We start from the raw sequence: 114,360 nt of genomic DNA on the forward strand, positions 1-114,360 counted from the left end.
GAGCCAGATGTCCTTCCAGCGCTCGACCGAGACCGAGTCGCCGAACCACTGGTGGGCGACCTCGTGGACGACCGTGGACTCGTCCCGTACGCCCGAGTAGACGGGCTTGGTCTGCGTCTCGAGCGAGAAGCCGGCCTCCGGCATGTCGTCGACGATGGCGCCGGTCTCCTCGAAGGGGTACGGGCCGAACACCTTCACCCAGTGGTCGGTGGCCTCGGCGGTCAGGGCGTAGAAGTCGAGGTTCGAGGCGGGCAGCGCGGGGTCGGTGGCCACGTAGACGGGGACGCCGCCGGGGGTGGTGCCCCGTTTGACGTCGAACTTCCCGATGGTGGCGGTGGCGAGGTAGGGGGCCATGGGCTTGGACTCGCGCCAGTGGTGAACGGTGGTCGCGCCCCGCTCGTGGGTGGCGAGCAGCCGGCCGTTGGAGACGGCGGTCAGGCCCTTGGGGGCCCTGATGCGGATGTCGAAGGTGGCCTTGTCGGAGGGGTGGTCGCTGGAGGGGAACCAGGTGGAGGCCGCGTTGGGTTCGCAGGCCACGAAGACGCCGTCCGCGGTCTTCATCCAGCCGTACTTGGAGCCGAAGACGATGGGCCCGCCGAGCGGCTGGGGTATGCCGCCGTAGGTGACGGTCGTGGTGAAGGTGTGGCCTTTGGGCAGCGGGAGCATCGGGCGGATCCTGAGCTCGGGACCGTTGCGGGTGAAGCCGGCGGGCAGGCCGTTCACCTCGACCGAGCGGACGTCGAGCTGTTGCAGGTCCAGGTGGAACGAGGTCAGGCCGCGGGTGGCGCGCGCGGTGATCGTCGTGTGCCCGTCGAGGCGGCCGCTGTCCGGGGTGTAGCGGACGTCGAGGTCGTAGTGGCGGACGTCGAAGCCGCCGTTGCCCAGGTTGGGGAAGTAGGTGTCGCCGATGCCCGGGGTGCCGGGGGCCAGGGGCCGCGCCGCGGCGGGGCCCGCCGACATCGCACAGGCGGACGCGGCCGCCGTGGCGAGGGCGAGGAGCCGGGCCGGTCGGCGCCGGCGGGGGGAGAGCCTGCGCAGGGAGCGCCGTCGTAGGGAGTACTGGCGTATGGAATGCCGGCGTATGGAATGCCCGCGGAGGTAATGCCCGAGCAGGAAACGCCGGCGTATCGAGTGGGAGAGTGCCATGAGCCGTCCCTTCGACCACGCGAGCCCGCATGCGGCGGCCTCGCCGACTCCGCACCCTCCCCTCTGCCTACGTGCTCACACCGCACTCAGCTTGGCATGACTCTCAGGTGACCGCACCTCGCGCTGCGGAGCCGGACGGCGTCTCCGGGTGATGGCAGGCCACCTGGTGGCCGGGGCTCAGCGGCAGCAGCGGCGGCTCCTGCGTCGAGCAGACCTCGGTCGCCTTCCAGCACCGGGTGTGGAAGCGGCACCCGGACGGCGGCGCGATCGGCGACGGCACGTCGCCCTTGAGCAGGATCCTCTCCCGCCTCCCCCGCCGTCTGGGGTCCGGCACCGGCACGGCGGACAACAGGGCCTTGGTGTAAGGGTGCAGGGGCGCGGCGTACAGCGAGGTGCGCCCGGCCAGTTCGACGATCTTGCCGAGGTACATCACCGCGATGCGGTCCGAGACGTGCCGGATGACCGACAGGTCGTGGGCGATGATGACGTACGTCAGCCCCAGCTCTTCCTGCAGGTCGTCCAGCAGGTTGACCACCTGGGCCTGGATGGAGACGTCCAGCGCGGAGACCGGCTCGTCGGCGACCACCAGCTTGGGCTTGAGCGCGAGGGCGCGGGCGATGCCGATGCGCTGGCGCTGGCCGCCCGAGAACTCGTGCGGATAGCGGTTGTAGTGCTCGGGGTTGAGGCCCACCAGCTCCAGCAGCCCCTGGACCTCCTTCTTCACCCCGCCCTCGAGCGTGATGCCCTGGAGCCGGAAGGGCGCGCCGACGATCGTGCCGACGGTGTGCCGGGGATTGAGCGAGGAGTACGGGTCCTGGAAGATCATCTGCACGTCGCGGCGCAGCGGTCGCATGGCGGCCACGCCGAGGTGGGTGATGTCCTCGCCCTCGAACTCTACGCGCCCCGCGGTGGGTTCGAGCAGCCGGGTGATCAGCCGGCCCATCGTCGACTTGCCGCAGCCGGACTCGCCCACCACGCCCAGGGTCTCCCCCGGGCGGACGTCGAAGCCGACGCCGTCCACCGCCTGCACCGCGCCCACCTGGCGGCGCAGCACCCCCTTGGTGATGGGGAAGTGCTTGACCAGGCCCTCGACCTTGAGCAGCGGCACGGATTCGTTCTTCACGGCTCCCTCGTCCTTCACGGTTTCGGCGCCTTCACAGTTTCGGGGCGATCTCTTCGGCCCAGATCCGCTCGCGTTCCCGGTGCGGCAGGTGGCAGGCGGAGTGGTGCCGCTCCGAGCCGGGCACCGGGCGCAGTTCGGGGCGCTCGGTGCGGGTGACGCCGCCGGCGGGCAGGTCGGCGTACGGGCAGCGGGGGTTGAAGGCGCAGCCGGAGGGCACGTTGATCAGGCTGGGCGGCGCTCCCTTGACGGGGATCAGCCGCTCGGTCTGTTCGCGGTCGATGCGCGGCATCGAGCCCAGCAGGCCCCAGGTGTAGGGGTGCTGCGGGGTGTGGAAGACCTTCTCGGCGGGGCCGCGCTCGACGCAGCGTCCGCCGTACATCACCAGGATGTCGTCGGCGAGTTCGGCGACGACGCCCAGGTCGTGGGTGATGACGATGACGGCGGAGCCGAACTCCTTCTGCAGGTCGCGGATGAGGTCGAGGATCTGCGCCTGCACGGTGACGTCGAGGGCGGTGGTGGGCTCGTCCGCGATGAGCAGCTCGGGGTTGTTGACCAGCGCCATCGCGATCATCGCGCGCTGGCGCATGCCGCCGGAGAACTGGTGGGGGAAGTCGTCGACGCGCCGGTCGGGCTGCGGGATGCCGACGCGGTCCAGCAGTTCCACGGCGCGCCTGCGGGCCGTCTTCTTGTCGACGTCGTGGTGGACGCGGTACGCCTCGACGATCTGGGCGCCGACGGTGAAGTAGGGGTGCATGGCCGACAACGGGTCCTGGAAGATCATCGCCATCTCGCGGCCGCGCAGTCGGCGCACCTCGTCGGGGTCGGCGCTCATCAGCTCCTGGCCGTCCAGCCAGATCTCGCCGGTGATCCTCGCCTTGCCGCGCCCGTACTGGCCGACGGTGTGCAGGCCCATGATGCCCAGCGACGTCACGGACTTGCCGGAACCGGACTCGCCGACGATGCCCAGGGTGCGGCCCTTGTCGAGCCGGAAGGACAGGCCGTCGACGGACTTGACCAGGCCGTCGTCGGTGGGGAAGTGGATGCGCAGGTCGCGCACCTCGAGGAACGCGGTCGGGGGGTGCCCGGGGGCCGGTTCGGTCGTCACGAGAGCCTCACTCGGGGGTCGATCACGGCGTACAGGAGGTCCACCACGAGGTTGGCGAGGACGACCGCGGCGGCGGCGATGAGCGTCACGCCCAGGATCAGCGGCAGGTCGCGGTCGCTGATCGCCTTGACGGCGGCCTGGCCGAGGCCGGGCAGATTGAAGGTGGTCTCGGTGAGGATCGCGCCGCCGACGAGGGCGCCGAGGTCCATGCCGAGGATGGTCAGGACGGGCGTCATGGTGGAGCGCATGGCGTGCTTGCCGATGACGACCGGCTCCCGCAGGCCCTTGGCGCGGGCGGTGCGGATGTAGTCCTCGCCGAGGATCTCCAGCATGGTGGCCCGGGTGAGGCGGGCGTACATGGCGGCGTAGAGGAAGGCGAGGGTGACCCACGGCAGGATCAGGCCGCCGAACCAGTCCGCCGGGCTCTCGGCGAAGTCGACGTACTCGCCGTCCAGCCAGCCCAGTCCGTAGGAGAAGACCGCGAGGGAGACCAGGCCGGTGAAGTAGATGGGCAGCGAGACGCCGCCCAGCGCGATGGTCATGGCCGCGCGGTCCCACAGGCTGCCGCGCTTGAGCGCCGAGACCACACCGGTGATCACTCCGCCCAGCAGCCACAGCACGCACGCGCCGGCGGCGAGCGAGAGCGTCACCGGCAGCCGTTCCTGGAGCACCGGCCAGATGTCCTGCTCGGTGCGGAAGGAGTAGCCGAAGCAGGGGGCGTCGCAGTGCACGGTGGTGCCGCCGCCGGTGTAGTCGCGCCCGAAGGGCACGGCGGTGACGAAGTTCCAGAATTGGACGATGATGGGGTCACCGAGCCCGAGCTTCTGCCGGATGCCCTCGATGGTCTCCGGGTCGGCCTGCTTGCCCACGTACAGCAGGGCGGGGTCGGCCCCGGTGAGCTTCGGGATCGCGAAGAAGATGCCGAAGGTCACCAGCGTGACCACGAGCAGCATCACGATGACGGCGAACAGCCGCCTGACGATGTATGCGAACACGGGGATCGGCCCGGCGGCGGCCCCGGGAGCCGGTGACGGTCCCGGGGCCGCCGCCCGCGGCCCTCACCTGCCCTTCGGGGCCTGGCGGCGGGTGCGCCGGCGGAGCGGACGGTCGGTCACCTGGCGACGCCCAGCGAGGCGTAGTCGTAGCGGCCGTTGTAGGCGTCGGTGGTGTAGACGTTGGTCAGCCGGGAGCTGCGCCAGATGATGTTCTTCTCGAAGACGAAGGGCAGGTACCAGCCGCCGTCGGTGACCTTCTTGTTGGCCTGCTGGAAGATCTTTCCGGCCTTGATCCGGTCGGTCTCCGCGATGCCCTGGTCGAAGAGCTTGTTGATCTCGGGGTCGCTGATCTCGGCGTAGTTGTTGTTGCCACTGTCGAGGATGAACCGGCCGTCCGTCAGCGGCTGCAGGAAGCCCTGGCCGCTGGGGAAGTCGGCGCCCCAGCCCATGATGATGATGCCGTAGCCCTTGGCGCGGACGTTCTTGGGTGCGCCGATGATGCCGGCGGACTGGGCGCCGTCGTACTGGTCGATCTGGGCCTCGATGCCGACCTTCTTCAGCGCCGCCTGCAGCGACTCGGCGGTCGCGACCTCCGCCGCCTTGTTGTTGCGGACGGCGATGGTGGTCTTGAAGCCGTCCGGCTTGCCGCAGGCCTTCAGCTCCTCCTTGGCCTTGGCCTCGTCGGGCTTGCCCTGCTTGAGCCGGAACGGGTCGTAGCCGGGGTCGTGGCCCTCGACGGCCGGCGGGAGCATGCTGGTGGCGATGTCGCCGCCCGCGTCGGGCCCGCCGCGGGCGGTCTGCAGGGAGACGTGGTCGGCCGCGTGGATGACGGCCTTGCGGCAGTGCTCGTTGTCGAAGGGCGCCACGGCCTTGGGGAAGACCGCGTAGCGGATGAAGCCGGTCTGCGGGTTGTCGACGTTGGCCTTCGCCGACTGCAGGGCCTTCTGGCGGCCGGCCGCTCCCATGCCGGTGGCGTTGATGTCGACGTCGTAGTCGCCGGCGATCAGGCGGTTGTCCATGTCGTCCGCGTTGGTGGTGAGCTTGAGCGAGATCTTGTCGGGCAGCGCCTTGCGGACGCTGTCGGACTCCCGCTTCCACTTCTCGTTGCGGACCAGCTGCAGGCCCTTGTTGGGGGTGTACGACACCCAGCGGTACGGCCCATTGGAGAATGGTTTCTGCCCGTACTTCTCGGCGGTGTCCTTGTCCGGGCGCACGGGCGCGGCGGCGGGCATCGCCAGCATCTGCGGGAAGTCGCCGTTGGGCTTGGGCAGCTTGAAGACGATGGTCTTCTCGTCGGGCGTCTCGATGGCCTTCAGGCCGAGCTTGTCCTTGCTCTGGTCCTTGTATGGGCCCTTGTACTCCTTACCGGGATCGAGAGTCTGCACCAGCCACAGCGGGCCGCCGGAGATCTTGTCCTGGGCCCAGCTGCGCTCGATGCCGTACTTGATGTGCTGTGCGGTGACGGGCTGTCCGTCCTCCCAGGTCAGGCCATCGCGCAGGGTGAAGGTGTAGGTCTTCTTGTCGGCCGAGACCTTGCCGGTGTCGGTGGCCATGTCGGGCACGACGTTGCGGCTGTCCTTGCCGGGGACGGGCTTGGGGGTGAGCAGGGTGCGGGTGTAGAAGCGGGCGAAGTCCCACATGAAGCCGTAGTAGCCGCGCTGCGGGTCCCAGGAGTCGGCGTCCTGCGTGCCGATGAACTTCAGCTCGCCGCCCTTCTTGTCGGAGGGGCTGGCCACCTTGTCGATGCCGGCGTTGAAGCCCGCGGCCCTGCCGCCGCCCTTCCCGCCGTCCTTGCCGCCGCCACCGCCGCACGCGGTGGTGCCGACCAGGGCCGCGACCACGAGGGCCGCCCCCGCGGCCAGCCTGCGCCTCGAAGTTCTCTGCGTTGCCAAGATGTCGCGACCTCCGTGGTTGTCGCCGCCCCTGGACTGCCGGACGACTGGGGAAAACGGTCGGTGGTGCGGCCGGCGCTAGCGCGAGCCCTTCGGGTCCAGCGCGTCGCGCACGCCGTCGCCGAAGAGGTTGAACGCCAGGACGGTGACGAAGATGGCCACACCCGGGATGATCATGAACATCGGGTCGGCCTCGTAGGTGTTGACGGCCTTGGAGAGCATCTGCCCCCAGGAGGCCGTCGGCGGCTTGACGCCCGCGCCGAGGAAGCTCAGCGCGGCCTCGGTGAGCACATTGGTGGGGATCATCAAGGTGGTGTACACGGTGATCGGGGCGACCAGATTGGGCAGCAGCTCGCGGAAGAGGATGTAGCCGCGGCCCGCGCCCAGGCTGCGCGCGGCCTCCACGTACTCCCGTTCCCTGAGCGAGAGCGTCTGGCCGCGCACGATGCGCCCCACGTACGGCCAGCCGAAGAAGCCGATCACGGAGATCAGCACGGCCATCCGCACGCCCGAACCATGCAGCCCCCACAGCGAGTTGGGCACCACCGACACCAGCGCGATGATGAACAGCAGCTGGGGGAAGGCGAGCAGCAGGTCCATGACACGGCTGACGACGGCGTCGATCCAGCCGCCGAAGTAGCCGGCGACGATCCCGAGCGCCGTGCCGATGACCACGGCGACGACCGCCGAGAGGAAGGCCACCAGCAGGGAGATCCGGGCCCCGTACACGACGCGGCTGAAGACGTCACGGCCGTTGCCCGGCTCGACGCCGAGGAGGAAGTCGGAGCTGATGCCGCCCCAGGCGCCCTTGGGGGTGCTGAAGAAGGGGTCGATCTCCTCCTCGTGGAACTCGTTCGGCGGGTGGCCGAGCAGGCCCACGATGAGCGGGGCGAAGACCGCGACGAGGACGAGCAGCAGCACGACGACCCCGCCGGCGAGCGCCACCTTGTCGCGTTTGAGCCGGACCCAGGCGATGCGCCAGGGGGAACGCCCCTCGATGGCCTTGCCCGGCACGGCGACAGCGACATCGACGGCGGTGGCCGTGCCCGGATCGTGCGGTGGTGCCGTCATCTCGGGTGGACCCCTCTCGGCGTTCACGCGGAGCGAGCCGTGCGCAACAGGATCTTCGGCCGTCCCGGCGGGCCCGACGTCCTTGTTGGCGGGAGTCTTCAATGTGACGGCGATCACCCGCCAGACATCGTCGGCAATGTATGCGCAACCGTGATGTGGGTAGGAGGGTTCCGTTATGCGGACGGCGGCGCCCCGCCAGCGGCGAGGGAGCGCGCGGAACGTGACGCCCTGTCGGCCGGAACAGCCGCCGGAGCGGCCGCCGGAACAGTCGTCGGAACAGTCGTCAGGACGACCGTCAGTACGCCCCCGCCTGCCAGCCCTGCTGCGGCGGATAGCCGTAGCCGCCCGTCGGCGCGGGCGAGGCGCCCCCGTAGGCGTCACGGTCGAAGAACGGGCGGGCGTTGGCCCGCATCCACATCGCGACGGGGTCGTACTCGTCCGACATCGACACCGTCGACACCGGCAGCCCCTCCGGCACCACCCCGACCGACTGCTGCATCATCAGCCGTACCGACTCCACGGCCGCCGGGGACGTGTCGTACAGGTCGAGGCCGATCGCCAGGTACGGCGTGCCCAGCGCGGGCTGCACCCAGGCGCGGCGCAGCGCCCGGACCACGGGGGTGCGGTGGGCGTTCTGCCCGAGCAGGGCGTAGAACTGCGGGATGTCCACGGCCGGTTCGCTCAGCCGCAGCGGGCCGGCGGGCAGCCGGTCCAGGCCGGCGGTGATCCGGCGCAGGTCCGCCCAGGGGATGCCGACGCCGCCGCCGGGCGCGTGCGGGTTGAGCCACAGGCCCCAGCGGTCGGGGTACAGGGAGGCGGCGACGGCCCGGCCGGTGACCACCTCGTGGGCGCGGTTCCACCCGCTGACGGCGAGCTCCTGAGCGGAGGTCACACACGGCGCGTAGCCGAGCCCGTCGACCTGCATGTTCCCGTACTGCGCGTCGGGCGAGCCCGGCTGCCCGTGCCACAGCAGCATCCACACCCGGCCCTCGGCGAGCTCGCGCAGCAACGCCTCGTAGGTGTCGTACCGGCCGGGCGCCACCTGGCGCAGCACCTGCTCCACGCCGCTCTCCGCGCCCGCGCTCACCTGGGTCCGCCTCTTCTCTCGGCCGCCTTACGGGTGCCGTCACCCCGTACGGTCATCCAACCAGCTTACGAGCCCGGGACGCCGGGCATGAGAGCTGTCGCCGCTGTCACAGGTCACGGTCGTAGAACGGGCGCACCCGGTCACGCATCCAGTCGGCCACCGGATCCTGTGCGACATCGAGGAACACCAGTTGAACGGGCCAGGTCACGGGCGCCTTGCCGAGCGCTCGGCCGAGGGCCTCCAGGGTGGCGGCGCGGCGGGCCGGGTCGGGCAGGTCGAGCTCGACGCCGACGAACAGCGCGGGGGCGGCGCCCTCGACGCTGGCGAGAGCGCGGCGGGCCGTGCGCACCGACTGCCCGTCCGCGGCGAACTCCACTCCGGCGGCGGCCAGGAAGGCGGTCGGCTCCTCCTGCCAGTCCGGCTCGAAGAGCCGCACCCGGCCGCCGGTGGCCTCGCCGTCCAGGGCGGTCCGCCCGGCCCGGCACAGGCCGGCGACGGCGGGCGGCGGCAGGGGCACCGCGACGGTGCCCTCGGGGTTGACCGCGATGCCGACCTGCGGGGGCAGGCCGCGGGCGAACTCGACGGCGGGGGCCACCGCGAACGGCACCTGCTCGCCCATGACGCGCAGGAACTCCTCGTGCGAGCTGAAGACCGGGACGTAGGCGGCGCCGTCGAGCTCGAGCGTGGGCAGGTCGAGGGCGGGGCTGTCCGGGCCGCCGCCGTTGGGGAGCGGGATCCACACGCTGCTGCGGCCGAGCACGTCGACGATGCGGGGGCCGGCGCCGGGGGCTCCGAGGGAGGCGGCCAGCACGTGCTCGAGTTCGTTGGCGGGCCAGGCGGGGGGTTCGGGGGCGGTCATGTCCCCGCACCCTAACGGCTGCGCCTGGGCTCGTGGGGTGCGGGTGCGGGTGCGTTGTGGGGCGGGGCCGGGTCGGTCTGGGGCGGGCCCTTCTGGGGCTGGATTATTTACGGCCCCGGGTCACGCGTTGAGCTCACCCGGCAGGTCGCCGCAAATAACCCTTACGCCCCTGCCAGGACCCACCCCAGCCCGCCCCGGCCCCTCCCGCCGGTTCGCCGACTGCGGGTCCCGCCGGGTTAGGGGCAGTCACCTCCGCCGCCGGGTGCCGGCCGCCGGTGGGCCGGCGGTCACCCCGCCCACCCGCCGGTTTGTGGGCAATCGTTCCGCAGGGCTGGGGGCACCTCCCAGCGGTAGCTGGGGGAGGGTGGGCACAAACCGACCACCGGCCCGCAGCCGAACCCGTACCCCCGCTACCCGAAACCGATCACCCGCAAGGCATCCGCAGCCCGGCGGTCCAGGATCGTCACCGACGCCACCCCCACCGGCAGACGGCCGGCCACCGCATCCCGTTCCAACCGCGTCATCGCCCGCAGATGCCCGGTGAAGGCGTACGCGGTGACCCCGCGTCCGCGCGCGGCCTGCCCGGCAAGGGCCACGGCCGGGTCCACAGCAAGAAGCACCACATGCACCGCCCCACCCCGCCGCCTCGCCTCCCGCGCCAGCCAGCGCCGCACCACGCTGCGCTGCCCGCAGTCGTGCACCACGACACTCGCGTCCGAGCGCAGCGCCCGGCCCAGGGCGGCATAGTGGGCGAGGCGCGCGAAGGGGCGGTACACCGCGTACGGGACGCGGCGGGGCAGGCGGCGCTCCAGGCGCTCGCGGGCGTCCTGGGAGTCCACGCGGTGTACGGGCGCGCCCCGGCCGTCCGTGGTGGCCACCACGCGCCGCATCAGCGTGGACTTGCCGCTGCCCGGCAGCCCGGAGACCACCAGGAGGTCCCCGCGCGGGTAGCGCAGCTCGGGGGTCCCGCGACCGCCGCGCAGGTCCCGCACGCCCCCGGCCCGCTCCTCCGGTGCCGACGGCACCCCCGGCACGTCCGTACGCGTACGCACTGTGATCGCCTTCCCTCCCCCGTCCGTTCACTGGCCCCTACCCACGGAACGTAAAGGAAAGGTAATCCAATTCATGCCCCCGTGGGCAGTCCCTCGTACGCCCGTACGTGCAATGATGTGCGCGCCAGCAGCACCCCGCAGCACCGCAAGACCAACTGCATACCGGCCGCTCGAATCCGCGCGGGAGAGTCCCGGTCCGCACACGCACCGTGTGCGCCGGGCGCCGAAGGAGCAAGTTCCTCCCTTGAATCTCTCAGGCCCCGTACCGCGCGGGTGAGGCAGATCTGAAAAGCGGGCCCCGCCGTGGGTCCCACCCAAGGTGCAAGCCGAGACCGCCCTGGCGGGGGTCTCGGTGAACCTCTCAGGTTCCGATGACAGATGGGGAGGCCGCCTTTTAGGCATTCCTCCGCGACTGAACTGCCCGGGAGCCTGACCATGACGACCGCCCCCCGCCGTACCGCCCTCGACGCGCTGCACCGCGCCCTCGGGGCCACCATGACCGACTTCGCGGGCTGGGACATGCCCCTGCGCTACGGCAGCGAGCGCGACGAGCACCTCGCCGTCCGCACCCGCGCCGGCCTCTTCGACCTGTCCCACATGGGCGAGATCACCCTCACCGGCCCCCAGGCCGGTCAGGCCCTGGACCACGCCCTCGTCGGCAACCTCTCGGCGCTCGCCGTCGGCCGCGCCCGCTACACCATGATCTGCGAGGCCGGGGGCGGCATCCTGGACGACCTGATCGTCTACCGGCTCGGCGAGGACGAGTACATGGTCGTCGCCAACGCCTCCAACGCCCAGGTGGTGCTGGACGCGCTCACCGAGCGCGCGGCCGGCTTCGAGACCGTCGTGCGCGACGACCGCGAGAACTACGCGCTGATCGCCGTCCAGGGCCCCGCCTCCCCCGGCATCCTGAAGTCCGTGACGGACGCCGATCTGGACGGGCTGAAGTACTACGCCGGTCTGCCGGGCACCGTCGCCGGCGTCCCCGCGCTGATCGCCCGTACCGGCTACACCGGCGAGGACGGCTTCGAGCTGTTCGTCGCGCCCGGCGACGCGGAGAAGCTGTGGCAGGCCCTGACGGAGGCCGGCGCGGACGCCGGTCTGGTGCCCTGCGGGCTGTCCTGCCGCGACACGCTGCGCCTGGAGGCGGGCATGCCGCTGTACGGGCACGAGCTCACCACCGGCACCACTCCGTTCGACGCCGGTCTGGGCCGCGTCGTGAAGTTCGACAAGGAGGGTGACTTCGTGGGCCGCGCGGCGCTGGAGGCCGCCGCCGAGCGTGCCGAGAGCGCGCCGCCGCGCAAGCTGGTCGGGCTCGTCGCCACCGGTCGGCGCGTGCCGCGCGCCGGGTACCCGGTCACGGCCGGCGGCACGGTCGTCGGCGAGGTCACCTCGGGCGCCCCCTCCCCCACCCTCGGCAAGCCGATCGCCATCGCCTACGTCGACGCGGCGCACGCCGCTCCGGGGACGGAAGGGGTATGCGTGGACATTCGCGGCAGCCACGAGCCGTACGAGGTCGTCGCCCTCCCGTTCTACAAGCGGACCCGCTGAGCCCCCCTCATCTCATCTGTCAAGACCCCTTGCACGACCACTCACGCGCGTACAGGAGAATCTAGCCATGAGCAACCCCCAGCACCTTCGCTACAGCAAGGAGCACGAGTGGCTGTCGGCCGCCGACGAGAACGGCGTGGCGACGGTCGGCATCACCGAGTTCGCGGCCAACGCGCTCGGTGACGTCGTCTACGCACAGCTCCCGGCGGTCGGTGACACGGTCACCGCGGGCGAGACCTGTGGCGAGCTGGAGTCGACCAAGTCGGTCAGCGACCTGTACTCCCCGGTGACCGGCGAGGTCGTCGCGGCCAACCAGGACGTCACGGACGACCCCTCGCTGGTGAATTCCGCCCCCTTCGAGGGCGGCTGGCTGTTCAAGGTGAAGATCACGGACGAGCCGGCGGAGCTCCTCTCCGCCGCCGAGTACGACGGCTTCACCGCAGGCTGAACCCGCCCCTCTCCTCCCGCCAGGAAGTCCAGGAAGAACTCATGTCGCTTCTGAACAGCTCCCTCCATGAGCTCGACCCCGACGTCGCCGCCGCAGTCGACGCCGAACTCCACCGCCAGCAGTCCACCCTCGAGATGATCGCCTCGGAGAACTTCGCTCCGGTCGCGGTCATGGAGGCCCAGGGCTCGGTCCTCACCAACAAGTACGCCGAGGGCTACCCGGGCCGCCGCTACTACGGCGGCTGCGAGCACGTCGACGTCGTCGAGCAGATCGCGATCGACCGCATCAAGGCGCTCTTCGGTGCCGAGCACGCCAATGTGCAGCCGCACTCCGGCGCCCAGGCCAACGCCGCCGCGATGTTCGCCCTGCTCAACCCCGGCGACACCATCCTGGGTCTGAACCTCGCCCACGGCGGGCACCTGACCCACGGCATGAAGATCAACTTCTCCGGCAAGCTCTACAACGTGGTCGCCTACCACGTCGACGAGCAGACCAACCTGGTCGACATGGACGAGGTCGAGCGCCTCGCCAAGGAGCACCGCCCGAAGCTGATCGTCGCCGGCTGGTCGGCCTACCCGCGCCAGCTGGACTTCGCGGCCTTCCGCCGGATCGCCGACGAGGTCGGCGCGTACCTGATGGTCGACATGGCCCACTTCGCGGGCCTCGTCGCCGCCGGGCTGCACCCCTCCCCGGTGCCGCACGCGCACGTCGTGACCACCACCACCCACAAGACCCTCGGCGGTCCGCGCGGTGGTGTGATCCTCTCCACGGCCGAGCTGGCCAAGAAGATCAACTCCGCTGTCTTCCCCGGTCAGCAGGGTGGTCCGCTGGAGCACGTGATCGCCGCGAAGGCCGTCTCGTTCAAGGTCGCGGCCAGCGAGGAGTTCAAGGAGCGCCAGCAGCGTACGCTGGAGGGCGCGAAGATCCTGGCAGAGCGCCTGGTGCAGCCGGACGTCGCCGAGGTGGGCGTCTCCGTCCTGTCCGGCGGCACGGACGTGCACCTGGTCCTGGTGGACCTGCGCAACTCCGAGCTGGACGGCCAGCAGGCCGAGGACCGCCTCCACGAGGTGGGCATCACGGTCAACCGCAACGCCATCCCGAACGACCCGCGGCCCCCGATGGTCACCTCGGGCCTGCGGATCGGCACCCCGGCGCTGGCCACGCGCGGCTTCCGGGCGGAGGACTTCCGTGAGGTCGCCGACATCATCGCCGAGGCGCTGAAGCCGGGCTTCGACGCGGCGGCCCTGCGCGGCCGCGTCACGGCGCTCGCGGACAAGCACCCGCTGTACCCCGGGCTGAAGTAGTACCGAAGCGCGGGATTAACCGGTCGGTACGGGGCACCGGGCACACTCGAGAGTGGGCCGGTGCCCCGCACCGCGACCGGGGCCCACAGCCGGCCGTGAGCCCCGGCGTGACCCCCGCCACCGCGGGAAGCGGCACCCATCCCGCACACTGAGAGATGAATGCGGCATTCCGCTTCATCGCGCACCACCCCGTACCACCCCCGACTCAACGAGGAGCTGCCACCGTGGCCATCTCCGTTTTCGATCTCTTCTCGATCGGCATAGGCCCGTCCAGCTCCCACACGGTCGGCCCGATGCGCGCCGCCCGGATGTTCGTGGGCCGCCTGAAGAAGGACGGCCTGCTCGCGCAGACCGCCTCCGTCCGGGCGGAGCTCTACGGCTCCCTCGGCGCCACCGGCCACGGCCACGGCACGCCCAAGGCCGTCCTGCTGGGCCTCGAGGGCCACTCGCCCCGCACCGTCGACGTCGAGATCGCCGACGACGAGGTCGAGCGGATCCGCACCACCAAGCGGCTGCGGCTGCTCGGCGCGGAGATCGGCTCGGACCACGAGATCGACTTCGACGAGTCGAGCCAGCTGATCCTGCACCGCCGCCGCGCCCTGCCGTACCACGCCAACGGCATGACCCTCTTCGCCTACGACGAGACGGGCGCGCCCCTGCTGGAGAAGACCTACTACTCGGTCGGCGGCGGCTTCGTCGTCGACGAGGACGCGGTCGGCGCGGACCGGATCGTGCTGGACGACACCGTGCTGAAGTACCCCTTCCGCACCGGTGACGAGCTGCTGCGGATGTCCCGCGAGTCGGGTCTGTCGATCTCCGCGATGATGATGGAGAACGAGAAGGCCTGGCGCACGGAGCAGGAGATCCGCGAGGGTCTGCTGGAGATCTGGCGCGTGATGCAGGCCTGTGTCTCGCGCGGCATGTCCCGCGAGGGCATCCTGCCCGGCGGCCTCAAGGTCCGCCGGCGTGCCGCCGGCACGGCGCGCCAGCTGCGCGCCGAGGGCGACCCGCAGGCCCGCGCGATGGAGTGGATCACGGTCTACGCCATGGCCGTCAACGAGGAGAACGCGGCCGGCGGCCGGGTCGTCACCGCCCCCACCAACGGCGCCGCGGGCATCATCCCGGCCGTTCTGCACTACTACATGAACTTCGTCCCGGGTGCGGACGAGGACGGCATCGTGCGCTTCCTGCTCGCCGCGGGCGCTATCGGCATGCTCTTCAAGGAGAACGCCTCGATCTCGGGCGCCGAGGTCGGCTGCCAGGGCGAGGTCGGCTCCGCCTGCTCGATGGCCTCCGGTGGTCTGGCCGAGGTCCTGGGCGGCAGCCCGGAGCAGGTCGAGAACGCCGCCGAGATCGGCATGGAGCACAACCTGGGCCTGACCTGCGACCCGGTCGGCGGTCTGGTGCAGATCCCGTGCATCGAGCGCAACGGCATGGCCGCGGCCAAGGCCGTCACCGCCGCCCGCATGGCCCTGCGCGGCGACGGCCGCCACCACGTCTCCCTCGACAAGGTCATCAAGACCATGAAGGAGACGGGCGCCGACATGAAGGTCAAGTACAAGGAGACGGCGCGCGGCGGCCTCGCCGTGAACGTCATCGAGTGCTGATCCGCCGGATGTGAAGCGGAGGGCGGGCCGGTTCCACCGGCCCGCCCTCCGTCGTTCGTCAGCGGCTGTTCGTCAGCCGCGCGTCTGCTCGCGCGTCCATGCGAGGTAGGCGGCGCTGCCGGCCGTGACAGGGGTCGCGACGACCTCGGGCACGTCGTAGTCGTGCTCGTCCCTGATGTGGGCCTCCAGGGCCGCGTAGCGGTCGCCCGCGGTCTTGTAGACCACCCGCCATTCCCGGGCGGTCTCCACCGCCCCCTCCCAGCGGTAGACGCTGGTGATCGGCCCCTCGATCTGGGCGCAGGCGGCGAGGCGGGCCTCGACGGCGGTCGTGGCGAGGCGCAGGGCGCGGTCGTGGCTGTCGGTCGTGGTCACCACCACGAGGTACTCGGGCTGGTACTCGGTCTCGGGCATGACCGCGACCGTACCGTTGTCAGTGGTGGCCCGTAGGCTCACGGGCATGAGTTACGCAGACCTGCGCGAACTCCAGAGCGCGCTCACCACCGCCTCGGACATCGCCTTCTCCCTCGACGCCGCGCCCGCCGCCCATGAGGCCGACCAGCTCGTGGACGCGCTGCGGCGGGCCCTGACGGCGGCCAACGCGCTGGGCGCGGGCATAGGGGCCACGGGCTGCTCTGAGCACCCCCGGGGGCCGGTGGATCCGCTGTACGGGGACAAGAACGATCCGCTGCCGCCGGGGTGGGGCCGGTGCCTGCTGTGCAACGACCGCCGGCGCCGGGCCGGCGCGCAGCGCAGGGGCTGGCGCTGACCCGGGGCCCTGGCGCGTAACACGGCCGGTCCGTGGTCGGGCCGGATCAGCGGTTCAGGGAGGCCCAGAACTCGTCGAAGGACAGGACGCCGTCGTCGTTGCCGTCCTTCTGGTTGATGATGGCCTGGGCCACCGTCTCGGTGACGTTGTGGTCGCCGAGCTGCGCCATGACGCTCTTGTACTCGGCGGCGGTGATGAAACCGTCGCCGTCGACGTCGAACCGGTCGAAAGCGGTGCGTGCTGCCTCGATGTCAGCCATGTGGGCCTCCCCTTGAATGCTGGTGGGACCGGCACAGATTAACTGCCTGTCACCAGGTCCAGATAACGGTCCCAGTCCCAGTGCGGGCCGGGGTCCGTGTGGGTGGCTCCGGGCACTTCGCTGTGGCCGATGATGCGCCCGCGGGTCACGGGAATGCCGTAGCGGTCGCAGACGGCCGCCGTCAGCCTCGCGGAGGCCCGGTAGAGGGCGTCCGTGAAGTACTCGGGGCGGTCGATCCAGCCCTCGTGCTCGATGCCGATGCTGCGGGTGTTGTACCGCCAGTTCCCGGCGTGCCAGGCGATGTCCTTCTCCCTGACGAACTGCCCGATGTAACCGTCGGCGGAGGCCACCATGTAATGCGCCGACACCTTCGACCGCGGATTCTGGAAGATCCTCCGGGCGTCGGGGAAGGTCTCCTGGGTCACGTGGACGACGACGAATTCGACGGGGTGGGCGCTGGGGCGGGTGGAGACCGTGTAGTTGGCGGCGTTGGCCGGGATCCAGTGGGTGGGCGGGTAGCGGAGTCGTTCCATGGGTACTCCCGGGGCCCTCGGCGGGGGAGGTTGCGTCCAGGACATGACACCGATACCCGGCCGCCATCGCAAGGTCTTCTACTGACAGGCATAAAGATAAGAGATACCGCTGGTTTATACATGGATTTCAAGGCCCGTGGTACACCTCACCTTGGATTGGCGAGGTCTCGTTTTGGTTCTTGAACACACCGCATGTCATAGTCGACGCCAACGACCCCCATTGACCCGGGCCAGGTCGTCATTTCGCCGCGGAACACACCCCAATTCGTCCGCGGCCACGAAGAGACCCCCGCTCCGTCGCATGACGCCGGATGGGGGTCTCTTCGTTTTCCCGACTCCTCTTACCGCTCCTCAGCGGTCGACCACGCGCATCTCGAACCACGTGGTCTTGCCCCGCGCCAGCAGGTCCACCCCCCAGCGGTCCGAGAGCTTGTCCACCAGGAACAGGCCCCGCCCGCTGATGTCCGTCTCGCGCACCGGCAGCAGGCACGGCAGCCCGCGCGAGGGGTCGCGCACCTCTATGCGCAGCCACCCGCGCCGACGCAGCATCCGCAGCCCGAAGTAGCGGGCCCCGGTGTGCCGGACCGCGTTGCCCACGAGCTCGGAGACCAGCAGGACCGCGTGCTCGGTCACCTGGGCCGGCAGCCCCCAGTGGCGCAGGACGACCGACTGGGTCAGCCGCCGCGCGGCCACGGCGGACTCGGGACGGGAGGGCAGCCGGACCTCGCCGAGCGTCGGGTCGCCGAACAGATCGAACGCCTTGAGCGCCAGTTCGTCCTCAACCGTCGGGGTCCACCGCGCAGGGGCCGTCCCGACCCGTTGCCGTGGCTGCTCCGTTCCCTCCAGGCCCGCCATGCCCCCATCATGACCGTCCGCGGGGCGGCTGGGAGTGGAACGGAGGGATTCGGTTCAGCGGAGCATAAGGTTCCGTCGACGCCGCCCGACATATGCCAGAGGCCGCAGGCCAATCGGCAAAGCCGGACTGACCTGCGGCGACCCGGGGCAGGGAAAAGATCCTCGAACGGGTGGAGGAAGGCCGCATCCGGGACGGGTCGCCCGCCGAGGAATTCCCCCACAAGAGGCACGCTCCGGAATCCACGCCTCCGGGCGTAATCCCCCAACCGCCAGCAGATCAGACGAACTTGGCCTTGCCAGGGCCATCCTCGACAAAGCTACGCATACCAATCTCACGGTCCTCGGTGGCGAACAGCCCCGCGAACCAGTTGCGCTCGATGGCGAGCCCGGTGTCGATGTCGGTCTCCAGGCCCGCGTCCACCGCCTCCTTGGCCGCGCGCAGCGCGATGGCGGGGCCCGCGGCCAGCCTGGCCGCCCAGGCGTGCGCCTCCGCGTGCACCTCGGCCGCGGGGACGACCCGGTCCACCAGGCCCATCGCCAGCGCCTCGTCGGCCTTGACCTGACGGCCCGTGAAGATGAGGTCCTTGGCCTTGGACGGGCCGACGAGCCGGGCCAGCCGCTGGGTGCCGCCGGCGCCCGGGATGAGCCCCAGCAGGATCTCGGGCTGGCCGAGCTTGGCGGTGTCGGCGGCGATCCGGAAGTCGGCGCACAGCGCGAGCTCGCAGCCGCCGCCGAGCGCGTAGCCGGTGACGGCCGCGACCACGGGCTTGGGGATGCGGGCGACGGCGGTGAAGGAGTCCTGGAGCCCGCGCGACCGCGCGACCATGGCCGCGTGGTCCATGTGCTGCATCTCCTTGATGTCCGCGCCGGCCGCGAACACCTTCTCCCCGCCCCAGATGAGGACGGCGCGCACGTCCTCGCGGCGGGTCAGCTCGTCGGCGAGCTCGCGGAGCCGGTCCTGGGTGGCGATGTCCAGCGCGTTCATCGGCGGTCGGTCCAGCCGGACGGTACCGACGCCCTCGGCTACCTCAAGATGCACAGTCATGGCACCAGGTTAGTCCCGGTTAACGAGAAGCGGCCCGGTGCGCTCGTATCACGGGAGCACCGGGCCGCGAGGCGGGAGGACGGGCCGTCAGCCCTCCTGGGGGCTGCTCTTGCCCCACTCCGACCACGGCATGTTCCAGCCGTTGAGGCCGTTCTCCGGCTTAATCGTTTTGTCATCGGAGTTCTTGACGACCACGACGTCACCGATGAGCGAGTTGTTGTAGAACCAGGCCGCCGGGGTGTTCGGGTCGCCGCCGCCGCGCTGGTCCTCCAGGCCCACGCAACCGTGGCTGGCGTTCTCCGAGCCGAAGGTCGAGGAGCCGGACCAGTAGTTGCCGTGCAGGAAGGTGCCGGAGGTGGACAGGCGCATCGCGTGCGGCACGTCCGGGATGTCGTACTCGCCCTTGCCGTCGGCCTTGGTGAAGCCGACGGTGGCGCCGTTCATGCGCGTCACGTCGTGCTTCTCGCTGATGACCATCTGGCCGTTGTAGGTGGGGCTGGCGGGGGAGCCGGCGGATATCGGGATGGTCCTGACGACCTTGCCGTCCCGCTCGACCGTCATCTGGTGGGACTTGGCGTCGACCGTGCTGACCTGGCTGCGGCCGATCGTGAACTTCAGGGTCTTGTTCTGCGAGCCGTAGACGCCCTCACGGCCCTGGACGCCGTCGAGGTTGAGGTCGACCGTCACCTTGGTGCCGGCCGCCCAGTACTTCTCGGGGCGGATGTCGATGCGGTCGTTGCCGAACCAGTGCGCCTTGACCGGAACCGACGGCTCGGCGGTCACCTTGATGGCCCGCTCGACGGCCTTGGGGTTGGTGATGCCCCGGCTGAAATTGATCGATACCGGCATTCCCACGCCGACGGTGCTGCCGTCCTCCGGCGTGAAGTAGCCGACGAACGTGTTCTGCGGGGTGAGGGTGGTGAACGCCGCGTGCTTCGCGGACGGCCGGTTCTTCTTGTCCTTGGCGATCGCGTCCACGGTGTACTTCGTGGAGGCCGCGAGGTGGCTGGACGGCTCCCAGGCCGCGCCACCGTCGGTTATCTTGCCGTCGATCGTCCTGCCCTTGGCGTCGGCCACCTTGACGGACGTCAGGCTGCCCTTGTCGGCCGTCACCTTGAGCGCGCCGCTGGTGGCCACGTCCTTGGCGCCATCGGTGGGCGCGATGTTCACCACGGCTTCCGAAGGACCCTTGGCGACCTTCTCGCCGCCCTTGCCCTTGTCGTCCGAGCCGCCTCCGCCGCAGGCGGTGACCAGCGTCAGCACGCCTGTGAGCAGCAGGGCGGACAGCCCGGTACGGCGACCCCGGCCCCCGGGTATCGGCTGCACCTTCAAAACGGTTCTTCTCCCCTCGCACGGCCCGCGGCCACGCGGCGCCCCCGAGCGCGGCACCCCGCGCATTGTCGATAGATAACCACACGTCACCGACAACGCTGACCTCGCGAATGTCACCGTTCGGTCCCGAATGGGAGCGGTGATACGAACCGTGCGCCTGTGGTGAGGGCGGTGACCGAAGTGAAGCGGCAGATTCCGGCCAGGTCAAACCCGGAGCTCAGCCGAGGGCCGAACCCGACCGCCACTGCCACCACGGCATGTTCCAGCCGCCCAGCCCGTTGTCGGGCGCGACCACGCGCTCGTCGGAGTGCACGACCTCGACGACGTCGCCGATCAGCGACCCGTCGTAGAACCAGCCGGCCGGGGTCGCCGGGCCGCCGCCCCGCACGTCGTGCAGGCCGATGCAGCCGTGACTGGTGTTCAGGGTGCCGAAGGCGCCGGGGTCGGCCCAGTAGTTGCCGTGCAGGAAGGTGCCGGAGGCGGTGAGCCGCATCGCGTGCGGCACGTCCGAGATGTCGTATTCGCCGCCGAAGCCGACCGTGTCCCCGTTCATCCGGGTCATGGCGTGCTTCTCGCTGATGACCATCTTGCCGTTGTACGTGTCGCTGCCCGGCCCGCCCGCCGTGATGGGCACGGTCACCGGCGGCCGCCCGGCGCGCACGACCCGCATGGTGTGCGCCGCGGCGTCGACGGTGCTGACCTGGCTGCGCCCGACGGTGAACCCGACGGTCTTCCACTGGCTGCCGTAGACGCCCTCCGCGCCCCGCACGTCGCGCAGCCGCAGGTCGAGCGTGACCTGGGTGCCCGGCTTCCAGTACGTGCGGGGACGGAAGTCCAGCCGCGAGGGGCCGAACCAGTGGGCGGCGATCTCGGTCGGCGGCCGGGAGGTGACGCGGATGGCGCGCTCGACGGCGGCCCGGTCGGTGATCGGGCGGCTGAAGCCGAACGAGACGATCATGCCGGTCCCGACGGTGGTGTACGGCTCGGGGGTGAAGAATCCGATGAAACGATGCTGCGGGACATAGGTGGTGAAACTGCTGTGCTTCACGGCACGGTGGCCGGAGGTGTCCCGGGCGACGACATCCACGGTGTACTTGGCGGCGAGCCCCAGGCCGCCGGGGGCGGGCCGCCAGCTGTGCCCGTCCCCGGAGATGCGGCCCGGCACCGTGCGCCGCGCCCCGTCACGGAACTGGGCGACCGTCACCCGCTCCAGCGTCCCGTACGGCGCCCGCACCTCGAACCGTCCGGCGGCCGGCACATTGCCCGCCCGGTCGCGCGGGGTGATGCTGATCAGCTCGCTCGCCGGCCGGGCGTCGTCCATGAGTTCCGTCTTCGGCGCGACGACGGTGCACCCGGCGAGCGCGGCCAGGGACGCCAGCAGGGCCAGTCCCCGTGCCGCGCGCGTGAGGGCAAGTGTCACAAAGGGCCCAACGACGCCCCGGCCCGCGGGAAACGAGGCTGCACTCGCTTGCTGCGCCCGATCACACGTGTGAGCGCATGCGTGGAACTGGGAAGAAGGGGGAGAAGGACGAAAATCGCCAGACACCCGGTCCCGGGAAGCCGGGTGCCCGGCGCGCTACCCGAGAGCCGCCGGAGGCGAACACGTGTCGAGCGCAGCCGAGCAAGAGTCCCGCCGTGACGCGGAGTTCACCGAGGTGTGGCCGGGCAGCCCGGAACCGCTCGGGGCCCGCTTCAGGGCCGGTGCCGACGGCGTGGCGGGAACGAACTTCGCGCTGTGGGCCGGCGGTGCGGAGGCCGTGGAGCTGTGCCTGTTCGACGACTCCCCCGAAGGCGGCGAGATACGCCTGCCCCTGACCGAGCTGACGCACGAGGTCTGGCACGGCTTCGTCCCCGGCGTGCTGCCGGGCCGCCGCTACGGCTACCGCGTGCACGGCCGCTGGGATCCCTGGACGGGCGCCCGCTGGAACCCCGCCAAGCTCCTCCTCGACCCCTACGCGCGCGCCGTCGACGGCGAGTTCACCGGCCGCGGCGGCCGCGGCCCGCTGCCCGCCGAGCTGTACGGGCACGTGCGCGACTGGCCCCAGCAGCACATCGCCGACACCGTCCGCGACGAGCGGGACTCGGCCCCCCACGTCCCCAAGGGCGTGGTCGTCGCCGATGACGACGACTGGTCGGACGACCACCGTCCCAAGACGCCCTGGCCCGACTCCGTCATCTACGAGCTGCACGTGCGCGGCTTCACCATGCGCCACCCCGGCGTCCCCGGGCGGCTGCGCGGCACCTACGCCGGGCTCGCGCACCCGGCCGCCGTCGAGCACCTGACGCGGCTGGGCGTGACGGCGGTGGAACTGCTGCCGGTGCATCAGTTCGCCCACGAGGACCACCTGCTGCGGCGCGGGCTGCGCAACTACTGGGGCTACAACTCCATCGGCTACTTCGCCCCGCACGCCGCCTACGCCGCCTCCGGCACGCGCGGCCAGCAGGTGGGCGAGTTCAAGCGGATGGTGCGCGCCCTGCACGCGGCGGGCATCGAGGTCATCCTCGACGTGGTCTACAACCACACCGCCGAGAGCGGCGAGCTGGGCCCGATGCTCTCGCTGCGCGGCATCGACAACCGCCGCTACTACCGGCTGCAGGCCGACCCGCGCCGCTACGCCGACTACACCGGCTGCGGCAACACCCTGCACGTGGTGCAGCCGAACGTCCTGCGGCTGATCACCGACTCGCTGCGCTACTGGGTCACCGAGATGGGCGTGGACGGCTTCCGCTTCGACCTGGCGGCGGCGCTGGTCCGGACGATGCGCGCCGTCGACGGTCCGGACATGCTCTCCCCCTTCCTCGCCGTCATCGCCCAGGACCCGGTGCTGCGGCGGGTCAAGCTGATAGCCGAACCCTGGGACGTGGGCTCCGGCGGCTACCAGGTGGGGGCCTTCCCGCCCCTGTGGACGGAATGGAACGACCGCTACCGCGACGCCGTGCGCGACTTCTGGCGGGGCGCCCTGCCGGACGTACGGGACCTGGGCTACCGGCTCTCGGGCTCCAGCGACCTCTACGCGTGGGGCGGCCGCCGCCCCTACGCCTCCGTCAACTTCGTCACCGCGCACGACGGATTCACCCTGCGCGACCTGGTCAGCTACGAGCGCAAGCACAACGAGGCCAACGGCGAGGGCAACCGCGACGGCACCGGGGACAACCGCTCGTGGAACTGCGGGGCCGAGGGCGAGACGGCCGACCCCCGCATCGGCGCCCTGCGCCGCCGGCAGGCCCGCAACCTGCTGACGACGCTGCTGCTGTCCACGGGCGTGCCGATGCTGGTGGCGGGCGACGAGATGGGGCGCACCCAGGGTGGCAACAACAACGCCTACTGCCAGGACAACGAGATCGGCTGGGTCGACTGGTCGCTGCTGTCCGACCCCGGCTGGCGGGCGCTGCGGGACCTGTGCGCGCGCCTGCTCGAGCTGCGCCGCGCGCATCCGGTGCTGCGCAGCCGCTCGTTCTTCTCCGGCCGGCCGCAGAGCGCGGACGGGCTGCGGGACCTGGCCTGGTTCACTCCGGGCGGTACGGAGATGACGGAGGCCGACTGGTACGCGCCCGCCGCGACGCTCGGCATGTACCTCTCGGGCCGGGACATCCCCCAGCGGGACGCGCGGGGGGCGCCGGTGACCGGCGACAGCTTCCTCGCCGTGCTGCACGCCGGGTCGCGGCCGATCCGCTTCACGCTGCCGGGGCCGCCCTGGGCGGGGGCGTACGAACTCCTGGTCAACACGGCCCTGGAGGACCAGCGCTCGGCTCCGGGGCTGCGGCGGGAGGCGGGCAGCCGGGTCTCGGTCCGGGCCCGTTCGGTGCTGCTGTGGCGGGTGGTGCGCGACGGGGAGGAGCCGGGCCCGGCGGCCGGATGAGCGGCGCCGGGGCGTCCGGCGCCCGCGCGGCCCCCGTTGACCGAAATACGGACATCGATCTTTGGCCAACGGACAGGATCCGGCCAACTTGTTGACGCGCCCCTGACACTCACCTGGCGTCGGTGGCACTCTTCACCTCGACTGGCGCGGAGCACCCCCACATTCCCCACCTCCTCCCGCGGCGGTCCGCTACCTCATTTCCCCCCTTTCTCCATTTGTTCTGCCGTGCTCTGCCCGGCCGGCCACCTCGCCGTCCGGTCGCCCACCGGCCACACCCACCACGTCGTGGCCACCGCAGAAGGAGTCAGTGTGAGACCCACCCCCCAAAGGCGTGCCGTCGCCACCGGCGCACTGGTCGCCGTCACGGCGATGCTCGCCGTCGGAACCCAGGCCGGTACGGCCAGCGCCCGGCCGGACGGCGACGCGTCCCCCGGCCGGCAGATCATCGCCAAGGCCGACCCGGGCGCCATGCCGGTCAAGCTCTCGCCCTCGCAGCGCGCGGAGCTGATACGCGAGGCCAACGCCACCAAGGCGGAGACGGCGAAGACGCTCGGCCTCGGTGCCAAGGAGCGGCTCGTGGTCCGGGACGTCACGCGCGACGTCAACGGCACCGTCCACACCCGCTACGAGCGCACCTACGACGGCCTGCCGGTGCTCGGCGGCGACCTCGTGGTCGACGCGACCAAGGGCGGCACGGTCAAGACCGTGGCCAAGGCCACCAAGGCCCGGATGGCGGTGGCGACGACCACGCCGTCCTTCGCCGCCTCCACCGCCGAGAAGGACGCGGTGAAGGCCGCCAGGGCCCAGGGCTCGAAGGCCGACAAGGCCGAGCGGGCGCCGCGCAAGGTGATCTGGGCCGCGAACGGCACGCCCGTGCTCGCGTACGAGACCGTGGTCGGCGGCCTGCAGCACGACGGCACGCCCAACGAGCTGCACGTGATCACCGATGCGAGGACCGGCAAGAAGCTCTTCGAGTTCCAGGGCGTCAAGCAGGGCACCGGCAACAGCCAGTACAGCGGTCAGGTGACCATCGGCACGTCCAAGTCGGGCAGCTCGTACCAGCTCAACGACCCGACGCGCGGCGGACACAAGACGTACAACCTGAACAAGGGGACGTCCGGCACCGGCACCCTGTTCACCGACGCCGACGACGTCTGGGGCAGCGGCAGCACCTCCGACGCCGCCACGGCCGGCGTCGACGCGCACTACGGCGCCCAGCTCACCTGGGACTACTACAAGAACGTGCACGGCCGCAGCGGCATCAAGGGCGACGGCGTCGGCGCGTACAGCCGGGTGCACTACGGCAACAACTACGTCAACGCCTTCTGGTCCGACCAGTGCTTCTGCATGACCTACGGCGACGGCTCCGGCAACGCCAAGCCGCTGACCTCGATCGACGTGGCCGCGCACGAGATGACGCACGGCGTCACCTCGAACACCGCGAACCTCACCTACAGCGGTGAGTCCGGCGGCCTCAACGAGGCCACCTCCGACATCTTCGCCGCCGCCGTGGAGTTCTGGGCCAACAACCCCAGCGACAAGGGCGACTACCTGGTCGGCGAGAAGATCGACATCAACGGCAACGGCACGCCGCTGCGCTACATGGACAAGCCCAGCAAGGACAGCCGGTCCAAGGACAGCTGGTACTCGGGCATCGGCTCCATCGACGTGCACTACTCGTCGGGCCCGGCCAACCACTGGTTCTACCTGGCGTCCGAGGGCAGCGGACAGAAGGAGATCAACGGGGTCAAGTACGACTCCCCGACCTCCGACGGCCTGCCGGTCACTGGCATCGGCCGGGACAACGCCGCCAAGATCTGGTTCAAGGCGCTGAGCCAGCGGATGCAGTCCAACACCAACTACGCGGGCGCGCGGGACGCGACGCTGTGGGCCGCCGGCGAGCTGTTCGGCGTGGGCAGCGAGACGTACAACAACACGGCCAACGCGTGGGCGGCCATCAACGTCGGCAGCCGGCTCTCCTCGGGCGTCTCGGTCACCAGCCCCGGCGACCAGACCTCGATCGTGAACACCGCGGTCTCGCTGCAGATCAAGGCCAGCAGCTCGACGACCGGCTCGCTGACCTACTCGGCCACCGGCCTGCCCGCCGGCCTGTCGATCAACTCCTCGACCGGCCTGATCACCGGCACCCCGACCACCACCGGCACCAGCAATGTGACCGTGACGGTGAAGGACTCGGGCGGCAAGACGGGCACCGCCTCCTTCAAGTGGACCGTGAACGCCACGGGCGGCGGCAGCGTCTTCGAGAACACCACCCCGGTCGCCATCCCGGACGCCGGCACCGCCGTCACCTCGCCGATCGTCGTGACCCGCAGCGGCAACGGCTCGTCGGCACTGAAGGTGGACGTGGACATCACGCACTCCTACCGCGGTGACCTCCGGATCGACCTGGTGGCGCCCGACGGCAAGACGTGGAACCTGAAGGCCTCCGACGCCTGGGACTCCGACGCGGACGTCGAGGAGACCTACACGGTGGACGCCTCCGGCGTCTCCGCGACGGGCACCTGGAAGCTGAAGGTCCAGGACGTCTACTCCGGTGACGACGGCACGGTCAACGGCTGGAAGCTCACCTTCTGAGCGAACCCCCGCCGTTCCTCCTGAACCGGGCGCCGTCCGGGGTGAGTCCTCCTCCCCCGGACGGCGCCCTTCAGTGTTCGCCCACGACCGCGACACGAGCACGGCACGACCGCGACGCGACCGCGAGATGTCCGTTATCGACCGCGATCTCCCGCACTTGATCGAATCTTTATCCGACAGCAATGCGGCTTGATCCGAAATCATCGGCAATGCGCACGCAAGTTCGATAGAACTGTGCGGAGTTGAGCGTGATCTCCGGCGCCGACATCCCCACTGTTTCAGGAGTCTCCGTGCGTCCTTCGTCCCGTATCACCGCCATATCCGCGGCCACCGTGGCCTCGGCCCTGCTCGCCACCGGCTTCACCGCCGGCCCGGCCTCGGCCGCCGGCGACGACCCGGCGGGCGCCGCCGGTCTCGGCGGCAAGGAGAAGCTCGTCGCCCGCGGCGTCGTCACCGACCCCGACGGCACGGTCCACACCCGGTACGAGCGCACCTACGACGGTCTGCCCGTCCTCGGCGGCGACCTGATCGTGCACCGGGCCAAGGACGGCAAGGTGAAGGAGGTCACCAAGGCCACCGACGCCGACATCACGGTGCCCTCCACCAAGCCGAAGCTCGCCGCCCCGGCCGCCGAGCGGTCCGCGATCTCCGCCGCCCGGACCTCCGGCGGCGGGAAGCCGGCCGCCGACAAGGCGCCGCGCAAGGTGATCTGGGCCGCCAAGGGCAAGCCCGTCCTCGCCTACGAGACCGTGGTCGGCGGCCTGCAGCACGACGGCACCCCCAGCAAGCTGCACGTCATCACCGACGCGAACACCGGCGCGAAGCTCTACGAGTACCAGGCCGTGGTGACCGGCACCGGCACCGGCCAGCACAACGGCAAGGTCAAGGTCGGATCCGTCAAGAGCGGCAAGACCTTCCTGATGAAGGACACCGCCCGCGGCGGCCACATGACGTACAACCTCAAGCACGGCGAGGAGGGCCGCGGCGCCACCTTCACCGACGCCGACGACATCTGGGGCAACGGCAAGCCGACCATCGCCCAGACCGCCGCCGTCGACGCCCAGTACGGCGCCGCCGTGACCTGGGACTACTTCAAGGACACCTTCGGTCGCAAGGGCATCCGGGGCGACGGCAAGGCCGCCTACTCGCGCGTCCACTTCGGCAAGGAGTACGTCAACGCCTTCTGGGACGACGACTGCTTCTGCATGACCTACGGCGACGGCGAGAAGGACAGCAAGCCGCTGACCGCGCTGGACGTGGCCGGCCACGAGATGACGCACGGCGTCACCTCCAACACCGCCAAGCTCAACTACAGCGGCGAGTCGGGCGGCCTCAACGAGGCCACCTCCGACATCTTCGGCACCGCCGCCGAGTTCCACGCCAAGAACGCCAACGACCCGGGCGACTACCTCATCGGCGAGAAGATCGACATCAACGGCAACGGCACGCCGCTGCGCTACATGGACAAGCCCAGCCGGGACGGCGAGTCGCCCGACTACTGGAACTCCAAGCTCGGCGACCTCGACGTGCACTTCTCCTCGGGCGTGGCCAACCACTTCTTCTACCTGCTCGCCGAGGGCAGCGGCAAGAAGACGATCAACGGCGTGAAGTACGACAGCCCCACCAAGGACGGCAAGGCCGTCAAGGGCATCGGCCGCGCCGCCGCCGAGAAGATCTGGTACAAGGCGCTGACCGCCCACATGACGTCGACCACGAACTACAAGGGCGCGCGCACCGCGACCCTGAAGGCCGCCACCTCGCTGTACGGGAAGAACAGCACCCAGTACAAGACGGTGGCCGCCGCCTGGACGGCCGTCAACGTCAAGTGATCCCGGGGTGCGGGGGCCGGGCACGCGCCACGGCCCCCCCACGCCCGTGCGTCACCGCATCAGTACCCCGGCCGCCTCGCCGGTGGCCTCCGACGGCACGGCGACCAGGCCCAGTTCCGTCCCGTTCGCCAGCAGCCGGTGCGAGGGCAGGATGCGCACGGTGTAGCCGAACGGGCCGGTGCGGTCGAGGGTCAGCGGGCCCTCGTAGAGCCGCCGGCCGTCCAGCGCCGGGGCCCCGGTGGCCTTGAGCGGGAAGGCGACCGTCCGGGTCAGCCGGTCGGACTGGTCCACCCGGCCCGCGACGGCCTGTACCTCCACGTCGGCCGGGTCCAGCTCGCCCAGCGTCACGCACACCCGCAGGGAGACGGTGGAGCCCAGCTCCGCGGTGCCGTTCAGCGGCCCGTCCGAGACCGCCTCCACATGGTCGACCGCCACGGCCGGCCAGGCGGCCCGCACCCGGGCCTTCCACGCGGCCAGTTCCCCGGCGGCACGGGGCTCCAGCGCCCGGTGGGCCTCGGCGGCCGGCCCGTACAGCCGCTCGACGTACTCGCGCACCATGCGCCCGGCGAGCACCTTGGGGCCCAGGGACGTCAGGGTCCGCCGGACCATCTCGATCCAGCGGCCCGGCAGTCCGCCCGGCCCGCGGTCGTAGAAGCGCGGCGCCACCCGCTGCTCCAGCAGGTCGTAGAGCGCGGCCGCCTCGAGGTCGTCGCGGCGGTCGTCGTCCATGGCGGCGCCGTCGGCGGTGGGGATGGCCCAGCCGAAGTCCGGCTCGTACCATTCGTCCCACCAGCCGTCCAGGACGGACAGGTTGAGACAGCCGTTGAGGGCGGCCTTCATGCCCGACGTGCCGCAGGCCTCGAGCGGTCGCAGCGGGTTGTTGAGCCAGACGTCGCAGCCGGGGTAGAGCCGCTGGGCCATGGCCATGCCGTAGTCCGGCAGGAAGACCAGCCGGTGGCGCACGCGCGCGTCGTCGGCGAACCGCACCAGCTCCTGGACCAGCCGCTTGCCGCTGTCGTCCGCCGGGTGGGCCTTGCCCGCGACGACGATCTGGACCGGGCGCTCGGGGTGCAGCAGCAGCTCGGTCAGCCGCTCGCGGTCGCGCAGCATCAGCGTCAGGCGCTTGTACGACGGCACGCGCCGGGCGAAGCCGATGGTGAGGACGTCGGGGTCCAGCACCCCGTCGATCCAGCCGAGCTCGGCGGTGCCCGCGCCGCGCTCGCGCCAGGAGGCGCGCAGCCGCTGCCGCACCTCCTCCACCAGCTGCTCCCGCAGGGTGCGGCGCAGCTCCCAGATGTCGGCGTCGGGGATGTCGGCGACGGTGTCCCAGCGCTGCTTGCCGCCGACGGCCAGGGCGTCCTCGGCGCGGCCTGCGCCGATCTGCCGGGCGCCGAGCCGGAAGACCTCGGGGGCGACCCAGGTGGGGGCGTGGACGCCGTTGGTGACGGAGGTGATGGGGACCTCCTCGGCGTCGAAGCCGGGCCACAGCCCGGCGAACATCTCCCTGCTGACCTGGCCGTGCAGGGTGGAGACGCCGTTGGCCCGCTGGGCCAGGCGCAGGCCCATGACGGCCATGTTGAAGAGGTTGGCCTCGCCGCCGGGGTAGTCCTCGCGGCCGAGGGCGAGGATCCGTTCGACGTCGATGCCCGGCAGTTCGCCGCCCTCGCCGAAGTGCCGGGCGACCAGGGAGGCCTCGAAGCGGTCGATGCCGGCGGGCACGGGGGTGTGCGTGGTGAAGACCGCTCCGGCGCGCACGCTCTCCAGCGCGGCGTCGAAGTCGGCTCCCTGCTCGGCGAGTTCCCGGATGCGCTCCAGGCCCAGGAAGCCGGCGTGGCCCTCGTTGGTGTGGAACACCTCGGGCTCGGGGTGGCCGGCGATCCGGCAGTACGCCCGGACCGCGCGCACCCCGCCGATGCCCAGCAGCATCTCCTGCAGCAGCCGGTGCTCGCTGCCGCCGCCGTAGAGCCGGTCGGTGACGTCGCGCTCGCCGGGGCCGTTGTCCTCCACGTCGGAGTCCAGCAGCAGCAGGGGCACCCGGCCCACCTGGGCCTTCCAGATGGAGGCGAGGAGCCGGCGGCCGCCGGGCAGGGCAAGGGTGACCCGGCTGGGGGTGCCGTCGCTCTCGCGGAGCATGGACAGCGGGAGCTCGTTGGGGTCGAGCAGGGGGTAGTGCTCCTGCTGCCAGCCCTCGCGGGAGAGGGACTGCCGGAAGTAGCCGTGGCGGTAGAGCAGTCCGACGCCGATGAGGGGAACGCCCAGGTCGCTGGCCGATTTCAGGTGGTCCCCGGCGAGGATGCCCAGGCCCCCGCTGTACTGCGGCAGGGCCGCGGTGATGCCGAACTCGGGCGAGAAGTAGGCGACGGCGGCCGGCAGCCCGGCGGGCTGTTCCTGGTACCACCGGCGGCCGGTCAGATAGTCGTTCAGATCGTCGGACGCGGCCGCGAGCCGCCGCCGGAAGCGGCGGTCCTCGGCGAGGACGGCCAGCCGGTCGGCGGAGACCGAACCCAGCAGCCGCAACGGATCGCCACCGGCGGCCCGCCACCCCTCGGGGTCGACGGACTGGAACAGTTCGCGGGTCTCGGGATGCCAGGACCAGCGCAGATTGCGCGCCAGTTCGCTGAGCGGTCGTAGGGGTTCCGGAAGGACGGGACGCACGCTGAATCGACGAATGGCCTTCACCTCCACGACGTTAGCGGCGCGGGGCACGCCCGTGCCGCCCCAAGCGCACAAGTGCCCCCTTCCGCCGTAGGAACACCGCGCCGGGTCCGCCGGGCAGCGGTGGCCAAGGCCGGCGCGGATCGGCTGCTGCGATCGCACTAGACCATATGTACTAGGCGGATTTACGCTCCGCGTACAGCAGCACTGTCCAAGGCCAAATGCCGCTACGGCCTTCGAAGGTGATGCCCGGCACGGCCTTCCGCGACCGGCCGTCGTTTACCCGCTTTCGTCACATTGCACACGATCGGCCCAGCGGGGAGACTCCCTACGGGTGACGGAGGAACGGCCGCCCTCCGCACGTGGTGCCACGGGAACTACGCACGAGTAGTTCATACGGTCCGGGCATGCCCGGCCGGGCCCGGTGGGAAAGCTCACCCGGTATGCAGAGACCCCCGTCCGCCGCCCTGCTCAGGGCGGTGGTGCGACCCCATTTCTTCTCGCCGCACTGTTTCTCCCACCCGGAGTTTGATTCCGGCCCTCACCGCCCACCCGAGTGAACGCGGACAGGAGCAGTCATGCCCGCACCCTCCCGACCCCCGACGGAGCGGATAGAAAGTACAGAACCGGCCAGACCTGTTCACAGTTCCGTCAGTCCCGTCAGTTCCGTCAGTCCCGTCGCATCTCCAGGTGATCCTATGATCGGTCGCATCCCCGTCCTGGACCTCGGCCCGCTCGTCGACTGCGGCCGAAGGCCCGTCAAGGCCGTGGTGGGCGAGGCCTTCGAGGTCACGGCCACGGTGTTCCGCGAGGGCCATGAGGCGGTCGGCGCGAACGTGGTGCTGCGCGGGCCCGCGGGGCGCTCGGGCCCGTGGATCCCCATGCACGAGGCGGCGCCGGGCACCGACCGGTGGGCCGCGGAGGTCGCCCTGGACAGCGAGGGCCGCTGGACGTACGCCGTGGAGGCCTGGGGCGATCCGCTCACCACCTGGCGGGAGCACGCGCTGATCAAGATTCCGGCGGGGATCGACATCGCGCTGGTGCTGGAGGAGGGCGCCCGGCTCTACGAGCGCGCCGCCTCCGGGGTGCCCAAGAGCGACGGCCGGGAGGCGGTACTGGTCGCGGTCGACGCCCTGCGCGACGCCGAGCGCCCGCCCGCCGCCCGGCTGGACGCGGCCCTCGACCCGGCCGTCCTGGCGGCCCTGACCCGGCACCCGCTGCGGGAGCTGGTCACCGCCTCCCGCCCGGTGCCGGTGCTGGTGGAGCGCGAGCGGGCGCTGTTCGGCTCCTGGTACGAGCTCTTCCCGCGCTCGGAGGGCGCGGTGCTGCGCGAGGGGCGGCGGCCGGTCGGCGGCACGTTCCGCACCGCCGCGAACCGGCTGCCGGCCGTGGCGGCCATGGGCTTCGACGTGGTCTACCTCCCGCCCGTGCACCCCATCGGCTCCACCCACCGCAAGGGCCCCAACGACACGCTGGGCGCGGGCCCTTACGACGTGGGCAGCCCCTGGGCCATCGGCTCCGCCGAGGGCGGGCACGACGCGATCCACCCGGACCTGGGCACGTTCGACGACTTCGACCACTTCGTGGCGCGGGCGCGCGAGCTGCGCATGGAGGTGGCGCTCGACTTCGCGCTGCAGTGCTCCCCCGACCACCCCTGGGTGGGCAAGCACCCCGAGTGGTTCCGGCAGCGCGCCGACGGCTCCATCGCCCATGCCGAGAACCCCCCGAAGAAGTACCAGGACATCTATCCCCTGGTCTTCGACGAGGACTTCGACGGGCTGCTGGCGGAGACGCTGCGCGTGCTGCGGTTGTGGATGGCGCACGGGGTGCGGATCTTCCGGGTGGACAATCCGCACACCAAGCCGGTGGTCTTCTGGGAGCGCGTGATCGCCGAGATCGGCCGGACCGACCCGGACGTGATCTTCCTGGCCGAGGCGTTCACCCGGCCCGCCATGATGCGCACCCTGGGCGCGATCGGCTTCCAGCAGTCGTACACCTACTTCACCTGGCGCAACGGCAAGCACGAGCTCACCGAGTACCTCACCGAGCTCTCGCGGGGGACGGCCGCCTGCATGCGCCCCAACCTCTTCGTGAACACCCCCGACATCCTGCACGCCTATCTCCAGGACGGCGGCCGGCCCGCCTTCGAGGTGCGCGCGGTGCTCGCCGCCACGCTCTCCCCCTCGTGGGGCGTCTACGCGGGCTACGAGCTGTGCGAGAACACCCCGGTGCGCGACGGCAGCGAGGAGTACCTGGACTCGGAGAAGTACCAACTGCGCCCGCGTGACTGGGAGTCGGCGGAGCGCGAAGGCCGCAGCCTGGCCCCCCTGATCACCCTCCTCAACCGGCTGAGGCGCCGTCAGCCCGCCCTGCGGCAGCTGCGGAACCTGCGTTTCCATGACGCCGACAACGACGCCGTCATCGCCTACTCCAAACGGTCCGGTTCCTCCTGTGTGCTCACGGTCGTCAACCTCGACCCCCACCACACCCAGGAGGCCACGGTCTCGTTGGACATGCCGGAGCTCGGCCTCGACTGGCACGAGTCCGTGCCGGTGCGCGACGAGCTCACCGGAGAGACCTATCACTGGGGCAGGGACAACTATGTGCGCCTCGAGCCGGGCCGTTCGATCGCGCCCGCGCATGTGTTCTCGCTGCGACCGTCCTCACAGATCGGAGGGTCACCCACACCATGATCGTCAATGAGCCCGTCCAGGACACCTTCGAGGACACTCCCGCCAAGGACCTGGATCCCGACTGGTTCAAGCGGGCCGTCTTCTACGAAGTACTCGTGCGGTCCTTCCAGGACAGCGACGGGGACGGCATCGGCGACCTCAAGGGGCTGACGGCCAAGCTGGACTATCTGCAGTGGCTGGGCGTCGACTGCCTGTGGCTGCCGCCGTTCTTCCAGTCCCCGCTGCGGGACGGCGGCTATGACGTCTCCGACTACACCTCGGTGCTGCCGGAGTTCGGTGACCTCGCGGATTTCGTGGAGTTCGTGGACGCCGCGCACCAGCGCGGCATGCGCGTCATCATCGACTTTGTCATGAACCATACGAGCGACCAGCACGACTGGTTCCAGCAGTCCCGCACCGACCCCGACGGTCCGTACGGCGACTACTACGTATGGGCCGACGACGACAAGCAGTACCAGGACGCGCGGATCATCTTCGTCGACACGGAGACCTCGAACTGGACGTTCGACCCGGTGCGCAAGCAGTACTACTGGCACCGCTTCTTCTCCCACCAGCCGGACCTCAACTACGAGAACCCGGCGGTGCAGGAGGAGATCCTGGCCGCGCTGCGGTTCTGGCTGGACCTGGGCATCGACGGCTTCCGGCTGGACGCGGTGCCGTACCTCTTCGCCGAGGAGGGCACCAACTGCGAGAACCTGCCGCGCAGCCACGAGTTCCTCAAGCGGGTGCGGGCCGAGATCGACGCCCACTACCCCGACACGGTGCTGCTGGCGGAGGCCAACCAGTGGCCCGAGGACGTGGTCGACTACTTCGGCGACTACGCCCAGGGCGGCGACGAGTGCCATATGGCGTTCCACTTCCCCGTGATGCCGCGCATCTTCATGGCCGTACGGCGGGAGTCGCGCTACCCGGTCTCGGAAATCCTGGCCAAGACCCCGGCCATCCCCTCCCGCTGCCAGTGGGGCATCTTCCTGCGCAACCACGACGAGCTCACGCTCGAGATGGTCACGGACGAAGAGCGCGACTACATGTGGGCGGAGTACGCCAAGGACCCGCGGATGCGCGCCAACATCGGCATCCGCCGCCGGCTGGCCCCGCTGCTGGACAACGACCGCAACCAGATCGAGCTCTTCACGGCCCTGCTGCTGTCGCTGCCCGGCTCGCCGATCCTGTACTACGGCGACGAGATCGGCATGGGCGACAACATCTGGCTGGGCGACCGGGACGCGGTGCGCACCCCCATGCAGTGGACGCCGGACCGCAACGCCGGCTTCTCCTCCTGCGACCCGGGCCGGCTCTACCTGCCGACCATCATGGACCCGGTCTACGGCTACCAGGTCACCAATGTGGAGGCGGCCATGAGCAGCCCCTCCTCGCTGCTGCACTGGACCCGCCGGATGATCGAGATCCGTAAGCAGAACCCCGCGTTCGGGCTGGGCTCGTACACCGAGCTGACCTCGAGCAACCCGGCGGTGCTGGCGTTCCTGCGGGAGCACGGCGACGACCTGGTGCTGTGCGTGAACAATTTCTCCCGCTTCGCCCAGCCGACCGAGCTGGACCTGCGGGCGTTCAACCGCCGCCACCCGGTCGAGCTGATCGGCGGGGTGCGCTTCCCGGCCATCGGTGAACTGCCGTACCTGCTGACGCTGGCGGGCCACGGCTTCTACTGGTTCCGGTTGCGCGGCAACGCCCCGGCGCCGGTGCCCGTGCGCTGAGCGCGGGCGGCGTACCGACCCGGCCGTGCGCGCCCCCGGTGGCCGCGCACGGCTCGTACGCAGGCAGTACACGCAGCACGGCGGATTCGCGGTTTTCGGCGCCGGGGGCCCGGGAACCCGTACCAGAACGCAGTCGCACAGCCCTGCAGAACAGCCCCGCGAACAGCCCCGCAATGAGCCCGCCCGTCACGATCCGGCACGTATCGCACCTCGTATCGCACCTCCTGCACGGCCCGCGGCCACGGCCGCGGGCGTCGCACGACACCGCATACAGGGCCGAAGGCGCTGACCGTACGGACGATCCTCGCCCGACACGTCCCGCACCACGCACCGGCCAAAGCCGCAATCCGGGACACTTTGCCCCATCCGTCGTGTGCCCCGGGGAAAGGACGCGACGCCATGTCGGACGCTGCACCGCCCCACCGGGAGGCCACCTCCGCCCGCCCGGGACCGGCCCCCGGTTCCTCGACGCCCTCCGGCCCCGCGATGCTCGCCTCGCTGGGCCCGCTGCTGCTCGAGTGGCTGCCGCGACAGCGCTGGTTCGCGGGCAAGGGCCGCCCGCTGACCGGGTTCACGCTCGTCGCGGCCACCGAACTGCTGCCCCTGCCCCGCGCCGGCGGCGCCCCGGGCCTGCTCCACGTCCTCTTCCGCGCCCGGCAGGAGGGCGTCACCGAGGACTGCTACCAGCTGCTGCTGGGCGTCCGCGACGTCCTGCCCCCGCACCTCGCGCCCGCGCTGGTCGGCCGCCCGGACGACGGGCCGCTGCGGGGCCGCACCGTCTACGAAGGGCTCACCGACCCACGCCTGGCCGCCCTGCTCCTGGAGCGGCTGCGGGTGCCCGGCCGGCTCGGCCCCCTGCGCTTCCACCGCGAACCGGACGCCTCCATCCCACCGGGACTGACGCCCCGGCTCCTGGACGCCGAGCAGTCCAACTCCTCGGCCGTCTACGGCGAAACGTACATCCTCAAGCTGTTCCGCCGGGTGGTCCCCGGCACCAACCCCGACCTGGAGCTGCCCCGCGCCCTGGCGCGCACCGGCTGCTCGCGCGTCCCCGCGCCCGCCGCCTGGTTCGAGGCCGGACCGCTCGCCCCCGGCGCCGAACCCATGACGCTCGGCGTGCTGCAGCCCTACCTGCCGGGCTCGGCCGACGGCTGGCAGCTGGCCCTGGGCGCCCTGGCCGAACGGGCCGACTTCACCGCCTCCGCCCGCGCCCTCGGCCACGCCACCGCCGAGGTCCACCTGGCGCTGGCCGAGGCGCTGCCCACCACCGTGCTGCGCCGCCCCCAGCTCGAGGCCCTCGCCGCCGTCATGACCCGGCGCCTGGACGCCGCCGCCGAGGCCGTCCCTCAGCTGCGCCCGTACCGGACCGCGCTGGCCGCGGCCTACGACGAACTCACCGCGCCCGGCGGGGAGCGGGGCTCGTGGTGCGCGCAGCGCATCCACGGCGACCTGCACCTGGGCCAGGCCCTGCGCACGCCCGGCGACGGCCGCTGGTCCCTGATCGACTTCGAGGGCGAGCCCGCGCGCCCGCTGGACGAGCGCCGCCGCCCGCAGCCCGTCGCCCGGGACATCGCGGGCATGCTGCGCTCGTTCGACTACGCGGCCGCGGTCGGCCAGGCGCCCGGCCCCGGCTGGGCGGACGCGGCCCGTGCCGCCTACTGCGAGGGCTACGCGGCGGCCCACCACGACGACCCCCGCGAGGACCCCCGGCTGCTGCGCGCGCACGAGACGGACAAGGCCGTCTACGAAGTGCTCTACGAGGCCCGCCACCGGCCCGACTGGCTGCCCGTCCCGATGTCCGCGATCCGCAGGCTCGCGGGCGCGGCCTCCGGGACCGCATGACCCCCGACCCGCTGCCCGGATTCCCGACCCCGGAGGACCCCCCAGTGGAAGCACGACCACCGATCCCGGCCACGTTCCTGCCCGCGCCGCCCGGACGGCGGCCGCCTCCGCGCACCCCCGAGCCGCGCGCCGGGGGGACCGCGTCGCGTGGTGTGCGCCGGGCCGAGCCCCTGGACGACGCCACGCGCGGCCGTCTGCTGGCCGGCGCGCACCACGACCCGCACAGCGTGCTGGGCGCCCACCGGGTGCCCGGGGGCGTGCTCCTGCGCGCCCTGCGCCCGTTCGCCCGCGCCGTCGCGGTGACGGCGAAGGGGCTGCGCGCCGAGCTGCACGACGAGGGCGACGGCCTGTTCGCCGGGGTGCTGCCGATGGGCGGCATCCCCTCCGGCTACCGGCTCGTGGTCACCTACGACGACAACGAGATCGAGATCGAGGACCCGTACCGCTTCCTGCCGGCCCTGGGCGAGCTGGACCTGCACCTGATCGGCGAGGGTCGGCACGAGCAGCTGTGGCACGCGCTGGGCGCCCGTCCGATGACGCACGAGGGCGTGGCGGGCACCCGGTTCGCCGTCTGGGCGCCCAACGCACGGGGTGTACGCGTGGTGGGCGACTTCAACTACTGGGACGGCACCGGATATCCGATGCGTTCGCTGGGCGGCACCGGGGTGTGGGAGCTGTTCCTGCCGGGGGTCGGCGAGGGGGCGCTGTACAAGTTCCAGATCACCCGGCCCGACGGCTCGCACACGATGCGGGCGGATCCGATGGCCCGGCGCACGGAGGTGCCGCCCGCCAACGCCTCGATCGTGCACGCCTCGCACCACGTGTGGCGCGACAGCGCGTGGATGCAGGGGCGGGGCGCGCGGCCGGTGCACGAGGCGCCCTTCTCCGTCTACGAGGTGCACCTGCCCTCCTGGCGCCCCGGGCTGACCTACCGGCAGCTCGCCGAGCAGCTGCCCGCGTACGTCAAGGACCTCGGCTTCACGCACGTCGAGCTGATGCCGGTGGCCGAGCACCCCTTCGGGGGCTCGTGGGGGTACCAGGTCACCGGCTTCTACGCGCCGACCGCGCGGCTGGGCACGCCCGACGACTTCAAGCATCTGGTCGACGCCCTGCATCGGGCGGGCATCGGGGTGCTGATGGACTGGGTGCCGGCGCACTTCCCGCGCGACGACTGGGCGCTGGCCGAGTTCGACGGCCGCCCGCTGTACGAGCACCAGGACCCCTCGCGGGCCGCGCACCCCGACTGGGGGACGCTGGAGTTCGACTACGGGCGCAAGGAGGTCCGTAACTTCCTGGTGGCGAACGCGGTGTACTGGTGCGAGGAGTTCCACATCGACGGGCTGCGCGTGGACGCCGTGGCCTCGATGCTCTACCTCGACTACTCCCGCGAGCCGGGCCAGTGGTCGCCGAACGAGCACGGCGGCCGGGAGAACCTGGACGCGGTGGCCTTCCTGCAGGAGATGAACGCGACGGTCTACCGCCGCTGCCCCGGCGTGGTGACGATCGCGGAGGAGTCCACCGCCTGGGACGGCGTCACCCGCGCCACGCACCTGGTGGGCGCCGGGGGCTTCGGCGGGCTGGGCTTCGGGCTGAAGTGGAACATGGGCTGGATGCACGACTCGCTGGAGTACGTGGCCAAGGAGCCGGTGCACCGCAAGTACCACCACGGCGAGATGACCTTCGCCATGGTCTACGCGTACAGCGAGAACTATGTGCTGCCGATCTCGCACGACGAGGTCGTGCACGGAAAGCGCTCGCTGGTCTCGAAGATGCCGGGCGACTGGTGGCAGCAGCGCGCCGACCACCGCGCGTTCCTGGGCTTCATGTGGGCCCACCCGGGCAAACAGCTGCTGTTCATGGGCCAGGAGTTCGCGCAGGGCGCGGAGTGGTCCGAGAGCCACGGCCCCGACTGGTGGCTGCTGGACCCCTCGTACGCCGCCGAGCCGGACCACCGGGGCGTACGCGACCTGGTGCGCGACCTCAACGAGCGCTACCGCGCGACCCCGGCGCTGTGGGAACGGGACACCTCCCCCGAGGGCTTCGAGTGGGTCGACGGCAACGCCTACGAGGACAACGTCTTCGCGTTCCTGCGCCGCGCGGCGGACGGCTCCCCGCTGCTGGCGGTCAGCAACTTCTCCCCGGTGGTGCGGCACGGCTACCGCCTGGGTGTCCCGGCCCGGGACACGGTCTGGGAGGAGTGCCTGAACACCGACGCCCTGCGCTACGGCGGCAGCGGCGTGGCCAACACGGACCCGCTCAAGGGCGAGTCCCTGCGCAGCCACGGCCGCCCGGCGAGCCTCACCCTGACGCTGCCGCCGCTGGGGACGGTGTGGTTGCGGCCGGTGTGAGCGGTGATGGACAAACCTATCCGGCGGGCGCCGGGGCGGAGGTCAGAGCACGCAGTTCCTGGACGATGGGCGGTCCGGGCAGGGGAATCGGGCCGAGGTCCGGATGATGCCGCTCGGTGATGTGGACGGTGACGTCCTCGGGCAGCCGGACGACGGTGGCGGCCGCTCTCGAGCGGTCGCCCCACACCCGGGTCGGTTCGAAGTCCCCGCTCAGCAATCGGTCGCCCCAGATGCCCGCGTCGTGGTACTCGCCACGGCGCGAATGATCGAGGAAGAGGCAGTACTCGGCGGTGCTGTCACCGGCTCCCGCGGCGAACTGCCACCAGAAGCGCGCGCCGTCGCCGTGTCCGGCGAGATGCAGCAGGCATGCGAAGACGAGGGCACCCGTGCGGTCGGCGCAGTGGGCCTGGACGAACCTTTCGAGGTCGCGGTCGGCCCTCGGCGCGTGGAGGACGACGACGCTCATGGTGGTGAGGTCCGACCACGCCCGATCGCCGTTGGGGCTGCCCCCCGGCGTGGGCTCCGTCCAGGCGGGGGGCCAGGCGACGAACACCGGGCGGGGAGCGCTGCGGGGGTGCTCGTGCAGCGGGCAGCCGTGGCGTGCGGCCCTGCGCCGCCGCAGCCGGGCCTCCGCCGCGGCCACGTCGTATCCGGAGTACCGGTCCCTGGTTCGGGCGCGGGCCAGCAGGTTCTCCAGCCTGCCACGAGGCTGGGGCGCCGGGCCGTCGGTCATGGGGTTCCCTCCTGTGGTGCGCTGCCGTCGGCATTCCCGGCTTCCAGCAGACGGGCCAGGCGTCGGCAGGCCTGGCTGAGATGTGAGCGAACGGTGGCTTCCTCCACGCCCATCAGCGTCGCCGCCTCGGATGTGGTGAAGTCCAGTCCGTAGCGGAGCGTGATCGCATCACGCTGGCGTTCGCTCAACAGCCGTACCGATGAATAGAGTTGTAAGGAGTCGGCGAGCACCTCGAAGGGGTCCTCCGTGGTGTCGCGCAGCGCCGCTTCGAAAGCGGCGACGTCCATGGGCTCGGCGCGGCGCCGACGGCGACGGTACTGGTCGACGATGCGGTTCTTCAGAATGGTCCACGCGTACCGCTCGAGGTGCTCCATCCGCAGCATCTCGCACCAGTTGTCCATGATGGCGTCGAACGCGGCGTCCACCGCTTCTTCCGTGTCCGCGTCCGAGCCCAGTTGCAGGTAGGCAAAGCTCATGTAGGCCTGCCGACGGTCGGCGTGAAAGGCCCAGTACGACATCCTGGCCGAGTCCGACCAGTGCGCCATCGACGTTATCTTCCTTCTCCCGCCGGGCGTGCCCACAGCGCCGCCGTGGTCCTCGGCCGCATGGTCAGCCACCGTGGCCTCCGTCCCGGCGAAGGGCCTTGGCGGCGTGCCGCGGCGAGCTGTGGAGACCGTCGATTCCCACGCGGACACCTGCAGTCAACAGCCGACGGGACAATCGGAAGGCATCGGGCCCGAAGAGCCTGACGGCCATGGCGATGTCGATCCACTGCGCCGCGATGTCTTGGTGCACGTTCTCTCTCTCCTCGGATCAGGTGGTGTGTCGTGACGGGGAGACGCCGGGTCCCCCTGTGCGGCGCCGGAGGCTGATGCCTCCACTCGTATAAGCGCCGGAGAGTGACCGAACGTGCAGAAGTTCGGCGAAGAATTCATCATCCGCGCGGACTCGGTCACTCACAGCCCTGAAACCGATCAGGATTAGTGATCAGATCTGCATAATTCCGCGTGGGATCAGCAGGTTCGGCTCCAGTGCGGGCATCGGCGTGGTTCAGTGGATCAGCAGGCACCAGGGGTCTCCTGGCAGGCTTCCCACCTCGGCTCCACACCCTCCCGAAGGACGACGGGCGCCCGACCGCACCTTCGTTCCGGAGGGGCGGCTCGACTTGAAGAATCGCCTGCCGAGATCAACCAATCCACTAGTACGGGCGATCGACCGGACAAGCACGGACAAGCCCAGTTGTCCGGGAAAGGCGAAGGTGAGGCAGTGGGAGAAGGAAGGAGGCGGACCAGGCCATGGGGAGCGCTGCGCGGCCCGTCGGCGGAGGCCGACGCCCTCGCTCGGTTGCTGCGCGGCTGGCTGGACGCGGCCGGCATGCGGATCGATGACGTGGCGGACGCTCTGCGGCCGGAGCACTTCGAGAACGGGCACATACCGGCGCGCTCGACCGTGGCGGACCGGCTGGCGGGAGTGAACCCGCAGTGGGATTTCGTCGAGGCCGTGGCCGACATCTGCTCCGTGGACGACGCGGGGCGCAGGACGTTGCTGGCACAGGCCCGGCCGTACTGGGACGGGATCCGTGGCGTCCGTGACAGACCACGCCGCGCGCTCGGGCCCACCTCGACCCACCGGCAGGGCCGGCAGGCCGGGACGGAGAAGCTGACGGGCGAGCTCATGGCCGCACAACGGCACTCGCTGATGGTCTCCGGCAAGCTGCTCAGGGCCCTCGAACGGGTCACGGAGCTGGAGCACGCCCGCAACAATGCCCACCACATGGTGCTGTTGCTGCTGACCATGGTCGAGAAGCTGCGCCGCGACATCGCCGGTCTCCATGCGGAGCGCGACCGCCTGCGCGCTTCCGACTCGGAGACGGAGCAGCTGCGCCAGATCCGTGAACGTCTGGAGCGCAGCGAGGCCCAGCGGGCACAAGCGGACTCCGAGCTGGAACGGGCCCGCGGGGAACGGCACAAGGCCGACCGGCTGGCCGAGCAGGCGGCGGAACAGGTCCGTGTCCTCACCGAGGAACTGGAACGGTTACGGCGTCGCCATCCCGACCTGCTGGACGACGATCCGGGCGCCGCCACCCGGGGCGACACGGCGGCTTCGGCCGACCTGCCGGACGATGAGGCCGCCGCCGACGACATCGATCTGGCCCTCGCGAAGGCCGCCTCCCATCTGGACGACGGAGCGGACCGACTCGACCGGCTCGCCGACGAACTTCGTCAGGAGGCCTCCGTCTCGGATCCGGACAACGCGGCCACCGGGACCGATCGACCGGACAACCCTCCGGACAACTACCGCGTCGAGCCGTCCGTCTTCGCCCGTACGCCACCCGGGGAACTGGCCATGGCGATGGGCGATGCGCGTGACGCGGGCCAGGTCGTCGAGGCCATGCGGAGCGCGGCGAGCGTCGGTCAGACCGCAACCGACGCCTACTTGCTGGACGTGCTGGCCTACCTCGGCGCGCTGGGCGACGCCGCCGATGCGGACCTGGTGCTGACCGCGGTGGCCCGGACCCGGCTGCCCATGGCCGTGTCCAGGACGGTCGTGGCGCTGCGGGGGGCGGGCCGCGAGGAAGCCGCCTACCGGGTCCTGGCCGTCGTCGGCAAGTCCCGTTCCGCAGGCCGCCTGCTGCAGGTGGTGGCCGCCTTCCGGAACGCGGGGCTCGATGCCGACGCGTACCAGATCCTGTCGGCGGCGGGACGTCTCCGCCCGGCCGTGGGAATCCCCCCGCTCGTCGCCGCCCTTCATCAGCGGGACGCGCACGGGGACATCGACTGGCTGATGGCCACGATCCTCACCGAGCGGTCTGCGGTGGCCGTCCTCTCGGTGGTGTCGGCACTGCGCGCGGTCGGCGATCACTTCTACGCCGACCTCCTGCTCACCCGGCACAGCGCACGCACCGGCACGGCCGTGTGAACCAGCGGTGCCCCGCGCCCTCAGGGGGACACGGGGCACCGATCACGGGCGGGCCCGGTCACACACGCTCTGCCGTGCGCTCCTCGCTCGCGGCCTCGGCGCCGGCTTCCGCCACGGCAGGCTTCGCCGTCTTGCCCGGCAGCAGCAGCGCCACCACCACCGTGCCCACGCCCAGCACGATCGCGCCCACCAGGCTCGTATGGGCCACCGCGTCGGAGAACGCCTTGTGCACGGCCTCGACCACGGTCTGGGCCTGCTGGGCGCCCAGCGCGGCCGCCTTCTCCGCGCCGAGCTTCGGCGCGGCGCCCGCCGCGACCTGCTTGCCGACCTCCTCGGCGACGTACAGACCCGCGCCGACCGAGTCCTGCGCGGCGGACAGCGCCTTCTCCGGGAGCTTGGGACCGCCGCCGGCGGCGACCTTCGCGGCCGCGTCGCCGAGGTTGGACGAGTACGTCTTGGCCAGGACCGTGCCCAGGATCGCGATGCCGAGCGAGCCGCCCATCTCGATGGACGTGCTGTTGACGGCGCCGCCGACGCCCAGCTGGTCCTCGGGGAAGGAGCCCATGATGGCGTTGGTGCACGGCGACAGGGACAGGCCGATGGCCAGGCCCAGGACGACCAGCGGCAGCACGAAGTCGTTGTAGGTCGAGGACGCGTCGACCCTCGTCAGCAGCGCGATGGCGACCGTTCCGACGGTCATGCCGAGCGCGACCGTCACCTTCATGCCGACCCTGGGCGTGAGCAGCGCGGTCAGCGCGCCGCCGACGAACACCGCGCCGGCCAGCGGCAGCATGCGCACGCCGGTGTCGAGCGGCGAGTAGCCGAGCACGAACTGCAGGTGCTGGGTGAGGTAGTAGAACGCGCCGAAGACGGCGAGGAAGAACAGCGCGACGGCCATCGTCGAGCCCGCGAAGGCGCGCCTGGTGAAGCGGCGCACGTCCAGGACGGGGTGCGGGTGGCGCAGCTCCCACAGGACGAACAGGACGAAGCCGACGCCCGCGATGACGGCCGCGGCGATGGCCTTGGCGCCCCAGCCGAAGTGCGGCCCTTCGATGATCATGTAGATGAGCGAGCCGACCCAGACGACGGACAGCGCCCCGCCGACGTAGTCGATCCTCTTCACGCCCTCCGCCCTGGACGGCGGTACGAGCAGCAGCGCACCGAGGATGCCCAGGACGGCGATCGGCACGTTGATCAGGAACGTCGACGCCCAGCCGTGGTCCTCCAGCAGCGCACCGGCCACCAGCGGGCCGACGGCGATGGCGAGACCGGCGGTCGCGGTCCAGATGGTGATCGCCTTGGCGCGCTCGGCGCTCGGGAAGGTCGCGGCCAGCAGCGACAGCGTCGCCGGCATGATCATCGCCGCGCCGACGCCCATCACGGCACGGGCCGCGATGACCCCGGTCGAGCTGTCGACCAGCGAGCCGGCGACCGAGGCCGCGCCGAAGACGACGAGGCCGAGAACGAGCGCCCCGCGGCGGCTGTACTTGTCGCCCACGGCACCCAGGATCAGCATCAGCGCCGCGTAGGGAACGGTGTAGCCGTCGATGACCCACTGCAGGTCGGAGCTGCCGAGGCCGAGGTCCTTGACCATGTCGGGGGCCGCCACCGTCAGCGAGGTGTTCGCCATGACGATGATCAGCAGGCTGAGGCAGAGCACACCCAGAGCGGCCCAGCGCTTCGTGTACGGACCATCCATCTTGTCGACCGGTGTCGACATCACGAGGCCCATCGGCCCCCCTTTCACGATCGTGCACAGACCTTGCGCAGATCTTGCACACTGCTGTGCAATTACACACCGGTGTGCAAGTTACGGGAGTGCGCGACCGCGGGCAAAATGGGGGCCTGCGAATCGGCCACGAGGGCCGCCCGAACCGAGAAGAGAATCCCGATGACCGGCAGGACGACCGGCCGAGCGGACGCCAATCGCCGCCGCATCATGGACATCGCGCTCGCGGAGCTGCTGCGCGACGCGGACGCGAGCATGGACCAGATCGCGCGCGCCGCCGGTGTCGTCCGGCGCACGGTGTACGGGCACTTCCCCAGCCGCGACGCCCTGGTCGCCGCCCTCGTCGACGACGCGGCGGAGTCGGTGGCCGCGGCCCAGGCCGAGGCCCTGCACGACGTGGCCGACCCGGCCGAGGCCCTGGCCCGCTCGATGCTCGCCGTCTGGAACATCGCCGACGGCTACCGCCTGCTGCTCTCCCTCGCCCAGCGCAGCGTCACCATGGAGGGCATCCACCAGCGCCTCGAGCCGGTGCGGCACGAGTGCACGGCAATGCTGCAACGCGGCCTCGACGAGGGCCGCTTCACCTCACCCCTGCCGGCACTGGCCCTCGCCTACGTCCGCGAGCAGCTCTTCTTCGGCGTACTCCAGGCCGTCAACGACGGCGTCGTCCCGCCGGACGAGGGCGGCCGCGCCGCCGCCGTGACGGCCTTGACGGCAGCGGGCGTCCCGGCGGCGGAGGCGACGGAGCTGGTGGCGCGGCTGCCGCAGCCGTAGCCGGCCCAGGGCCTCGGTGCCGGGCGGAGGGACGATGCGTGCGTCGATGTCGACGAAGCCGTGTCGCTCGAGGAGCTCGGCCCACATCCGGGGGGTGTACTGCCAGCGCAGGACGGTCAGTTCCCGGTCGCGGCCCTCCAGCCATTTCCCGCGCATCCGTTGAGGTCCGTACGCAGCCGGGCCGGCTTCGGCGTGGCTGAAGGCAAAGACCCCGCCGGGTGCGAGGCGCTTGGCCACGGCGGGCAGCAGCCGCTCGGGGTCGGTGAACCAGGACAGTCGGCGCAGCGGACCGTGTCCGCCGGACCCGACCGGTTGCCCACCGAATGCCTCTCCTCCGGCCTCGAGGGCAGCAGCGGCCAGGCACAGCTGGACGTCCGGCCCCGGCCGCGCCGTCGCCGTCCCGGGAAAACGGCTGAATCCAGTTCGTCCCTCTTCTTCTGGAATGAGTTGATGAATCCCCTGAGGGAAGCATCAGACCAGGGCGCCACCGTTCGGTCGGCGCCCTTTGTCTCCATATCCGGGAGGGCATGTGGATGCTGATGTGACCGTCCTCGGTCTCGGACCGATGGGCTCGGCGCTGGCCGGGGCGTTCGTCGACGCGGGGTACCGGACGAGCGTATGGAATCGGACGCCCGGCAAGGCGGACGCCCTGGTGCGGAAGGGGGCGATCGAGGCGGCGTCGGCCGGTGAGGCCCTGAGGGCGAGCCCCTTGGCCGTGGTGAGCCTGTCGGCGTACGAGGCCGTCCAGGAGGTGCTCGGTCCCCTGGCCGGCGAGCTCGCGGGCCGGACGCTGGTCAACCTCACGTCCGGACCGCCGCCGCACGCCCGGGAGATGGACGCCTGGGCCGGCCGGGCCGGTGCCGCCTACCTCGACGGGGTGGTCATGACCACCCCGTCCGGCATCGGCGACCGGCGCTTCCTGCAGCTCTACGCCGGCCTGCCGGAGGCCTTCGAAGGCCATCGCGAGACGCTCGCCGCGGTGGGCGATCCGGTGTACCTGGGCGCCGACACGGCCCTGTCGTCCGTGTACGACACGATGCTGCTGTGCCAGATGTGGTCCACGCTCACCGGCTGGCTGCACAGCGTGGTGCTGGCCGGCGCCGACGGCCCCGGCGGCAGTGTGACGGCGACCCGGTACACCGAGGTGGCCAACCGGTGGATGGACACCGTGTGCTTCTTCATGAGCACCTATGCGTCCCAGGTGGACGCGGGGCGCTATCCCAGCAACGAATTCCCGCTGGATCTTCACCGCGCGACGATGGACATCCTCGTCCACGCCAGCGAGCTCCGGGGCGCCGACACCGGCATGCCGAAGCTCTTCAGGGCGCTGACCGAGCAGGCGATCGCGGCCGGTCACGGCGGCGACAGCTACGCGCGTCTGGTGGAGTTCGTCCGGCGGAAGCCCGCCCCGGGAGCGGAACTGCACTGACCCGGAACGCCGGGTGCGTGCACTCACTTGCGGGCGATCACCACTGACTCGGGCCCCGCCAGGTGCCGCACCCGGCTCTCGCGGAACCCGGCGCCGGCCAGCCAGCCCCGGCAGTCGGCACCGGTGTACTCGAATCCGCCGGGCGTCTCCAGCAGCATGGTCAGGCTCATGAGCAGCCCGGGAACGTTCTCCCGGCGCTCGTCGTCGATGAGCGTCTCGTAGATGACGAGGAAGCCGTCCGGCGGCAGCGCCTCGTACGCCTTGCGGAGCAGCGTCTTCGCCCTGGGCAGGGACCAGTTGCTCAGGATGTGGCCGAGGATCAGCACGTCGGCCGAGGGCAGCGGTTCGGCGAAGAAGTCCCCGGCCCGGAAGGAGAGCCGACCGACGAGGCCGGCCTCCTCGACCCGGCGACGGAAGCCGGGGCCGACAGCCTCGAGGTCGAAGCCCGTGCCACGCAGGTGGGGATGGCTCTGGAGCAGGTGCGTCAGCACGGTGCCGTCGGCACAGCCGATGTCGGCGACCGTGCGGCAGGAGGCCCAGTCGAAAACCTCGGCGAGGGCGTGGGCGGAGCGGAGCGACAGCCCGGCCATGGCCTGCTGAAACGCGCCGAGGCGGTCGGAGTCGTCGTAGAGGACGGCATAGGCGCCCTCCTCGCCGGCCGTGATCCCGTTCTGCGGGCTTCCCGTGCGCAGGCCCGCGTCGAGCCTCCCCCACAGCTCGTACATCCTGGCGTCGCTCATCTCCAGGAGACCGCCCAGGTAGGCGGGCTCGCCGCGGACCAGGTAGCGGGCGGCGGCAGGGGTGTTCGCGTAGACCCCGCCGTCGCCGCCGACGGCATCGGTACGTTCCAGGGCGCCCAGCGCGACGAGGGCGTCGAACCAGTCCCGGGCGGAACGGGGGTGCAACCGCAGCCGGGCGCGCAGTTCCTCGCAGCTCAACGGCCCTTCGGCCAGCTCGGTGAAGAGGCCGAGGCGGGCGGCGACGAGCAGGACCTTCGACGCCATGAAGCCGGTGGCGATCTCCAGGATCCGGTCGATGTCCGAGCCGGCCCCCGGGCCGGGAGGCGTGTCGCTCATGAGTCCCTCGCAGTGCGCCGGCAGGTATGAGTTCGGAGATTTCCGGACTACCCACCTCACGCCCGGTTCAGGCCCCGGCCTTGCCCATCTCCAGCGCCATCACGCCACCGGCCACCAGCACCAGGCCGAAGATCTGCACCCCGGTCAGCGCCTCACCGAAGATCACCGTGCCGGCCAGCGCCACCAGCGCCACCCCCACGGCCGCCCAGACCCCGTAGGCCACCCCGATCGGCATGCCCCGCTTGAGCACCTGCGACAACAGTACGAACGCCGCCACGTACCCCACCACCACCACGATCGTGGGCACGACCCGCGAGAAGCCGTCCGACAGGCGCAGGCATACCGTCCCGGTCACCTCCGCCAGGATCGCCCCCGCCAGCAGCATCCAGGTCATGGCCGCCCCTCCTTCGTCCGCCGTGGGAACGGTTGGCGTTCCCTCCGACAGTGTGCGGGCGGAGGGCTGACGGCGACCGACAACCCGCCTTCACGGCCTTCGAGTCACCCTTGCCGGTGACCCCGCGCCGGGGCGGCCGCGACGACCATGGACTTGTCGAATATCGATATGCTCCTCTAACCTCGAGCATATCGAAAATCGATAGGAAGGCGTGCGGTGAACACACGACTCACGAGGACCCTGGCCTCGGTCACCTTCGCACTGGCGGTGCTCTGCGGGCTCGTCTTCATCGGCACGGGGTTCACGCACATGCTCGACGACGGGGCGGTCTGCGTGCAGACGGGTTTCTGGCGCAATGCCCCGCTGGCGGACAACCTGCCGGTCGGCAAGGGTGTGGAGGCGTCCAGCAGTGCCACGCGCCTCTGCCAGAACAGTCCCTCCGTGGGGCAGCGTGCCGCCGACCTCGGGGGCCAACTGCCCTGGCTGCTGTTCGGTTCCCTCGCGCTGTTGCTCTTCTCCCGGCTGCTGAAGGCCGTCCTGCTGCAGGGGCCGTTCACCGACACGGTGTCGCGGCGGCTCTCCGTTCTCGGCTGGTTCGTCGCCGCGGGCACGCCGCTGGCCGGCCTCGTCGTCGGCTGGTCGCAGTCCTGGCTCGTGGGGAGCATGGCGCCCATCGTGGGTTCCGGGCCGACGGTCTCCGGGCCGCAGGTGCTCGTCCTCGCCGGCCTCGCCGCAGTGATCATGGGGAAGATCATGCGCGAGGGCGTGCGCATGCGAGAGGACCTCGAAGGGACCATCTGATGCCCGAAGAGGAACTCCACGCGATCCGGATCCATCTCGACCGGATCCTCGCCGAGCGCGGCATGACGCTGACCGAACTGTCCGCACAGGTGGGCATCACCGTCGTCAACCTGTCCGTGCTCAAGAACGGGCGGGCCAAGGCCATCCGCTTCTCGACCCTGTCGAGGATCTGCGATGTCCTGCAGTGCCAGCCGGGAGACCTGATCACCCACGACCCCGCCGAGCCGTCCTAGCCGGTCGTCACCTGCGGGGTCCACCGGGGCAGCACGGCCATCGGCGCCCCTCGGCGGACCGTGCCCGCAGGGCCCGATCGACTGCCCGCCGAGGGCCTCTCCTCCGGTCTCGAGGGCAGCAGCGGCCGGGCACAACCGGAGGTCCGGCCCTGACCACGCCGTCGCCGTCCCGGTGAAGTCCCCTCACGATCCGCCGGATGCGATGGGCGTCAGGACATTGAGAACTTGGCGACATACTCGGCGAAGGGCTCGATGCCGACTTCGGCGCGGAGTTCGTCCATGCGCTCGGGCTCTTCGCAGGGCCATGGAACCGGCGCCCCGTCCTTCACACCGGCGATCTGCGTGCCGAAGATCTGTTTGCGGCCGTCGTTGACCAGCGTGCGGTCGCGCAGAAAGGCCAGCTCGCGTGGGCCGGCCGTGCCTGCCGAAACCGCCTGCTGCATCAGCTTCAGGGCGCGTCGCTGAACGTCGAGCTGCCGGTCGGCATGCTGGGCGATCAGCCACGCTGCGCGGGCGGCCTCCTCGCCGACCATTGCCGCAGTCGGCCAGCCGTACTCGTCCATGATCTCGCCGAGTCGGTCACCATGCCGTGCGGTCAGCCGACGCCAGGCCAGCTGCTCGGCGGGGTCATCACTGTTCGCGTGGACCGAGGACCGCTGATCAGCCGCGGCCATGGTGGTGAGTTCCTCCACCAGCGCGGCAACGTCGTGCGCCACTCTCGACTCCCAAGTCAGGTAGGTGCGTTGTGCTCGTTCCCCGCAACCCTATGGGCGCATAACGGACGTAAAGATCATTCCGGAGGACGGTGACAGGCACCTCCGCGGACCGCGATAATGGATCTACCCCCGGAGCCGGAACCGGATCGCCGCGACGGTCACGGCGCCCTGGAAGACCCGGTCGATGGCAGCAGCCACGGGGACGTCACAGTCGGTGCGGCTACTGGCGCAGCGTCGACCCGGGCAACGGCCGATGGGGAGCCTGGTCGCGCTGCTGACGCTGCCGGCGAAGCCGTGCCGCTTGAGGAGGCCGGCCCATCGCAGCGGCGCTCGCGGTCGCAGCACCGGCCTCGGCCGCCCCGACCGCCGCTATCCCGCCGGAGCGCGGGGTCTCGGCTGGGGCTTGGGCTGGCTAGGCTGCCGGTCATGAATCCCGCCATGACCAACGCAAGGACCACTGAGCCCGCCATCCTTGACGTCATGGCGGTGACTTCCGATCCGCAGTTGGAGACCCGGCTCGCGGAGTCGGCCCACCGGATCCTGGCGGACCTGGTCAGCGGAGGTGCCGCACTGGGGTGGGTCGAACCACCCTCACGGGATGAGGTGGCGGAACTCCTCGACCACATCGTCACTGCGGCGCGGGCCGGGGATGCGGCCCTGCGTGCCGCTTACGTCGACCGTCGGCTTGTCGGGTTCGGGTACTGGCTCCGCTACGCCCGGCCGACCCATCGGCCGCACGCCGATCTGGAGAAGATCGCGGTGGATGCCGCCGCCCATGGTCGTGGCTTCGGTCGGGCGCTGACCGCTGCCTTGATCGCCGACGCCGGGAAGGCGGGTATCGAGGTCCTCACCCTGGATGCCCGCGGCGACAACACCAATGCCCTGCGCCTCTACCGATCGCTGGGTTTCACCGAATACGGCCGTCTCCCCGACTTCGTCGCCGTCGGCGAACGCCGCTACGACAAGGTCTTCTACATGCTGGACTTCCGCCGGCAAGGCTGACCACTGCCGATCGACGCCATGGGGTGTCCGCGACCGCGCCTGGGGCCGCCGTCCGTCCCGGCGGGTCAGCCGTGCCGGTGCGCGGTGGCGAGCAGGGCCCGCAGGGCGGCCGGGGAGGTGGCGATCACGGTGTGGGGGGTGTCGCTCTCGCGGAGGAGTATGCCGCCAGCCATGTTGGCGAGTTCTATGCACTCGACCTTGTCCGTCGAGAACGACGATTTCTGCCACCGGACTTCCGACATTTCACGCCTTCACCATTGTTTGGCGATATCACGCATAAGTTCACGCGTATCGTCGGGACTGAGAGACAATTCTTCCGCGCAATCCAGGGTGGCGCGATAGTAGGCCAGGCGATTCTGCGCGTGCAGGAGCACGCCACCGTGAGGTACATCGAGGTGAACCGTGTCGATTTGGGGGACGGGACCGGCAGCGTAGACGGTGGACATACCGCCGTTGGGGAATCCACCGGCCGCGAACGGAATTACGCGAACCGTGATGTTCTCGCGCTCTGACGCCTCCATCACATGCTGCAGCTGCCTGAGCGTCACCTCCCGCCCACCGAATTGCATCCGCATAGCGGTTTCATGAATCAGGAAAGTACAGGTGGGCGGGTCATTGCGATCCAACACGTCGCGGCGTCTCATGCGGAACGAAACGCTGCGCCGCAAATCCGCAGGGGCCAGCTTCGGAGTCGCCGTCGAGAAGACGGCTTTTGCATAGTCCTCCGTTTGCAGGAGTCCAGGCATGTGCATGATCTGCAATGAGCGCAAGCCACAGGCATGGTGCTCCAACTCGGCCACGTCGAGGGCAGCATCCATGACAGAGCCCCGATAGCTCTCCCACCAGCCCTTGTCACGCTCCTCTGCCATTTCGACCAGGGCATCGATATAGGCCTGATCGGAGCAGGCGTAGATCCGGGCGAGCGACCTGATGCGCCCCGCGCTGACGCCGAAGCGGCCAGCCTCCATGTTGATGATGCCGGTCCGGTTGCCACCCAGCTGCGCCGCCACTTGTGGGGCGGTCATCCCCGCCTGCTCGCGCATCTTGCGCAGTTCGGTGCCAAGTCGCTGCTGCCTGGCGGTTGGTGCTGTTCTCGATGACACGTCGCTCCTCCCCTTGCAGCTCCATGCTGCCATGCGCTCATTCGTTCAACAGTTCATCCTCATGGGAACCCCAGAGCTACTGAACTTGTTCAGTAGCTGCCCTATGGTTCAACCAATGGGCCGGAACGCAAAGGGAGTTCGGAGGAACCATGTACCGCAAGGGGGCCTACGTGGTGGACGTACGGGAAGACAAGATCGCCCAAGTGATCGGCGGCACCGGCGGCCGCGTCCAACTGCAGAGCCCCGACGGCAGCCTGCAATGGGAAGTGCCCTTCGCGGCACTGCGGTTGGCGACGAGCGCGGAGCGCGAGGCGGCCGGGCTGCGGCCCTACCTCGGGACCTGCCCCGACTGTGTCGAACTGGCGGCACGTCGCCGCACCGCGCCACCCGAACTGCGCGGCAGGGCGACGGCTGACGCGCATCTGCACTGGATCAAGGCACACTCGACGCCGGAGCCCGCCCCGGAGGCGAACCGATGAGCTGCCACCACCCGGACTGGGAATCGGCCGGAACCGGCGAGGTCCGCTGCGGGCGGTGCGGAACCCGCCGCTTCACGGACTACGGGGCCCTACGGCCCCCCGGCCTGCCGGAAACGGTGAAGCCACCGGCCCGCGTCCGGGCCAAAGCCGATCGCGCGGCGGCCCTGCTGATCTCCCGCACCGCGTACCACCTCAGCCACTGGGGCCTCAGCGGCCGGGCGGCACTGACGCTGGCAGGCTGATCCGTCAGCTCTCGCCGACCGCACAGATGACGAATGCCATCAGGGACTGCTCCGTGGCTCCCGTGTTCTTGCCGGCGGCATTCCAGCCTCTGTCGACCGCGTAGGAGTCGAGAACGACGATGTCCTGTCCACCCTGGGTCTGGTAGCCGCCTCCGGTGGGCACGCGGCCCAGCGGACAGTCCACCTCGGCCAGGCGGAACTCCCCCGGAGGAATGAGGACCGGGTCGCCGTAGACCTGCAAGTAATCGGCCGCCTGCGCCGGCGCGGCGGCCACGGCCGTGACACCGGTCGCCAGAGCCGCGACCGTCACGACGGTGACCATACGTAGACGACGCCTCATCACATCCTCCTCCGGATGGATACGGAATCTCCTCTTCGAGGAGGCTATGTGCGAAATTCGTACACCCATAGGGCGCAATCGGCGCATTACCGGGGAGCGCGGAAGCCCGACAGCGCGGCCCGCTCGAGGTTGGCGCCGGCCTCCCGTGTACCGATACGACCAGCGCGGCACGGGCCAAAAGGACGCGCGGATGCGCTCGATGAGCACCTTGCCGCGGTGCGGAAGCGTGACGCCTCATGGAACAAGCTCAGGTGTAGTAGGTCTCGAATGATCCGATCCACCAGGCTGCCAGCGGCAGGACGCACACCTGCATGCCGGCCGTGATCCAGCACCGGCCCAGGACAGCGATCCCGGACGTCCACCATGCCGTCGTACGCAGCATGCTCACCACTCCGGCCTGATATCCCTGCCCGGTGGGATCCGTCATGCCGGGGTAGCCCATCCAGTCCTCGGTGAAAATGCCGTCCGTCCCGAACACGATGGCCCCTGACACGAGCCACAGGTCGACCAGGATGGCCAGCACGGCAAGCGCCACATCGAAGCGCAGGTACGCGGGCGTCGGCACCAGCAGCCGTACAGCCGCGTGTCCGTGGTGGCGCACCCAGTCCTGCGGCCAGATGCGCACCAGCACAGTAACGGTGTACACCAGCGCACCGGCGACTGCTGCCCACCCGCCCATGAAGAACAGCCCGAAGAACAGCATCCCGAAACCCATACCGGGCCAGATGCCGCACGATTCGGAACAGTTCCATCCGCAACGGGCAGGACTGTGGTTCCACGGCGGCGACGGGTGTGTGCGATCGCACGGTGTGGAGTCGATCGCCGCTTGCCTTGGCAAGGCCCTGGTATGACGATGCCCGCAGCGAAAGCCCTTACGGGGCACCGCTTCCGATCACCGTGTGACTCAGGGAGGCACCAGTCGTGATCACGTTGACAGAGACGCTCGCTGTGGACACCGTGGACGAGTTCCTGACCGCGGGGGAGGTCGTTCCCCTGTCCCGGGCGATGGACCGCCACATCGAGCGGACCGGTTGGAGGCCCGCCTACGTCGGCGAGGAACTGACCGTCTTACCCGACGAGGCCCAAGGCGCACTCCAGGCGGCGACCCTGCGCCACCTGCCCGAGATCCGCCGCACCTTCCCCTCCGTGACAGGGTGTTCCCCCTGGCAGCTCATCCAGTTCGACGCCGGCGAAGGAGCCGTCCGCCACCTCGACGGCATCGGCGCCGACCCGTTCACCGCACCCCGCCACGTCGCCCGCATCGGCGTCACGATTCAGGACGCGGAACAGGGCGGGCAATTCTTCTTCGAGACCACCTCCAGCGACCGGCTGTGGGATCCCCGCTTCGGCGCAGGAGCGACACCCGGCTACGCCGACGGCATGCGCTTCACGCGCATCGCGCCGCACGACAAGATCTCCCGGCAGGACCCGGAGACCGACTGGATCCACGAGATCCGCGGCATCCCCTGGTCCACCCCTGCCGGCACGGGCACCGCCGTCGTCTACGGCGCCCAGCTCATCCACGGCATCACGCCCGTGGTCCGAGGCCGCTGCCGCAAGTTCATCACCGGTCTCATCGCCGGGGACTGAGCCGGACCCTCCCTCCTCGATGCGATGCCAGGGCCCGCCGGTCCGGGCCGATGCGCGCGCGTGCCGGCGGGCTGCGCGAGCGCCGCCCGTGCGCGCCGGGGCGTGTGTGCCACAGCGTGTGCGAGGCGATCCCGCTGCCGGAACCGGACGCAGCGCAGTGATCTCCGTGGTCGTCCGGGGTAGCCGCAGGGGCACACGCTGCCCCGGATGAGCCGGGGCGCGCATGGCTTCCCCGGGGAGACGCGGATGTTCGCGAGGCGCGGTATCGGTGTGGCGTTGAGCTCGCTGGCTCTGGCCGGCTCGTCCTTGGTGTGGGCCCCGGCGTCCGCCGCCGGGGGCGGCCGCGGGACGGCGGCGTTCGTCTGCGCCGGGAAGGAGAACGGCTCCTCGGCTCCGGGCCTCGGGCTGCTGCCGCGGCCCACCCGTATCGAAGCCGATGCCCGGTACACCTGCTCCGGCGGACCTGGCCGGACCGTCTCGGCCACCGGCCACTTCGTAGGGTTCTCGCCGCACGCTTCCTGCCTCCAGGTGAACAGCCCCACCGGCCGGGAGCAGATCCGCTACGAGGACGGCCGGACGTCTGTCATCGACTACACACGCTCCACCGCCGTCCGCCTCGATACCGTCACCTTCGTCGTCCTCGACGGCACCGTGACCGAGGGCCGGGGGAAGGGCCACAGCGCACGCCGGACCCTCGCGACCCTGGCCACCCGGGTGCCGACGGCGGACTGCGTGCTGACCGCGCCCGTCAACCATGCCGCCGGCGGAGTACAGCTGGACGTCGGTCCGGCGTGATGCGGCGGCGCCGGCCGGCCGCTCGGTGTGGCGGGTGTGGCGATGGCGACCGACCCTGGACACAGGGGCCCGTTCCGACCGGAGGGTGAACGCCATCATGAAGACTCCCCCGATCGTTCCGCCGCAGGAGTGGGAGGCCGCGCGCCAGGAGCTGCTGGTGGAGGAGAAGCGGCTGACCCGGGCCCGTGACACGCTGGCCGCCAAGCGGCGGCGGATGCCGTGGATGGAGGTGGAGAAGGACTACGCGTTCGACGGGCCCGAGGGCAGGGTGAGCCTGCTCGACCTGTTCGACGGGCGTCGTCAGCTGATCGTCTACCGCGCCTTCCACGAGCCCGGCGTGACCGGCTGGCCCGATCACGCCTGTCAGGGCTGCTCGATGCTGGCCGATCACGTCGGCCACCTCGCCCATCTGAACGCCCGCGACACCACTCTCGTCTTCGCCTCGCGCGCGCCGCAGCCGGACATCGAGCGCGTGAAGGCGCGGATGGGCTGGGCGATGCCCTGGTACACGATCACCGACTCCTTCGACGCCGACTTCGGCGTGGACGAGTGGCACGGCACGAACGCGTTCCTCCGCGACGGCGACAAGGTGTACCGCACCTACTTCATCAACGCCCGCGGTGACGAGGCGCTGGGGAGCACCTGGAGCTACCTCGACATGACCGCGCTCGGGCGCCAGGAGACCTGGGAGGACTCACCCGAGGGCTACCCACAGACCCCGCCGTACGAATGGTGGAACTGGCACGACGAGTACGGCCGGGGTGACGCCGGGCCGGCGCCCTCACCCTGACCCGGGTGAGGGCATTCGGCGATGAGCTGCGGTCAACGCCTCGTGGTGGGGCGCATCACGTGCTGGGCTCCTCGAGATCCGCGATGACCAGTCCTGTGGCGAAAGCCCTGAATGTGCGTTTCGGGTCGCGGGCTTCATCCGGCCTGGGCTGCAGGTTCACCTCCAACGTGACCTTGGCGGACCTGTGGCCTTCCGACTCCGATGTCAGCGAAATGCCTTCTGTTTGTTCGCCTCCTGTGCGGCTGCCCAGGATCGCCCGTCTCGCACCACTGCCGGTGGACGACCCCGGCCGGAATGATGACGAGACTCTTGACCGCTTCTGAACAGCCACTTTCTGGCCCTTCCGTCGCCCTCTCGGGCATCATTGGTCCGGCTGCTCGTTTGCCGTGCGACCGATCCGACCCCAATGGGAATCCGGCTGCGGAGGTTGCCGATGATGGCACCGGCTCATGTCGATCTGGTGTTCGTTCATGGCCTGTTCTCGTCCGCCAAGGTATGGAAGACCTTCGAGCGTCTGATATCCACCGATCCGGAGCTGTCCGGCTGGGTCAGCGTGCACTGCTTCCAGTACCCCTCGCCCGTCTTCCGGCTTCGCCTCGACCGGGGGATCACCGAGATCGACGACATCGCCGACCAACTGGGCACGTACCTGGAGACGGAGCTCGCCGAGGCCACCTCGATCGTCCTGGTCACCCACAGCCAGGGCGGTCTGATCGTCCAGCGGTTCCTCGCGCGGAAGCTGAGCAACGGCGAAGGCCGTGATCTCGCACGCATCAGGCGCTTCACGATGTTCTCCTGTCCGAATACGGGTTCTGGGTTCTTCCTGACCGCACGGAAGTCCCTCAAGTTCTGGCGCCACCCGCAGGAGCGGCAGCTGCGTCCCTTCGACAGGGCCGTGACGGAGTCCCAGCGCATCGTTCTGGGCGGCGTGGTGCACGCGCACAATTTCAGCGACAAGGAATGCCCCATCCACATCGAGGCCTACGGCGGAAACTCCGACAACGTCGTCCACCCTGTCGTCGCCCGGGGCGTCTTCCCATCGGGCGGTGTCGTCGACGGCGACCACTTCTCCATCGTGCAGCCCGCCGACCACAGCGCCAACGCCTACATCAAAGTTCGCGACGCACTGAAGTCCGCTGCCCACCCAAGGGCCGCCACGCGTGCGGACACGAACCCCGACCACGCCCCACCCCCGGGACAGCAACAGGGTGGCCATACCGTCTCCCCGCCCTTCGCCAAGCTGGAGGGGACGCTGAAGGGGAATGAGCGGATCAGCCTCGTCGCCTCCGTTCTGTCGCGGGCCTCGCCGCGAAAGGTGCACGTCCTGGCGGGCCTCGGAGGCACGGGCAAGAGCCGGCTGGCCCTCGAGATCGCCAACCGGGCGCGTCAGGCGGACCGCAAGGTCTGGTGGGTCTCGGTGTCGCAGCTCAACTCCTGCATGCGCACAATCGCCACCGAACTGGGTGTGCCGGAGGGCCAGATGACGCGCGCCTGGATGGGGGAAGGCAGTGCCCCGGATCTGGTGTGGCGGATGCTCAACGCCTCCCGACGACCCTGGCTGCTGGTGCTCGACAACGCCGACGACCCGAAGCAACTCGGCCCGCGCGACGGCCAGGTGTCGGACGGCACGGGCTGGCTGCGGGAACCCGCCACCGATCACGGTCTGGTCGTCGTCACCAGCCGCGTCCGCAATCAGGACACCTGGGGGCTGTGGAGCAAGGTGCACCACGTGTCCCCGCTCGGCGAGGACGACGGCGCGTCGATGCTGTTGGAGCGCACGGGAGGCGTGGGCGGCACCAACGAGCAGGCGAGGCTGCTCTCGGCCGAACTGGGAGGGCTCCCCCTGGCCCTGCGTGCCGCGGCCGACTTCGTCAAGGCGGTCAGCGGGAACAAGGTGTCCCTGCTCGATGGGTGCGTCACGGACTTCGACAGTTACCGCAAAGCCCTCAAGCGACGCTTCGAGTCCCCACCGGGCACCCGCGCAAGAGGCCTCGACGAGCTCCTCGGGCGCGAGATCGTGGAGAAGGTCTACGGCATAGCCCTGGATCTACTGGTCCGGCAAGGTCTCCCCCAGGCCGCGCCGGCGCTCAAGGTCCTCGCCTGCCTGAACATCGCGCCGATTCCCTTCCGGTGCCTGGTCAACGGCCCGGCGCTGCGCGAGTCGCCGCTCTTCCCGGATGCCTCCTCGGCGCAGTGCGAGGCGGTGCTGCAGGGGCTGGTCGACCTGGTGCTGGTCGACGCGCACGAGCGCGAGGACGTCGCCGATCCGGTCCTGTCCCATGTGCTGACCCTCCACCCGGTGGTCCACGGCATCCTGCGGGACGACGAGGACGTGCGTCACCGCCGCACCGACTACTACGGGCTGGCGGTGCGGATGCTGCTGAACGCAACGAAGGACAAAGACCCCGACATCCCCACGAACTGGCCGTTGTGGACGGCGATCGCCCCGCACGCCAGGGAGGTGTCACGGGCCTGCCTGCTCGGCACGGTGCCGCTCGCGGACCGCAGCGTGGTGGTGGCCGCCCTGGAGCTCACACGGCTGACCGCCCGTTTCCTGATCGCAGGAGGACTGCTGGGGCCCGCCCAGGACCTGAGCCTCCCGGTCGTGGCCAACTGCGCCTCCTTCCGCTTCCACGAGAACGACCGGGAGCTGCTGGCCCTGCGGCACGAGAAAGGCCGTATCGCACTCGAGCGCCAGGACCTCGAGGCCGCCGAGGAGGAGCTGCGGCAGGTCGTCGCCGCTCGCACCCGCATCCTCGGCGAGGACGATGCCGATACCCTGGCCAGCCGCCACAAGCTCGCCCGTGCCATCCACGAGCAGGGTCAGTGGGAGGAGGCCGAACGGATGCTGCGGCCGATCGTCGCGGCGGAGAACAAGGTGCGTGGCCCGGACCACTCCGACACCCTGGTCGTACGGCACACGCTGGCCCGCGCGATGCTCAATCTCGGGCGACCGGAGGAGGCCGAGGCCGAGGCCCGCGAGATCCTGGAGATCATGCTGCGCGACAACTGGCCGCCCCCGCACTCGGAGATGTTGTTCGTGCGGGAGACCCTGGCGCGCAGCCTGCTTGCCCAGAAGCGGGCGGAGGAGGCCGATGCCGAGATCACGGGAGCGCTCCGGGATTCGGCCCAGCCCCCGGAGTCCCCCTTGATGATGCGCCTTCGGTACACCCTCGCCAAGGTCCTGCTGGGGCTCGGGCACGCCCCCGAGGGCCTGCGGGAGCTCGAGGACCTGCTGGCGGATCGGCTCAGGGTGAGCCCGTCCAGTCCTCTGCTCAAGGATGTCGAGACCTGGGCGCAGGACACCAGGCGGTATATGTCCGATCCGAATCAGTGGCCGCCTGCCAAGAACTGACCAAAACCGGTACGTCCGCCGAGGGCTTGCACATAACCTGGCTACCCCCGACGCTGTATGGCGCGGTACATTCCGAACGACCTGGGGGGACTCGCCAATGACATATGCCCACAGCGAGCCGGAAAACGATCAGGGCCTGCAATGGGGAGCCCCTGGAAGTCGGCTCCAAGCACTCCAGTCCGAGATCGCCCGGTGGATCGCCCAAGAAATGATGAAAGCAGATCGCCAGGCGTTGGAGCTCGACGCCAAGACGGCATTCCGTGCCGTCCACGATCCACGTCACCTCCAGCGATCACCGGAGAAATGAGGCGCCCGAATGTCCTCCGGAGCCTTACGTGACCCCTTACACGACCGATTGCACGACCCCTTCTTCCGCACCGTCACCGCACCGGCGTTCACGCGCGAGCTGATCGCCGGTCTCGCCGCCGGCCGCTGCGTGGCGATCCGTGTGCCCGGGTTCCTTCCGCGGGCCGTGCTCACGGAGACGCTCCGCGCTCTGGAGAGCAGGGCGTTCGACGCATACGGCAGACAGCGCGTCGACCCGCCGGTGATGCGCTTCGGCGTCGGGGTCAGCGACCACCGCACTGCAGGCACGGTGGCGGACGGCTACTGGGACGCCCTGGCGGCGCAGCAGAAGGCCTGGCAGGGACTCGGGCTGCCGTACGACCCCTTCGAGAAGTGCCGCGAGGTACTGGGGGCGGACTGGCCCGGTGGCGTGAGCGTGGGCCGCCGCGGCGGCCGCGAGATGGGCGCGGGCGTCGCCCGCGAGCCGAACCACGGCTTCCAGGTCCACTTCGACGACGCGTTGCGGGAGTTCTCCGGCGATCTCCTGGACACGACACTGGTGGCCCAGTTCGCCTTCAACCTCTATCTGAGCGTTCCCGGATCGGGCGGCGAGACGGTCATCTGGCGACATCGATGGCACCCCGCCGACGAGACGTTCCGCATTCCCGATTCCTACGGCTACCGCGAGGCCGTGGTCGGCAACGCCGAATCGATCGAACTCAGGCCCGAGGTCGGCGAGGCAGTACTCATCAATCCGCGGTATTTCCATGCGGTCCGCCCGAGTAAGGACTCCCGGCGCATCGCACTGGGTTTCGCCGTAGGAATGAGCGAAACCGGAAGACTATTCGCCTGGGGTTGACGGGAGATCAGCCCGCACAATCTCCGTGAGCCGTTGTCCTGCGGCTTTGACGCGGTCCGGCGGGCGTCGCTACGTTCAAGCGATGGAGCTCTTGCGCTACGTGGCTTTCAGTACCGATCCCTCGGGCGGGAATCCGGCCGGGGTGGTCCTGGACGCCACCGGTGTCGACGAACCGACGATGGCGGCGACTGCGGCGGAGGTCGGCTTCTCGGAGACGGCGTTCGTCGTGCCGCGCGACGACGGCAGCCTCGACATCCGCTACTTCAGCCCGCTCACCGAGGTGCCGTTCTGCGGCCACGCCACCATCGCCACGGCGGTGGCGTACGCGGAGCGCCACGGAGTGGGAGAACTCCGGCTCCGGACGAAGGCCGGGACGGTCTCCGTGTCCACCGGTACCGCGCCCGACGGCGCCGTGGTGGCCACGCTGGTCAGCGTGGAGCCTCGCACGGCGCCGATCGCGGCGCCCGACCTGGCGGGCCTGCTGACCGCGCTGCGCTGGCCGGCCGCCGACCTCGATCCCGCGCTGCCACCACGAGCGGCCTTCGCCGGCGCCTGGCACCCGGTGATCGCCGCGGCCACCCGGGACCGGCTCTCCGACCTGGACTACGACATGCCCGCACTCGCCGCTCTGATGTCCCGCAACGACTGGGCCACGGTCGACCTGGTGTGGCGGGAATCGCCCACCGTCTTTCACGCGCGGAACCCCTTCCCGCCCGGCGGAGTCGTGGAGGATCCGGCGACGGGCGCGGCGGCCGCAGCACTCGGCGGCTACCTCAGAGAACTCCGTCTCGTGGCCCTGCCCACGCATCTCACCGTGTACCAGGGATACGACATGGGCCGCCCCAGCACCATCACGGTGGGAATCCCGGCACAGCGCTCCGGCGGCGTAGCCGTCACCGGGACCGCGGTTCCCCTCTGACGTCCGGACGTCCAGTCAGTCCGCGACCTCGAACAGGACCTCGATCTCGACCGGCGCGCCCAGCGGAAGGACGCCCGTGCCGACGGCGCTCCGCGCATGCCGTCCGGCGTCACCGAGCACTGCCCCGAAGAGCTCGCTCGCTCCGTCGACCACTTCCGCCTGGCCGGTGAAGTCCTCCTTGGACGACACGTATCCGACGACCTTCACCACCCTCACCAGCGTGTCGAGCCCCGCTACGGCGTCGAGGGCGGCAAGCGCGGCCAGACCGCACTGCCGGCTGAGCTCCCTCGCCCGCTCGGCGGTCACCTCGGCGCCGACCAGGCCGGTGGCGACCAACTCGCCACCGGCCATGGGCACCTGACCCGAGACCTGGACATACCGGCCGCTGCGCACGGCAGGGGTGTACACGCCCTTGGGCGGGCTCACCCCTGGAAGGCGGAGGCCGAGCTCGGTGAGCCTGCTGCGGACATCCATGCTCACGGCACCTCCGGTGGCCTGGGACACCTCGCCATCCTCCCACCGGCGGCCCGGCTCCCGGTGCGGAATGCGGCTACAGCGCCGCCACCGGCTCCTTCTCCGCGCCGGACGCCCCCGCATCGGGGTCGCCATCCGCCAGGGTCGCCTCGTCGAACGGCATCCGTCCGGCCAGGACGTCCCGCACGCGCGCGTGGTCGATCTCCTTCGTCCAGGTGCCGACCAGGACGGTCGCCACCGCGTTCCCGGCGAAGTTGGTCAGGGCGCGGGCCTCGCTCATGAAGCGGTCGATGCCGACGATCAGGCCGACGCCGTCGACGAGTTCGGGACGGTGGGACTGCAGGCCGCCGGCGAGGGTGGCGAGGCCCGCGCCCGTCACGCCGGCCGCGCCCTTCGAGGCGATGATCATGAACAGCAGGAGCGAGATCTGCTGGCTCAGCGACAGCGGTTGACCCATCGCCTCCGCCACGAACAGCGACGCCATCGTCAGGTAGATCGCCGTGCCGTCGAGGTTGAACGAGTAACCCGTGGGCACCGTGATGCCGACGACCGGGCGGCTCACGCCCAGGTGCTCCATCTTGGCGATGAGGCGCGGCAGGGCCGACTCCGAGGACGACGTCGACAGGATCAGCAGGAACTCCCGCCCCAGGTACTTCAGCAGCGCGAAGATGTTGATCCCCGCCACCAGCCGCAGCAGCAGGCCCAGCACCACGACCACGAAGATCAGACAGGTGGCGTAGAAGCCGATCATGATGACGGCCAGCGACTTCAGCGCGGCCACGCCCGTCGCGCCGACCACCGCCGCGATCGCGCCGAACGCGCCCACCGGCGCCGCCCACATGATCATCGCGAGGACACGGAAGACCAGCTTCTGAACATGGCCGATTCCGCGCAGTACGGGCTCGCCGGCGCTGCCCATCGCCTGCAGCGCGAAGCCGCACAGCAGGGCCACGAGCAGCGTCTGCAGCACCTCGCCGCCGGTGAAGGCGGAGACGAGCGTGGTCGGGATGATGCCGAGCAGGAAGTCGGCCGTCGACTCGTGCGAGGCGCCCTTGGCCTGGGCCTCGCCCGCGTGCCGCAGTTGCTCCGTGAGGTGGAGCCCGCTGCCGGGCTCCAGCAGGTTGCCGACCACCAGGCCGATGGCCAGCGCCACTGTGGACATCAGCAGGAAGTAGCCGAGCGCCAGCCCGCCCACCGCCCCGACCTTGGCCGCCTTCCGGACGGACCCGATGCCGAGCACGATCGTGCAGAAGATGACCGGCGAGATCATCATCTTGATCAGGTTGACGAAGCCGGTGCCCAGCGGCTTCAGCTCGACGGCCACGCCCGGGGCCGCCAGGCCGACCACGATGCCCGCGACCACGGCGGCGATCACCGCGAGGTAGAGGTAATGGCTCCGGTCGGGCTTCCGGCCGGTGCGCCGCTCCGGCGTGGCGGGCGGCGGCGGTGATGGGGACTGCACTGCCACGGTCGTCGTCTCCTTGTCGTGCGGCTCGGCATGGGGTCCGGCATGGGTCCGGTACCGGTCCGGCACGGTGTCCGGCACGGTGTCCCGCATGACGTTCGTCATGAGGTCCGGCATGATCCGACACCGCCCATCCGGCGAACCGGCGGTAAGAGCAGCGTCGCGGAGAGACTATGCACGCCAATGTGATGGCGGTCACCCTTGCGTGCATTACGTTCACGAACGCGCCAAGGGGCACACTGTCGGCCATGCGCAAACCTCGCATACGACGCCCCCGCAGCCTGGCGAGCCAGCTCTTCGCGATGCAGATCGTGCTGGTCGCCGCTGTGGTGGCCGCCTGCGCGGTGTTCGCCTACATCTCCGACCGTGACCAGGCCGAGGAGGCGGCCCGCCGCCAGGTGACCGCCGCCGCGGCCGCCGTGGCCGCGTCACCGGCCGTCCGCGCGGCCGTCCGCTCCGCCGATCCCAGTGCCGCGCTCCAGCCGTACGCGGAGCAGGTCCGGCACGACACCGGCGTCGACTTCGTGACGATCATGAGTCCGGGCGGACTGCGCTGGACGCACCCCGACCCCGTCCGGATCGGCGAGCGCTTCCTCGGCCACACCGCCCCCGCCCTCGGCGGCCGGGCGTTCTCCGAGACCTACACCGGCACCCTGGGCCCGTCCGTGCGGGCGGTCGTGCCCGTCCTGGCCGGGCCGCCCGCACCGGCCGACGTCACCGCCCTGGTCAGCGCGGGCATCACGGTCGACGCCATCAGCGCCGAGGTGCGCCGGCAGCTCACCGTCCTGTTCTGCGTGGCCGTGGCCGTCCTCGCGCTCGGCGGCGCGGGCACGTATCTGCTCAACTCCCGCCTCCGCCGCCACACCCACGGCATGAACGCCACCGAGCTCGGCCATATGCACGACTACCACGAGGCCGCGCTGCACGCGGTCCGCGAGGGACTGCTGATGCTGGACGGGCGCGGGCGCGTCGCCCTCATCAACGACGCGGGCCGTGAACTCCTGGGCCTGCACGGCGATGTCGTCGGCCGCCGCGTCGACGCCCTGGGCCTGGCGCCCGCCCTCACCGACGCCCTGCTCGCCACGGCGCCGCGCGTGGACGAGGTGCACCTGACCGCCGAGCGGATCGTGGTCGTCAACACCTGCCCCGTCGCGGGCGGCGAGCGGAACGGCACGGTCGTCACCCTGCGCGACCACACCGAACTCCAGGCGCTCTCCGGCGAACTGGACTCCGTGCGCGGCCTCGCCGAGGCGCTGCGCTCGCAGGCGCACGAGGCCGCCAACCGGCTGCACGCCGTGGTCTCCCTCATCGAGCTCGGCCGCGCCGAGGAGGCCGTGGACTTCGCCACGGCCGAACTCGAGCTCGCCCAGGCCCTGACCGACCGGGTGGTGGCGGCCGTCGCCGAACCCGTGCTGGCCGCCCTGCTGCTGGGCAAGGCCGCCCAGGCCAACGAGCAGGGCGTGGAGCTCGTCCTGACCGACGACACGCGCGTGGACGACGGCCTGCTGCCGCCCGGCCTGCCCGCCCGCGACCTGGTCACCGTCCTGGGCAACCTCATCGACAACGCTGTCGAGGCCGCCCGTGACACCCGCCGCCCCGGCCGCGTCTGCGTCACCGTGCGCGCCGGCGAGGACGAACTGCTGCTGCGCGTCGGCGACACCGGCCCCGGCATCCCGCCCGAGGCCGTCGACGAGGTCTTCCGCCGCGGCTGGTCCACCAAGTCGGCCGGGGCGGTGCCGCACGGGCGCGGCCTGGGCCTGGCGCTCGTCCAGCAGGCCGCCCGGCGCAACGGCGGCACGGTCGCCCTCGGGCGCTCCCCCTCCGGCGGGGCCGAGTTCACGGTCCGGCTGCCCCTGTGTGTCCGTCCCTCCGAAGGAGTCCCCGCATGACCACCAGCCCGAGACCGCTGCCGGACGGCCCGAGACGCCTGCCGGACGGCCAGGGGCCGCTGCCGGACGGCCCGAGAGCGGTGACGAACGGCCCGAGAGCAGTGCCGAACAGCGCGAGAGCGGTGACGAACAGCCCGGGGCCGCTGCCGGAATGCGCGCCGCCGATCCGGGTGCTCGTCGTCGAGGACGACCCCCTCGCGGCCGACGCGCACGCGCTGTACGTGGAGCGGGTGCCCGGGTTCACGGTGGCGGGCGTGGTGCACTCGCGCGGCGACGCCTCGCAGTTCCTCAAGCGGACGCCCGTCGACCTGCTCCTGCTCGACCTCTACCTGCCCGACGGGCACGGCCTGCAGCTGGTGCGCTCACTGCGCACGGCCGGGCACACCGCCGACGTCATCGCGGTGACCTCCGCGCGCGATCTCGCGATCGTCCGCGAGGGCGTCTCCCTGGGCGTCGTCCAGTACGTGCTCAAGCCCTTCACCTTCGCCACACTGCGCGACCGCCTCGGCCGGTACGCGGAGTTCCGCGCCGCCGCCGGGGAGGCCAGCGGGCAGGAGGAGGTGGACCGGGCCCTGGCCGTCCTGCGCGCGCCGCAGCCGGTGGCGCTGCCCAAGGGGCTGGCCGTGGACACCCTGCAGGCCGTCACCCGGACCCTGCGGTCGGCGGGGCCCGACGGCCTCTCGTCGGGGGCGGCCGCGACGGCCGTCGGCATCTCGCGGATCACCGCGCGGCGGTACCTGGAGTACCTGGTGGACACCGGCCGTGCGGGGCGGGCACCGCAGTACGGGCAGATCGGGCGGCCGGAGCTGCTGTACCGCTGGGCCGGGAGGCGCTGACCCCCGACCGGACGGTGGTGGGCGCGTGCGGCGGGGCCGGCCGGGGAACGTACGAATCGACACCCAAGGTGCAGGAGGTCGTGCCGTGCGCCCCACCAGCCCCGTGCCCCTCAGCCCCGTGCCCCTCGTCGCCACACTCACCGCCCTCGCCTCCCTCGCGGCGCTGACCGCCTGCGGCGGCGGGTCCGGCAGCGACCCGGACACCGTGAAGATCGCCTACCAGCGCAGCACGGACAACAAGGTCCGGCTCATGGACGACTACCTGGCCGGCGTCAAGCGGCAGTTCGAGCGGGAGCACCGGGGCAAGAAGCTCCGGCTCATCCCCGTGCAGGCCTCCCAGGAGGACTACTACGCCAAGATCCAGCAGATGATGCGGTCCCCGAAGACCGCCCCTGATGTGGTGCGCGAGGACACGTTCCTCATCAACTCCGACATCAAGAGCGGATACTTGAGACCGCTGGACGACCGGCTGGCCCGCTGGAAGCACTGGGACCGGTTCGCGGCGGCCGCGAAGGCCTCGGCGAGGGCGGAGGACGGGAAGACGTACGGGGTGCCTGACGGGACCGACACCCGGGGGCTGTGGTTCAACAAGGAGATCTTCGGGCGGGCCGGTCTGCCGGCCGACTGGCAGCCGAGTACGTGGAAGGACGTCCTGGAGGCCGCCCGCACGATCAAGCGCAAGGTCCCCGGCGTCGCCCCCCTCAACGTCTACACCGGAAAGGGCGCCGGCGAGGCCGCCAGCATGCAGGGCTTCGAGATGCTGGTGTACGGGACGGGGGCGAACCCCCTCTACGACCCGTCGGCGAAGAAGTGGGTGGTCGGCGACCGGGGCTTCCGCGACTCCCTCGACTTCGTGCGGACCGTCTACGCCGAGAAGCTGGGCCCGGATCCGTCGGACGCCCTCGACCCCAACATCGGCACCCGCGTCGCCACCGACTGGCTGCCCGGCGGCCGGCTGGCCATCGCCCTGGACGGCTCGTGGCTGGGCAAGTTCTGGCTGGAGTCCGGGCCGAAGCCGTGGCCTCGGTGGTCGCGGGTGATGGGGCGGGCGGCCTTCCCGACGCAGGACGGCAGGGCGCCGGGGCGGGTGAGCCTGTCGGGCGGCTGGACGTGGTCGATCAGCGCGAAGTCCGCCAAGCCGGATCTCGCCTGGCAGGTGATCGAGACGCTGCAGACCCCGGAGAACGCCACCGACTGGACGGTGCGGGACGCGCAGATCGCGGTGCGCGAGGACGTGGCGGCCTCGGCGAAGTACCGCGCGTCGATGCCCGGCATCGAGTTCTTCACCGGGCTGGTGAAGGACACCCACTACCGTCCCGCGCTGCCGGTCTATCCGAGGGTCTCCAACGCCATCCAGGAGGCGATGGAGGCGGTCACGACCGGTGACGCCGACGCGGCGGGGGCGGCGCGCCGCTACGACGAGCGGCTGAGGTCGATCGTGGGCGCGGCGGGTGTGACGACGCGATGAGGGCCCTGAGGCCCGGCCGCCGCCCGGTGCGCTGGCTGCCCATCGCCCCGGCCACGGCCCTGCTGACGCTGTTCCTGGCCGGGCCGATCGCCTACTGCGTGTACCTGGCCTTCACGGACACCCAGCTGACGGGCCAGGAGGCGGCGTCGTTCGTGGGCCTGGCCAACTTCCGGCGGGCCTTCGGGGACCCGGACTTCGTCAACGCGGTGCTGCTGACGCTCGCCTTCACGGTGATCTCGTCGATCGTCGGCCAGAACACGCTGGGCTTCGCGCTGGCGGCCCTGATGCGGCGCGCGTCGGGGCCGGTGCGGTCGCTGACGGGCGCGGTGGTGATCGCGGCGTGGGTGCTGCCGGAGATCGTCGCCGGCTTCCTGCTCTACACGTTCTTCAACCGGCGCGGCACGCTGAACGCGGTGCTGGAGTGGCTGCATCTGCCGCAGCAGAACTGGCTGTTCACCCTGCCCATCCTGGCCGTCTCCTTCGCCAATGTCTGGCGCGGGACGGCCTTCTCCATGCTGGTCTACTCGGCGGCCCTGGACGGGATCCCCCGCGAGGTGACGGAGGCGGCGGAGGTGGACGGGGCGAGTGGTCTGCGCCGCTTCCGGCACATCACTCTCCCCATGCTCCGCCGCTCCATCGGCACCAACCTGATGCTCAACACGCTCCAGACCCTGTCGGTCTTCGGCCTCATCTGGGCCATGACCCGCGGCGGACCGGGCAACCGCAGCCAGACCCTGCCGGTGTTCATGTACGACCAGGCGTTCCTGAAGTCCCTGATCGGCTACGGCACGGCGGTGGCCCTGCTGCTCCTGCTGGTGGGCGGCCTGTTCGCCGTGGTGTACGTGCGACTGCTGCGGGAGGAGGTGTGAGGGTGAAGGGGTGAAGGGGTGAAGGGGATCCGCTACTGGCCGACGGGCGAGACGGCGTTGCACAGGGCCAGGCCGGTGTCCGAGGCCTTGGCGGTCTTCTGGTCGAGGACCTTGCCCTTGTAGGTGATCTTGCAGGCGCCCTCGCCCTCGAGCACCATCGCACTCACCGTCGGGGACTGGATGCCCTTGAGGGTGAGCGTCTTCTTCCACGGCGTCTTGGGCTTGTTCTCGGTGGTGAACTCGGGCTTGGCGGCCGAGCCCTTGCCCTCGTTGAAGTCGATGGAGTCGACGGAGCCGGTGACCTCGTAGGTGACCTCGTAGGAACCGCCCACGGCCTTGTCCACGGTGTCCACGGCCTTGTCCTCGACGGACTTCTTCGCGTCCGAGGCCTCCTTCTTGACCTCGTCCTTGACCTTCTCCTCGGCACCGCAGGCGGTCAGGGCGGTCAGCGCCAGGCCGGTCACGGCGAGGGCGGAGAGGGTACGGGTGAGGCGGCGGGCGGAGCGCTGCACGGGGAATCCTTCGGGAGGCGGGGGGTGGAGCGATAGCGGCCCGAGTCAAGCTCAAAGAATTGGTAAAGGCAAGTCAAATATGGAGCACCCGACAAAGGGGGCGAAGCCGTCATGGGCCCCGCCCCCTTTCCTCATGCCGTCAGCTGCCGGCTGCCGGCTCGGGCGTTGCCCGTCAGCCGTGGAACGGAGCGGCGCCCGTGCCGCCGCGGCCGTGCCGCAGCAGCACCACCGCGTTGCCGACCGCGCCGAAGAGCCCCGCGAACGCGGCGACCTGCGGACCCGGCAGAGCGGCGCACACGCTCACCACGACGATGACGACGACCACCACGACGGCGATGTCCGAGGGGACCTTGCGGCCCCCGGGGGGCCGTAGGGGACGATAAGAGAGCGACTGACCCATCCGGTCCGTCCTTCCCGCCGACGACGTCGGCTGGCTGGGCCGCCATGTGTCCTCTTGTGCTCGCGAGGCCGGGGACACTGGCGGCTTGTCAACTTCCGCGCCACCAGCATGTATTGACCTTTGCCCCTGTTCAATCGAACGAGACAATACGACTACAATACGCGCCCAATCGGCGACAATGGGGGACGACATGCCCAGACGGCTCTCGCATCTGGATTCGAAGGACGGACCCTTACCGCGCTTCGCGCTCGAACTCCGCGCCCTGCGCGACGCCGCGGGCTTCGACGCCCCGACGGTCGACCAGATAGCGGCGCGCTCGCGGATCCCCCGCTCGACCCTCTACGCGGCGCTGCGCGGCCGGCGCGTACCGACCCGTCCCGTGCTGGGCGCCCTGGTGCGGGCGTGGGGCGGCGACCCCGCGGAGTGGCTGATGAAGCGCACGGCGGTGGAGGCGGAACTGGAGGCGGCGCGCGGAGCGCGCCCGGTGGGGACGGCACAACCGCCTGTGCTCCCGGCACCGCCCGTCGCCACCCCCGTGCCGACCGTGGCGGCCGACTTCGCCGCCGGACTCCTGCAGCTGCGGATGGAGGCGGGCTACCCCTCGTTGCGGCAGATCGCCGAGAAGATCCGGCGGAACGACGAGCTGCCTGCCAAGGTCGGCGTCTCCACGCTCTCCGACATCTTCCGCGGCAAGGGGACACCCAGCTGGGGCGTGCTGCGCGGCGTCGTGTGGGCCCTCGAGGGGAACGAACGCGAGTGGCAGGAGCGGTGGCTGGGACTGCGGCGGGCGCTGTACGAAGGCGAATGACCGCGCCCGCCGCCGCCCACGGGACCAGGTGGTTACGGGATCAGGTAGTTGTAGATCTCGAACGCCGCCGAGTCGAACGGCGGCGCCCCCAGCTCCTTCGCCACCGGGAGGACGGTCTTCTCCAGGAAGTGCCGGAAGGCCTCTTCGGAATCCCACACGTCGATCACCTGCCACTCGCCGTTCCCCGCCGGGGTGGCGAAGTGGGCGAGGAGCCCGGCCGGCGGATTCGCCGTGTCCGGGATCGCCCTGTCGAACGTCGCCTGATAGAGCTCCGGGCTCCACCCCGACCCACGGCTGTGCACCATCACTGCCATTCCGTCGCTCCCTCCGCACCGAGGCTGACTGCGCGCCCAACGCTACGGTCCGGCCCCGCCAGGACAGCAGTTGTGTCCGCCCCGGCCCGCGGCACACCCCCACGCCGGAGCGCGGAACCGGCGCTGCGGCGGGAATTCCTTGACCTCAACATTGGTTGAGGTCATACGTTCGTGGTCTCGTCTCGTCACCCCTGGTCACGCACAGCCACCTCGCAAGGAGACCCGCGATGGACATGGAAGTAACCGCCTGGCACTCCTTGCACAGCACGATCAACGCCCAGCGGGCGCGGCGGGACGGGGGGCGGCCGAGGCCGTTCTCGCGGGCCACGTTGCGCCGCGTCGGGGCGTTCGCGCGGCCGCATCGGCGGCGGCTCGTGTTGTTTCTGCTGCTCAGTACCGTGACCGCCGCGCTGGCCGTCGCCACGCCGCTGCTCGCCGGGCGGGTGGTCGACGCGATCGTCGGCAACGAGGCCGCCGGTACCGTTCTGACGATCTCCGGGCTGATCGCCCTCATCGCGCTCGCCGAGGCCGGCCTCGGGCTGCTGACGCGGTGGCTGTCGGCGAACATCGGCGAGGGGCTGATCCTCGACCTGCGCACCGCCGTGTACGACCACGTGCAGCGGATGCCCGTCGCGTTCTTCACCCGCACCCGTACCGGCGCCCTCGTCAGCCGGCTGAACAACGATGTGATCGGCGCCCAGCGCGCGTTCAGCGACACCCTCTCCGGTGTCGTCGGCAACCTCGTGACGCTGCTGCTGACGCTCACGGTGATGCTCACCCTCTCCTGGCAGATCACCCTCATCGCCCTCGTCCTGCTGCCGGTGTTCGTGCTGCCCGCGCGCCGGGTCGGCAGGAGACTCGCGGAGCTGCGGCGCGAAGGGGCCGATCACAACGCCGCGATGAGCACGCAGATGACCGAGCGGTTCTCCGCCCCGGGCGCCACGCTCGTCAAGCTCTTCGGGCGGCCGGAGCAGGAGTCCGCCGAATTCGCCGCGCGGGCACGGCGGGTGCGGGACATCGGGGTCCGCTCCGCCATGGTCCAGACGTACTTCGTGACGGCCCTGACCCTGGTCTCCGCCCTCGCGCTGTCCGTGGTCTACGGACTCGGCGGTTTCCTCGCCCTGCGCGGGCAGCTCGACGCGGGGTCCATCGTCTCCCTCGCCCTTCTGCTCACCCGCCTCTACGCCCCGCTCACCGCGCTGTCCGGTGCGCACGTGGAGGTGATGAGCGCCCTCGTCAGCTTCGAGCGGGTCTTCGAGGTGCTGGACCTCAAGCCGCTGATCGTGGAGAAGCCGGACGCCCGTGCCGTGCCGGACGGCCCGGTGCCGGTGGAGTTCGACTCCGTACGCTTCGGCTACCCGTCAGCCGACAAGGTCTCGCTCGCCTCCCTCGAGGAGGTCGCCACCCTCGACACCCGGGGCGGGACCGAGGTCCTGCGCGGGGTGTCGTTCCGGGCCGAGCCCGGACAGATGGTCGCGCTCGTCGGGTCGTCGGGCGCGGGCAAGTCGACCGTGGCGCAGCTGCTGGCCCGCCTGTACGACACCGACTCGGGCGCCGTGCGCCTGGCCGGCGTGGACGTCCGCGAGCTGACCGCCGCCTCGCTGCGCGAGACCCTGGGCATGGTCACCCAGGACGGGCACCTCTTCCACGCCTCCATCCGCGAGAACCTGCTGTTCGCCAGGCCGGAGGCGGACGAACAGGAGCTGTGGGACGTGCTGCGCCGGGCCCGGCTGGACGGGCTGATCGCCTCCCTCCCCGACGGACTGGACACCGTCGTCGGCGAGCGCGGCTACCGGCTGTCCGGCGGCGAGCGCCAGCGGCTGACGATCGCCCGGCTGCTGCTGGCCCGCCCTCGGGTGGTCGTCCTGGACGAGGCCACCGCCGCCCTGGACAACACCTCGGAGGCGGCGGTCCAGGAGGCACTGGCCGAGGCGCTGGTGGGGCGTACCGCCGTGGTGATCGCGCACCGGCTCTCGACCGTACGGGCCGCCGATCTGATCCTCGTCGTGGAGGACGGGCGGATCGTGGAGCGCGGAACGCACGAGTCGCTGCTCGCCGAGGGCGGGCGGTACGAGGAGCTGTACCGGACCCAGTTCGTCACTCCCGGCCCCGCCGGGGAGGCCGCCCCAGCGGGGGTGAAAGGCTGAGGGGCGCGCTCACACCACCGTCGGCGGCGTCACCGGCGTGCTCGGCCTGATCACCGCGAACGTCGCCCCGAAGGGGTCCGCCAGCCAGGCCATGCGGCCCACGTCCGGGACGTCCGACGCGGGTACGCGCACCGAGCCGCCGCCGCCCTGGGTGCCGCGCACGACCGCGTCGACGTCCGTGACGGAGAAGTAGGGGATCCACCGCGGCGTCTCCGTCTCCTCCAGCAGCGGCACCACCCCGCCGAAGGACGCCTCGTTCTGGTCCTCGCCGTCCGCGGTGGCCAGGACCGTGTACGTCATGCCGGGGACCTTGAGGTCCGCGGAGCGCCAGCCGAAGATCCCCCGGTAGAAGGCCTTGGCGGCCGCCGGGTCACCCACATGGAGCTCGGCCCAGCACAGGGAGCCCTCCTCGGAGGCCTTCTCCAGGCCACTGACCGTGGCCGGCTGCCACAGGGCGAAGTCGGCGCCGCCGGGGTCCGTGAGGCAGGCCATCCGCCCGGCGTCCATCACGTCGAAGGGGGCGACCCGGACGATGCCGCCGCCCTGCTCGACGGCCTTGACCGTGGCGTCCGCGTCGGGCGTCTGGAAGTACACCGTCCAGGCCGAGCTCGCGCCTTCCTCGGTGAGCGGGCCGAGGGCCGCGACGGTCTTCCCGTCCTTCTTGAAGAAGCCGTAGCCACCGGCCTCGGGCCCCGCCTCCCGGAAGTCCCAGCCGAAGAGGGAGCCGTAGAAGGCGGCGGCCCCCTCGGGGTCGGGGCTGCCGAGGTCGAGCCAGTTGGGAGCGCCGGTGACGAAGTCGGTAGTGAGCATGGTGGTGTGCTCCTTCAACTAATCCGCCGGGTTTCTCCGGCCGGATTCAGTCTGGCACCGGCCACTGACACTCGCCCGGCACGGACGCTCGTAGCGCGCTCGTACGCCCCCGCCCCGCCGCGTCCCCCGGCTCCGGCCCCCGCCGCTCCCGTCGGGCGACCCACCCGAACGGAGTATGCCTCCGATAGCCCGGGGCGGCCCGGAGGGAGACGATGAAGGCGTGCCAACAGCACCATGACCACGCACGCACTCAGGAGGCGGACATGACCGTTGCCAAGGAGATCATGCACCCCGGGGCCCACTGGATCACCAAGTCGGACACCCTCGACGAGGCGGCCCGGCTGATGAAGGAACTCGATGTGGGCGCCCTTCCGGTGGGCGACGTGGACAACAACGAGCGGCTGTGCGGCATCATCACCGACCGCGACATCGTCGTGAAGTGCATAGCCGAGGGCCGTTCGCCGGCGGAGTGCACGGCCGCCGACCTGTGCGAGGGCACACCCCGGTGGATCGACGCCAACGCCGATGTCACGGAGGTCCTGCACGAAATGGAGAACCACCGCATCAAGCGGCTGCCGGTGGTCGAGAACAAGCGGCTCGTCGGCATGATCAGCGAAGCGGACCTGGCCCAGCACCTCACGGACGACCAGATAGCCGAGTTCGCGGAAATGGTCTACGCACGCCCCTGACCGGCACCGCCGGACCAGCACAGGAGGCACGAGATGACCAAGGCGAAGGACATCATGCACCCGGGCGCCCAGTGGATCACGCGTGACGAGACGCTGACCCGGGCCGCCCAGGTGATGGAGATGCTCAATGTGGGCGCCCTGCCGGTCAGTAACGAGAACGGCCGGCTGTGCGGCATCGTCACCGACCGTGACATCGTCGTGAAGTGCCTGGCCAAGGGGATGGACCCGGCCAAGTGCACGGCGGGCGACCTGTGCGAGGGCACCCCGCGCTGGATCGACGCCAACGCGGACGTCGAGGACGTCCTGCACGAGATGGAGAGCCACCGGATCCGCCGGCTGCCGGTGATCGAGAACAAACGGCTCGTCGGCATGATCAGCGAGGCCGACCTGGCCCGCCACCTCCCCGACGCCCAGGTGGCCGAGTTCGCGGGCCACATCTACTCACCGGCCAAGTAGGTACTCGCCGGCCAAGTAGGCTCACCGGCCGAATGGGCCCCGGCCACGCACCCCGGCGGGCCCGCCTCTGGGCGGCCGGCCGGCGAACAGGAGGAGGTCACCGGGCACAGGCTGTGTACCGCCCTTTCGTGTGCGCGCTACGCTCCCCTCGGCTGTTCGCGCCGTCGCGCACGGAGGTGCCATGCGCCCGCTCCTCGCCCGCCGCACCCGTCACCGCCTGGCCGCCGACGCCGCGCTGCTCGCCGTGGCGGCCGCGTTCGCCGTCCCGCTCGTCTGGCTCGTCCTGGCCTCCGTCGACTCCGAGGCGGGGCTGACCGTCCGCCGGCCCACCGACGCCACGGCCGGCAACTTCTCGTCCGTACTGACCGACGAGATCACCTTCACCCCGATGCTCAACAGCCTCCTGCTCTGCGGCGGCGCGACGCTGCTGACGATCACCTGCGCCGCGCTCGCCGCGTACCCGCTCTCGCGCTACCGCTCGCGCCTGACCAGGCCGTATCTGCTCGGGGTGCTGTTCACCACCTGCCTGCCGATCACCGCGATCATGGTGCCGGTGTACGGGCTGTTCGTACGGATCGACCTGATCGACACCGTCCACGGCACCGCGCTCTTCCTCGCCACCGCGCAACTGCCGTTCGCCATCTGGCTGATGAAGAACTTCATGGACGGCGTCCCGGTCATCCTGGAGGAGGCCGCCTGGACGGACGGCGCCGGGCGGCTGCAGACGCTGGTCAGGGTGATCCTGCCGCTGATGGGTCCGGGCCTGGCGGTCGTGACGATCTACTGCTTCATCATGATGTGGGGCAACTTCTTCGTCCCGTTCATGCTGCTGCTCACCCCGGACCAACTGCCCGCGTCCGTCAGCATCTTCACGTTCTTCGGCAACTACGGCCAGGTGGCCTACGGCCAGTTGGCGGCCTTCTCGATCCTCTACTCCACCCCCGTGATCCTGCTCTACGCCCTCATCGCCCGCCGCCTGGGCGGCGGCTTCACGCTCGGGGGCGCGGTGAAGGGGTGAGGGCGGAAGCCGGAGGCTGTGGACCCCCAGGATGACGGGGTCCGTCTCAAGGACTACGGGCACCTACCTCCTCCGTCCCAAAGTCCGACGCGGTATTCCGGCCGCTGGGCTGACGCCCGGCGGGTACGCGGCGCGAAGAATTGGAACGGTTGATTCCCCCCCCATCCCCTCCGGAGGAGACCCGTGTCCTACCCGGCCGCCCCCGCCGTCCCCCACGTCCCGCGCGCCCGCGCCGTCGCCGCCCGTGCCACCGGGCTGAGCAAGGTCTACGGGCAGGGGGAGACCCGCGTGGCCGCGCTGGACTCGGTCTCCGTGGAGTTCCGGCGCTCCGAGTTCACCGCGATCATGGGCCCGTCGGGCTCCGGCAAGTCGACGCTGATGCACTGCATGGCCGGCCTCGACTCGATCTCCTCCGGCTCCACCCGCATCGGCGAGACCGAGCTGGGCTCGCTGGGCGACCGGCAGCTGACCCGGCTGCGCCGGGACAAGGTGGGCTTCGTCTTCCAGGCCTTCAACCTGCTGCCGACCCTGACGGCGCTGGAGAACATCACCCTGCCGATGGACATCGCGGGCCGCAGGCCGGACCCGGAGTGGCTGCGGCAGATCGTGGCCACCCTCGGCCTGTCCGGGCGCCTGGCGCACCGGCCGAGCCAGCTCTCGGGCGGCCAGCAGCAGCGCGTGGCCGTGGCCCGCGCGCTCACCGCCAAGCCCGAGATCATCTTCGCGGACGAGCCGACCGGCAACCTCGACTCCCGCTCGGGCGCCGAACTGCTGGGCTTCCTCCACGAATCGGTACGGGCGCTGGAGCAGACGATCGTCATGGTCACCCACGACCCCGTCGCCGCCTCCTACGCCGACCGCGTCCTCTTCCTCGCCGATGGCCGCATCGTCGACGAGATGCGCGAGCCGACCGCCGACGCCGTCCTCGACCGGATGAAGGCTTTCGACGCCAAGGGCCGCACGAGCTGATCACCGCCGGATCCGACGACCTCCAGGACAGACCCCGAACCATGTTCCGTACCGCCCTGCGCAATCTCCTCGCGCACAAGACCCGGCTGATGATGACCGCCCTCGCGGTCCTCCTCGGCACCGCCTTCGTCTCCGGCACCCTGATCTTCAGCGACTCCGTCGGCAGCGCCTTCCGCAACAAGATGGCCAAGAGCCTCGACGACGTGGCCGTCTCCGTGACCGCCGGCCCGCCCAGCACCGCCGCCAAGGACGGCCGGCCGCTGGACTCCCGCGTCGTCGACACCGTCCGCGCCCTGCCGGGTGTGGCCTCCGTGCGCCCGTCCGTCGACGGCGTCGCCATGGTGGCGGACCGGAAGAACGAGCCCGCCGGCAGCGAGTGGGGCAGCGCCGGCGCCAACTACGTGCCCGGCAAGGACGGCAAGGACAGCCGCTACCCCCTCGTCGAGGGCCGCGGCCCCACCTCCGCGGGCGAGATAGCCCTGGACGCCAAGACCGCCGGGAAGACGGGCGCCAAGGTCGGCGGCACCGTACGGCTGGCCGTCGACGGACCCGTCATGACCAAGAAGCTGGTCGGCATCGTCGCGACCGACGACCCGCGCGTGAGCGCGGGCGGCAGCCTCGCGCTGTTCGACACCGCGACCGCGCAGAAGCTCTTCGGCAAGCCCGGCGAGTTCAGCGAGCTCGTCGTCTCCGCGACCCCCGGCACCGACCAGGAGAAGCTGACCGCCGAGATCCGCAAGACGCTGCCGGAGAACTTCTGGGCGCAGAGCGGCAAGAAGCTGGCCGCCGACGAGTCCAAGGCCATCGACGAGCAGACGAGCTCGATCCGCAAGACCTTCCTGGCGTTCGCCGGTATCGCGCTCTTCGTCGGCGTCTTCATCATCGCCAACACCTTCACCATGATCGTCGCCCAGCGCAGCCGGGAGATCGCCCTGCTCCGCGCCGTGGGCGCCTCGCGCCGCCAGGTCGTGCGCTCGGTGCTCATCGAGGCCGGGCTGCTGGGCCTGGTGGCTTCCGCCGCCGGCATCGTCCTGGGCCTCGGCGTCGCCGCCGGCCTGCGCTCGGTGCTGAACTCGGTCGGCGCCGGCCTGCCCGACGGCCCGCTGGTCGTCGAGCCGACCGCCGTGCTCTCCGCCCTCGCGGTCGGCGTCGTGGTCACCGTGCTCGCCGCCTGGCTGCCCTCCCGCAAGGCCGCCAGGATCGCCCCCGTCGAGGCGCTGGCCACCGTGGAGCAGCCGCCGGCCCCCCGCGGCCTGGTGGCCCGCAACGGCATCGGCGCCGTCCTCACCGGCGCGGGCGTCGCGGTCATGCTGTACGTCACGACGCTCAAGGACAGCAGCGGCCTCCAGCCGGCGATGGCCGGCGCGGCCCTGACCATGGCGGGCGTCATCGTGCTGGCCCCGCTGCTTTCCCGCCCGTTCGTGCGCCTGTTCGCGAAGGCCACCGCCCGGCCGACCGGCGTCACCGGCAAGCTCGCCCGGGAGAACGCGCTGCGCAACCCGCGCCGCACCGCCGCCACCGCCTCGGCCCTGATGATCGGCCTCTCCCTGATCACGGGCCTGACCGTGGTCGCGGTCTCCGCCGACGCGGGGGTGGCCAAGATGGGGCAGCAGGACATGACGGCCGACTACAAGGTCAGCTCGGCGCACTTCGGCGGCCTGTCCACGGACATCGCCAGGACCCTCGCCAAGGAGCCCGGCGTCGTGGCCTCCGTCCCGCTGCGCTCGGTCGGCTTCCAGTCGGACGATGTGCCGGCGCTGGTCAACGCCACCGACATGGCCACGATCGGCAAGGTGGCCGACGTGCGCTTCGTCAGCGGCTCGCCCGCCGACGTGCGCGACGGCACGGTCGCGGTCTCCGACGAGTACGCCAAGGAGCGCGGCCTGACGGTCGGATCCACGCTGCGGATGTCCTTCTACGACGGCAAGAAGGCCGCCCCGAAGGTCGCCGCGGTCTACAAGAAGAACGACGTCTACTCCGCAGTCCTGGCCACCCCCTCCCTGGTGGACCCGCACCTGGACAAGGTGCGCGACGACGAGGTCCTGGTGAAGGCCGCCCCCGGCAAGGCGGGCGAGCTCCGCGAGAAGATCAAGGAGACCCTCGGCGGCAACCCGGCGGTCAAGGTCCAGAGCCAGGAGGACCTGCGCCGCGCCGAGGCCGGCAACATCGACGACGTCCTCTACCTGATGTACGGGCTGCTGGGCATGGCCGTCGTCATCGCCGTCGTCGGCGTCGTCAACACCCTGGCCATGTCGGTCTTCGAGCGGACCCGGGAGATCGGGATGCTGCGCGCGATCGGCCTGGAGCGCCGCGAGGTCAAGCGGATGGTGCGGCTGGAGTCCGTGGCGATCGCGATGTTCGGCGCGGTCATGGGCATCGGGGTCGGCGTCTTCCTCGCCTGGTCCGGCGGCCACCTCGTCCGGTCCTCCTTCCCGCAGTACGAGATGGTCGTGCCGTGGGGGCGGATCGCCCTCTTCCTGCTGCTGGCCCTCGCGGTCGGCGTCCTGGCGGCGGTCTGGCCGGCCCGCCGGGCGGCCCGGCTGAACATGCTGGAGTCGATCGGGGCGCAGTAGGCGCGCGTACGGAGAACGGCGGTGGGCCGCCTCCCTTCGGGGAGGCGGCCCACCGCCGTTCGTACGGGTGCCGGGTGCGGACTAGAAGACGGACTCCGCCTCGTCCATCCGGTTCTCCGGGACGCGCTTGAGCTCGGTGACGGCGTCGGCCAGCGGCACCATGCGGATGTCGGTGCCCTTGAGCGCCGTCATCATGCCGAACTCGCCGCGGTGGGCGGCCTCGACCGCGTGCCAGCCGAAGCGGGTGGCGAGGACGCGGTCGTAGGCGGTGGGCGTGCCGCCGCGCTGGACGTGGCCGAGGATGACCGGGCGGGCCTCCTTGCCCAGGCGGCGCTCGAGCTCGGTGGCCAGCTTGGTGCCGATGCCGGCGAAGCGCTCGTGGCCGAACTGGTCTATGGCGCCCTTGGCGTAGTCCATGGTGCCCTCGGCCGGGTGCGCGCCCTCGGCGACGCAGATGACGGCGAACTTCTTGCCCCGGGCGAAGCGCTCCTCGACCATCGAGACGAGGTCGGCCGGGTCGAAGGCGCGCTCGGGCAGGCAGATGCCGTGGGCGCCGCCGGCCATGCCGGACTCCAGCGCGATCCAGCCGGCGTGGCGGCCCATGACCTCGACGACCATGACGCGCTGGTGGGACTCGGCGGTGGTCTTCAGGCGGTCGATGGCCTCCGTCGCGACGCCGACGGCGGTGTCGAAGCCGAAGGTGCGGTCCGTGGAGGAGATGTCGTTGTCGATCGTCTTCGGAACGCCGACGACGGGCAGGCCGGCGTCGGAGAGCATCTTGGACGCGGTGAGCGTGCCCTCGCCGCCGATCGGGATCAGCACGTCGATGCCGAGGTCGCGGGCGAGCTCCTTGGAGCTCTCGCAGGCCTCGCGCAGTCGCGCGCGCTCCAGTCGGGAGGAGCCGAGGATGGTGCCGCCGCGGGCCAGGATGCCGCTGACGGCCTCGAGGTCGAGCTTGCGGTGGCGGCCCTCGAGCAGTCCGGCGAAGCCGTCCTCGAAGCCGATGACCTCGTCGCCGTGGCCGACCATCGCCCGGTGCACCACCGACCGGATGACAGCGTTCAGGCCAGGGCAGTCGCCGCCCGCGGTGAGGACTCCGATGCGCATCGTGCTGTGTCTCCTGCTCGCTACTGGTACCTGTGAGCCGAACCGATTGTTTCACGGGCCGAGCCGTAGTGCCGCACCCCGCCGAAGGCGGCGGGGTCACGCGACCTTCACCATCCTGACGCGCGCCTTAGCCACGGGCGCAGGTATTGTCAAGAGGTAAAGCCCACCCTAACGGGTTTATTTTCGGCCGAGGACAGAGGAGAGCAACGCGTGACGCGCAGCGTGTACGTGACCGGGACCGACCGGGGCGACGGGCGCCAGGTCATCGAGCTGGGGGTCATGGAGCTCCTGACCCGGCATGTGGAGAAGGTGGGCGTCTTCCGCCCCCTCTTCCACGGTGACGGCCCCGACCGCCTCTTCGACCTGCTGCGGTCCCGCTACCGCCTGTCCCAGACCGCGGAGAGCGTCGTCGGCCTGACGTACAACGAGGCCGCCGCCCTGCAGGCCGAGCGCGGCACCGACGAGCTCGTCTCCCGCCTGGTCGAGCGCTTCCACGCGGTCGCCCGCCAGTACGAGTACGTCCTGGTCCTCGGCACCGACTTCGCGGGCACCACCCTCCCCGACGAGCTGGCCCTCAACGCCCGCCTGGCGAACGAGTTCGCCGCCTCGGTGATCACCGTGGTCGGCGGGCAGGAGCAGTCGGCCGAGTCCGTCGACGCCGAGGCCCGCAACGCCTACCGCGCCTACGAGACGCTGGGCTGCGACGTCGTCGCCCTCGTCGTCAACCGGGTGGCCCCGGCCGACCGCGAGACGATCGCCGAGCGGCTGTCCACCACGCTGCCGGTGCCCTGCTACGCGCTGCCGGAGGACGGCTCGCTGTCCGCGCCGACCGTGCGCCAGATCGTGCAGAAGCTGGGCGCCGAGGTGCTGCTCGGCGACGACGCCGGGCTCTCCCGCGACGCCAAGGACTTCGTCTTCGGCGGCGCCATGCTGCCCGTCTTCCTGCCCGCCCTGACCGAGGGCTGCCTGGTGGTCACCCCCGGGGACCGCGTGGACCTCATCGTCGGCGCGCTCGCCGCGCACAGCGCGGGCGCCCCGCCCATCGCCGGCGTGCTGCTGACCCTGGACGAGCGGCCCGGCCCGGACATCCTGGCGCTCGCGGGCCGGCTGGCCCCGGGCACGCCCGTCGTCTCCGTCCCCGGCGGCTCCTTCCCCACCGCGGCCGAACTGTTCGCGATCGAGGGCAAGCTGGAGACGTCCTCCCCGCGCAAGGCCGAGACCGCGCTGGGCCTCTTCGAGCGCCACGTGGACACCGCCCAGCTCACCGACCGCATCGCGGTGGCCCGCTCCGGGCGCGTCACGCCGATGATGTTCGAGCACGAGCTCATCGAGCGCTCCCGCTCCGCCCGCCGCCGCGTCGTCCTGCCCGAGGGCACCGAGGAGCGCGTGCTGCGCGCGGCCGACGTGCTGCTGCGCCGCGACGTGTGCGACCTGATCCTGCTGGGCGAGGAGGAGGCCATCCGCAAGCGGGCCGCCGAGCTGAGCATCGACCTCGCCGAGGCCCAGCTCATCGACCCGCAGACCTCGCCGCTGCGCGAGCGCTTCGCCGAGCTGTACGCCAAGGCGCGCGCCCACAAGGGCATGACGGTCGAGCTGGCCCACGACGTCGTCGCCGACGTGTCCTACTTCGGCACGCTGATGGTCCAGGAGGGCCTGGCCGACGGCATGGTCTCCGGCGCGGTGCACTCCACCGCCGCCACCATCCGCCCCGCCTTCGAGATCATCAAGACCGCGCCGGGCGCCCAGATCGTCTCCTCGGTCTTCTTCATGTGCCTGGCCGACCGGGTCCTGGTCTACGGCGACTGCGCCGTCAACCCCGACCCCAACGCCGAGCAGCTCGCGGACATCGCCATCCAGTCCGCCGCGACCGCCACCCAGTTCGGCGTGGAGCCGCGGATCGCGATGCTGTCGTACTCCACCGGCACCTCCGGCTCCGGCGCGGACGTCGACAAGGTCCGCAAGGCCACCGAGCTCGTCCGCGAGCGCCGCCCCGACCTGCTGGTCGAGGGCCCGATCCAGTACGACGCCGCCGTGGACGCGGCCGTGGCGAAGACCAAGCTGCCCGGCTCCGAGGTCGCCGGCAAGGCCACGGTCCTGGTATTCCCGGACCTCAATACGGGCAACAACACCTACAAGGCCGTGCAGCGCTCGGCCGGTGCCGTCGCCGTCGGCCCGGTCCTGCAGGGCCTGCGCAAGCCCGTCAACGACCTCTCGCGCGGCGCGCTGGTCCAGGACATCGTCAACACCGTCGCCATCACCGCCATCCAGGCCCAGGGCGAGCAGCGCAGCGAGCGCACCGAACCCTGACGCGGCCACGGGCCGGGGCGCCGCGCCCCGGCCCGCCGGTCGTCCTCCCCCGCACTTCCCCCCGAAAACCCTCCGCAACGGAAAGCTCAGATGACTTCCAACGCCACCCGAGTCCTCGTCCTCAACTCCGGCTCCTCGTCGGTCAAGTACCAGCTGCTCGACATGGCCGACGGCGCCCGCCTGGCCGTCGGCCTGGTCGAGCGCATCGGCGAGGAGACCTCGCGGCTGGCGCACACCCCGCTGGCCACGGGCGGCGACAGGCGCGAGCGCGTGGAGCCGATCGCCGACCATGCGGCCGCGCTGAACGCCGTCGCCCAGGAGCTGGCCTCCGACGGCCTGGGCCTGGACTCCCCCGAGCTGGCCGCGATCGGCCACCGCGTGGTGCACGGCGGCAGCGAGTTCACCGAGCCGACCGTCATCACCGACGAGGTCATCGCGCACATCGAGGCCCTGGTCCCGGTGGCCCCGCTGCACAACCCGGCCAACGTCACCGGCATCCGCACAGCCCAGGCGCTGCGCCCGGACCTGCCGCAGGTCGCGGTGTTCGACACCGCCTTCCACACCACGATGCCCGAGGCCGCCGCCCGCTACGCGATCGACACCGAGACCGCCGACGCGCACATGGTCCGCCGCTACGGCTTCCACGGCACCTCGCACGCCTATGTCTCGCGCGAGACCGCCAAGCTGCTCGGCAAGGACCCCTCCGAGGTCAACGTGATCGTGCTGCACCTGGGCAACGGCGCCTCGGCCTCCGCGGTCCGCGGCGGGCGCTGCGTGGACACCTCCATGGGCCTGACCCCGCTGGAGGGCCTGGTCATGGGCACCCGTTCCGGTGACATCGACCCGGCGGTGATCCTTCACCTGTCCCGCAACGCCGGGATGTCCGTCGACGAGATCGACTCGCTCCTGAACAAGAAGAGCGGTCTGATCGGACTGTGCGGCGACAACGACATGCGCGAGATCCGCCGGCGCATCGACGAGGGCGACGAGCGGGCGGCGCTCGCCTTCGACATCTATGTGCACCGGCTGAAGAAGTACATCGGGGCGTACTACGCGGTCCTGGGCAAGGTCGACGCCGTGGCCTTCACGGCGGGCGTGGGCGAGAACGCGGCCCCCGTGCGCGAGGCCGCGGTGGCGGGCCTGGAGGAGCTGGGCCTGGCCGTGGACGCCGGCCGCAACGGGATCCGTTCGGACGAGGCGCGGCTGATCTCCCCCGATTCCGCGCGCGTCGCGGTCGCCGTGGTCCCGACGGACGAGGAGCTGGAGATCGCCACCCAGGCGTACGCCCTGGTCAGCTCTTGATCGCCGCTGCGTGGCCGGATCACTCCTTGGCCTTTCCCACAGCTCGAATATTCCGCTCCGAAACAAACCGATAGGATCTGCCCCATGCGCCGTTCCAAAATCGTCTGCACCCTGGGCCCTGCCGTCGACTCCTTCGATCAGCTGAAGACGCTGATCGAGGCCGGTATGAACGTGGCCCGTTTCAACATGAGCCACGGCACCCACGCGGAGCACGAGGAGCGGTACACCCGTCTCCGCAAGGCCGTGGAGGAGACCGGCCGCGCGGTCGGCGTCCTGGCCGACCTCCAGGGCCCCAAGATCCGCCTGGAGACCTTCGCGGACGGCCCCGTGGAGCTGGTGCGCGGTGACGAGTTCACCATCACCACCGAGGACGTCCCGGGCGACCGGACGATCTGCGGCACGACCTACAAGGGCCTGCCGGGCGACGTCGTCAAGGGCGACCAGGTCCTGATCAACGACGGCAACGTCGAGCTGCGCGTCACCGAGGTCGACGGCCCCCGGGTCAAGACGATCGTCATCGAGGGCGGCGTCATCTCCGACCACAAGGGCATCAACCTGCCCGGCGCGGCGGTCAACGTCCCGGCGCTGTCCGAGAAGGACATCGACGACCTGAAGTTCGCGCTCGCCATGGGCTGCGACATGGTCGCGCTGTCCTTCGTCCGCGATGCCGCCGACGTGCGTGACGTGCACCGCGTCATGGACGAGGTCGGCCGCCGCGTGCCGGTCATCGCCAAGGTCGAGAAGCCGCAGGCCGTCGAGAACATGCAGGAGGTCGTCATGGCCTTCGACGGTGTGATGGTGGCCCGTGGCGACCTGGCGGTGGAGTACCCCCTCGAGCGCGTCCCGATGGTGCAGAAGCGCCTGATCGAGATGTGCCGCCGCAACGCCAAGCCGGTGATCGTCGCCACCCAGATGATGGAGTCGATGATCACCAACTCCCGCCCGACCCGCGCCGAGGCGTCCGACGTCGCCAACGCGATCCTGGACGGCGCGGACGCGGTGATGCTCTCGGCCGAGTCCTCGGTCGGCGCCTACCCGATCGAGACCGTCAAGACGATGTCCCGCATCGTCGAGGCGGCCGAGCAGGAGCTGCTCTCCAAGGGCCTGCAGCCGCTGGTCCCGGGCAAGAAGCCGCGCACCCAGGGCGGTTCCGTCGCCCGCGCCGCGTGCGAGATCGCGGACTTCCTGGGCGCCAAGTCGCTGGTCGCCTTCACCAAGTCCGGTGACACCGCCCGCCGCCTGTCCCGCTACCGCGCGGCCCAGCCGATCCTGGCCTTCACCACGGACGCCTCCACCCGCAACCAGCTCACCCTGAGCTGGGGCGTCGAGACCTTCGTGGTCCCGCACGTGGAGCACACGGACGCGATGGTCGACCTCGTCGACGCCGAGCTGCTCAAGCTCAAGCGCTACAACGACGGCGACACCATGATCATCACGGCCGGCTCCCCGCCCGGCATCCCCGGCACCACCAACATGGTGCGGGTGCACCACCTGGGCGAGAACCGCTAGGACACACCTGGGTTCCACCGCTCCGTACGACCGGCCGGACGCCGGGCGCGCTGCCTCGCAGCTCGCCCGGCGTCCGCTGTTTTACGCGATGTTCCTATTTCCCGATTTCCCGAAGAATCGTTTCTACGGGTAGGTGCCGTCCGTCAGGTACTGGTGCAGATTGGGAATGTGCAGGGTGCCGCCGTACTGCCCCGACTGACGGATCTTCACATCGGTGAAGAAGATCGGGATCGGCAGCTTGACGCCCGGGATCAGCGGCGGCGGACTCGCCGGCGACTGGGTCGCCGGCAGGGCGCCCAGGAGCTTGCCCTTCAACTCCTCGGTGTACATGGTGATCCGTCCACCGCCGACCGTGGACGTCGTTCCCGGGCCGGTGACGTGGTACTGCTTGCCCTGGCTGTTGACGATCTGGTGCAGGTCGTTGATGGCCAGGTGGTCGGCGGTGAACTTCAGCACGGACTTCTCCTGCCCGTTCACCGTCGTGATCTTCTTGACGCCCTCGTAGGTCAGCCCGGTCAGGGTGAGCCTGCTCGCCTCCAGGTACCAGGGCTGGTTGGGGAAGGCGCGCTTCTCGTTCTCGTCGACGGCGTCGGGGCGCGGGCAGGGGGACGTGCCGTCGCCTCCGGCGCTCGGTGACGGTGAGGCGGACGGCGTGGGGGATTTCCCGGGCTCGGGCGTGGCCTTCGCCCTGGGGCTGCCCGACGGCCGCGGGGCCGGGGACGCCGACGAGGATGCGGGCGCCGGCGCCGTGGACCGGTCGGGCGAGGCACTCGGCTCGGCCGGCTTCTCGGCCGGCTTCGCGTCGCCCTTCCTGCCGGTGAGAATCTCGCCGAGCTTGTCACCGAGGCCCAGCGGGTCCAGCGGGTTGGCCTTCCGGGTGGGCGAAGGCGAGGGAGAAGGAGAGGCCGAAGGGGAAGCCGACGGGGAGGCCGACGGCGAGGGCTTGGCGGACGGCCGCGCGGACGGCGAGCCGGAGGGCTCGCGACCCCGGCTCGCGCCACCGACACCACTGCCGTCCGGCTGCGCGTCCGGCTTGGCATCCGGCTTGGCATCCGGTTTCGCGGACGCCGACCCGGACGGAGACCCGGACGGCGAAGGCCGCCGCGTGGCGTCCGGCGACTCCTCCGGTGTCGCGTCCGGTGCCGTGACGCACCCCGCCTCCCCGAAGGGGTTCGGCGGCTTCACGGGCTCGGCCTTCGCCAGCGTCGGGGTGAGGCCCATGCCCATCAGCACCGCGCTCGGCATCGCCGCCAGCGCCACCGCCTTCCCGGCCGGCATGTGCAGCCGGGACAGCAGCGGCTTGCGCGGCGCGGCGTGCCGCGGCCCGGTTCTGCCGGGATCGTCGGGGCGGCTGCCCCGATGTCCGTCGTCAGTCCGCACGGCTGCTCCCGTCGGCCGGCTCCGCCGCCGCCTCGGTGAGCGGCCTGCCCGGCGCCCAGGAGACGCCGAGGCCGCCCCCGACCAGGGCGAGCAGGAAGCCGATCAGGAAGGCGCCGAAGTTCGAGACGACCAGGGAGACCAGCGCGAGCAGGATCGCGGCGACACCCGCGAAGACCCGCGACTGCGGCTGGAACCACATGGTCAGGCCCAGCACGACCAGCAGCACCCCGATGATCAGCGAGCCGGAGCCCGCCGTGGTGGCCATCCGGACGTGCAGGTCTCCGAGCGTCATGGTCTGGTACGGGATGTACATGATCGGGGCGCCGGCCAGAATGCACAGCAGGCCGCCCCAGAAGGGACGTCGGCCACGCCAGTCCCAGAATGTACGGCGGGTGCGGCCGAGAGTGTCGATCAGCCGTGGTCGCGTGTCGGCGCTCATGGTGTACAGCTCCTCGGGACTGGCGAATCGGTGGTTCAGGGGGGCTGGTGACGCGGACGGTACGGGCACGGGGAGGCGATGACCACCGCCCCGTACCCGCCCGGTCAACCCGTCAGCTGGGGCACTTGGAGTCGCCCATGGCGATACCCATGTGCAGACCCGGAAGAGTGAAGGTGCCCGCCGAGGTCGCCCAGGCACGCTGGTTGACGTCGGTGAACTCCACCTCGTCGGCCTGCTGGGCGAACGAGCCGGGCACGTACGCACCCCGGCCGTCCTTGCCCGGCGCGGCCGGGCCCGGCCCCTTGGTCGTGTCGCTCACCGAGACACCGATGTCGACGTTGGTGAACTTGGCGTTGGCGGACATGTCGTCGGCGTCGATGTAGAGCTTCGTCGCCTCGACCTTCTTGCCCGCGTCGCCCGCGGTCAGCTTCATCGACACCTTGCCGATGGGCGTGGGGATGGTCACCGCCTGGCAGAGATTGGTGATCTCCGCCGAATTGATGCCGACCACGGCCACGGGCTTGTTGCCCTGCTTGGTCTGGTCGAGCGCTCCGTACTGGACGAAGCCCTTGCCCTGCAGGCTCTTCGCCGTCACCTGGAACTGCTGGCCCGAAACGCTGAACGACGCCGCGAGCGCGCCCTGCGCGATGGCCACTCCGATCGCGGCCGTCGCCGCGACGCTGGGGACCATGACGACGGCGAACCGGCGCCATCTGGTCCCCCCACGAGTCTGGGACTTCACGACTTTCCTCCTTCTCGGACGTACATCTCCGGGACCGGCCGGCCGAGTTGGGAGCACGGCCGTGCCCGGGATGGGAGAAGTGCCACGTCCTCGGAAGGAGAGCGCCGTCGCACGAGGCGGCGCCAACCGCGCCCGCTGCACACCGGCGTTCACCCCCGAGCGACAACCACTGGCCACGCCTTATCGCGCAACCTGGGGAACAGGCCCCGCCGTTGGGGCGAGGACCCCCCTGTTCCCGGCCCGCCGCGCAACGCGCCGGACCGCCCGGTGGGGACCACGTCCCCGCGCGCCGACAGATGGGCCGGGTTGCGGGAACGGACCGGGCTGGGCCGATCGTGGTCCATTCGGCGCCGGGGCACAAGAGGTTGATTACTGGCGAGTAACGGGCGGATAACCGAGCGGGGACCGCCCCGCATCGGCCGGGTCCGCACCGGTGCCGCAGCGTGTCCGCGAAGAAGCGGAGAAAGCAGAAGAACCCGGGCGAAAGCCCGGGTTCTTCTTACTGGCAGTAACAGCGCGCGCGTTTACCAAGTTTTGGCAAAGCGCCGCGGCTGTGCCCCTTGGGGCACAGGGGGCCGGGGGCCCTCAGAACAGCGCGCGCGACAGCGCGGTGCGCGCGGCCGTCACCCGCGGATCGTCGGGACCGATCACCTCGAACAGCTCGAGCAGTCGAACACGGGCGGCGTCCCGGTCCTCACCCGCCGAACGCCTGACCGCATCCAGCAAACGCCCGAAGGCGTCCTCGACGTGCCCGCCGACCAGATCCAGGTCGGCCGCCGTGATCTGCGCCTGAACGTCCCCCGGCGCGTCGGCGGCCGCCTTGCGCACCTGCTGGGGGTCCAGGCCCTGGACACGCTGCAGCAGTTCGGCCTGTGCCAGACCCAGCTTGGCCTCGGCGTTGCCCGGGTCGTCGGACAGGACGTTCTTGTACGCCCGCACCGCGCCGCCCAGGTCACCCGCGTCCAGCGCCTCGTGAGCCGCGCCCAGGGCGCTGTCGTACGGGCTCGGCGGGGCGACCGGCGCGCTCTCGGCGTCCGCGCCGGCCTCGACGGGCGCACCCACGATGCCGAAGCGCTGCTCGGCCACCGCGATCAGCTGGTCCAGCACCTGACGGATCTGCGCCTCCGGCGCGGCGCCCTGGAACAGCGGCAGGGCCTGCCCCGCCACCACCGCGAAGACGGCCGGGATCGACTGGACACCGAACTGCTGGAAGAGCAGCTGATTGGCCTCGACGTCGACCTTGGCCAGGACGAACCGGCCGGCGTACTCCGCCGCCAGCCGCTCCAGCAGCGGGCTGAGCTGCTTGCACGGCTCGCACCAGTCGGCCCAGAAGTCGACGACGACGGGCACCTCGGCGGAGCGCTGCAGGACTTCCTGCTCGAAACCGGCTTCGTCGACATCGAGGACGAGGCGGACCCCGGCGGAGGGCACACCGCCCTGGCGCGCGGCCTCGGCCCGCGCCTGCTCCGCCTTCTGCTTCGCTTCCCCGGCCGCCTTCACCGCGGCGAGGTCGACCACTCCACTCATGGACATGTTCCGTGGCTGCATGGGCCCATCCTCCCCCCTTCACACGGTGAACCGGAAAAGTACGCCCGTAGCGGCTTCGCCGATGACGCCCGGTCCCCACCGGGCGTCCGTGGTTGTCGCTCTTACGCTACGAGCCGTAGCGTAACTGGAGGGGCGGGGTCTGCGGCAAGGTTTCCCCGTGATCTGGGTCTCACACCCGTTGACCTACCCGGCGGTAGGGTCCTTTTCATGAGCTCTGCTCCACCCCCCACGCCGCGCCGTTCCGGCGGCGGCCGGACGGGCCGGCCGCGCGACCCCGAGGCCGACCGCGCGATCCTCCACGCGACGCGCACGGCTCTGGTCGAACTGGGCTGGGGAAAGCTGACGCTGGGCGACGTGGCCGCCCGCGCCGGGGTCGCCAAGACCACCCTCTACCGCCGCTGGGCGGGCAAGAACGAGCTGGTGGTGGACGCGGTGGCGGCGCTCTTCGACGAGCACCTGGAACTGCCGGACCGCGGCAGCCTGCGGGCCGACATCGAGGGCGTCGTCCTGCAGTTCGCCGCCCTGCTGGAGCGGCCGGAGACGAAGACGGCCCTGATGGCCGTGGTGGCGGAGTCGACGCGGGACGACGCCCTGAGGGAGCGGATTCGCACGGCGATCGTGGACCGTCAGAAGTCGCTGGTGCGAGTGGGCCGCGAACGCGCGCAGAAGCGCGGGGAGCTCGTACGGGAGGAGGACCCCGCGGCCGCCGCCCGCACCGCAGACCTGATCTTCGACGTGATCGCGGGGGCGGTGGTCCACCGGACCCTGGTGAGCGCGGAGCCGGTGGACACGGAGTGGGCGCAGGGCTTTGCGACCCTGCTGGTCGGCGGGCTGACGTAGCCGGCGCGCACCTCAGCCCGTCCGGCGTTCGAGGACGCCGCGCGCAGCGCGGTCCTGGGGCTGGGGGCTTGCCCCCAGGAAACGGCGAAAGGGCGGGACCGGGGCCGGAACCCTCAGAACCCGGCCGGCTCCGTGTACACCCCCCACTCCTCGCGCAGCACGTCGCAGATCTCCCCCATGGTGGCCTCGGCCCGCACGGCCTCCAGCATCGGCCCGATCATGTTCGACCCGTCCCGCGCGGCGGCCAGCATCGCATCCAGCGCGGTGCGCACGGCGGCGTCGTCGCGGTGCGACTTGCGGTCCGCCAGGACCCGTACCTGCTCGCGCTCCACCTCGTGGCTGACGCGCAGGATCTCGAGGTCGCCCGTCACCGAGCCCTCGTGGCAGTTGACGCCCACCACGCGCTTGGCGCCCTTCTCCAGGGCCTGCTGGTAGCGGAAGGCGCTCTCGGCGATCTCGCCGGTGAACCAGCCGTCCTCGATGCCGCGCAGAATGCCGGAGGTGATGGGGCCGATGGGGTGCCTGCCGTCGGGGTGCGCCCGCAGGCCCCGCTCCTTGATCTGCTCGAAGATCTTCTCGGCGTCGGCCTCGATGCGGTCGGTGAGCTGCTCGACGTACCAGGAGCCGCCCAGCGGGTCGGCGACGTTGGCGACGCCGGTCTCCTCCATCAGGACCTGCTGGGTGCGCAGGGCGATCTCGGCGGCCTGCTCGCTGGGCAGGGCCAGGGTCTCGTCGAGGGCGTTGGTGTGCAGCGAGTTGGTGCCGCCCAGCACGGCGGCCAGCGCCTCGACGGCGGTGCGCACGACGTTGTTGTACGGCTGCTGGGCGGTCAGCGAGACGCCCGCGGTCTGGGTGTGGAAGCGCAGCCACTGGGCCTTGTCGGTCCTGGCGCCGTAGACCTCCTTCATCCAGCGGGCCCAGATCCTGCGGGCCGCGCGGAACTTGGCGATCTCCTCGAAGAAGTCGACGTGCGCGTCGAAGAAGAACGACAGGCCGGGGGCGAAGACGTCGACGTCCAGCCCGCGGCTGAGCCCCAGCTCGACGTAGCCGAAGCCGTCGGCCAGCGTGTAGGCGAGCTCCTGCGCGGCCGTGGCCCCGGCCTCGCGGATGTGGTAGCCGGAGACGGACAGGGGCTTGTAGGCGGGGATGGCGCGGGCGCAGTGCTCCATCAGGTCGCCGATCAGGCGCAGGTGCGGCTCGGGCGGGAAGAGCCACTCCTTCTGGGCGATGTACTCCTTGAAGATGTCCGTCTGCAGGGTGCCGTTGAGGACGCCGGTGTCCACGCCCTGCCGCTCGGCGGCGACCAGGTACATGCAGAAGGCGGGGACGGCGGGCCCGCTGATGGTCATGGAGGTGGTGACGTCGCCCAGCGGGATGTCCTTGAAGAGGACCTCCATGTCGGCGGCGGAGTCTATGGCGACGCCGCAGTGGCCGACCTCGCCGAGGGAGCGCGGGTCGTCGGAGTCGCGGCCCATCAGGGTCGGCATGTCGAAGGCCACGCTGAGCCCGCCGCCGCCGTTGGCCAGGATCATCTTGTAGCGCTCGTTGGTCTGCTCGGCGTTGCCGAAGCCGGCGAACTGGCGGATGGTCCAGGTGCGGCCGCGGTAGCCGGTGGCGTACAGACCGCGGGTGAAGGGGTACTCGCCGGGCCAGCCGATGCGCTCGAACCCCTCGTAGGTGTCGCCGGGGCGGGGGCCGTAGAGCGGCTCGACCGCGTCCCCGGACAGCGTGGTGAAGTCCGCGTCGCGCTTGCGGGCCTTGTCGTAACGGGCCTGCCAGCGGCTGCGCCCTGCCTCGATGGCTGCTGCGTCCATACCTTCGAATTTACTAGGACGTCCTAGTAAATGTCGATGGGCAACCGCCGGGCGCGTGCGGCGCCCGGCGGAGCGGATCAGGCCTTGGCGGCGGCCGGGGCCTCGTCGGCGATCAGCGACTCGACCTCGCGGGAGACATTGCGCTCGACGAAGAAGGCGGCGGCCGGGATCGTCCCGGAGATCAGGACCCAGGCCAGCTTGCCCAGCGGCCACTTGGCCTTGGAGCCCAGGTCGAAGGCGAAGACCAGGTAGACGATGAAGAGGACGCCATGGATCTGGGAGATCACCAGGGTGGCGCCGGCGCCCGTGTCGAAGCCGTACTTGAAGACCATGGCGGTGCAGAGCACCAGCAGCATTACGGCGGTGAGATAGGCCATCACCCGGTAGCGGGTCAGCACGCTTCGCTTCATGCCCATGAGCGTAACCGCCCGATTTGCTCGATCTTCGCGCGGGTCATTCCTCGGCGAAGTCGCCGGAGGCGACCCGCAGGGGGCGCAGCATCCGGAAGATCTCCGCGCACTCCTCCGCGTCGTACGCGGCGAGCCCGAAGTCCATCGCCATCAGGTCCCGCGTGGCCGACTCCACGACCTCGCGGCCCTTGTCGGTGATCGAGGCCAGCGTGCCGCGGCCGTCGTTGGGGTTGGGGCGCTTGTCCACCAGACCGGCCCTGACCAGCCGGTCCACGGTGTTGGTGACCGAGGTCGGGTGGACCATCAGCCGCTCGCCGATCTTCGACATCGGCAGCTCGCCCGCCTTGGAGAAGGTCAGCAGCACCAGCGCCTCGTAGCGCGCGAAGGTGAGCCCGTACGGCTTGACGACCGCGTCGACCTGCCCGAGCAGGATCTGGTGCGCCCGCATGATCGAGGTGATCGCGGCCATGGACGGCACGGATCCCCAGCGCTGCTTCCAGAGTTCGTCGGCGCGGGCGATGGGGTCGAAGGGAAGGCTGAGCGGCTTCGGCACCCGACCGACCCTACCGGGCGGCCGCGCCGCGGCCGCCCGTATCTCGCTATCCGGAACGCCGGTCAGGCGTTGACGACGCCTTCCTTGCGGGCGCGGGAGGCGATCACGCCGGCCTCGGCCTCACGGCGCAGCATGCGCTCGGCGAAGAAGCCGCCGAAGGGCAGGACGGAGAGGACGAAGTAGAGGGCGCCGGTCTTGAAGGCCCACTTGGCGTTGTTCCACGCGTCGATCCAGAAGATCACGTAGATGATGAAGAGGATGCCGTGGACGGCACCGAGCACCGGCACGGCGTTGAAGTCGGTGGTGCGCTTGAGCACCGAGCAGACCATCAGCAGGAGGAAGGAAACGGCCTCCGGGGCGGAGACCAGGCGGAGCCGGCGCAGGGCGGAGGCGGTCTTGAGGTCCACGGGGGATGCACCCTTCGATTGCTGGTGGCGGGGCCGTCACTGCTTGTGACGGCGTTCACAAACTCCCCCATTGTCGCAGCCGCTCCGGCGATCAAGGGATGGGGGTCCGGTTCCGGGGGAATGCGGAGCGTTCCGGGACCATGGGGCCTGTTGGAGGCGTATGTCCGCCCGCTAGCGTCGGAGGCGTGGCTCAGTTTCGGCTCCAGGGGAGCAAGGTCCTCGCCGTCGACATGACGGGGGACGCGGTCAAGGCCAAGAACGGCTCGATGGTCGCGTACGAGGGCGATATGGCGTTCAGGAAGATGACCGGCGGCGGTGACGGCCTGCGGGGCATGGTCACGCGCCGGCTCACCGGCGAATCGATGGAAGTCATGGAGGTCAAGGGGCACGGCACCTGCTACTTCGCGGACCGGGCGAGCGAGATAAACCTCGTCACGCTGCACGGCGAGACGCTGTACGTCGAGGCGAGCAATCTGCTGTGCACGGACGCGTCCCTGCGGACCGGGACCACGTTCACGGGCCTGCGGGGCGCCTCGCAGGGCAACGGCCTGTTCACCACCACCGTCGAGGGCTCCGGCCAGGCGGCGATCCTCTCGGCCGGGACGGCGATCGTGCTGCGGGTGACCCCGCAGACGCCGCTGCGGGTGGACCCGGGCGCGTACGTCGCGCACACGGGCCGGCTCAAGCAGCACTTCCAGTCGGGGGTGAACTTCCGGACCGTGATCGGCGAGGGCGGGGGCGAGGCCTTCCAGATCCGCTTCGAGGGCGAGGGCCTGGTGTACGTACAGCCCAGCGAGCGCGACACGATCGGGGGCGAACTGTGAGCGACGCACGCGCGGCCACCGGGCCGCAGGCGACCGCGAAAGCCGCACCTCTGCGCCGCGCGGGCGGAGAAGCGAACGAAAGGGGTGCAGCCTGATGCCGTTCCGGCTTTTGAACTCTCGGATGGTCGAGGCCCAGGTGATCCCGGGGCAGCGGCTGTTCAGCCAGCGCGGGGCGATGCTCGCCTACAAGGGCGACGTCTCCTTCACGCCCAGCATCGCCGGCGGCCAGGGCGGCGTCATGGGGATGATCGGCCGGCGGGTCGCGAACGAGGCCACGCCGCTGATGACCGTGGAGGGCAGCGGCACGGTGATGTTCGGCCACGGCGGTCACCACGTCCATGTGATCGAGCTGTCGGGCGACACCCTCTACGTGGAGGCCGACCGGCTCCTCGCGTTCGACGGCACCCTGCGGCAGGGGACGATGTTCATGGGTTCCCAGGGGGGTGTGATGGGCATGGTGCGCGGTCAGGTGACCGGGCAGGGGCTCTTCACCACGACCCTCAAGGGCCATGGCGCGGCGGCCGTGATGGCGCACGGCGGCTTCATCGAGCTGCCGATCACCCCGCAGCGGCCCGTCACCGTCGACCCGCAGGCGTACGTCGCGCACCGCGGGGACGTGCGCAACAAGCTGTCGGCGGCAATCGGCTGGCGCGAGGTGGTCGGCCGCGGCAGCGGCGAGGCCTTCCGGCTGGAGCTGTCGGGCAACGGGACGGTGTACGTACAGGCGTCGGAGGAGAAGCTGTGAACGGCCCGGTCATTCATGACGCGACCACGCTTCCCGTGGACGACAACGTCAACCCCTACGCGTTCAGCGTCGACCTGAAGGGGCAGTGGTTCCTGCAGAAGGGGAAGATGATCGCCTACTACGGGCAGATCGACTTCCACGGCATAGGGCACGGCCCGCTCGACCGGCTGATCGCGGGCAGCTTCCACTCCCCGCTGCACGCCGCCGACTGGGTGGTGGCCGAGGGGCAGGGGAGGATGCTGCTCGCGGACCGCTCCTTCGACGTCAATTCGTACGACCTCGAGGACGGCAACCTGACGGTGCGTTCGGGGAATCTGCTGGCCTTCCAGCCCTCGCTCTCGCTGAAGCAGTCGATCGTCCCGGGCTTCCTCACGCTGATCGGCACGGGGAAGTTCGTGGCCGCCTCCAACGGGCCGGTCGTCTTCGTCGAGCCGCCGGTGCGGGTGGATCCGCAGGCGCTGGTGGGGTGGGCGGACTGCCCGTCGCCCTGTCACCACTACGACCACCAGTACCTGCGGGGGGTGATGGGCGGGGTGCGCAGGATGACGGGTCTGGGCGGGGCCTCGGGCGAGGAGCACCAGTTCGAGTTCACCGGCGCGGGGACGGTACTGCTGCAGTCGACCGAGCAGCTGATGGCGGAGATCCCCACGGGTGACGCCCCTCCGGAGCAGGCGGGCGTCCCGCACGCAACCCCGGGAAATCAGACAATGACGCCGCGCCTGCCGGGCCAGCTGGGCGACCTCCAGCGCCGCTTCGGGCTGTGAGCGGTACTCTGCGGAGTGTGACGTCGAACGCATGACCTCTCGTTCTGCTCGTTCCGCCATGTCATTTGGTTAATCTTTCAACTTCTTAGGTAGAACCCATCTATGGACACCGAGAACGGCACTCGCTGGCTCAGCGACGAGGAACAGGCCACCTGGCGCGCCCACCTGGACGTGAGCCGGCTGCTGATGCACCAGCTCGAACGGGACCTGCAGCCGTTCGGCCTCACCAACAACGACTACGAGATCCTGGTCAACCTCTCCGAGTCGGACGACCACCGGATGCGGATGAGCGATCTGGCGACCGCCACCCTGCAGTCCAAGAGCCGCCTGTCGCACCAGATCACCCGCATGGAGAACGCCGGACTGGTCCGCCGCGAGAACTGCGAGTCGGACCGGCGCGGTCTGTTCGCGGTGCTCACCGACCACGGCTGGGAGACCATGCGCAAGGTCGCGCCGCACCACGTGGCGTCGGTGCGCGAGCACTTCATCGACCTGCTGTCGGCCGAGGAGCTCAAGGCGCTCCACGAGTCCCTGACGCCGGTGGCCAAGCACCTGCGCTCGGCGCGCGGGCGGGTGTGACCGGCCGGGGGTGAACGTACGGGGTGTTCCGCGCCGGTGGCGCGGAACACCCCGAGAACGTCAGACGGTGCGGCTGCCCATCCGTTCCGTCAGCCCGGCGACCAGCTCGTCCGCCGCCGCGTACGGATCCAGTGCTCCCGCCACCACCCGTTCCGCCAGTGCGGCCAGGCGGCGGTCGCCCCGCAGGTCGCCGATGCGCTCCCGCAGGGCCGTCACGGCGATGGTCTCCACCTCGTGCGCCGCGCGGCGGCGGCGGCGCTCGGCGAGGATGCCGCGCTCCTCCATCCACGCGCGGTGCTTCTCCAGGGCCTCGACGACCTCGTCCGTGCCCTCGCCTCGCGCGGCGACCGTCTTGACGATGGGCGGCCGCCAGTCGCCGGGCGCGCGGGACTCGCCCAGGCCCAGCATGTGGTTCAGCTCCCGGGCCGTGGCGTCGGCGCCGTCCCGGTCCGCCTTGTTGACGACATAGATGTCGCCGATCTCGAGGATGCCCGCCTTGGCGGCCTGGATGCCGTCCCCCATGCCCGGGGCCAGCAGCACCATGGAGGTGTCGGCCTGGGAGGCGATCTCCACCTCCGACTGCCCGACGCCCACCGTCTCCACCAGGATCACGTCGCAGCCGGCCGCGTCCAGCACCCGGATCGCCTGCGGGGCGGCCCAGGCCAGACCGCCCAGGTGGCCGCGGGTGGCCATGGACCGGATGTAGACGCCCGGATCGGAGGCGTGCTCCGACATCCGCACCCGGTCCCCGAGCAGCGCGCCGCCCGAGAAGGGCGAGGACGGGTCGACGGCCAGCACGCCGACCCGCTTGCCCATCCGCCGGTACGCACTCACCAGCGCCGAGGTGGAGGTGGACTTCCCCACGCCCGGCGAGCCGGTGATGCCTACGACATAGGCGGTACCCGTGAGCGGGGCCAGGGCGGCCATCACCTCACGCAGTTGCGGGGAGGCCCCCTCCACCAGGGAGATCAGCCGGGCCACGGCGCGCGGCCGACCCTCCCGTGCCTGCCCGACCAGTGCGGGGACGTCCGCCATGACCACTCCGTTCATCGCCTCCGTGCCAACGGTCCGGGTGTCAGTTGCCCGGCACTCGGATGATCAGGGCGTCGCCCTGGCCGCCGCCGCCGCAGAGACCGGCCGCGCCCACGCCGCCGCCGCGCCGCTTGAGCTCCAGCGCGAGGTGCAGCACGATGCGGGCACCCGACATACCGATCGGGTGGCCGAGCGCGATGGCACCTCCGTTGACGTTCACCTTTTCCGGGGATACCCCGAGATCCTTCATTGACTGCACGGAGACGGCGCCGAACGCCTCGTTGATCTCGATGAGGTCGAGGTCCTCGACGGTCAGGCCCTCCTTGCCCAGCGCGTGCCGGATGGCGTTGGACGGCTGGGACTGCAGCGAGTTGTCGGGGCCGGCCACATTGCCGTGCGCGCCGATCTCGGCGATCCACTGAAGGCCCAGCTCCTCGGCCTTCTCCTTGCTCATCACGACCACCGCGGCGGCGCCGTCGGAGATCTGCGAGGACGTACCCGCCGTGATCGTGCCGTCCTTGGCGAAGGCGGGCCGCAGCTTGGCCAGCGACTCCACGGTGGTCTCCGCGCGGATGCCCTCGTCCTTGCTGAAGACGACCGGCTCGCCCTTGCGCTGCGGGATCTCCACCGGGGTGATCTCGGCCTCGAACAGGCCGTTCTTCTGGGCGGCGGCCGCCCGCTGGTGGGAGAGGGCCGCGACCTCGTCCTGCTCGGCGCGGCGGATGCCCAGGCGGGTGTTGTGCTTCTCGGTGGACTCGCCCATCGCGATGTTCTCGAAGGAGTCCGTCAGGCCGTCGTGGGCCATCGAGTCGAGCATCTCGATCGCACCGTACTTGTGGCCCTCGCGGGACTTGGGCAGCAGGTGCGGGGCGTTGGTCATCGACTCCTGGCCGCCGGCCACCACGATGTCGAACTCACCCGCGCGGATGAGCTGGTCCGCCAGGGCGATGGCGTCGAGGCCGGAGAGGCACACCTTGTTGACGGTCAGCGCGGGGACGCTCATGGGGATGCCGCCCTTGACGGCCGCCTGGCGGGCCGGGATCTGCCCGGCGCCGGCCTGCAGCACCTGACCCATGATCACGTACTGCACCTGGTCGCCGCCGATGCCCGCCCGGTCCAGGGCCGCCTTGATGGCGAAGCCGCCCAGGTCGGCGCCGGAGAAGCTGCTCAGCGAGCCCAGCAGCCGGCCCATCGGCGTGCGGGCGCCGGCGACGATGACGGAGGTGCGGCGATTGTTTCCGTTCGTACCAGACATGGGCGCTGCCCCTTCGAGCGGGAGGGATGTTAACGACGGTTCCCGTCAATGTACTGAGCGGTACGGCACCCGGTCACCGGGCGGAAGGTGTGATCGCGCGCACGTTGCGTAACCACCCCGCGCGGCGGTGCACTGGACGCATGCTGACGCGTATCGACCACATCGGGATCGCCTGCTTCGACCTCGAGAAGACCGTCGAGTTCTACCGTGCCACGTACGGCTTCGAGGTGTTCCACACGGAGGTCAACGAGGAGCAGGGCGTCCGCGAGGCCATGCTGAAGATCAACGAAACGTCCGACGGCGGCGCCTCCTACCTCCAGCTGCTGGAGCCCACGCGCGAGGACTCCGCGGTCGGCAAGTGGCTTGCCAAGAACGGCGAAGGGGTTCACCACATCGCGTTCGGCACGGCGGACGTCGACGGCGACGCGGCGGACATCCGGGGCAAGGGCGTGCGCGTCCTCTACGACGAGCCGCGCCGCGGATCGATGGGCTCGCGCATCACGTTCCTGCACCCCAAGGACTGCCACGGCGTGCTCACCGAACTGGTCACCTCGGCACCCCACCCGGAGGCGGAGCACTGACCCTCACCTCCCCCGGCCGGTAGAGTGCGGGTTCGGCCGGGTACGGGTGGCCCCCGGACCGGGCTGTACCGATGATCTGACACCATTTCTTCGGAAGGGCGGGCTCCGGGTTCCACCACCGACGCAGTACGGGGCCGGCCGCCGACGCGACCAGGGGACGGATGGACCGCGCTGTGCGGGGCTACGAGCGCCAGGAGAGTCAGCTGGAGGAAGCCGACCACCTCTCGAAGTTCGAGGCCGAGATGAAGCGGCTGAAGACCGAGCGGGAGAAGGCGGTCCAGCACGCCGACGACCTCGGCTACCAGGTCGAGGTGCTGCGCGCCAAGCTCCACGAGGCGCGCCGCAATCTCGCCCACCGTCCCGCCTACGACTCGGCGGACATCGGGTACCAGGCGGAGCAGCTGCTCCGCAACGCCCAGATCCAGGCCGAGCAGCTGCGCTCCGACGCCGAGCGCGAGGTGCGCGAGGCCCGTGCCCAGACGCAGCGCCTGCTCCAGGAGCAGGCCGAGCGGCAGGCGCGGATGGAGGCGGAGCTGCACGCCGAGGCGGTGGCCCGCCGGCAGCGGCTGGACGAGGAGCTCAACGAGCGCCGCCGCACCGTCGAGTCGCACGTCAACGAGAACGTCGCCTGGGCCGAGCAGCTGCGTGCCCGTACCGAGTCCCAGGCCCGCCGGCTCCTGGAGGAGTCGCGGGCCGAGGCCGAACAGGCTCTGTCGGCGGCGCGGGCCGAGGCCCAGCGGCTGGCCGAGCAGGCCAGCGGCCGGCTCGGGGCGGCCGCCGAGGAGGCCCGTGCCGAAGCCGAAGCGATCCTGCGCCGGGCGCGCACGGACGCCGAGCGGCTGCTGAGCGCCGCCTCCGCGCAGGCCCAGGAGGCCACCGACCACGCCGAGCAGCTGCGCTCGAGCACCACCGCGGAGTCCGACCAGGCCCGCACGGCCGCGGCCGAGCTGACGCGTACCGCCGAGGCCCGCGTCCAGGAGGCCGACACGGCGCTGCGCGAGGCGCGCGCCGAGGCCGAGAAGCTGGTGGCCGAGGCGAAGGAGGCCGCCGAGCGGCGGCTGGCCGGCGCCGAGTCCGACAACGAGCAGCGCACCCGTACGGCCAGGGCGGAGATCGCCCGCCTGGTGAGCGAGGCCACCAAGGACGCCGAGGCCCTCAAGGCCGAGGCCGAGCAGCTGCGGGCGGACGCCGCGGCCGAGGCCGAGCGGCTGGTGGCCGAGGCCGCCGAGAAGGCGCGCAGCGCCGTCGCCGAGGACTCCGCCGCCGCGCTCGCCAAGGCCGCCCGCACGGCCGAGGAGGTGCTGGCCAAGGCGTCGGAGGACGCCCGTGCCACCACCAAGGCCGCCGCCGCCGAGGCCGAGCGGATCCGCAAGGAGGCCGAGAGCGAGGCCGAGCGGCTGCGCGAGCAGGCCGCGGACACCGCCGAGCAGCTCAAGGGCGAGGCGAAGGACGACACCAAGGAGTACCGGGCCAAGACGGTCGAGCTGCAGGAGGAGGCGCGGCGGCTGCGCGGCGAGGCCGAGCAGCTGCGGGCCGAGGCCGTCGCCGAGGGCGAGCGGATCCGCAGCGAGGCCCGCCGCGAGGCGCTGCAGCAGATCGAGGAGGCGGCCAGCACCGCCGAGGAGCTGCTGGTCAAGGCCAAGGCCAACGCCGAGGAGACCCGGGCCGGGGCCGGCGCCGACAGCGAGCGGATGCGCACCGAGGCGGCCGAGCGCGCGGCGAGTCTGCGCAAGCAGGCCGAGGAGGCGCTCGAGCGCGCCCGCGCCGAGGCCGAGGAGATGGCCGAGGAGGCCGAGGACCACGCCGAGCGCACCCGCGAGGAGGCCGCCGAGGCCGCCCGCCGGACGCGCGAGGACGCCGAGCGGGCCGCGCAGGCGCGTGCCGAGGAGGCCGCGGCGGAGCTGGCCCGGCTGCAGGCCGAGGCCGAGCAGCGGGTGGAGGCGGCCGAGACGGCGCTGCGCGAGGCCCGTACGGAGGCCGAGCGGCTGCGCCGCGAGGCGGCCGAGGAGACCGAGCGGCAGCGCACGGAGTCGGCGGAGCGGGTCCGCACGCTGCAGGCGCAGGCCGAGACGGAGGCCGAGCGGCTGCGGACCGAGGCCGCCGAGGAGGCGGCCGCCGCCCGCACGGAGGGCGAGGCCACGGCCGCGCGCCTGCTGGGCGAGGCCGAGAAGGAGTCGGAGCGGCTGCGCACCGAGGCGCAGGAGACCGCGGACCGGGTGCGGGCGGAGGCGAACGCCGCCGCCGAGCGCACGGCCGCCGAGGCCGCCGAGGCGCTGGCCGCCGCGCAGGAGGAGGCCGCCCGGCGCCGCCGGGAGGCCGAGGAGCTGCTCGGTGACGCCCGTACGGAGGCGCAGGCCGAGCGCGAGGCGGCGCACGAGCAGAGCGAGGAGCTGCTGGCCGCGGCGCGCAAGCGGGTCGCCGAGGCGCAGGAGGAGGGCCGCCGCCTGGTGGCGGAGGCCGAGCAGCGGGCGGGCGAGCTCGTGGCGGCCGCCGAGCAGACCGCCCAGCAGGTGCGGGACGCGGTCGCGGGGCTGCGCGAGGAGGCCGAGGAGGAGATCGCCGGCCTGCGTTCGGCGGCCGAGCACAACGCCGAACGGACCGTCACCGACGCCCAGATCGAGGCCGACCGGGTCCGTGCCGACGCCTACGCCGAGCGCGAGCGCGCCGACGAGGACGCCGCCGCCACCCGTGCCGAGGCCAAGGCCGCGGCGGACGCGGCCAAGGAGCTGGCGGAGCGCACGGTCGCCGAGGCCATGGCCGAGGCGCAGCGTGTGGAGGCCGAGGCCGTCCGCGTCCTGGACGAGGCCCGCGAGGCCGCCAACGCCCGTCGTGGCGAGGCCGCCGAGCAGGCGGACACGCTGCTGGCCGAGGCCACGAAGGAGGCCGAGCGGCTGCGCGCCGACGCGGCCCGTGCCCTCGACGAGGCCCTCGAGGCGGCCGACGCCCGCAGGGCGGAGGCGGCCGAGCAGGCGCGGATCGCGCTGGCCGAGGCCGACGAGGAGGCCGAGCGGCTGCGCACCGAGGCCGCGCGCACGGTCGACGAGGCGCGCGAGGCGGCCAACGCCCGTCGCGCGGAGGCGGCCGGCCAGGCGGACGAGCTGATCGCCGAGGCGACGGGCGAGGCGGAGCTGCTGGTCGCGGAGGCGACCGAGCTGGTGGAGACCGCGAAGGCCGAGGCGGCCCGGCTCGAGGGCGAGGCCCACGAGGCGGCCGCGGCCCACCGTGCGGAGGCCGACGCGGACGCGGAGCGGCTGCGCACGGAGGCCGCGCGGACGGTCGACGAGGCGCGGGAGGCGGCCAACGCCCAGCGCACGGAGGCCGCTCAGCAGGCGGACGAGCTGATCGCCGAGGCCGTCGCCGAGGCGGAGAAGCTGGGCGCCGAGGCCGCCCGGACGCTCGAGGAGGCCCGCGGGGCCGCCGAGGCCCAGCGGGCCGAGGCCGCCGAGCTGGCCGAGCACACGCTGGGCGAGGCCGCGAAGGAGGCCGAGCGGCTGCGCGCGGCCGCGGCGGAGAAGAAGGCCAAGGCCGACGAGCAGGCCGACGCGGTGGTCGCCAAGGCGACCGCGGAGGCCGAGCGGCTGGTGGCGGACGCGTCCGCGAAGGCGCAGCAGATGCGCACGGACGCCTCGGACGCGCTGGCGTCGGCGGAGCAGGACGCGGCGCGTACCCGGGCCGAGGCCCGCGAGGACGCGAACAAGATCCGGGGCGAGGGCCGGGCCGAGGCCGAGCGCATCGTCAACGAGGCGGCGGAGCTGACGGCTTCGGCGCAGGACGACGCCGACCGGATCGTGGACAAGGCCCGTGAGGCCGCCAACGCCCGTCGGGCGGAGGCCGCCGAGCAGGCGGACGAGCTGATCGCGGGGGCGACGGCCGAGGCCGAGAAGATGGCCGCCGAGGCGGCGCACTCGCTGGAGGAGGCCCGCCGGGCCGCCGAGGCGCACCGGGCCGAGGCCGCCGAGCAGTCCGAGCGGGCGCTCACCGAGGCGCAGGCCGCGGCGGACCGGCTGCGCGCGGACGCGGACGAGGCGCTGGAGAGCGCCCGCCGTGAGGCGACGCGGACCGCCGACGAGGCCCGTGAGGCCGCCAACGCCCGTCGCGCGGAGGCCGCCGAGCAGGCGGACACGCTGGTCGCGGAGGCGACGGCGGAGGCGGAGCGGATGGCCGCCGAGGCCGCCGAGGCGCTGGCCGCCGCGCAGGAGAACGCCAACAGCACGCGGGCGGACTCCGCGCGGATCAAGGCCGACGCCGTCCAGGAGGCGGAGCGGCTGCGCGCCGAGGCGCGTGCCGAGGGCGAGCGGACGATCGACGAGGCCCGCGACGCGGGTGCCCGGAAGCTGACGGAGGCCGCCGAGCAGGCGGACGCGCTGGTGGCGGGGGCCCAGGAGGAGGCCGTACGGGCGGCCACGGCCGCCGAGGAGCAGGCGGACGCCATGGTGGGCGCCGCCCGCAAGGAGGCCGAGCGGATCGTCCAGGAGGCCACCGGCGAGGGCAACGCGCTGGTGGAGCAGGCCCGTACGGACGCCAACACCATGCTGGCCGAGGCCCGTGGGGACGCCACCGCCATAAGGGAGCGCGCGGAGGAGCTGCGTTCGCGGATCGAGGGTGACGTCGAGGAGCTGCACGAGCGGGCCCGCCGGGAGGCGGCCGAGGCGATGCAGTCCGCGGGCGAGCGCTGCGACAAGCTGGTCGCGGCCGCCACCGAGCAGCTGGCGAACGCCGAGGAGAAGGCGGAGAAGCTGGTCTCGGACGCCCAGAGCGAGGCGAGCAAGGTGCGCATCACCGCCGTGAAGAAGGCGGACGCGCTCATCAAGGAGGCGGAGCAGAAGAAGACGGCCGCTGTACGCGAGGCCGAGCGCCTGCGCACCGAGGCTCAGCAGGAGGCCGCACGGCTTCTGGAGGAAGGAAAGCGGGAGTTGGAGGTGCTGGTCCGTCGTCGCGAGGACATTCAGGCCGAGATTTCCCGTGTCCAGGACGTGTTGGAAGCGTTGGAATCATTTGAGTCCCCGGGGGCGGGCGGCTCCAAGGACGGCGGGGTGAAGGCGGCGGCCGGTGTCGGCGCTACTCGATCGGGTGGCAAGCAGGATAGGAAGTAGCACTCAATCGAGGGGTCATTTTCCAGATTCCCCCACTGTCTACAACCATCTGCTCGATGACACGCCGCTCACGCCCCTAGGATTCCCTCTATCACCTCACAGGTCTCCAATGACAGGAACCCCATGAGCGACACTTCCTCCCCCTTCGGCTTCGAGTTGGTGCGGCGTGGATACGACCGCGGCCAGGTGGACGACCGCATTACGAAGCTCGTAGCGGACCGTGACAGCGCGCTGGCCCGGATCACCTCTCTGGAAAAGCGCATCGAGGAGCTGCACCTCGAGACGCAGAACGCTCAGGCGCAGATCAATGACGCCGAGCCGTCGTACGCGGGGCTCGGGGCACGGGTCGAGAAGATCCTCCGGCTGGCCGAGGAAGAGGCCAAGGACCTGCGTGAGGAGGCCCGTCGCGCGGCCGAGCAGCACCGCGAGCTGGCCGAGTCGGCCGCCCAGCAGGTGCGCAACGACGCCGAGTCGTTCGCGGCCGACCGCAAGGCGAAGGCGGAGGACGAGGGCGCCCGGATCGTCGAGAAGGCCAAGGGCGACGCGGCCCAGCTGCGCAGCGAGGCGCAGAAGGACGCGCAGTCCAAGCGCGAGGAGGCGGACGCCCTCTTCGAGGAGACCCGCGCCAAGGCCGCCCAGGCCGCGGCGGACTTCGAGACCAACCTGGCCAAGCGCCGCGAGCAGTCCGAGCGCGACCTGGCCTCCCGGCAGGCCAAGGCGGAGAAGCGGCTGGCCGAGATCGAGCACCGCGCGGAGCAGCTGCGCCTGGAGGCGGAGAAGCTGCGGACGGACGCCGAGCGCCGGGCCCGCCAGACGGTGGAGACCGCGCAGCGGCAGGCCGAGGACATCGTGGCCGACGCCAACGCCAAGGCGGACCGCATCCGCAGCGAGTCCGAGCGGGAGCTGGCGGCGCTCACCAACCGCCGCGACAGCATCAACGCCCAGCTCACCAACGTCCGCGAGATGCTGGCGACGCTGACCGGCGCGGCCGTGGCGGCGGCCGGGGTGCCCGGTGACGACGAGCCGATCACGCGCGGCGTCCCGGCCCAGCAGAGCCGCTGACGCGGCGCCCGCGACGCACACGACCGGGGGATCCTGTGCTCGGCGCGTCATGTGCCGCCCTGGGCGGCGCGTGGCGCGCCGAGTGGTTTTCTCCGGCGCGCGGGGCCGTTGCGGAGTGCGCCGCGCGACTTGCGCGGAGTCCGCGCCACCGGTGGCGGGGCCCGGTGGGCCCGCTTACCGTGGCTGAATGATCGAGCTCGAGGAGCTGACCAAGGACTACGGCGACGTCCGCGCCGTCGACCACCTGACGTTCACGGTCCGGCCCGGCATCATCACCGGCTTCCTCGGGCCCAACGGTGCGGGCAAGTCGACGACCATGCGGATGATGCTCGATCTGGACAACCCCACCAGCGGCCGGGTCCGCATCGACGGCCGGCACTACCGCGAGCTGCGCGACCCGCTGCGGACGGTGGGGGCCCTGCTGGACGCCAAGGCGATGCACGGCGGTCGCAGCGCGTACCACCACCTGCTGTGCCTGGCGCAGAGCAACGGCATTCCCTCCGCCCGGGTGCGGGAGGCGCTGGACACGGTCGGTCTGACCCCGGTGGCCGGCAAGCGCACCAAGGGCTTCTCGCTCGGCATGGGCCAGCGCCTGGGCATCGCGGGCGCGCTGCTGGGCGATCCGCGGATCCTGATGTTCGACGAGCCGGTCAACGGCCTCGACCCCGAGGGCATCCACTGGATCCGCAATCTGATGAAGAGCCTGGCGGCCCAGGGCCGTACGGTCTTCGTCTCCTCGCACCTGATGAGCGAGATGGCGCTGACGGCGGATCACCTGGTGGTGATCGGCCAGGGCAGGCTGCTGGCCGACACGAGCATGACCGACTTCATCGCCGAGAACTCGCGCTCGTTCGTCAGGATGCGCTCGCCCGACCAGGAGCGGCTGCGGGAGGTGCTGCACGGCGCCGGCATCGACTGGGTGCCCGGGGTGGAGGGGGCACTGGAGGTGGTCGGCGAGGACGCGGCCCATCTGGGCGAGCTGGCGGCGCGGCACCGGATCACGCTGCACGAGCTGAGCCCGCAGTCGGCGTCGCTGGAGGAGGCGTTCATGCGGCTGACGGCCGGGGCGGTGGAGTACCACGCGCACGAGAACCACCGTCCGCCGGCCGCGGCGGAGCCGGAATGGGGAGCGGACTGGCGGAAGAAGGGATCCTGACGATGGCGGTGGCGGGCCAGGTCCTCAGGTCGGAATGGACGAAGATCAAATCCGTGCGTTCCACGGTGTGGACGCTGGGGCTCGCCGCGCTGGTGACCGTCGGCATCGGCATGCTGATCAGCGCATTGTCGAGGAACGAGTTCGACAATCTCGCCCCGCAGGACAAGATCCAATTCGATCCGACGTTCATCAGCTTCGCCGGAATGGGGCTCGGTCAGCTGGCTCTGATCGTTTTCGGGGTGCTGGTGGTTTCGAATGAATACAGCACGGGAATGATCAGGACTTCGCTCGCGGCGGTCCCGCAGCGCGGCATCTTCCTCTTCAGCAAGATCACTATTGCCACGCTGCTCGCATTCGCCATCGGCATGATCACGAGTTTCGCGGCGTTCTTCACCGGCCAGGCGATGCTCGGCCCGTTCAAGGCCTCCCTCGACGACCCGGGCGTGCTGCGTGCCGTCATCGGCGGTGGCCTCTACATGACGCTGATCACGGTGTTCTCGATGGGCGTCGCGGCCATGCTGCGCAGCCCGATGCTCTCGCTCGGCATCCTGATGCCGTTCTTCTTCCTGGTCTCCGCGATCCTCGGCAATGTCTCGGCGACCAAGAAGGTGGGGCAGTACCTGCCCGACCAGGCGGGCCAGAAGGTGATGCAGGTCGTCACGGCAGGCGACGACAAGCCGTACGGGCCCTGGGGCGGCTTCGCGATCATGGCGCTGTGGGTGGTGGCCGCGCTGCTGGGCGGCTACGTGGTGCTCAAGAAGCGCGACGCGTAGGAGGCGCCGGACGGGATCACTCCTTACCCCGGCCGTACCTCGGGCATATCGGGAACCGTCAACCTCTCGTCTATCCTCCTAACCCTTACGGGGGCGCACGCCCTGACCGGAGCTCGCGAGGGGCGGAGAATGATCGAGGCAGTCGGCCTGACGAAGCGCTACGGCGCCAAGACGGCCGTGCACAACCTGAACTTCCAGGTGCGGCCCGGCGCCGTCACCGGCTTCCTCGGGCCCAACGGCTCCGGCAAGTCGACGACGATGCGCATGATCCTCGGCCTGGACATGCCCTCCGCCGGGCAGGTGACGATCGGCGGCCGGCCCTTCCACAAGCTGCCCAACGCCCCGCGCCAGGTCGGCGCCCTGCTCGACGCCAAGGCCGTGCACGGCGGCCGCAGCGCCCGCAACCACCTGCTCTCCCTCGCCCAGCTCTCCGGCATCCCGGCCGCCCGCGTGGACGAGGTGCTGGGCGTCGTCGGCCTGCAGAACGTGGCCCGCAAGCGCTCCAAGGGCTTCTCCCTCGGCATGGGCCAGCGCCTGGGCATCGCCGCCGCACTGCTCGGCGACCCGCAGGTGCTGCTCTTCGACGAGCCGGTCAACGGCCTCGACCCCGAGGGCATCCTCTGGGTCCGCAACCTGATGAAGCAGCTGGCGGCCGAGGGCCGTACCGTCTTCGTCTCCTCGCACCTGATGAGCGAGATGGCGCTGACCGCCGACCACCTGATCGTCATCGGGCGCGGGCAGCTCATGGCCGACATGAGCGTCAAGGACTTCATCTCCGCGAACTCCGCGGACTTCGCGCGCGTGCGCACCCCCGAGGGCGAGCCGGAGGCGCGCGAGAAGCTCACGGCGGCACTGGTCGCGGCCGGCGGCCAGGTCCTGGCCGAGCCGGACGGTGCCCTGCGCGTGACGGGCCTGCCCCTGCCCCGGATCAGTGACCTCGCCCACGAGGCGGACACCCGCCTGTGGGAGCTCTCCCCGCACCAGGCCTCCCTGGAGGAGGCCTACATGCGCATGACGCAGGGCGCGGTCGACTACCGCTCCACCCTGGACCAGCGCGCGGGCCTGCTGCCCCCGCCGCCCGTCCAGGGCGGCTGGCAGCAGCAGCCCGCCGCGGTGCCGCAGGGCTGGGCCGAGCAGGCCTATCCCGTCCTGCCGGGCGAGCAGCCGAACCCCTACGCACAGCAGCCCGCCGCACCCGCCCCCACTCCCCCGCCCACCGGGCCCGCGCCGCAGGGCGTGCCCGCCGACCTCACCAAGCGCGACAGCGAGGACGCCCGATGACCACCCCGCAGCAGCCCCCCGCGCCCCCGCAGAACGCCCCGCAGGTCCCGCCGCAGGCGCCGGCGGCCGCACCCGCGCCCGCGCCCGCATACGCACAGCAGGCCCCGCAGACCCACCAGCCGCAGCAGCCGCAGCACGCCCAGCCGTCGCAGCAGCCCGGCTACTGGCCCGGCCAGGCGCCCTCGGCCGGCTACGTCTCGCACATCCCGATCCGCAAGGCCACGCTCACCGACGCGCTCGCCGCGGAGTGGACCAAGATCCGCTCGGTGCGGTCGACGATGTGGACGCTGGGCGTCATGGTCCTGCTCATCGTCGGCATCGGCTTCCTGACGGCGGCCGTCGTCGCCGGCGCGGGCGACGGCGAGCTCAACAACTCCTCGCCGCTGTCGCTCGGGTTCTTCGGCGTGCTGCTCGGCATCATCTGCGTGGTCACGCTCGGCGTGCTGACCATCTCCTCCGAGTACGGCACCGGCATGATCCGCACCACGCTGACCGCGTGCCCCAGCCGCGGCCGGGTGCTGGCGGCCAAGGCCGTCGTCTTCTTCCTGCTGGCCTTCGTGATCACCCTGGTGTGCACCGGGCTGATCGCGATGGTGGACTCGGCGCTGCTGAGCGACCGCACCACCTTCCAGCCGGACGCGGATGTCTGGCTGCGGGCGACGCTCGGCGTGAGCCTGTACGTGGCCACGCTCGGCCTGCTGGGCCTGGCCGTGGGCACCCTGCTGCGGCACTCCGCCGGGTCGATCACCGTGATGCTGGGCGTGATCCTGCTGCCGATGGTGCTGTCGCTGTTCATGATGGGCGAAGCCCTCTCGGACGTCCGCAAGGCGCTCATCGAGTACTCGATCCCCATGCAGCTCTCGGCCTTCTACGCCACCGGGGCCGACCGCCTCGCGGACGGACCCACCGGCTGGGATCCGCTGTGGATCATGCTGGGCGTGGCGGCCGTGGCACTGGCCGGCGCGTACGCCTCGCTGGCCAGGCGCGACGCCTGACCCCGGCCGGAGTCAGTACCTCGGCGCGTTACGGGACCGCTGGAGCCGCGCGCTCCGGCGGTCCTTCGCGTTCCAGCAGGACTTGTGCCAGTGCCGCCGGTCGTCCACGCCGCCGCCGAACTGCGGCCAGGCCACCAGGTGCGGCACCCCCGGGGGGATCTCCTGGTCGCAGCCGGGGCAGCGGTAGTGCTTCGCCGCCGAGCCGCCGCCGATCATGCGGACCGCCCAGTCCTCGCCCTGCCAGTTCTCGGTGCGCTCGAGTCCGTACCGTGCGCCGCTGTCGTCGCGCGGGAGGGGGGACTGTCGGTCGGTCCCGCCTCGCGGGCGGTTTCGGCGCGGGGACACGGGGCACCTCGGTGGGTCTGGGGCTACGGGTCGTGACCAGCCTACGCGTCATGGTCACCACCGTGGTCCGGCGTCCCCCGACGCTGTGCCGCCCGAACTCCGATCATCATGAAAACTTCACGCACGGCCGTACCTTTGGCACGTGTCAGCCGTTATTGCCTCCAGGGGGATGCCGCGTCGGTCGCTAGGAGGAACAAGAGCGATGCGCGTTGGAGCATTTGTCCTGGCCGCCCAGTTCCCCGGTCAGGGGCACGGGGAGGCGCTGTACCGGGCCGTCCGCTCGGCGGAGGTCGCCGAGGAGGCCGGGCTGGACGCCGTCTGGCTGGCCGAGCACCACTTCGTGCCGTACGGGGTGTGCCCGTCCGCGGTGACCCTCGCCGCCCTGCTGCTCGGCCGCACCCGCACGCTCGAAGTGGGCACGGCCGTCAGCGTACTGCCCACCGCACACCCCGTGGCGCTGGGCGAGCAGGCGGCGTTGCTGCACCTCACGTCCGGCGGAAGGTTCACTCTCGGAGTGGGCCGGGGCGGGCCGTGGGTCGATCTGGAGGTCTTCAACTCAGGCCTGGGGGCGTACGAAGAGGGGTTCCCCGAGTCGCTCGAATTGCTGATGCGCTGGCTGCGGGAGCCCCGGGTGGGCAGCGCCGGGGAGCGGTTCGCCTTCCGCGAGGTGCCGGTCGTGCCCCGCCCCGACGAACTGCTGGACTCAGCGGGCCCCGGGGTGATCGTCGCCTGCACTTCGCCCGCGAGCGTGCGGCTGGCGGCGGCGCACGGGCTGCCGATGCTGCTGGGCATGCACAGCGAGGACGAGGAGAAGGCGGAGATGGTCGCCCTGTGGCGCAAGTGCGCGCTGGAGGCGGGCAGTTCGCCGGAGGAGGTGGCGGCGGCCGGCCATGTCGCGGCCGGCGTCGTGCAGATCGCCGACCGCTGCCAGGAGGCCAGGGAGACGCTGCTCAAGGCGATGCCGGGCTGGCTGCACCACGGGCTCTCGGCCCATGTGACCGTCGACGGCCGGGTCCGCAGGATGCGCGACCCGCTGGCGTACACGGAGCTGCTGTGCGAACTGCACCCCGTGGGCTCGCCGCAGCTGTGCGCGGACCGCCTCTCGGCCACCCGCGAGCGGACGGGCATCAACCGCTTCGCGCTGCTCGCCGAGGGCTCCGGCGATCTCGCGGCCACCGAGGACAACCTCCGCCGGCTCGGTGCGGAAGTGCTGCCGCTGCTGGTGTGATCCGCCGCCCCGCGATCCACCGGGCACAGGCCCCGGCGGAGCTGCCGCCCCCGTTCTCCCTCCCCCACTCGGAGCGGCAGCACAAGGACGCGTCAGCAGTCCCGGAGCTCCGGCGACTGGTTCAGCAGCTGGCCCCGCACCGAGGTGAAACGGGCCAGGCGCTCGTCCACCGAGGAGTCGACCGGGAAGACCGCCACCCGGTGGCAGTTCTGGAACGCCAGGCGGACCCCGAAGTGCCGCTGCAGCGCACCCCGGATCGCGTCACTCGCCAGGGCGCGCAGCAGCTGGCCGCGCGCCTGCTCGTCCGGCGGGGGCGTCCGGTTGTCGGCGAACTGTCCGCCTTCGACCTTGAGCCGGTCCACCAGGGAGCTGATCATCTCCCATGCGTAGGGCAGGGAGGTCCGGACGCAGTCGACGAAATCGGCTTCGTCGACCTCGCCTCGCTCGGCCTGTTCGAGGAGGGCCGGTGAGACGTCGAGCGACATGGGGTTCTCCTCTCGCGACCCCGCGGAACGGGGTCTCAGGGATGGGCGAGCGGACGACGACGCCCTGTGCCCGTACGGCGACCGCCCGCTTCAACGGTAATCCGGCCACTGCTGCCCCACCAGGAGAACGCGGACAACTGGCCAAAGCCCGAGGGGCCCTTCCAGGGCGAATCGCGTGAAGTGGCAGGAGTCGAGTAGCGTGGCTCACCATGCGTCTCGTCATCGCCCGTTGCTCCGTGGACTACGCGGGCCGGCTCACCGCCCACCTGCCCTCCGCCCCTCGTCTGATCCTGGTCAAGGCGGACGGCAGCGTCTCGATCCACGCCGACGACAGGGCCTACAAGCCCCTGAACTGGATGTCGCCGCCGTGCACCCTCAAAGAGGACGACGGCGTATGGACGGTGATCAACAAGGCGGGCGAGAAGCTCATCATCACCATGGAGGAGGTCCTGCACGACTCCTCGCACGAGCTCGGCGTGGACCCCGGCCTGATCAAGGACGGTGTGGAGGCCCACCTCCAGGAGCTCCTCGCGGACCGCATCGAGACCCTGGGCGAGGGCTACAGCCTCATCCGCCGCGAATACCCCACGGCCATCGGCCCGGTGGACATCCTCTGCCGTGACGCGGACGGCGCGACGGTGGCCGTGGAGCTCAAGCGGCGCGGCGAGATCGACGGCGTGGAGCAGCTCACCCGCTACCTGGAGCTCCTCAACCGCGACCCGCACCTGGCGCCCGTGCGCGGCATCTTCGCCGCCCAGGAGATCAAGCCCCAGGCCCGGGTGCTGGCCACCGACCGCGGCATCGGCTGCGTCGTCCTGGACTACGACGCCATGCGCGGCATCGAGGACGACAAGCTGCGCCTGTTCTGATCCGGCGCGCCGGGCTCGTCCCGGGCGTTCAACTGCATGCGGTAAGAGGGCCCGTACGGTGAGTACAGGCCCTCTTTCGCGTCGTGCGCGGCGGCGTCGACTAGGCGACCGGGGTGCCGCTGCCGCTGCCGCCGCCCGTGGCGGTGCCGCCGGGGGCGGGGCCGCTCGCCGAGTTGGAGCCGGCGCCCGTCGGGGACTGCGGCGCGGTGGTCGGCGGCTGCGGGGACGTCGTCGGGGGCTTGTCGTCCCCCGTCTTCGTCGGCGTGGGCGGCGTGGGCTTCGGGCTCTCGCCACCGCCGGGCGAGCGGGTGGGGCTCTGCGACGGGCGGCCGGGCGTGGGCGACTGCGTGGCCGGGCCGCCGCTGCCGGAGGCGGACGGCGAGGCGCTGCCGGACGCGCCGGGCGAAGTGGGTGTCCCGCTGGGCCCGGTGGTCTGGCCCGGCCGGTCCCGGCGGCCCGGGACCTGCGGGTGTCCGCTCTCGCCGGCCGCCGGTTCGTCCGCGCTCATCCCGCCGTCGCCGTCCTGCTGGGACGCCGACTGGCCGGGCTTGACCGTGTCCGAGTGGCCGCCGTCCTCGCCGCCGGTGGTAGCGCCGAGGGTGACGACGGTGCCGAGCACGGCGGCGAGGAGGGCGCCCGCGCCCGCCGCGAGGAGATTGCGCCGGTTGCCGCCCGCCATGAGCTTCTGCGCCCACGACTGCCGGGCCGCCGCACCGCGCTGCGGTACCGGCACGGGCCGCGGCGGCACCGGCGGGACGGCGGCGGCCGGGGCCCCCGCCGGACCGGACGCGGGGATCCGGCTGACGATCGTGGTGGTGGCGTCGTCCCGGTGACGTGCGGGGCGTGCCGGGGCCGGCTTGGCGGGGGGCGCGGCGGACTCCTCGCTGCGGGCATCCGGCACCTCCTCGCCGGAGGGCGTGCTGCCGGGCAGCGGGGGCAGCGGCGGCACCCCGGCGGAGGCGCCGCGGGCCGGGCCCGTGCCCGGCAGATGGCGGGCGCCCATCGCCAGGCCCGAGCGATCGGCCACGAGGGCGAGCGCCCGGCGGCCGGCGACCGCGCCGCGCTTGTCCGCGAGGACACCGCGCAGTCCGATGGAGGCCTCCAGTTG

100 protein-coding genes, 1 pseudogene and 1 riboswitch (2 of these 102 running past the window's edge) are annotated in these 114,360 nt (G+C 71.2%); of the genes and pseudogenes, 54 read left to right on the plus strand and 47 right to left on the minus strand.

Annotated elements, in window-relative coordinates; genetic code table 11:
• From ACIG36_RS27940 to ACIG36_RS27980, 9 genes and pseudogenes are all read right to left on the minus strand, one after another.
• Nucleotides 1-960 (minus strand): annotated as a pseudogene (locus ACIG36_RS27940) (M1 family metallopeptidase); its annotated part reaches 375 nt to the left of the window's first position; the annotation flags it as partial.
• A 289-nt stretch (nucleotides 961-1,249) separates the two neighbouring features.
• Nucleotides 1,250-2,287, minus strand: a complete 1,038-nt coding sequence (locus tag ACIG36_RS27945; RefSeq protein WP_399933508.1) for an ABC transporter ATP-binding protein — start codon at nucleotides 2,285-2,287, stop codon at nucleotides 1,250-1,252.
• A 13-nt stretch (nucleotides 2,288-2,300) separates the two neighbouring features.
• Entirely contained in the window at nucleotides 2,301-3,374 is a 1,074-nt protein-coding gene (locus tag ACIG36_RS27950; protein ID WP_399933510.1) for an ABC transporter ATP-binding protein, read from the minus strand.
• Nucleotides 3,371-4,369: an ABC transporter permease gene (locus ACIG36_RS27955; RefSeq protein ID WP_399933513.1), complete on the minus strand. Its 999-nt coding sequence runs from the start codon at nucleotides 4,367-4,369 to the stop codon at nucleotides 3,371-3,373. Before ACIG36_RS27955 ends, ACIG36_RS27950 begins: the two co-directional genes overlap by 4 nt.
• Before the next feature lie 116 nt (nucleotides 4,370-4,485).
• Entirely contained in the window at nucleotides 4,486-6,261 is a 1,776-nt protein-coding gene (locus ACIG36_RS27960; RefSeq protein ID WP_399933515.1) for an ABC transporter substrate-binding protein, read from the minus strand.
• Nucleotides 6,262-6,339: 78 nt separating this feature from the next.
• Nucleotides 6,340-7,332 (minus strand): ABC transporter permease, encoded by a 993-nt coding sequence (locus tag ACIG36_RS27965; RefSeq protein ID WP_399933518.1) that lies wholly within the window; start codon nucleotides 7,330-7,332, stop codon nucleotides 6,340-6,342.
• 295 nt (nucleotides 7,333-7,627) lie between these two features.
• Complete coding sequence (locus ACIG36_RS27970) at nucleotides 7,628-8,419, minus strand: enhanced serine sensitivity protein SseB C-terminal domain-containing protein (RefSeq protein ID WP_399933521.1); 792 nt, start codon at nucleotides 8,417-8,419, stop codon at nucleotides 7,628-7,630.
• Nucleotides 8,420-8,525: 106 nt separating this feature from the next.
• Entirely contained in the window at nucleotides 8,526-9,278 is a 753-nt protein-coding gene (locus ACIG36_RS27975) for an enhanced serine sensitivity protein SseB (RefSeq protein ID WP_399933524.1), read from the minus strand.
• Nucleotides 9,279-9,688: 410 nt separating this feature from the next.
• The gene (locus tag ACIG36_RS27980) at nucleotides 9,689-10,330 is read right to left on the minus strand and encodes an AAA family ATPase (RefSeq protein WP_399933527.1); all 642 of its coding nucleotides are present in this window, start codon (nucleotides 10,328-10,330) and stop codon (nucleotides 9,689-9,691) included.
• Nucleotides 10,331-10,501: 171 nt separating this feature from the next.
• Nucleotides 10,502-10,608: riboswitch (glycine riboswitch) on the plus strand.
• Nucleotides 10,609-10,765: 157 nt separating this feature from the next.
• On the opposite strand from ACIG36_RS27980, the gene gcvT reads away from it, so the two are divergent.
• The 4 genes from gcvT (at nucleotide 10,766) to ACIG36_RS28000 (ending at nucleotide 15,240) form a co-directional block, all read left to right on the plus strand.
• Complete coding sequence (gcvT, locus tag ACIG36_RS27985) at nucleotides 10,766-11,881, plus strand: glycine cleavage system aminomethyltransferase GcvT (protein WP_399933530.1); 1,116 nt, start codon at nucleotides 10,766-10,768, stop codon at nucleotides 11,879-11,881.
• Nucleotides 11,882-11,948: 67 nt separating this feature from the next.
• Complete coding sequence (gene gcvH, locus ACIG36_RS27990) at nucleotides 11,949-12,329, plus strand: glycine cleavage system protein GcvH (RefSeq protein ID WP_399933533.1); 381 nt, start codon at nucleotides 11,949-11,951, stop codon at nucleotides 12,327-12,329.
• Between the two features lie 41 nt (nucleotides 12,330-12,370).
• Nucleotides 12,371-13,633: a serine hydroxymethyltransferase gene (glyA, locus tag ACIG36_RS27995; RefSeq protein ID WP_399933536.1), complete on the plus strand. Its 1,263-nt coding sequence runs from the start codon at nucleotides 12,371-12,373 to the stop codon at nucleotides 13,631-13,633.
• Between the two features lie 224 nt (nucleotides 13,634-13,857).
• Nucleotides 13,858-15,240: an L-serine ammonia-lyase gene (locus ACIG36_RS28000; RefSeq protein WP_399933539.1), complete on the plus strand. Its 1,383-nt coding sequence runs from the start codon at nucleotides 13,858-13,860 to the stop codon at nucleotides 15,238-15,240.
• A gap of 72 nt (nucleotides 15,241-15,312) precedes the next feature.
• Here ACIG36_RS28000 and cutA read toward each other — a convergent pair whose 3' ends face one another.
• The gene (gene cutA / locus ACIG36_RS28005) at nucleotides 15,313-15,651 is read right to left on the minus strand and encodes a divalent-cation tolerance protein CutA (protein WP_399933542.1); all 339 of its coding nucleotides are present in this window, start codon (nucleotides 15,649-15,651) and stop codon (nucleotides 15,313-15,315) included.
• 46 nt (nucleotides 15,652-15,697) lie between these two features.
• On the opposite strand from cutA, the gene ACIG36_RS28010 reads away from it, so the two are divergent.
• Nucleotides 15,698-16,006: a hypothetical protein gene (locus ACIG36_RS28010; RefSeq protein ID WP_399933544.1), complete on the plus strand. Its 309-nt coding sequence runs from the start codon at nucleotides 15,698-15,700 to the stop codon at nucleotides 16,004-16,006.
• Nucleotides 16,007-16,052: 46 nt separating this feature from the next.
• Here the strand turns inward: ACIG36_RS28010 and ACIG36_RS28015 are convergent, their stop codons facing one another.
• From ACIG36_RS28015 to ACIG36_RS28040, 6 genes are all read right to left on the minus strand, one after another.
• Complete coding sequence (locus tag ACIG36_RS28015) at nucleotides 16,053-16,265, minus strand: EF-hand domain-containing protein (RefSeq protein ID WP_399933547.1); 213 nt, start codon at nucleotides 16,263-16,265, stop codon at nucleotides 16,053-16,055.
• Between the two features lie 38 nt (nucleotides 16,266-16,303).
• Entirely contained in the window at nucleotides 16,304-16,843 is a 540-nt protein-coding gene (locus ACIG36_RS28020) for an N-acetylmuramoyl-L-alanine amidase (protein ID WP_399933548.1), read from the minus strand.
• Between the two features lie 306 nt (nucleotides 16,844-17,149).
• Nucleotides 17,150-17,653: an ATP-binding protein gene (locus ACIG36_RS28025; RefSeq protein ID WP_399933550.1), complete on the minus strand. Its 504-nt coding sequence runs from the start codon at nucleotides 17,651-17,653 to the stop codon at nucleotides 17,150-17,152.
• Between the two features lie 277 nt (nucleotides 17,654-17,930).
• Nucleotides 17,931-18,698: an enoyl-CoA hydratase/isomerase family protein gene (locus ACIG36_RS28030; RefSeq protein WP_399933552.1), complete on the minus strand. Its 768-nt coding sequence runs from the start codon at nucleotides 18,696-18,698 to the stop codon at nucleotides 17,931-17,933.
• A gap of 87 nt (nucleotides 18,699-18,785) precedes the next feature.
• Nucleotides 18,786-20,096 carry an Ig-like domain-containing protein gene (locus ACIG36_RS28035; protein WP_399933554.1) on the minus strand — a complete coding sequence of 437 codons (1,311 nt, stop codon included), beginning with the start codon at nucleotides 20,094-20,096 and terminating at the stop codon, nucleotides 18,786-18,788.
• Between the two features lie 151 nt (nucleotides 20,097-20,247).
• On the minus strand, nucleotides 20,248-21,450 hold the full coding sequence (locus ACIG36_RS28040; RefSeq protein ID WP_399933556.1) for an Ig-like domain-containing protein: 1,203 nt from the start codon (nucleotides 21,448-21,450) through the stop codon (nucleotides 20,248-20,250).
• A gap of 184 nt (nucleotides 21,451-21,634) precedes the next feature.
• On the opposite strand from ACIG36_RS28040, the gene glgX reads away from it, so the two are divergent.
• The 3 genes from glgX (at nucleotide 21,635) to ACIG36_RS28055 (ending at nucleotide 28,314) form a co-directional block, all read left to right on the plus strand.
• The gene (gene glgX / locus ACIG36_RS28045; RefSeq protein WP_399933559.1) at nucleotides 21,635-23,890 is read left to right on the plus strand and encodes a glycogen debranching protein GlgX; all 2,256 of its coding nucleotides are present in this window, start codon (nucleotides 21,635-21,637) and stop codon (nucleotides 23,888-23,890) included.
• 309 nt (nucleotides 23,891-24,199) lie between these two features.
• The gene (locus tag ACIG36_RS28050) at nucleotides 24,200-26,485 is read left to right on the plus strand and encodes a M4 family metallopeptidase (RefSeq protein WP_399933562.1); all 2,286 of its coding nucleotides are present in this window, start codon (nucleotides 24,200-24,202) and stop codon (nucleotides 26,483-26,485) included.
• Between the two features lie 290 nt (nucleotides 26,486-26,775).
• The gene (locus tag ACIG36_RS28055; RefSeq protein ID WP_399933565.1) at nucleotides 26,776-28,314 is read left to right on the plus strand and encodes a M4 family metallopeptidase; all 1,539 of its coding nucleotides are present in this window, start codon (nucleotides 26,776-26,778) and stop codon (nucleotides 28,312-28,314) included.
• Nucleotides 28,315-28,365: 51 nt separating this feature from the next.
• On the opposite strand, the gene glgP is transcribed toward ACIG36_RS28055, so the two are convergent.
• Nucleotides 28,366-30,993 (minus strand): alpha-glucan family phosphorylase, encoded by a 2,628-nt coding sequence (glgP, locus tag ACIG36_RS28060; RefSeq protein ID WP_399933568.1) that lies wholly within the window; start codon nucleotides 30,991-30,993, stop codon nucleotides 28,366-28,368.
• A gap of 674 nt (nucleotides 30,994-31,667) precedes the next feature.
• Here glgP and ACIG36_RS28065 point away from each other — a divergent pair.
• The 4 genes from ACIG36_RS28065 (at nucleotide 31,668) to glgB (ending at nucleotide 39,567) form a co-directional block, all read left to right on the plus strand.
• Nucleotides 31,668-33,662, plus strand: coding sequence for an alpha-1,4-glucan--maltose-1-phosphate maltosyltransferase (locus ACIG36_RS28065; RefSeq protein WP_399933571.1), 1,995 nt, complete (start codon nucleotides 31,668-31,670; stop codon nucleotides 33,660-33,662).
• Complete coding sequence (gene treS, locus ACIG36_RS28070; RefSeq protein WP_399933573.1) at nucleotides 33,659-35,377, plus strand: maltose alpha-D-glucosyltransferase; 1,719 nt, start codon at nucleotides 33,659-33,661, stop codon at nucleotides 35,375-35,377. Before ACIG36_RS28065 ends, treS begins: the two co-directional genes overlap by 4 nt.
• Nucleotides 35,378-35,776: 399 nt before the next feature.
• Nucleotides 35,777-37,219: a phosphotransferase gene (locus tag ACIG36_RS28075; protein WP_399933576.1), complete on the plus strand. Its 1,443-nt coding sequence runs from the start codon at nucleotides 35,777-35,779 to the stop codon at nucleotides 37,217-37,219.
• Nucleotides 37,216-39,567, plus strand: a complete 2,352-nt coding sequence (glgB, locus tag ACIG36_RS28080) for a 1,4-alpha-glucan branching enzyme (protein WP_399933579.1) — start codon at nucleotides 37,216-37,218, stop codon at nucleotides 39,565-39,567. The genes ACIG36_RS28075 and glgB overlap by 4 nt, the downstream gene beginning before the upstream one ends.
• A 16-nt stretch (nucleotides 39,568-39,583) precedes the next feature.
• Here the strand turns inward: glgB and ACIG36_RS28085 are convergent, their stop codons facing one another.
• Nucleotides 39,584-40,300: a hypothetical protein gene (locus ACIG36_RS28085; RefSeq protein ID WP_399933582.1), complete on the minus strand. Its 717-nt coding sequence runs from the start codon at nucleotides 40,298-40,300 to the stop codon at nucleotides 39,584-39,586.
• Entirely contained in the window at nucleotides 40,297-40,917 is a 621-nt protein-coding gene (locus tag ACIG36_RS28090) for a sigma-70 family RNA polymerase sigma factor (RefSeq protein WP_399933585.1), read from the minus strand. The genes ACIG36_RS28085 and ACIG36_RS28090 overlap by 4 nt, the downstream gene beginning before the upstream one ends.
• Nucleotides 40,918-41,566: 649 nt before the next feature.
• On the opposite strand from ACIG36_RS28090, the gene ACIG36_RS28095 reads away from it, so the two are divergent.
• Entirely contained in the window at nucleotides 41,567-43,219 is a 1,653-nt protein-coding gene (locus ACIG36_RS28095; RefSeq protein ID WP_399933587.1) for a hypothetical protein, read from the plus strand.
• Between the two features lie 58 nt (nucleotides 43,220-43,277).
• On the opposite strand, the gene ACIG36_RS28100 is transcribed toward ACIG36_RS28095, so the two are convergent.
• Complete coding sequence (locus ACIG36_RS28100) at nucleotides 43,278-44,951, minus strand: MFS transporter (RefSeq protein ID WP_399933590.1); 1,674 nt, start codon at nucleotides 44,949-44,951, stop codon at nucleotides 43,278-43,280.
• 159 nt (nucleotides 44,952-45,110) lie between these two features.
• Between ACIG36_RS28100 and ACIG36_RS28105 the strand changes: the two genes are divergently transcribed.
• Nucleotides 45,111-45,722: a TetR/AcrR family transcriptional regulator gene (locus ACIG36_RS28105; RefSeq protein WP_399933593.1), complete on the plus strand. Its 612-nt coding sequence runs from the start codon at nucleotides 45,111-45,113 to the stop codon at nucleotides 45,720-45,722.
• Nucleotides 45,723-46,251: 529 nt separating this feature from the next.
• Nucleotides 46,252-47,151: an NAD(P)-dependent oxidoreductase gene (locus ACIG36_RS28110; RefSeq protein WP_399933596.1), complete on the plus strand. Its 900-nt coding sequence runs from the start codon at nucleotides 46,252-46,254 to the stop codon at nucleotides 47,149-47,151.
• 23 nt (nucleotides 47,152-47,174) lie between these two features.
• Here ACIG36_RS28110 and ACIG36_RS28115 read toward each other — a convergent pair whose 3' ends face one another.
• Together ACIG36_RS28115 and ACIG36_RS28120 are read right to left on the minus strand one after the other, a co-directional pair.
• A complete protein-coding gene (locus ACIG36_RS28115; protein WP_399933598.1) occupies nucleotides 47,175-48,227 on the minus strand; it encodes a methyltransferase in 1,053 nt (350 codons plus the stop codon).
• Between the two features lie 67 nt (nucleotides 48,228-48,294).
• On the minus strand, nucleotides 48,295-48,621 hold the full coding sequence (locus tag ACIG36_RS28120) for a DMT family transporter (RefSeq protein ID WP_399933600.1): 327 nt from the start codon (nucleotides 48,619-48,621) through the stop codon (nucleotides 48,295-48,297).
• A gap of 216 nt (nucleotides 48,622-48,837) precedes the next feature.
• Between ACIG36_RS28120 and ACIG36_RS28125 the strand changes: the two genes are divergently transcribed.
• Nucleotides 48,838-49,422 (plus strand): DUF2975 domain-containing protein, encoded by a 585-nt coding sequence (locus ACIG36_RS28125; RefSeq protein ID WP_399933603.1) that lies wholly within the window; start codon nucleotides 48,838-48,840, stop codon nucleotides 49,420-49,422.
• Entirely contained in the window at nucleotides 49,422-49,655 is a 234-nt protein-coding gene (locus ACIG36_RS28130; protein ID WP_399933606.1) for a helix-turn-helix domain-containing protein, read from the plus strand. Before ACIG36_RS28125 ends, ACIG36_RS28130 begins: the two co-directional genes overlap by 1 nt.
• A 209-nt stretch (nucleotides 49,656-49,864) precedes the next feature.
• Here ACIG36_RS28130 and ACIG36_RS28135 read toward each other — a convergent pair whose 3' ends face one another.
• Entirely contained in the window at nucleotides 49,865-50,371 is a 507-nt protein-coding gene (locus ACIG36_RS28135) for a DUF6624 domain-containing protein (protein WP_399933609.1), read from the minus strand.
• A 426-nt stretch (nucleotides 50,372-50,797) separates the two neighbouring features.
• Between ACIG36_RS28135 and ACIG36_RS28140 the strand changes: the two genes are divergently transcribed.
• Entirely contained in the window at nucleotides 50,798-51,373 is a 576-nt protein-coding gene (locus ACIG36_RS28140; RefSeq protein ID WP_399933611.1) for a GNAT family N-acetyltransferase, read from the plus strand.
• A gap of 65 nt (nucleotides 51,374-51,438) precedes the next feature.
• Here the strand turns inward: ACIG36_RS28140 and ACIG36_RS28145 are convergent, their stop codons facing one another.
• Both ACIG36_RS28145 and ACIG36_RS28150 read right to left on the minus strand, forming a co-directional pair.
• A complete protein-coding gene (locus tag ACIG36_RS28145) occupies nucleotides 51,439-51,615 on the minus strand; it encodes a DUF397 domain-containing protein (RefSeq protein ID WP_399933614.1) in 177 nt (58 codons plus the stop codon).
• 9 nt (nucleotides 51,616-51,624) lie between these two features.
• Nucleotides 51,625-52,476, minus strand: coding sequence for a helix-turn-helix domain-containing protein (locus ACIG36_RS28150; protein ID WP_399933616.1), 852 nt, complete (start codon nucleotides 52,474-52,476; stop codon nucleotides 51,625-51,627).
• 149 nt (nucleotides 52,477-52,625) lie between these two features.
• Between ACIG36_RS28150 and ACIG36_RS28155 the strand changes: the two genes are divergently transcribed.
• Entirely contained in the window at nucleotides 52,626-52,955 is a 330-nt protein-coding gene (locus ACIG36_RS28155; RefSeq protein WP_399933619.1) for a hypothetical protein, read from the plus strand.
• Nucleotides 52,952-53,197, plus strand: coding sequence for a DUF6255 family natural product biosynthesis protein (locus ACIG36_RS28160; RefSeq protein ID WP_399933622.1), 246 nt, complete (start codon nucleotides 52,952-52,954; stop codon nucleotides 53,195-53,197). The genes ACIG36_RS28155 and ACIG36_RS28160 overlap by 4 nt, the downstream gene beginning before the upstream one ends.
• A gap of 4 nt (nucleotides 53,198-53,201) precedes the next feature.
• Here the strand turns inward: ACIG36_RS28160 and ACIG36_RS28165 are convergent, their stop codons facing one another.
• Together ACIG36_RS28165 and ACIG36_RS28170 are read right to left on the minus strand one after the other, a co-directional pair.
• Entirely contained in the window at nucleotides 53,202-53,507 is a 306-nt protein-coding gene (locus ACIG36_RS28165; RefSeq protein ID WP_399933624.1) for a hypothetical protein, read from the minus strand.
• A gap of 277 nt (nucleotides 53,508-53,784) precedes the next feature.
• Nucleotides 53,785-54,240, minus strand: coding sequence for a hypothetical protein (locus tag ACIG36_RS28170; protein ID WP_399933627.1), 456 nt, complete (start codon nucleotides 54,238-54,240; stop codon nucleotides 53,785-53,787).
• Nucleotides 54,241-54,458: 218 nt separating this feature from the next.
• Here ACIG36_RS28170 and ACIG36_RS28175 point away from each other — a divergent pair, with 218 nt between their 5' ends.
• From ACIG36_RS28175 to ACIG36_RS28200, 6 genes are all read left to right on the plus strand, one after another.
• Nucleotides 54,459-55,127, plus strand: a complete 669-nt coding sequence (locus ACIG36_RS28175) for a hypothetical protein (protein WP_399933630.1) — start codon at nucleotides 54,459-54,461, stop codon at nucleotides 55,125-55,127.
• A gap of 246 nt (nucleotides 55,128-55,373) precedes the next feature.
• Nucleotides 55,374-55,922, plus strand: a complete 549-nt coding sequence (locus ACIG36_RS28180; RefSeq protein ID WP_399933633.1) for a hypothetical protein — start codon at nucleotides 55,374-55,376, stop codon at nucleotides 55,920-55,922.
• 97 nt (nucleotides 55,923-56,019) lie between these two features.
• Nucleotides 56,020-56,712, plus strand: coding sequence for a DUF899 domain-containing protein (locus ACIG36_RS28185; RefSeq protein WP_399933636.1), 693 nt, complete (start codon nucleotides 56,020-56,022; stop codon nucleotides 56,710-56,712).
• A 436-nt stretch (nucleotides 56,713-57,148) separates the two neighbouring features.
• Nucleotides 57,149-60,067, plus strand: coding sequence for an alpha/beta fold hydrolase (locus ACIG36_RS28190; protein WP_399933639.1), 2,919 nt, complete (start codon nucleotides 57,149-57,151; stop codon nucleotides 60,065-60,067).
• Nucleotides 60,068-60,422: 355 nt separating this feature from the next.
• Nucleotides 60,423-61,211 carry a proline hydroxylase gene (locus tag ACIG36_RS28195; protein WP_399933642.1) on the plus strand — a complete coding sequence of 263 codons (789 nt, stop codon included), beginning with the start codon at nucleotides 60,423-60,425 and terminating at the stop codon, nucleotides 61,209-61,211.
• A gap of 82 nt (nucleotides 61,212-61,293) precedes the next feature.
• The gene (locus ACIG36_RS28200; RefSeq protein ID WP_399933645.1) at nucleotides 61,294-62,130 is read left to right on the plus strand and encodes a PhzF family phenazine biosynthesis protein; all 837 of its coding nucleotides are present in this window, start codon (nucleotides 61,294-61,296) and stop codon (nucleotides 62,128-62,130) included.
• Between the two features lie 15 nt (nucleotides 62,131-62,145).
• Here the strand turns inward: ACIG36_RS28200 and ACIG36_RS28205 are convergent, their stop codons facing one another.
• Together ACIG36_RS28205 and ACIG36_RS28210 are read right to left on the minus strand one after the other, a co-directional pair.
• Complete coding sequence (locus ACIG36_RS28205; protein ID WP_399933958.1) at nucleotides 62,146-62,604, minus strand: RidA family protein; 459 nt, start codon at nucleotides 62,602-62,604, stop codon at nucleotides 62,146-62,148.
• A 76-nt stretch (nucleotides 62,605-62,680) separates the two neighbouring features.
• On the minus strand, nucleotides 62,681-64,066 hold the full coding sequence (locus ACIG36_RS28210) for a cation:dicarboxylate symporter family transporter (RefSeq protein ID WP_399933960.1): 1,386 nt from the start codon (nucleotides 64,064-64,066) through the stop codon (nucleotides 62,681-62,683).
• Nucleotides 64,067-64,317: 251 nt separating this feature from the next.
• Between ACIG36_RS28210 and ACIG36_RS28215 the strand changes: the two genes are divergently transcribed.
• The 4 genes from ACIG36_RS28215 (at nucleotide 64,318) to ACIG36_RS28230 (ending at nucleotide 69,131) form a co-directional block, all read left to right on the plus strand.
• The gene (locus ACIG36_RS28215) at nucleotides 64,318-65,958 is read left to right on the plus strand and encodes an ATP-binding protein (protein ID WP_399933648.1); all 1,641 of its coding nucleotides are present in this window, start codon (nucleotides 64,318-64,320) and stop codon (nucleotides 65,956-65,958) included.
• A complete protein-coding gene (locus ACIG36_RS28220) occupies nucleotides 65,955-66,794 on the plus strand; it encodes a response regulator (protein WP_399933651.1) in 840 nt (279 codons plus the stop codon). Before ACIG36_RS28215 ends, ACIG36_RS28220 begins: the two co-directional genes overlap by 4 nt.
• Nucleotides 66,795-66,879: 85 nt before the next feature.
• Complete coding sequence (locus tag ACIG36_RS28225; RefSeq protein ID WP_399933653.1) at nucleotides 66,880-68,262, plus strand: extracellular solute-binding protein; 1,383 nt, start codon at nucleotides 66,880-66,882, stop codon at nucleotides 68,260-68,262.
• Complete coding sequence (locus ACIG36_RS28230; RefSeq protein ID WP_399933656.1) at nucleotides 68,259-69,131, plus strand: carbohydrate ABC transporter permease; 873 nt, start codon at nucleotides 68,259-68,261, stop codon at nucleotides 69,129-69,131. The genes ACIG36_RS28225 and ACIG36_RS28230 overlap by 4 nt, the downstream gene beginning before the upstream one ends.
• Before the next feature lie 32 nt (nucleotides 69,132-69,163).
• Here the strand turns inward: ACIG36_RS28230 and ACIG36_RS28235 are convergent, their stop codons facing one another.
• Both ACIG36_RS28235 and ACIG36_RS28240 read right to left on the minus strand, forming a co-directional pair.
• The gene (locus ACIG36_RS28235) at nucleotides 69,164-69,643 is read right to left on the minus strand and encodes a hypothetical protein (RefSeq protein ID WP_399933659.1); all 480 of its coding nucleotides are present in this window, start codon (nucleotides 69,641-69,643) and stop codon (nucleotides 69,164-69,166) included.
• Between the two features lie 172 nt (nucleotides 69,644-69,815).
• On the minus strand, nucleotides 69,816-70,043 hold the full coding sequence (locus ACIG36_RS28240) for a hypothetical protein (RefSeq protein WP_399933662.1): 228 nt from the start codon (nucleotides 70,041-70,043) through the stop codon (nucleotides 69,816-69,818).
• 190 nt (nucleotides 70,044-70,233) lie between these two features.
• On the opposite strand from ACIG36_RS28240, the gene ACIG36_RS28245 reads away from it, so the two are divergent.
• The gene (locus tag ACIG36_RS28245; protein ID WP_399933665.1) at nucleotides 70,234-70,851 is read left to right on the plus strand and encodes a helix-turn-helix domain-containing protein; all 618 of its coding nucleotides are present in this window, start codon (nucleotides 70,234-70,236) and stop codon (nucleotides 70,849-70,851) included.
• A gap of 32 nt (nucleotides 70,852-70,883) precedes the next feature.
• On the opposite strand, the gene ACIG36_RS28250 is transcribed toward ACIG36_RS28245, so the two are convergent.
• On the minus strand, nucleotides 70,884-71,165 hold the full coding sequence (locus tag ACIG36_RS28250) for a hypothetical protein (protein ID WP_399933668.1): 282 nt from the start codon (nucleotides 71,163-71,165) through the stop codon (nucleotides 70,884-70,886).
• A gap of 227 nt (nucleotides 71,166-71,392) precedes the next feature.
• Here ACIG36_RS28250 and ACIG36_RS28255 point away from each other — a divergent pair, with 227 nt between their 5' ends.
• Complete coding sequence (locus ACIG36_RS28255; RefSeq protein WP_399933671.1) at nucleotides 71,393-73,312, plus strand: ABC transporter ATP-binding protein; 1,920 nt, start codon at nucleotides 71,393-71,395, stop codon at nucleotides 73,310-73,312.
• 9 nt (nucleotides 73,313-73,321) lie between these two features.
• Here ACIG36_RS28255 and ACIG36_RS28260 read toward each other — a convergent pair whose 3' ends face one another.
• Nucleotides 73,322-74,122, minus strand: a complete 801-nt coding sequence (locus ACIG36_RS28260) for a VOC family protein (protein ID WP_399933674.1) — start codon at nucleotides 74,120-74,122, stop codon at nucleotides 73,322-73,324.
• Nucleotides 74,123-74,385: 263 nt separating this feature from the next.
• Between ACIG36_RS28260 and ACIG36_RS28265 the strand changes: the two genes are divergently transcribed.
• The 5 genes from ACIG36_RS28265 (at nucleotide 74,386) to ACIG36_RS28285 (ending at nucleotide 79,827) form a co-directional block, all read left to right on the plus strand.
• Entirely contained in the window at nucleotides 74,386-74,811 is a 426-nt protein-coding gene (locus tag ACIG36_RS28265) for a CBS domain-containing protein (RefSeq protein WP_399933677.1), read from the plus strand.
• A 33-nt stretch (nucleotides 74,812-74,844) separates the two neighbouring features.
• Nucleotides 74,845-75,267: a CBS domain-containing protein gene (locus ACIG36_RS28270; RefSeq protein ID WP_399933679.1), complete on the plus strand. Its 423-nt coding sequence runs from the start codon at nucleotides 74,845-74,847 to the stop codon at nucleotides 75,265-75,267.
• Between the two features lie 181 nt (nucleotides 75,268-75,448).
• The gene (locus ACIG36_RS28275) at nucleotides 75,449-76,285 is read left to right on the plus strand and encodes a carbohydrate ABC transporter permease (RefSeq protein ID WP_399933682.1); all 837 of its coding nucleotides are present in this window, start codon (nucleotides 75,449-75,451) and stop codon (nucleotides 76,283-76,285) included.
• Between the two features lie 183 nt (nucleotides 76,286-76,468).
• On the plus strand, nucleotides 76,469-77,254 hold the full coding sequence (locus ACIG36_RS28280) for an ABC transporter ATP-binding protein (RefSeq protein WP_399933685.1): 786 nt from the start codon (nucleotides 76,469-76,471) through the stop codon (nucleotides 77,252-77,254).
• A 41-nt stretch (nucleotides 77,255-77,295) separates the two neighbouring features.
• A complete protein-coding gene (locus tag ACIG36_RS28285) occupies nucleotides 77,296-79,827 on the plus strand; it encodes an ABC transporter permease (protein WP_399933688.1) in 2,532 nt (843 codons plus the stop codon).
• An 81-nt stretch (nucleotides 79,828-79,908) separates the two neighbouring features.
• On the opposite strand, the gene ACIG36_RS28290 is transcribed toward ACIG36_RS28285, so the two are convergent.
• A complete protein-coding gene (locus tag ACIG36_RS28290) occupies nucleotides 79,909-80,934 on the minus strand; it encodes an ATP-dependent 6-phosphofructokinase (protein WP_399933691.1) in 1,026 nt (341 codons plus the stop codon).
• A 210-nt stretch (nucleotides 80,935-81,144) separates the two neighbouring features.
• On the opposite strand from ACIG36_RS28290, the gene pta reads away from it, so the two are divergent.
• From pta to pyk, 3 genes are all read left to right on the plus strand, one after another.
• On the plus strand, nucleotides 81,145-83,241 hold the full coding sequence (gene pta, locus ACIG36_RS28295; protein WP_399933694.1) for a phosphate acetyltransferase: 2,097 nt from the start codon (nucleotides 81,145-81,147) through the stop codon (nucleotides 83,239-83,241).
• Nucleotides 83,242-83,331: 90 nt separating this feature from the next.
• Complete coding sequence (locus ACIG36_RS28300) at nucleotides 83,332-84,543, plus strand: acetate kinase (RefSeq protein WP_399933697.1); 1,212 nt, start codon at nucleotides 83,332-83,334, stop codon at nucleotides 84,541-84,543.
• An 84-nt stretch (nucleotides 84,544-84,627) separates the two neighbouring features.
• A complete protein-coding gene (pyk, locus tag ACIG36_RS28305) occupies nucleotides 84,628-86,052 on the plus strand; it encodes a pyruvate kinase (RefSeq protein WP_399933700.1) in 1,425 nt (474 codons plus the stop codon).
• A gap of 123 nt (nucleotides 86,053-86,175) precedes the next feature.
• On the opposite strand, the gene ACIG36_RS28310 is transcribed toward pyk, so the two are convergent.
• The 4 genes from ACIG36_RS28310 to ACIG36_RS28325 form a co-directional block, all read right to left on the minus strand.
• Complete coding sequence (locus tag ACIG36_RS28310; protein ID WP_399933702.1) at nucleotides 86,176-87,432, minus strand: hydrogenase expression protein HypF; 1,257 nt, start codon at nucleotides 87,430-87,432, stop codon at nucleotides 86,176-86,178.
• Nucleotides 87,422-87,871 carry a DUF6114 domain-containing protein gene (locus ACIG36_RS28315; RefSeq protein ID WP_399933705.1) on the minus strand — a complete coding sequence of 150 codons (450 nt, stop codon included), beginning with the start codon at nucleotides 87,869-87,871 and terminating at the stop codon, nucleotides 87,422-87,424. The genes ACIG36_RS28310 and ACIG36_RS28315 overlap by 11 nt, the downstream gene beginning before the upstream one ends.
• Nucleotides 87,872-87,983: 112 nt before the next feature.
• Entirely contained in the window at nucleotides 87,984-88,613 is a 630-nt protein-coding gene (locus tag ACIG36_RS28320; RefSeq protein ID WP_399933708.1) for a DUF6230 family protein, read from the minus strand.
• A gap of 585 nt (nucleotides 88,614-89,198) precedes the next feature.
• Entirely contained in the window at nucleotides 89,199-90,161 is a 963-nt protein-coding gene (locus ACIG36_RS28325; RefSeq protein ID WP_399933710.1) for a tetratricopeptide repeat protein, read from the minus strand.
• Between the two features lie 207 nt (nucleotides 90,162-90,368).
• Between ACIG36_RS28325 and ACIG36_RS28330 the strand changes: the two genes are divergently transcribed.
• Entirely contained in the window at nucleotides 90,369-91,001 is a 633-nt protein-coding gene (locus ACIG36_RS28330) for a TetR/AcrR family transcriptional regulator (protein ID WP_399933712.1), read from the plus strand.
• 113 nt (nucleotides 91,002-91,114) lie between these two features.
• On the opposite strand, the gene ACIG36_RS28335 is transcribed toward ACIG36_RS28330, so the two are convergent.
• From ACIG36_RS28335 to ACIG36_RS28350, 4 genes are all read right to left on the minus strand, one after another.
• Nucleotides 91,115-92,815: a methylmalonyl-CoA mutase gene (locus ACIG36_RS28335; RefSeq protein WP_399933715.1), complete on the minus strand. Its 1,701-nt coding sequence runs from the start codon at nucleotides 92,813-92,815 to the stop codon at nucleotides 91,115-91,117.
• 77 nt (nucleotides 92,816-92,892) lie between these two features.
• Nucleotides 92,893-93,225 (minus strand): DUF3817 domain-containing protein, encoded by a 333-nt coding sequence (locus ACIG36_RS28340; protein ID WP_399933718.1) that lies wholly within the window; start codon nucleotides 93,223-93,225, stop codon nucleotides 92,893-92,895.
• A 43-nt stretch (nucleotides 93,226-93,268) separates the two neighbouring features.
• A complete protein-coding gene (locus ACIG36_RS28345; RefSeq protein WP_399933722.1) occupies nucleotides 93,269-93,778 on the minus strand; it encodes a MarR family winged helix-turn-helix transcriptional regulator in 510 nt (169 codons plus the stop codon).
• Nucleotides 93,779-93,840: 62 nt separating this feature from the next.
• Entirely contained in the window at nucleotides 93,841-94,185 is a 345-nt protein-coding gene (locus ACIG36_RS28350; protein WP_399933725.1) for a DUF3817 domain-containing protein, read from the minus strand.
• 185 nt (nucleotides 94,186-94,370) lie between these two features.
• On the opposite strand from ACIG36_RS28350, the gene ACIG36_RS28355 reads away from it, so the two are divergent.
• The 4 genes from ACIG36_RS28355 (at nucleotide 94,371) to ACIG36_RS28370 (ending at nucleotide 97,097) form a co-directional block, all read left to right on the plus strand.
• On the plus strand, nucleotides 94,371-95,009 hold the full coding sequence (locus ACIG36_RS28355; RefSeq protein ID WP_399933727.1) for an AIM24 family protein: 639 nt from the start codon (nucleotides 94,371-94,373) through the stop codon (nucleotides 95,007-95,009).
• Between the two features lie 94 nt (nucleotides 95,010-95,103).
• Nucleotides 95,104-95,754: an AIM24 family protein gene (locus tag ACIG36_RS28360; protein ID WP_399933729.1), complete on the plus strand. Its 651-nt coding sequence runs from the start codon at nucleotides 95,104-95,106 to the stop codon at nucleotides 95,752-95,754.
• Nucleotides 95,751-96,518 (plus strand): AIM24 family protein, encoded by a 768-nt coding sequence (locus tag ACIG36_RS28365; RefSeq protein WP_399933732.1) that lies wholly within the window; start codon nucleotides 95,751-95,753, stop codon nucleotides 96,516-96,518. The genes ACIG36_RS28360 and ACIG36_RS28365 overlap by 4 nt, the downstream gene beginning before the upstream one ends.
• Nucleotides 96,519-96,620: 102 nt before the next feature.
• Nucleotides 96,621-97,097: a MarR family winged helix-turn-helix transcriptional regulator gene (locus ACIG36_RS28370; RefSeq protein WP_399933735.1), complete on the plus strand. Its 477-nt coding sequence runs from the start codon at nucleotides 96,621-96,623 to the stop codon at nucleotides 97,095-97,097.
• A gap of 60 nt (nucleotides 97,098-97,157) precedes the next feature.
• On the opposite strand, the gene meaB is transcribed toward ACIG36_RS28370, so the two are convergent.
• On the minus strand, nucleotides 97,158-98,132 hold the full coding sequence (gene meaB / locus ACIG36_RS28375) for a methylmalonyl Co-A mutase-associated GTPase MeaB (protein WP_399933738.1): 975 nt from the start codon (nucleotides 98,130-98,132) through the stop codon (nucleotides 97,158-97,160).
• 40 nt (nucleotides 98,133-98,172) lie between these two features.
• Nucleotides 98,173-99,384: an acetyl-CoA C-acetyltransferase gene (locus ACIG36_RS28380; RefSeq protein WP_399933741.1), complete on the minus strand. Its 1,212-nt coding sequence runs from the start codon at nucleotides 99,382-99,384 to the stop codon at nucleotides 98,173-98,175.
• 140 nt (nucleotides 99,385-99,524) lie between these two features.
• Here ACIG36_RS28380 and mce point away from each other — a divergent pair, with 140 nt between their 5' ends.
• The 7 genes from mce (at nucleotide 99,525) to ACIG36_RS28415 (ending at nucleotide 110,325) form a co-directional block, all read left to right on the plus strand.
• Nucleotides 99,525-99,965, plus strand: coding sequence for a methylmalonyl-CoA epimerase (mce, locus tag ACIG36_RS28385; protein WP_399933744.1), 441 nt, complete (start codon nucleotides 99,525-99,527; stop codon nucleotides 99,963-99,965).
• A 161-nt stretch (nucleotides 99,966-100,126) separates the two neighbouring features.
• Nucleotides 100,127-105,058 (plus strand): polarized growth protein Scy, encoded by a 4,932-nt coding sequence (gene scy / locus ACIG36_RS28390; RefSeq protein WP_399933747.1) that lies wholly within the window; start codon nucleotides 100,127-100,129, stop codon nucleotides 105,056-105,058.
• Between the two features lie 123 nt (nucleotides 105,059-105,181).
• Complete coding sequence (locus ACIG36_RS28395; RefSeq protein ID WP_399933750.1) at nucleotides 105,182-106,120, plus strand: cellulose-binding protein; 939 nt, start codon at nucleotides 105,182-105,184, stop codon at nucleotides 106,118-106,120.
• Nucleotides 106,121-106,307: 187 nt separating this feature from the next.
• Nucleotides 106,308-107,276: an ATP-binding cassette domain-containing protein gene (locus tag ACIG36_RS28400; RefSeq protein WP_399933752.1), complete on the plus strand. Its 969-nt coding sequence runs from the start codon at nucleotides 106,308-106,310 to the stop codon at nucleotides 107,274-107,276.
• 2 nt (nucleotides 107,277-107,278) lie between these two features.
• Nucleotides 107,279-108,049 (plus strand): ABC transporter permease, encoded by a 771-nt coding sequence (locus ACIG36_RS28405; protein WP_399933963.1) that lies wholly within the window; start codon nucleotides 107,279-107,281, stop codon nucleotides 108,047-108,049.
• Nucleotides 108,050-108,178: 129 nt separating this feature from the next.
• Nucleotides 108,179-109,330, plus strand: coding sequence for an ABC transporter ATP-binding protein (locus ACIG36_RS28410; RefSeq protein ID WP_399933755.1), 1,152 nt, complete (start codon nucleotides 108,179-108,181; stop codon nucleotides 109,328-109,330).
• Complete coding sequence (locus ACIG36_RS28415) at nucleotides 109,327-110,325, plus strand: ABC transporter permease subunit (RefSeq protein ID WP_399933757.1); 999 nt, start codon at nucleotides 109,327-109,329, stop codon at nucleotides 110,323-110,325. The genes ACIG36_RS28410 and ACIG36_RS28415 overlap by 4 nt, the downstream gene beginning before the upstream one ends.
• A gap of 12 nt (nucleotides 110,326-110,337) precedes the next feature.
• On the opposite strand, the gene ACIG36_RS28420 is transcribed toward ACIG36_RS28415, so the two are convergent.
• The gene (locus ACIG36_RS28420; protein ID WP_399933760.1) at nucleotides 110,338-110,670 is read right to left on the minus strand and encodes an ATP/GTP-binding protein; all 333 of its coding nucleotides are present in this window, start codon (nucleotides 110,668-110,670) and stop codon (nucleotides 110,338-110,340) included.
• Between the two features lie 202 nt (nucleotides 110,671-110,872).
• Between ACIG36_RS28420 and ACIG36_RS28425 the strand changes: the two genes are divergently transcribed.
• Nucleotides 110,873-111,898, plus strand: coding sequence for an LLM class flavin-dependent oxidoreductase (locus ACIG36_RS28425; protein ID WP_399933763.1), 1,026 nt, complete (start codon nucleotides 110,873-110,875; stop codon nucleotides 111,896-111,898).
• 92 nt (nucleotides 111,899-111,990) lie between these two features.
• On the opposite strand, the gene ACIG36_RS28430 is transcribed toward ACIG36_RS28425, so the two are convergent.
• Nucleotides 111,991-112,383 carry an SCO5389 family protein gene (locus tag ACIG36_RS28430; protein WP_399933765.1) on the minus strand — a complete coding sequence of 131 codons (393 nt, stop codon included), beginning with the start codon at nucleotides 112,381-112,383 and terminating at the stop codon, nucleotides 111,991-111,993.
• Between the two features lie 209 nt (nucleotides 112,384-112,592).
• Here ACIG36_RS28430 and nucS point away from each other — a divergent pair, with 209 nt between their 5' ends.
• Entirely contained in the window at nucleotides 112,593-113,252 is a 660-nt protein-coding gene (gene nucS, locus ACIG36_RS28435; protein ID WP_399933768.1) for an endonuclease NucS, read from the plus strand.
• A gap of 100 nt (nucleotides 113,253-113,352) precedes the next feature.
• Here nucS and ACIG36_RS28440 read toward each other — a convergent pair whose 3' ends face one another.
• Nucleotides 113,353-114,360, minus strand: the end of a protein-coding gene (locus ACIG36_RS28440; RefSeq protein WP_399933770.1) for an ATP-binding protein. 1,623 nt of this gene lie beyond the right edge of the window; the window shows 1,008 of its 2,631 coding nt (coding positions 1,624-2,631); its start codon lies off the right edge, out of view; its stop codon occupies nucleotides 113,353-113,355.

Origin of the sequence: Streptomyces sp. NPDC053048 (assembly GCF_044547045.1) — a bacterium.
Lineage (GTDB): Bacteria > Actinomycetota > Actinomycetes > Streptomycetales > Streptomycetaceae > Streptomyces.

Bases quoted from the DNA above. Each gene is read 5' to 3' on its own strand.
- glyA (WP_399933536.1), top strand. From the start codon at position 12,371: ATGTCGCTTCTGAACAGCTCCCTCCATGAGCTCGACCCCGACGTCGCC.
- ACIG36_RS28200 (WP_399933645.1), top strand. From the start codon at position 61,294: ATGGAGCTCTTGCGCTACGTGGCTTTCAGTACCGATCCCTCGGGCGGG.
- ACIG36_RS28215 (WP_399933648.1), top strand. From the start codon at position 64,318: ATGCGCAAACCTCGCATACGACGCCCCCGCAGCCTGGCGAGCCAGCTC.
- ACIG36_RS27965 (WP_399933518.1), bottom strand. From the start codon at position 7,332: ATGACGGCACCACCGCACGATCCGGGCACGGCCACCGCCGTCGATGTC.
- ACIG36_RS28105 (WP_399933593.1), top strand. From the start codon at position 45,111: ATGACCGGCAGGACGACCGGCCGAGCGGACGCCAATCGCCGCCGCATC.
- ACIG36_RS28025 (WP_399933550.1), bottom strand. From the start codon at position 17,653: ATGGCGGGCCTGGAGGGAACGGAGCAGCCACGGCAACGGGTCGGGACG.
- ACIG36_RS28300 (WP_399933697.1), top strand. From the start codon at position 83,332: ATGACTTCCAACGCCACCCGAGTCCTCGTCCTCAACTCCGGCTCCTCG.
- ACIG36_RS28425 (WP_399933763.1), top strand. From the start codon at position 110,873: ATGCGCGTTGGAGCATTTGTCCTGGCCGCCCAGTTCCCCGGTCAGGGG.
- ACIG36_RS28020 (WP_399933548.1), bottom strand. From the start codon at position 16,843: ATGTCCTGGACGCAACCTCCCCCGCCGAGGGCCCCGGGAGTACCCATG.
- ACIG36_RS28065 (WP_399933571.1), top strand. From the start codon at position 31,668: ATGATCGGTCGCATCCCCGTCCTGGACCTCGGCCCGCTCGTCGACTGC.
- ACIG36_RS28410 (WP_399933755.1), top strand. From the start codon at position 108,179: ATGATCGAGGCAGTCGGCCTGACGAAGCGCTACGGCGCCAAGACGGCC.
- ACIG36_RS28245 (WP_399933665.1), top strand. From the start codon at position 70,234: ATGCCCAGACGGCTCTCGCATCTGGATTCGAAGGACGGACCCTTACCG.
- ACIG36_RS28340 (WP_399933718.1), bottom strand. From the start codon at position 93,225: ATGAAGCGAAGCGTGCTGACCCGCTACCGGGTGATGGCCTATCTCACC.
- ACIG36_RS28115 (WP_399933598.1), bottom strand. From the start codon at position 48,227: ATGAGCGACACGCCTCCCGGCCCGGGGGCCGGCTCGGACATCGACCGG.
- ACIG36_RS28260 (WP_399933674.1), bottom strand. From the start codon at position 74,122: ATGCTCACTACCGACTTCGTCACCGGCGCTCCCAACTGGCTCGACCTC.
- gcvH (WP_399933533.1), top strand. From the start codon at position 11,949: ATGAGCAACCCCCAGCACCTTCGCTACAGCAAGGAGCACGAGTGGCTG.
- ACIG36_RS28205 (WP_399933958.1), bottom strand. From the start codon at position 62,604: ATGGATGTCCGCAGCAGGCTCACCGAGCTCGGCCTCCGCCTTCCAGGG.
- ACIG36_RS28030 (WP_399933552.1), bottom strand. From the start codon at position 18,698: ATGACTGTGCATCTTGAGGTAGCCGAGGGCGTCGGTACCGTCCGGCTG.
- ACIG36_RS28010 (WP_399933544.1), top strand. From the start codon at position 15,698: ATGAGTTACGCAGACCTGCGCGAACTCCAGAGCGCGCTCACCACCGCC.
- ACIG36_RS28325 (WP_399933710.1), bottom strand. From the start codon at position 90,161: ATGCAGCCACGGAACATGTCCATGAGTGGAGTGGTCGACCTCGCCGCG.
- ACIG36_RS28145 (WP_399933614.1), bottom strand. From the start codon at position 51,615: ATGTCGGAAGTCCGGTGGCAGAAATCGTCGTTCTCGACGGACAAGGTC.
- ACIG36_RS28415 (WP_399933757.1), top strand. From the start codon at position 109,327: ATGACCACCCCGCAGCAGCCCCCCGCGCCCCCGCAGAACGCCCCGCAG.
- ACIG36_RS28180 (WP_399933633.1), top strand. From the start codon at position 55,374: ATGTTCGCGAGGCGCGGTATCGGTGTGGCGTTGAGCTCGCTGGCTCTG.
- ACIG36_RS28360 (WP_399933729.1), top strand. From the start codon at position 95,104: ATGCCGTTCCGGCTTTTGAACTCTCGGATGGTCGAGGCCCAGGTGATC.
- ACIG36_RS28170 (WP_399933627.1), bottom strand. From the start codon at position 54,240: ATGCTGTTCTTCGGGCTGTTCTTCATGGGCGGGTGGGCAGCAGTCGCC.
- scy (WP_399933747.1), top strand. From the start codon at position 100,127: ATGGACCGCGCTGTGCGGGGCTACGAGCGCCAGGAGAGTCAGCTGGAG.
- ACIG36_RS28035 (WP_399933554.1), bottom strand. From the start codon at position 20,096: ATGCGCGGGGTGCCGCGCTCGGGGGCGCCGCGTGGCCGCGGGCCGTGC.
- ACIG36_RS28100 (WP_399933590.1), bottom strand. From the start codon at position 44,951: ATGGGCCTCGTGATGTCGACACCGGTCGACAAGATGGATGGTCCGTAC.
- ACIG36_RS28130 (WP_399933606.1), top strand. From the start codon at position 49,422: ATGCCCGAAGAGGAACTCCACGCGATCCGGATCCATCTCGACCGGATC.
- gcvT (WP_399933530.1), top strand. From the start codon at position 10,766: ATGACGACCGCCCCCCGCCGTACCGCCCTCGACGCGCTGCACCGCGCC.
- meaB (WP_399933738.1), bottom strand. From the start codon at position 98,132: ATGGCGGACGTCCCCGCACTGGTCGGGCAGGCACGGGAGGGTCGGCCG.
- ACIG36_RS28430 (WP_399933765.1), bottom strand. From the start codon at position 112,383: ATGTCGCTCGACGTCTCACCGGCCCTCCTCGAACAGGCCGAGCGAGGC.
- ACIG36_RS28270 (WP_399933679.1), top strand. From the start codon at position 74,845: ATGACCAAGGCGAAGGACATCATGCACCCGGGCGCCCAGTGGATCACG.
- ACIG36_RS28405 (WP_399933963.1), top strand. From the start codon at position 107,279: ATGGCGGTGGCGGGCCAGGTCCTCAGGTCGGAATGGACGAAGATCAAA.
- ACIG36_RS28240 (WP_399933662.1), bottom strand. From the start codon at position 70,043: ATGGGTCAGTCGCTCTCTTATCGTCCCCTACGGCCCCCCGGGGGCCGC.
- pyk (WP_399933700.1), top strand. From the start codon at position 84,628: ATGCGCCGTTCCAAAATCGTCTGCACCCTGGGCCCTGCCGTCGACTCC.
- ACIG36_RS28335 (WP_399933715.1), bottom strand. From the start codon at position 92,815: ATGGACGCAGCAGCCATCGAGGCAGGGCGCAGCCGCTGGCAGGCCCGT.
- ACIG36_RS28220 (WP_399933651.1), top strand. From the start codon at position 65,955: ATGACCACCAGCCCGAGACCGCTGCCGGACGGCCCGAGACGCCTGCCG.
- ACIG36_RS28290 (WP_399933691.1), bottom strand. From the start codon at position 80,934: ATGCGCATCGGAGTCCTCACCGCGGGCGGCGACTGCCCTGGCCTGAAC.
- ACIG36_RS28085 (WP_399933582.1), bottom strand. From the start codon at position 40,300: ATGACCGACGGCCCGGCGCCCCAGCCTCGTGGCAGGCTGGAGAACCTG.
- ACIG36_RS28155 (WP_399933619.1), top strand. From the start codon at position 52,626: ATGTACCGCAAGGGGGCCTACGTGGTGGACGTACGGGAAGACAAGATC.
- ACIG36_RS28160 (WP_399933622.1), top strand. From the start codon at position 52,952: ATGAGCTGCCACCACCCGGACTGGGAATCGGCCGGAACCGGCGAGGTC.
- ACIG36_RS28120 (WP_399933600.1), bottom strand. From the start codon at position 48,621: ATGACCTGGATGCTGCTGGCGGGGGCGATCCTGGCGGAGGTGACCGGG.
- ACIG36_RS28330 (WP_399933712.1), top strand. From the start codon at position 90,369: ATGAGCTCTGCTCCACCCCCCACGCCGCGCCGTTCCGGCGGCGGCCGG.
- treS (WP_399933573.1), top strand. From the start codon at position 33,659: ATGATCGTCAATGAGCCCGTCCAGGACACCTTCGAGGACACTCCCGCC.
- ACIG36_RS28230 (WP_399933656.1), top strand. From the start codon at position 68,259: ATGAGGGCCCTGAGGCCCGGCCGCCGCCCGGTGCGCTGGCTGCCCATC.
- mce (WP_399933744.1), top strand. From the start codon at position 99,525: ATGCTGACGCGTATCGACCACATCGGGATCGCCTGCTTCGACCTCGAG.
- ACIG36_RS27975 (WP_399933524.1), bottom strand. From the start codon at position 9,278: ATGACCGCCCCCGAACCCCCCGCCTGGCCCGCCAACGAACTCGAGCAC.
- ACIG36_RS28265 (WP_399933677.1), top strand. From the start codon at position 74,386: ATGACCGTTGCCAAGGAGATCATGCACCCCGGGGCCCACTGGATCACC.
- ACIG36_RS28075 (WP_399933576.1), top strand. From the start codon at position 35,777: ATGTCGGACGCTGCACCGCCCCACCGGGAGGCCACCTCCGCCCGCCCG.
- ACIG36_RS28395 (WP_399933750.1), top strand. From the start codon at position 105,182: ATGAGCGACACTTCCTCCCCCTTCGGCTTCGAGTTGGTGCGGCGTGGA.
- ACIG36_RS28190 (WP_399933639.1), top strand. From the start codon at position 57,149: ATGGCACCGGCTCATGTCGATCTGGTGTTCGTTCATGGCCTGTTCTCG.
- ACIG36_RS28380 (WP_399933741.1), bottom strand. From the start codon at position 99,384: ATGTCTGGTACGAACGGAAACAATCGCCGCACCTCCGTCATCGTCGCC.
- ACIG36_RS28370 (WP_399933735.1), top strand. From the start codon at position 96,621: ATGGACACCGAGAACGGCACTCGCTGGCTCAGCGACGAGGAACAGGCC.
- ACIG36_RS28250 (WP_399933668.1), bottom strand. From the start codon at position 71,165: ATGGCAGTGATGGTGCACAGCCGTGGGTCGGGGTGGAGCCCGGAGCTC.
- ACIG36_RS28400 (WP_399933752.1), top strand. From the start codon at position 106,308: ATGATCGAGCTCGAGGAGCTGACCAAGGACTACGGCGACGTCCGCGCC.
- ACIG36_RS28315 (WP_399933705.1), bottom strand. From the start codon at position 87,871: ATGAGCGCCGACACGCGACCACGGCTGATCGACACTCTCGGCCGCACC.
- ACIG36_RS28255 (WP_399933671.1), top strand. From the start codon at position 71,393: ATGGACATGGAAGTAACCGCCTGGCACTCCTTGCACAGCACGATCAAC.
- ACIG36_RS28275 (WP_399933682.1), top strand. From the start codon at position 75,449: ATGCGCCCGCTCCTCGCCCGCCGCACCCGTCACCGCCTGGCCGCCGAC.
- glgB (WP_399933579.1), top strand. From the start codon at position 37,216: ATGACCCCCGACCCGCTGCCCGGATTCCCGACCCCGGAGGACCCCCCA.
- ACIG36_RS28015 (WP_399933547.1), bottom strand. From the start codon at position 16,265: ATGGCTGACATCGAGGCAGCACGCACCGCTTTCGACCGGTTCGACGTC.
- ACIG36_RS28285 (WP_399933688.1), top strand. From the start codon at position 77,296: ATGTTCCGTACCGCCCTGCGCAATCTCCTCGCGCACAAGACCCGGCTG.
- cutA (WP_399933542.1), bottom strand. From the start codon at position 15,651: ATGCCCGAGACCGAGTACCAGCCCGAGTACCTCGTGGTGGTGACCACG.
- ACIG36_RS28185 (WP_399933636.1), top strand. From the start codon at position 56,020: ATGAAGACTCCCCCGATCGTTCCGCCGCAGGAGTGGGAGGCCGCGCGC.
- ACIG36_RS28140 (WP_399933611.1), top strand. From the start codon at position 50,798: ATGAATCCCGCCATGACCAACGCAAGGACCACTGAGCCCGCCATCCTT.
- nucS (WP_399933768.1), top strand. From the start codon at position 112,593: ATGCGTCTCGTCATCGCCCGTTGCTCCGTGGACTACGCGGGCCGGCTC.